Here is a 115,343-nt window from a genome sequence, read left to right on the forward strand (position 1 = left end):
TGTTCCATAAAAAATGCTCCCCATACAGTAACAGGTTTTTGTTATTTCACCTGTCCACTATATGGGGAGCATATCATTTTGGCTTGCAGAGCACCCTTTTTCATCTATTCATGCCGGATATGCTCATGGGTCTGCAGAAAAATCTGCTCCACATGCGCGTCATTCAGCGAATAATATACGGTTTTGCCTTCCTTGCGGCGTTTGACAATCCGCAGATTACGCAGATAGCGCAGCTGGTGGGATACCGCCGACTGCCCCATATCCAGTATGGATGACAAATCATGCACACACAACTCCCTTTGCGACAAGGCATAAATCATCCGTACTCTTGTAGGGTCACCCAGTGCCTTGAACATCTCCGCCATTTTATCCGTTGTCCCGCGGTCAGGCAGGATTAACGCCATAGATTCCGGTTCCAGCTCCGAACCGTTGCATGTATTGTCGCATTCTTCGAGTGCCGCTGGCTCCATGCTCTCGCCCTCCTCCATCTATTTCATCCGGCCATACCGATAGTTAATCGAAGCTTCTACGATTAATTATAGCAAAACTTTACCTGATGTCCATGGAGAAGGCCAGTATGGGAAGACTTGCAAGCAGCAAGAGGCGCCGTGTTTAGACGGCTTTGCGCCAAAAGGAGAATAGACCTGCCGCCATAAAGATAATCAGACTGCCGAATACTACAACCATCAGACTTTCCATAGGCAAATTAAAGGCCCCGAATTTATCCTCTCCAATAGGCGACATCGCCAGCAGCGGCTGAACCCAAGGGTAATACGGCCCGTAAGTGGACGAATTGGCGATCAGCATATTAGGGATGGTTAAGCTCACATTCAACGCCAGAGGTGCGCCAAAGCTGTTCCAGTTCAGGGATACTGCCAGTTGCAGCGCGGCCAGCGGTAAGCAGGCGAACCAGCCGCCGAAAACGCTGGACATAAGAAGCGTCCAAGGTACAGGCCCATCCACCCCGCGCACCACACCCATGCCCATCACTGCTGCAAAAAACAGTAACTGTACAGCAGCCAGCAGGCCCATAACCATAGTATATTTTGCAAAATACACGGAAGTGCGCGTCACGGGCAGCGAGAGCAGCATTTTCCAGCCGCCGTCAACATGCTCGGTTCGGCAGATTAATGCCGCGAAAATACCCGTGAGTATCGGAAGAAATAACATAGCATGAGCCATTGACATGACACCAAGCAGTACCTGCCAGTTGATAGGCCTACCTTCCTCCTCCATATTGGCGAGTGCTCCGATGTGTACGGCGATCACCGGACTGCCTATAACCAGCAGCCAAACGAAGGATTTGGATATCTTCAGTCTTTCTGCGGACAGAACTCTCCAGAAGATTGCCATGATCAATTCACATCCTTTCGCGCGAAATGCAGGGCTCCCGGCAGCAATAGCAGCAGTCCCAGCAGCAGCCCCGCCGCGCTAAACAACCAGGGCCGGGGAGCGCTCCAGGCCAAAGTAGGCCAGGTCAAGGGAAACCATTCGGACAGAAATGACGAGAAAAAACTCCCCAGCGATAAGGTAATGCCACACGAAACGGGCAGGGTCTGGTTGCGGCTGGACAAGGAAAGCCATAGCTGCAAGGATATCACAGGCAGCGCCGCAGCATAGGAAGCGAACCCGATCTGCATCACCTTCGCATAGGGAACCGGCTGATCGCCGAAGCCGAGCAGATATCCTAAACCTACCGTCCCCACGGACAGCAGGAGGCAGGAGACGGCGACAAGCAGCAGACACAGCAGCAGCTTGGACATAAATACGGCAGTCCGGGAGATGGGCAGCGCCAGCAGTTGCTTCCATGAGCTCGTCTGATGCTCCACATTCGCCATCAGCGAGCAGATCAGCGTACCACCCAAATAGAGTGCCACCGGCACGAAACTGGCCACATTATCAAGCAATCCCCCCCATAGATCAGACTGGTACTGCTTCGTCAGATAATCATAACGGATTCCGAAGTTCAACCCCTGCATGGCAAGGAGTCCAATCGGGCCAAGGAAAACCAGGAACCACAAGCCTTTACCGCGGATTTTCAGCCAATCCGCCGAGAACGAACGCCACATCATAAGGACTGGCCTCCTTCGACTACTTGAAGGAAGAATTCCTCCAGAGATTGTCTGTGCTCCTCGATCCGGTAGATCGCATGGCCATTCTCGACCAGTTCCTTGATCAGCAGCGCCACCCGGGCATCGCTCATCCGGGGCAGCGTTATGCGCCCTTCCTGGAGCGTGCCTGAGCAGCCGCGCCGGGTGGCCAGAGCGAGGGCCTCTTCCGGCTCGGACACGGCAAGACGAAGGTCACCTGCCGCTTGCTGCTGCAGGTGGGCAATGGTGTCCTGGTAGACCATCTGTCCGGCACGGATAATGCCGACGGTCCCCGCCATTTGCTCAATTTCACTCAGCAGATGGCTGGATACCAGGACCGTGATCCCCTCTTCTGCGGGCAGGCGCTTGATCAGCGAGCGGATTTCCTGTATACCTGACGGATCGAGACCGTTGGTGGGCTCGTCAAGAATCAGCAGCTCCGGACTGCCCAGCAGCGCGGCAGCAATGCCAAGACGCTGCTTCATGCCGAGCGAGAAGCCCTTCACAGGCCGCTTTTCTTCCCCCGTTAAAGAAACAATGTCCAGCACTTCAGCTATACGTGTCTTGGGAGCATCAATTATTCGACGGATGGCTTCCAGATTGTCCAAGGCGCTCAGATGGCCGTAATAAGACGGAGATTCTACAAGTGATCCCACCTTGCGCAGAATTTGCAGCTTATTCCGGCGAAGCTCCTGCCCGAAAATTTCAATACTTCCCGAAGTCGGCTTAATCAGCCCAAGCAGCATGCGGATGGTCGTTGTTTTACCCGCACCATTGGGTCCCAGGAAGCCGTAGATTTCCCCTTTACCTATATTCAGGTTCAAATGCTCCACCGCAGCCCGGCCGCGGTATTCCTTTACTAAATCTCTAGTTTCGATCACTGTTTCCTTCATTCTCTTCACCTCGGTAATTAGCATAACGTCCCAAGGTTAAAAGCATGGCGGCAGCAAGTTTAAGTTTTGTTTAAAATTCCATCCGAAGGGCTTAGTATTACAATACTGGTGCCTTTCCTTGTGCTGTCCACCTTCCATTCCAGCTCCATCCGTTTTATCAGCAGATCGACGATGGACAAGCCCAGGCCCGCTCCTTTGGACTCGGAGCCACTGCCCAGCCCGCGGCCGCGGTCACTGATCACGATCAGACGCTGGTCGTCAATAACCTCCAGCTTTACGCTTACATAGAGGCCGCTCCGTGCATGGCGTACAATGTTTTGGAACAGATTATCCAGAATGCGGCGGAACCAGCTCTCATCGACAGTCCAATACAACGGCTCAGCTTCCAGGTCAATTTCAATCTGGAATCCTTCCTTCTCCCACAGCGGATACCACGCCGCAGCACTCTCCCTCAGCAGTCTCAGTACATCCTTGCGCTCCAGGTTCAGCGTCATCCGCCCGCTGCTTAGCAGATTATAAGACAGCAGATTGTCGATCAGCCCGCCAAGACTATCGATCCGTTCATCCATCAGCTTCAGCGATTCCTGGCCCCGGGGCGTCAAAGTTTCCTTGCCCAGAATATGAAGATGGCTGCGGATAACGGTAAGGGGAGTGCGCAGATCATGAGACAAATCCGCAACGAGACGCTTGCGCAGGCCTTCCTCTTCCGCCTCTCTCCCCCGGCTGGCGGCAAGCTCGGTTACCATGGTATTAAAGGCTGTCTCCAGACGGCCAATCTCATCAGACTTCCCCGGAACAATCGATCGGGGTAAGCCAGCTTCTCCCGTGAAGACCATGGCCGTCTCGAGACGCACAAGCCTTTTGCGGATTTGGATAAAGAACAGTAGCGATACTATAATGAACACTGTAAAAAGCGCAAGCATGACTACCGTGAACCATACACTGACACCGTCAAAAGAAGTCCGCTCCTTGACGACGCCAGGGATTTGCATCACCATAAAGCCTTCCCCGGCCTCGTCCTGATCCCCCACAAAAGCGACAATGCCGAGCGGGTCCAGGTCCGAGCTCTTTTTCATGAAGGAAATCGCCTCTGAAGCGGTCCATTGTGAGGGGACGGTATATCGTTCATTCTGCTGCCAAAGCTTCGGATCGGCGGACTCCAGCGACAGCCGGGTACGCCCATCTCCGTCAACCCAGAACATCGAAGCCAGGCTGTAGGTGTTGCTTAACGCCCGCAGCCGCTCATTAATCACCTCGGGTGGTTTGCCAAGAAGCGCCTCCGCTTCCTTATGCCAACTCTTCTCCAGTTCGACAATGTTGTCATACGGTGCATATTCCTTAGGCAGCTCTTCCCCAGTCATTCCATTGAAGAGGCCATACAGCGTCATGGTCAACGGAATACTCAGCAGCCCGGCGGGAATAAACAGCAGCGCAGCCATAATGATCAGCAGATAACGTGAGAGAAGCGAGCTGTGCAGCCTACGGAAACGGTCTTTTATCCTCATGCTCTTACCCGGTAGCCGATCCCCCGGACCGTCTCAATAATCTCCGGCGCCGCCGGATCAAGCTCCAGCTTCTCGCGCAGATAACGGATATGCACCATGAGTGTCTTGTCACCTTCTATATAGCTCTCTCCCCAGACCGCCTCATAGATCTGCTCCTTCGTCAAAATCTGGCCCAGATGGCGCAGCAAATAGGAGAAGATTTGAAACTGCTTGCCGGTCAGCAAGATTTCTTTGCCGGTGTCCGCCTCTATAATCCGGTTGTCTCCTTCGTATACCATGAGATGCTTCAGCGTCAGCGGCACAGTCATGGCTGCTCCCGTCCGTCTTAACAGCACCTCAATCCGCGCGGCCAGTTCATCGGGATGAAAAGGCTTGGTTAAATAATCATCGGCGAACTCCAGGCCCTGAAGCTTATCATCAATCGAGGTCCGGGCAGAGAGCATCAGAATGGGCAGATTCGGATAGGTCCGCTTCAGCCGCTGTCCAACGGTGAAACCATCCAGACCCGGCAGCATGACATCGAGAATCGCCAGTTGGCAGCCCGTCGCAGCCTCAACCGCGCCCTCTCCGCTTTCCAGCCAGCGGACGGCATATTCCCGCTCACGCAAATCCGCAGAGACAGCGCTGCCGATCTCCCGGTCATCTTCAATATATAGCAGTGTAACGCTCATCAGCTTCAAATCCTTTCTCCTTCATTCGGCAAAACAAGTAGAAACGGCTTCGCCGTCCTTTTAAGGGACGGTATCCGTTTCAGCGAGAAATAGAAGGATGATTTATAGCGTAAAACATATAAATCCTTATATTCAAGAAATCCCCAGGGCAGCACAGAAAACATCTGCGCATCCTAGGATGAATAAACTACCTATTATGCAATGTGTCCAAAATGGGCCGGCGGCTTGTCTGACGGTTTGCCCAGCAGATATCCTTGTCCAAGGTCCATGCCGATATCCCGGCAGAACAGAAACTCTTCCCGCCGTTCAATGCCTTCAGCCAGCACCTTGGCTCCACAATCCCATGCCCGGTTCATGATATCCCGGATGATCAGCTGTTTCGCGTCATCCTGGTCACAGAAGCTGATTAGCCCGCGGTCAATCTTGACATAATCCGGCCTCAGGCTCGTCATAACCTCTACCGTGGAATATCCGGCACCGACATCGTCCAGTGCGACCAGCAGGCCCTGTTTGCGATATTCGCTAAAAATATCCTGCAGATGGGGGATATGTGCAATCTTTTCCGTCTCCACGACCTCAAACACAAAGTCCCCCGGGATCTGGTCCAGGCGTCTGATGGCTTCAAAGGTGTGGGTAAGACAATACTTAGGATTGTAGATGGAGGAGGGCAAAAAATTAACAAACCGCTTGATCCCCTTTGGCAGCAGCTTTGAGCTGGTCTCAATAGCCGATATGCGCGCAGCCCGGTCAAGAAAAGAATGAAATCCGGTCTGCCGGGCAATCTCAAACAGCTCGTAGGGTTTAAAAGAGGCGCTCCCCGGAAGCGGCCGCAGCAAGAGCTCAAAGCCCACAATGGCCTCATTGAAATCCACAATAGGCTGCATATGGCTGCAGAAATTGTGATTGGCGATGATGGCAATCAGATTCTCACTGGTAAATCTGACTTTCAGCTGCTCCAGCGCAAGCCACCGTTCCACCAAACCCCGGCCTGTCCGGCCCTTAAGGCTTACCGACAATTGTAAACCCAGCTCCTGCTGAAGCCTATCCAGCCGCTCCAGAAGCCGCAAGAGCTCCTCGCGGGATCCGTATGTAATCTTTCCTGCGTCTTGTACTTCTTCAACCGTGTAGCCTTCAGCCCTTAGAGTGGCAACAAGGGGACCCGTGCATGGCCTGAACTTCAAATCCCCTTCGTCTTCCACCGGTTCAATTGGAGAACAGTCGATGCAGCTCATGGAATCCCCTCCGCCCCTCATGATGTCGATACTGCTTATAAGGCAAAGTATAACATGATTTCCCATAGGCCAGCCATGGCTCCTGAGACAAATTATCCCTTTGTTTTTCGAGTAAGATGTACGTGGACGTATACCTTGGAGGCTCCGCGAACGAACCGCAGTTTGTGTCGCTGTTGAACTGGAGGCAGGAGCTTTGAGGCTTGAAGCTTGAGGCTTGAACAATGCCATTAAGTCCCTTAGGAACTGGAGCTAGGTGGAATAAGTAGAACTAAATAGGCTTTAGCCTTGGCTACAAAAGGTTTATGTGGGATTTTGTACACCTAATACATGCATAATCATCCCATACGGCCGTTTTCAGCAGAATTAGTTTTACTTTTTCCCACATAAGGTACTCTATATGCCGAATGTGTTGGATTAGCGAGCTTTTTTCCACTAAGAATGATCCCCCTCATCAGGTATTTCCAACTTCAAACTATATAGTGGAGAGATCCAAAGGTGGCATGCAAATTCTACAAACCTCCTGAGAACGCAAAGCAGCGATTCTCCAATAACGGCAGAATCGCTGCTTTACGTTCTTCTTTTTTAAGTATCAAAAAATAACTCTCCTACTTGCCGGAGACCGCCGTCGAGCCTTCCCAGACACCATGCTGCTGGTCCTTACCCATATACTCAATTCGTGTCGGCTTCAGCTCCAGGATCACATAGTTGGGGTCATCCGGACCCTTGAACCATTTCTCCAGCTCTTTGTTCCATACTTTGGACCGCAGGCCTTCATCCTTGGTGATGGCAACGGTGGCCTCAATTTCAAGCACATCTTTGCCGCCGCCCTGCTCATATCCAAGCAGCAGAAAAGCATTCGGATTATCCTCCAGCTCCTCTACCTTATGTGTTTGGCGGTTGGTAGCCAAATAAATGTGAAGCCCGTCATGAAATACCGCCATATAACGCACCTTAGGTTTGTTGCCGGCTTCTATCGTGCCGAAGGACCCGAACTTGTTGTCATCCAGCACCTTGATGATCGTCTGCTCCAGCTCTCTGTTATCCATTGACGAAACAGCTCCTTTCTATTCATGTGAATATAAGTTTATATATCCACGTCCGCAGTTTGGATTTATGATAAAACCGTTGCTTATGATAGTGTACCCGTTCAGAAGGTATTGAATCCTGCGTCCAGCCATAAACGCATTACAGAAGGAGCTTCCCTACTTGAAAAAATTGATCTGGATCGGCTGCCTCTCCTACTTTGTCATCGGACTAGCCCACGTGGTTCTGGGCTCTATTCTTCCCGTTCTACTACAGCATTATGACCGCAATTACAGCGCCGGCGGCGAGCTGATCTTCAGCCAATTCGCCGGATTCCTGGCTGGTGTGCTAATCTCGCCGTTGCTGAACCGCCGCTTCGGCAAACGGGGCGGTCTGCTGATCGCCACCGGTCTGCTGGTATGTGCGGAAACCGCTTATGCTTTTCTCCCGCCATGGGGCTGGATGTATGTCATCGCCGTGGCCGCAGGCTTTGGCTTCGGCATGATTGAAGCCGTCATCGGCACCATCATTATAGCAGCTGTCACGGAAGGAACCGCTGTGGCCATGAGCCGGCTGGAGGTGCTGTTCGGCGTAGGTGCGCTCGCGATGCCGCTGGTTGCAAGCCCGCTAATTGCAGCCGGCGCCTGGAGACTCGCCTTCCTGATCGTCGCGGCCTTTGCGCTGATCTCTCTGTTGTTCTGGGCCAAAAGCGGGTTCGGCCGCCTGCAGAGTGTACTCGACGAACGCCCCCCGCGCAGGGAACGGGGCGCTGAGCGCCTACGTTCAAGAAAACTTCCCTATAAAGGCAGGCAGTGGATACTGCTCAGCTTATTCATAGCTTTCTTCTTTCTCTACGTCGGTACGGAGATGAGCCTCGTCAACTTCATGCCGGCGATCTTCATAGCCAAACTCGGCATGAGTGACGCTTCGGCGGCCCTAACGGTCACCTTCTTCTGGCTGGCGATGTCTGCGGGACGGCTGTACGCCGGGGTTCTAGCTGAGCGGATCTCCTACCGGAGATATGTGCTGGCCAGTTGCTTCGCTACTGTGCTGCTGCTGGCGATCTTCCCGTTCGCAGCGCAGCGTGTGGCCGCTTTTGCTGTACTGGCGCTGCTCGGTCTATGCATGTCCGGCATCTTCTCCATAGCGCTCGTCTTCTCCAGCAAGCTGCTGCCCGGAGCCGAGGAATCCACTCCCAGCATTATGATCGCTTCCGGCGGGATCGGCGGCGCGGTGCTGCCGCTTGCCACTGGCTGGTCCATGGATCATCTGCAGATCGCCCAGACCTCGGGACTGCTGGCCGCTTTTGCCGCCGTGCTGTTCCTGATTAGCGTGGCAGCCTGGAAATTAGGGTAATATATTTCGTGTAATTATCCTTCATGCAAGGGTGGGACCTATTTATGCCTGAACTTATCCCTGTTGCTTCTGAACCAACCCTTCATACCGCCCTGCTGCAGTTCATCTTCCCCTTCTCCGTCAAGAACGGTGAGGATACCAGGCTGATCGAACATCTGACACAAGAAGGGTTCACCCGGTTTTTTCTTGACAACAAAGAACTGGAGAACGCTTATTACGGCGAGGGCTACTGTGTTTCCCATGAAAAGATGGAGCGGAGCTACCTCCCGTTTGCTGCCCATGTGCTGTTTCCCCGCGAGAAGGACAAGGATTCCTTCCGACGCTTTTCCCGGGCCAACCATTTGCCCTGCAGGATGGATATGCCCGGACAGTCGGTTCATTTTCAAGTGCTCTCCACGGATGTATTCGTCTGCCCTTTCGATCTCGGATTCCTGACGATCAGAATCAGCATCGGGGAGAAGCATCTCCCCTTCAGCACCGTCCTTGAGTTCGCCGACCGTTTCCGGACGCTGGAGGATGTATCTTTTCAGGACAAACAAACCTCTATTCATTGTCATGACCGTTCCTTTGATCAGGTGGAGGATTTTGTGTTCAGGAATTTAGTGGGCGGACTGGAGCCTTTTCTCGACCCTTCGGAAATCAATGGTGCCTATTTTGAAACTTTGCCGTTCTTTGTGGATGAGAGAATGCTGGTTCAGGCTTTTTACGGCTTCGACCGGCAGGAGGACAAGGAAAATGAGATTAGTGTGGAGCTGCTATACCGAGCTTCCCAGCTAGATGGTCTGACCCTGGAAGGCAAACCACACATCAGCGCCAGCGATCCCGGGTATATTCGGGACTACTGCGGGGAGCACTGTTATAACCGCTGGGGGCCGGACACTTATTACATGACGAATGAGCAGACGTTCTGCTGCCTGAGCCGGGCTGAACCCCGGGTGGCCACCCAGCTTATAAATCAGATGTATGGAGAATATTATTACGGGCTGCTGCTAAGCATATTTCATAAAATCGTCCTGCTGAAGCTGGCCAACTTCCACTCCCGGCTGCGTATTAACCACGACGTTGATGAAATCGAGAATCTGATCTTTATGATCAACAAGTTCTCGGCCAAATTTTATTTTCTGGAGCTCATTTCGCAGTCCCAGGGCCGGGAGATTTTTTTCCAGCTGCGCAAGGTCTACGGGAATGACGCCCTGTTCGAAGAGGTCAAAATGACCTTAAATGACCTGTTTCAATACCAGGAGAAATTCCAGGCCAAACGGCGGGACACACTGCTGATGATCCTGACGGTGTTCACGGTGGTGAGCGGTATTTATGGCATGAACCAGGTGATCGAGGACCTTAAAGGCAAGATTGACTGGAGTAAAATGCTGGAATACTCCCCATTTGAATATCTGGCGTTGTTCGTTTCATTTACAGGGATCGTTGTCAGTGTCGGCCTGAGCCTGAAGCAGCTGTGGAACGGGATCCGCAGCCGCCGCAGAAAAAGAAAAAGATATTAGAGGCATGACTCCCCACACCTATACTAAAAGAGAACCCGCTGATCTACAGCAGGTTCTCCAGTTCCCGGCAGGCCTCCGCATACGCAGGTGCAAGCTTTGGCAGCAGCAGTGCCGCCGGTTCATATTCTCCGCTTCTGGCGTGCCGTTCAATGCCCGCGCATACATGGGCGAAGTACTGTGCTCCCAGCCCCAGGCTGCCGGATTTCAGGCTGTGAGCCACCGCAGCAATCTCGGAAAGATCCCTTGCTTCAGCCGCCACCTGCAGGGCAGCCAGACGCAGCGGCGTATCGTTCTTGAACATGTCCACAAGCGCACGAAGCAGCTCCGGCTCTTCCTCCCCGTCCATTTCCCGGATGCCGGATATCGTATCCGCATTCAGCACCGGAATATACGGCTCGGGGCCGAACCACCGGTCCAGAAGCTGCTTCAGCTTATCCAGATTCAGCGGCTTCACCACCCAGTCATCCAACCCCGCATGGAAAAACGCTTCCCGGCTCTCTTCCGATCCATCCCCGGTTACACCAATAATGGGAATTCTCGATCTGGCCCCGGCGGATTCCAGCTGGCGGATGATCCGGACCGCCTCGCCTCCATTCATACCCGGCAGCCGGCTATCCATCAGAATAAGCCCGAACTGTCTCCGCTGCCAGGCTTCTATAGCCTCATTTCCGCTGTCAGCCAGTTCCACATCTGTAATGCCCAATTTCTTCAACTGCAACAGCAAGAGCGTGCTGTTCAGTCCATTATCTTCAGCAACCAGCACCGGCATTGTACTGAAGCGGGTCTCCGGCACAAAAGCCTGAGCCGAATTCAGGGTTTCCTGCGGTTCAGCAGTCTTCTCCATGGCAATCTCAAACCGGAAGGTTGAGCCCTGGCCAGGCGCACTGTCCACTCCGATTGTCCCGCCCATCAGCTCCACCATCGACTTGCAAATGGACAAACCCAGGCCCGTTCCCTCCGTAGCCATCTCCGACTCGCGGCTGACCTGAGAATACGGCCGGAACAGCTTCGCTTGATCCTTCAGCGGGATGCCGATACCCTCGTCCCTGACTTCGAAGGACAGCCGCTGATGCGTGCCATCCTCTCCAGCCAATCCTACGGTCACCTCCACTACCCCGTTCCGTGTGAACTTAATGCCATTACCCAGCAAATTAATGAGTACCTGAAGAATCTTGGACGAATCTCCACTCAGCGTACTCTTCACACGGCTTGCAACCTGCCATTTCAGGATATTCCCGCGCTTCGCGGCGGCCGGAGAGAGCAGACTGGACGCATGTTCAAGCAGATTACGTATACTTAACGGAGCCTTTTGCAGTTCCATGCGGCTGGCTTCAATCTTGGAGATATCCAGCAGATTATTGATCATTTGCAGCAGGTATTGGGCTGATTCCCGGATGACCTCCAGCTGAACCCGCTGCTCATCCGTCGCGCCTTCAGCCTCCAGCAGCTCGGTCATTCCCAAAATGCCGTTCATCGGCGTACGGATTTCATGGCTCACTGTAGCGAGAAACAAGCTTTTCGCCCGGTTGGCCCGTTCCGCCTCTTCCTTCATCGCCTTAAGACCGGCACTGTTCTTGGCGAGCAGCCGGTGCATCGTAATTAATTCATTGTTCATCGCGGAGAATTCTGCCAAGGCCTGTTCTTCTCTTTGCTGTCCCTGAATCACCTGATTAGAGAGCATCTCAATCGTCTCCCTCAGTTTCCGGATCTCTTGCTCATGGTCGGTCATTTCCTTCTCCCGCCTTCTATGTCAATTCTCTCGGAGTAACGCTTCGGGTATAAGACGCCCCGCTATCTCCAGCGCTCCCTTGGCATCGGGGGCATAGCCGTCGGCGCCCACTTTGCGCCATAACTCTCTGTCTATATTAAACGGCATTCCGCCGACCATAATCTTAATGTGGTTCAGTTCGGCATGCGTACGGATGGACGCGATCAGACGCTGAACCTCCGATACGTGAAAAGTCATGGTGATGGAGATGGCCAGCAGGTCAGCAGGCTGTTCCTTCAGATACCGGATCAAACCCTCTGCGGGCATATTGGAGCCCAGATAATAGGTGTTCCAGCCCTCCATTTCGAAGAAATCGGCCAGCATCCGCAGTCCGATCTCATGCAGTTCCTGGCCGACTCCGACCACCACCAGTGTTTTCTTTCCTTCCTGAGCCTGAATCCAACGCGGGTACAGCTGAGAAATAATGCTCTGGGTACAAGCTGTACAGTAATGCTCCTGAGCTACAGTAATGTAACCCAATTGCCATAGACGGCCAATCTCGTACTGACTGTTCTGGAAAATGTGCAGATAAAGATCATGAATGGGCACGCCTTCATCATGCAGCCCCAGTATAAATTCCGAAGCCTTGCGGCGTTCACCGTCCAGAAGCAGCTTCAGGTACTTCTCTGCCTCACGGTAATAGGGTTTGTCCGGTTGAAGAAAGGGCGGCACACTCTGCTCTTCGAGTGCATGGTGAATTCCCATATCCAGATAGCTTAGAATCAGATCTTTCTCCGGTGTCTCAACCCGTAAGCCTATGGCGTCCTTCATCAGTCCCAGATTGATCTGCAGATCCTTACCCGTGATTTTGTACTGTGCCAGCAGCACCTTCAGCCAGACAATATAATTAATAAATAGAAGCGGGCTGTCCAGCGCCACACTTTGCGCCAGATACCGTAAATGATATAGTGAATCCTGCTTGGTTCTTGCCATTCCGGAAGGGCCGAATCTTTGCCGCAACTCGGGCTGGCGTTCATACTGACGCAAAGTGACTTCTTCAGCCAACTGTTCCGCTAGCACCTTCAGCCGTTCTCCGGCATTTTGCTGATCAGTGAGCATAGGGTCACTCCTTTTTAAAACATAATTGTAAAGTATTAATCTTATTATATAACATATGGCAAGTCTACCCGGCGTGCCTGGCACAGCTTGGGCAGATTGCCGGAATCCGGGGCCGCTACTGGACAACCCCGAAGGGGACCGCTATAATACAGCGTAAGAACACAGCAACACCCATAACTTCATAGTACCAGGGGGGCTGGAATTGGCCGGCTGAGAGTGTATCCCACACAGATACTGACCCTTATACCTGATCTGGATAATGCCAGCGTAGGAATCACCATCCGCATTCAGCCGTTTTGGCTAAGCGGTCACCTAACGCAACTGCTGGCGTCCCGATCTTCGGGGCGCTTTTTTTTTGGTATGGACATCATCAGAGTTCGGAAGACTGGGTTAGCTGGAAGGAGAGAAGAATAGAAATGGGAGTCAAAAAAGTACTAATGCTCTGCATCAGCTGCATGCTGGTCATCGTCATGGCCGGGTGCGGCAGTAATACTGCCAATTCCGGCGGGAATAGCGCCGCTCCAGCCGGGGACAGCACCGCCGCGCCGGAAGCAACCGCAGCAGGAACGGACGCGCCTAAGGAACTGACTAAGATCAAGGTCGCGCTGGACTGGACGCCGAATACGAACCATACCGGCCTCTATGCAGCCAAAGAGCTGGGATATTACAAGGAGGAAGGCCTGGATGTAGAAATTGTACAGCCGGGTGCGGCGGGAGCCGACACGATGGTCACCTCAGGCGAAGCCGCTTTTGGCATCAGTGCCCAGGAGGCGCTCACCCTGGCCCGTCTGCAGGATGTGCCGCTCGTCTCGATCGCCGCCATCATCCAGCATAATACCTCAGGGTTTGCCGCCCCGAAGGACCGTAATATCAAGACACCAAAGGATTTCGAAGGCAAAACCTACGGCGGCTGGGGTTCCCCGGCTGAAGAAGCTGCCATGAAGGCGATCATGGACCCTGAAGGCGGCGATGTTAAAAAGGTGAAGCTGGTCAATATCGGCGAAGCCGATTTCTTCACCGCCGTGAAACGCGATATCGATTTTGCCTGGATATTCTACGCCTGGACCGGTATTGAAGCCGAGCTGCGCGGTGAACCGCTGGACATGCTGTATTTGAAGGATTACGCGCCTCAGCTGGATTACTACACCCCGGTCCTGACCACGAGCGAGAAGGAAATCGCTGAGCATCCGGAGCTGGTGAAGGCGTTCCTTGCAGCTACCTCCAAAGGTTATCAATATGCGATCGACAAGCCGGAAGAAGCTGCCGCCATCCTCTCGAAGGCCGTGCCGGATCTGGATCCCAAGCTCGTCCTGGCCAGCCAGAAATGGCTCAGCCCGAAATATACGGACGATGCCTCCAGATGGGGAGAGCAGAAAGCCGAGGTCTGGAAGAATTACGCCGACTGGATGTACGGCCTGAAGCTACTGGACAAACCACTGGATACCGCTTCAGCGTTCACGAATGAATTTCTTCCTGAGAACAAGTAGTCTTACACTGCAAGTTTTACAATACCCAACCTGAAAGGATCTGATTGATATGGCAAACACTCTGCTCAGCATTCAAGTCATTCCTAAAACTCCGAATAACGAGGATTCTATTCCTTATGTGGATAAGGCCATTGAGGTCATTCAGCAATCCGGCGTGAAGCACCAGGTGAATCCGCTCGAAACCACGATGGAGGGCGAACTCAGCGATTTGCTAGAGGTGGTACGCCAAATGCATGAAGCGCTGATCGCATCGGGCAGCCCCAGCGTCATCTCGCAAATCAAGATCGCCCATAACCCCAGCGGAATCAGCATGGATAAGCTGACGGAAAAATACCGGCCGTGAGATCGTACTGGAACCAAATCTGGCCGCCCCTTGTGGCGGTCATCTTTTTTCTGGGCGTATGGCAATTAGCGGTTTCCGTACTTCATGTCCCTTCCTGGATGCTGCCAAGCCCCGGCGACATCGCCCGCGAATCCCGGGGTAACGCTTCCGGTATCTGGGCGCATACGGCCGCTACGCTGCGGCTGACCTTGATCGGCTTCCCGATCGGAACAGGTGTGGGCCTGATTGTAGCTCTATCGCTGCATTTAGTACCCTGGCTGAAAAGAGCGCTGTATCCGCTGCTGATTCTCAGCCAGAATGTACCCTCCATCGCCCTCGGGCCGCTGCTGATTATCTGGTTCGGGTTCGGGCTGCTGCCCAAAATCGTACTCATCACACTCGTCTGCTTCTTCCCGGTTGCCGTTGCCGCCATGGGCGGGCTGGCCCAAAGCGACCGGATCATGATGAACTATATGAAAATGGCCGGGGCCAGCAAGTGGCAAATCTTCTCAAAGCTAGAGCTGCCCGGTTCTCTGCCAGCCCTGTTCTCCGGCCTTAAGATCTCCGCAACCTATGCAGTAATGGGCGCTGTGGTTGCCGAGTGGATCGGCGCAGACAAGGGAATTGGTTATTACATGCTGCTGCAGAAGGCCTCCTACCGCACAGACCGGATGTTCGTTGCCATCGTAATTATTGTTCTTCTTAGTCTGGTGCTGTTTGCCCTGATCGCACTTCTGGAGAAGTGGCTGGTACGCTGGAAGCCGCGCAAGACCTCTTGATACAGGCTATGCACACTTTACAGAATTGTCCCACCTACACTTCCCGGAAAGGGGATGAATGATTTGACAGCAGGCTATCCCAACTCGAACACCAGGGAACAGGTTTCCTTTGGGCACTTGCCCGAAACTCAAGCCTCGCCGCCCGCGCTGAACGTAAACTGCGTATCCAAGGCCTTCTTCCACCGCGGCCGCGAGACCCGTGTGCTCGACAATGTATCTCTAACGGTTGAGCCCCAGGAATTCGTCTCCATTGTCGGCCCTTCCGGCTGCGGCAAAAGCACCCTGTTCCACATCATCGGCGGCCTGGAGCTGCCTGATGCCGGAACGGTAAGCATGGGCGGTAAGATCGTAACCGGGCAGCGCGGAGAGATCAGCTATATGCCTCAGCAGCCTGCACTGTTCCCGTGGCGTACCATCGAAGACAACGTCCTTCTCGCCGGTGAGCTGAAGGGCGAACCAAAGGCCGAAGCACGGGCAGCCGCCCGCCACTGGCTGGACAAGGTCGGTCTGGGCGGGTTCGAACGCGCCTACCCGCATATGCTGTCGGGCGGTATGCAGCAGCGGGCAGCCTTCCTGCGTGCGCTGCTCGCACCGCAGGAGCTGATGCTGCTGGACGAGCCGTTCAGTGCGCTCGATGCGCTGACCCGTGAGCAGATGCAGCGCTGGCTGCTGGAGCTGTGGGAAGAAAACCGCCGTTCGGTATTATTCATTACCCATAATATCGAGGAAGCACTCCTTCTCTCCAGCCGTATTTATGTTTTCTCGGGACGGCCCGGCTCCGTCCTGCATATCGTTGATGTCCCCTTCCCGCGTCCGCGGCACGGGGAAATGACCGATTCTCTGGAATTCCTGCAGCTCAGACGCGAGCTGTCGGAATGGATGCGCGAGGAGCAGGCCAGGACAGTCCGGTAAGCGCAGCGTTACGGGGCGCATCCACGCAGCATACCGGGCCGCGTGCATGTAGCTTGCCGGGCCGCGTCCACGCAGCATGCCCGGTCGCATTTTATTCGCAGCATGCCCGGCCGCATTTTATTCGTAGCGTTACGTGGCGCATCCAGGCAGCATGCCGGACCAACCTGCGTTCCACCCGCTTGAAATGCATTGGCTGTCTTTACTCAACTGCAACAAATAGGCCCGGCCCCCTATGATGAGGGGCCGGGCTTATTTGAATATGTTCCGTTGAAAATTAGTGGGAAATCGTACACTTATTTCTGCGCATAACAAGCATAGAGTGTGCTTAGTTGGAAAAAGTATAACTATTTCAACGTGAGAGCCCAGTCTAGGACCCATTGGCCAGAATTAAGCGTACAAAATCCCACTAAACTCCGAAAACACTCAAATCCCGCCAGATTAAGGGTATAAATTCCACTAACCCTTAATATTCGCCTACTGCCTGCTCCCCGTTGTTCCTTTGGCTGCTCAGCTACTCAGCTACTCGGCTACCCAACCACTCAGCCACTCAGCCACTTAGCCACTTAGCCACTTAGCCACTTAGCCACTTAGCCACTCAGCCACTCAGCCACTTAGCCACTTAGCCACTTAGCCACTCAGTCACTCAGCCACTCAGCCACTCAGCCACTCAGCCACTCAGCCATTTTTAAGAAAGTATGCCTAACAATCACAGCTGAACTTCCATCCATTTCATTCTACTGCAGCACAGCGGAGCTTCCACTTCATTTTACTGCAGCATATCTGGACTTCAATTGAAGCACGCATCCCTTCTACATCCAGCCCTTCTCCTCTGCCAGCCGCACGGCTTCGATCCTGCTCTTCACTTCCAGCTTGTTCAGAATTTCCGATATGTAATTGCGGACGGTGCCGTAGGAAAGATGCAGCGTAGCAGCAATTTCCCCCGCACTCTGGCCGGCACCCGCCAGCTTCAGGATTTCCTGTTCCCGGGAAGACAGCGGATTCTCTTCCCGCAGGCTGCCGAAGACCAGCTCGGGAGACACTTCCCGGTGGCCGGCCATCACCCGGCGGATCGCATCCGCCAGCTTATCCACCGGCTCGTCCTTCAGCAGATAACCTTGAATGCCAGCCTTTACGCCCCGCTCAAAGTAGCCCGGACGGGCAAAGGTGGTCAGGATAATGATTTTGGTGGCGCAGCCCTTAGCTTTCAGCGTTTCCGCGACCTCCAGCCCGCTTTTATAAGGCATCTCTATGTCCATCAGGCATACATCCGGCTGAAGCCGTTCAATCACTGCAAGCGCCTCTGCTCCGTCTCCAGCTTCCCCCGCCACTTCAATATCGTCCTCCAGATCCAGCAGCGAAGCCATGGCCCCGCGCAGCAGGCGCTGATCTTCGGCAATCACGATGCGTATCATGCAGTCACTCCATCCTTTCTTTCCTTGACTACTCTCGGGACAACTGCCGTCAAGACAGCGCCCCGCTCTGCTCCCGAACGCAGCGTAAGCGATCCATCAATCAGCGACAGCCGTTCGGCCATCCCTTTGATCCCGTTGCCTTCGCTCCGCCCCCGGCCTTCCGGATCCCGGTTATGTAGACCAACCCCATTATCTTCAATGGTAATCTGGACGTCCCCCTCTGCCATGGCAATGGCAATCCGGCACCAGTCTGCTTCACTGTGCTTCACAATATTGGTCACCGCTTCCTTGATGCAGAGACTCAGAATATTCTGCGTCAGGTCGGATACACCCTCCAGTTCCGTATCCCCCTCGATCTCCAGGACAATCTCTGCAGTGCGCAGCATCTCCCCTACTTCAGCCAGCTCTTCAGCCACGGATATAGCACGCATCTCCGATACCAGCTCACGAACCTGGCGCAGCGCAGCGCGTGAAATCCGCTGAATCTCCCTCGCTTCGGCCTGTGTACGAACGGTATCCTTGGCCGCAAGCTTTTCCACCAGTTGGCTCTTGAGGGTAATCAGCGACAGCGTATGCCCCAGCGTATCATGCAGATCCCGGGCGATCCGCATCCGTTCCTCACGTTTGACCAGCTCCTTGATGACCTCATTCGCCTGATCCAGCTCCTTTTCGAGCATTCTCTTGCGGTACAGCGAGCGGATGCCGAACGGGGAGACCAGCATAATAATCATGAAAGGGTACAGGAACACCAGATCCCCTATAGCCATCCCCCAGGTAGCCATAATTAACGGAACAAGCACCATAGCTGCAAAAGCAGAATAAGCCATTTTGAAGTGTTTATCCTCCGTGTACCAACCGATAAAATTTGACGTGAAGAAGCCCATAAACAGATCATAAGGCGTATAAGCTACACTCAAAATCACAATAATCAGCACCTGCAGAGCCAGCCACAAGGTAAAGTTTCTGCCCGTGACCCAATAGAGCTGACGGTAGGTCACGACGAACAAGGCCAGCATTACTGCACCCAGCACCAGCTTGATTCCATGCTCCTCCTGCAGATTGATGACCGGAAACAATAAGTACAGGAGCCACATATAAGGGAAAAAGCCGAATCTTTGCGGAAACAACCGAAACTGCCTGCGCGTCATTATGGATTACACCGCTTCCTGTTTTTTTCGGATATAGACCGATAGTATCATAAAGACCGCCAGATATCCGAGCAAAATCAGAATGCTTCCCCACTGCGGATGATTCCCGGCTACGATCCTCCAGGCCCCATCCCCAAAATGATAAGAAGGCAACCAGTGACCAATCCGCTGCATCAGCTTCGGCATAATATCAAGCGGCATCCACATGCCTCCGGCAACCGCCAGCCCCATATAGAGCACATTACTGACACCGCTTGCCGTATCGACACGCTTCATGAAACCTACCAGCGTACCAAGGGCCAGAAAAGGCATGGAGCCCGCCAGAATCCACAGTCCGCTCAGCAGCCATTGTCCAGCCGTCAGCGATACGCCGTTCATCAAATACCCAGCGCCAAAAATGCAAAGTACCGAGAACAGATGCATGAGGGTCTGACCGAACATTTTACCTGTAAAATATACCGAAGAAGGCAGCGGGGTGATACGGATAAATGTGCTCCAGCCCTGGGTCCGCTCCTGGACCAGCCGGATACCCATGGTCATAATGGCAGAGCCCATTACACTGAAAGCGGCCATGGACATCAGGTAGTGTGCCTGCCACTCCGATGCATCGTCCGGCCCCGTGTTCACTACTCTTGTAAAGATGAAGTAAAACATGATCGGCATCAGCAAGGACCAGAATACATAATAGGGATTGCGGAAAATCCGCAGCATCTCCGCTTTGCACTGCCCAGCAACAAGTCTCATCATTTCGTATCTTCCTCCCTGTTCATGGTTAACTGTTCAAATGCTTCGTCCAGGCTTCCCTGGTGAATACGCACATCCCTCACGGCAAGTCCGCCGGTAAAAATCCCCCGGAGTGCCTCGTCAGTATTCTCAGTGGTCACATGGATCCGGCCGTCTTTGTCGTAGCAATCTTCAATAGAGGGCAGTTCCAGCAGTTGTCCGCGCAGGTGTGCGGCATTCCCGGCTGGAAGGAAGGATAGCGACTGCTTAACCATTCTTGCCTTGATCTCTTCCGGACTGCCGTCCGCTACGATAGTCCCTTGACTGAACAACAGAATCCGGTCGGCAATATCCTCAGCTTCCTGCAGATAATGGGTCGTGAACAATATCGTTGTACCCCGGGCGGCCAGCTCCCTCACGGTGTCCCAGAAGTGGCGCCGGGCCGTGGTATCCAGTCCAACCGTCGGTTCGTCCAGGAACAGCAGCTGCGGGTTTCCCGCCAGCGCCAGCGCAAAGGAGAGACTGCGCTTTTGGCCGCCGGAGAGCTTCTCTGCATAGCGGTTCAGATCCGCAGGAGCCAGCCCTGTCGCCCCCAGCAGAAAGTCCATATCCATCGGCTGCGGATAATAGCTGCGGATCAGGGCGATAATCTCACGGACCTTAAGTCGGTCCATTACGCTCACCTCCTGCAGCATAGCCCCGCTGCGCTCCCGCACCCTCACATCCCGGGGAGAGCTTCCAAATACCTTAATCGTTCCTTCTGTGGGTTCCAGCAGCCCCAGCAGCATCGATAGCATTGTTGTTTTTCCTGCTCCGTTTGGTCCAAGGACCGCTGTAATGGACCCCTTGCCGATGGTAAAGCTAATGCCGTCGACCGCTTTTTTATCATTGAAGGCTTTACTGACGCCGTTCATTTCAATCACGTGATTCATGTCTGATTCCTCCATCACCTAATGTCTTTGCCGTACTTCCATAGTAATCAATAACAGAAGGTGACATCAGTATGGACTGTCATTTTTTCCGGGTGACAATTGTCATCCGGCTTAGAGCAAGCACAGCACAATCTGCCTGCTTCGCCTGGCAAGTCAAAGAGCCCCCCGCCAACGTGAAGCGTCGACAGGAGGCTCTTGACTTTGAACCTATGGAATCGGCAGACGTCAGGCCATCCCGGCCTATTTCTGCATGAACCCTTTTTGCAGCAAAAACTCCTTCATCTGCAGCCGGGAGGGCTGGGCGAGACGTCCTGCCATCATCTCGGACCAAGGCGTATCCTTTTGCCCTCCGGTCCGTTCACGCATGTAATCCCGCGTTATTTCATCATACACTTTAACCTGGCCTACCGATGTTTCAGCCTGATAGCCGTTATGATGCAGCACCGCCTGGAGCGGAAGACGCGGACGGATACCGTTCACTCCGGCGGGATACCCCAGGCACATGCCGAAGACCGGATAGACCAGCTCGGGCAGCCCCAGCAGTTCAGACACTTCTGCAATATGATTGCGGATTCCACCGATATAGACAATGCCAAGACCAAGCGACTCGGCGGCAACCGCCGCATTCTGGGCGGCCAGCGCCACGTCGACGGTGGCAACGATCAGATTCTCGGTGGAATCCTCGTAGGATTCGGCCCCCTGCAGATAAGGTCCGCTGATCTCCCGCAGACGGTACAGATCGGCGCACCAGACCAGGAACACCGGGCACTGCTCAATGTAAGCCTGGCCGCCGGACAGCTTGGACAGCTGGGCTTGGAGGGCTGGCTCGGTCACTGCAATGACTGTGTAAGCCTGGACACTGCTGGAGGTTGAAGCCATCTGGGCCGCTCCGATGATGGCCGCCAGCTGCCCGTCACTGACCGGCTTGTCCAAAAACTGGCGGACAGAGGTATGCCGGTTCAATAGCTCCAGCGTTTCGTTATTGGGTTTCATAATCTTAACCTCACTTTTTTCTAGTTATATAGGCATTATGAACACAAATAAAGCCACAAACAACAGGCACAGCTGCGCTCTACCACCCGCTCCCCCGCTTCACCTCCTGGACAATGGCCTTGACCCCCTCATCAATCTGATCCAGCCGGGCGCGTGAGATGCTGATGCGCAGGAACTTTTCCCGGTTCCGGTACCCGGACAGATAGAATCCATTACCTGACACGACCCGGATCTTCCGCTCCCCCAGCCGTTTGACCAGACGCTCCAGATTCACTGTTCCCGGCACCTTGAATTGCATATACATGCCGGAGCTTTCAGCAGACACCTCAATCAAATCTTCCGTATTGTGCTGCCGGAGGGCCTCATACATGGCATGAATCCTTTCGGCATACAGGGCTTTTATTTTGTGTCTGTGATGCTCGTACATGCCATTCTTGATGTATACCTCAAGTGCGGCCTGGGACAATAACGAAGTGTCCGTGTAGCCTTTATATGCGCGGAAGGTATCCAGCAGCGGTTCAGGCACCACAGCCGCACCCAACCGGAGACCCGGAAAAATGATTTTGGAGAAGCTTTTCAAATAAACCACATGAGCCGTCTGGTCATACGCATAAATTGGATCAAAACGCCGCTCCGCCCCGAGGTCCGCCATGTAATCATCTTCGATGATGTATACATCGTATTTGCCCGCTAACCCGGCGATGGCTCTCCGTTCCTCTACGCTGTACGAGGTTCCAAGCGGATTATGATATCTGGGCATGGTATAAAAGAATTTGATTCGCCCGCCTCTGAACCTCTCCTCCAGCTCCTGCAGATCCATCCCTGCCGCTGAACGGGCGATTCCGCTCACCGTCACCCCTTCCGCCTCCAAATAACGCAGGTAAATATCATAGCTCGGCTGTTCAACCAATATTTCCGTCCTGCCGTTCGGGAACGGCATCCTGGCCAGAATCTCCAGTGCCTGCTGGATACCCGAAGTGATCAGAATGCGTTCCATTTTGGCAAAAACCTGATACTCTGCCAGATGAGACACCAGCGTATGGCGCAACGTCTCCAGCCCCAGCGAATCTCCATAGGTGAACAGATGATACTTGTACCGGTCAATCGCCTTGTTGAGGCAGTGCTGGAAATCCAAATACGGAAATACGTTCAGATCGGGCGAGGCCGAGGCATAATCCATCTCCCCACTGCTTCCAGAAGCGGCCGGTTCCTCTGTCCTGTCCACCATGTAATATCCGCTCTGCGGAATGGAATAAATCACGTGTGATCTCTCCAGCTCCCCATATGCCCGAAGAATCGTGCTGACACTGCACCCATAGAACTCTGCGGCAATACGCACAGAAGGCAGCTTTTGCCCGGGACTGAACTGTCCTCCCTTGATCCCCTTCTCCATTTGGGACAAGACCGCATGAAACTTTTTCATGGCACACCTCGCTTCGTCACAGCATTTGTTGGTTCATCTTATCACTGTTCTTCTTCATTTATTATACAGGAATCGGTTCACTGTACCGGTACAGTAGCGAAAAACGGGTATTGTTGACCTGCGGATTTCCCTTTAATTTTAAAGTAACAGATAAGACGTTTCGGCGATCCTGTCCTGTTCACGAAAGGGAGATGCACTCATGCAGCAAAACGGACTCAAGCTGGCTTATACCTTTGCCGTGCTTAACGCAGTCATCATCGGATTCTCATTCTTCTTCACCAAGGTGGCGCTCGGCCATGCCGGACCGCTCGATACGTTAACCTACCGCTTCGCCGCTTCATTTGCAGTGATGTCGATTCCGGTCGCCTTCGGCTGGGTCAAAATATCCTACCGCGGCAAGCCGGTTCTCAAGGCACTGCTGCTGGCAGCCATGTACCCGCTTGGATTTTTTACACTTCAAGTGTTCGGACTCCAGCACGCGACCTCTGCTGAGGGAGGGATTCTCTATTCGTTTACTCCGGTCGTGACAATGATCATCGCCTCGATATTCTTGAAGGAGACCACAACCCTTCTCCAAAAGCTATGTATCTTCCTGTCTGTATTCGGCGTTGTGTTTATCTTTGTCATGAAAGGGGGCAGCCTTCATCTGTCTAACATGACCGGGATCGTGCTGCTGTTCCTGACCTGCCTGGCCTTTGCCGGGTACAGCGTGCTGGCCCGTTCGCTCTCCAGCCACTTCAGCCCCGCTGAACTCAGCTACCTGATGATGGGGATTGGCTTCGCCGTCTTTCTGATCACTTCGCTCACCGGACATGTAGCCAGCGGAACCCTGGGCGACTTCCTTCAGCCGCTCCAGAGCGGCACCTTTATCTTGTCTGCTGTGTACTTAGGCGTCATTGCATCACTCGTCACCACCCTGACATCAACCTATATCTTGTCCAAAATAGAAGCTTCCCTCATGAGCGTGTTCACCAATCTCTCGACCATCGTCTCCATCGGTGCCGGAGCGGTCCTTCTCGGGGAGGACATTACAGTGTATCACTGGATTGGATCGCTGCTGATTATCGCAGGGGTCATTGGTACAAACTGGCTGGGCCGTAAAAAGGCAAAGGTCAGCTCCAAGACGGATCTGCCGTTATCGCCAAGTACACCAAACAGGTAAAGCGTCAGCATCCCGCGGAGGCGTGGCCCCTACAACGGCATTTCTGCCGTTGTTTCCGGGCGGACTGGCCCGCGGCGACCCTACAACATCATCAAAAAGAATCGCCAGCGTTTAACGCTAAGCGATTCTTTTACGTTCAGCCGCAGGTTCCCTCCGCCTGCGGCCGTATCTTTACAGCTTCACCCGCTGCAGCCGCAGCGCGTTCAGGACGACCGAAACCGAGCTGAATGCCATTGCCGCACCGGCCAGCCACGGGGCCAGGAAACCCAGCGCGGCAACCGGGATACCAATCGTATTATAGGCAAGTGCCCAGAACAGATTCTGCTTGATATTCCGCATCGTTCTGCGGCTCATCATGATCGCATCCGGTATGCTCATCAGGTCACCGCGCATCAATGTGATGTCTGCCGCTTCCATCGCCACATCGGTACCGGTGCCGATGGCCATCCCGGTGTCTGCTGTCGCCAGGGCAGGAGCATCGTTGATGCCGTCGCCGACCATGGCTACCTTGACTCCGCCGCTTTGCAGTCTGCGGATCTCGGCGGCCTTGCCTTCCGGAAGCACCTCGGCCAGCACCGTACGGATGCCGGCCTGTTCGGCGATGGCTTGGGCCGTAATCTTGTTGTCCCCGGTAATCATCACCACTTCAATGCTCATTTCATGCAGCTTGGCTACCGCAGCCCGCGAGGTTTCCTTGATGGTATCGGCCACCGATACTACTCCGGCAATCACGCCATCCACGGACACGAGCATCGCGGTCTTGCCTTCCTGCTCCAGCTTAGTCATATGCGGAGCCCATGGGCCAGGGTCCGCGCCGCCTTCCTCCATCATCCTGCGGGTGCCTACACTTATGGTCTGTCCGTCGACCACTGCGGTAATTCCGCGTCCCGGCACAGCCTGGAACTGTCCGGCTTCAGGCAATTCCAGACCTCTGGCAGCAGCACCGGCAACGATGGCATCCGCCAGCGGGTGCTCCGAGAGCTTCTCCGCAGCTGCCGTAAGGGCCAGCAGGCGGTTCTCGGCGTTTTCTCTGCCATGCGCTGCGATGCCTGTAGTTGTAAGGATATCCGTCAATACAGGCTTGCCGCTTGTAACGGTACCTGTCTTATCCAGCACCACAACCTGAATCCCCTGCGCGGCTTCCAGATGCTCGCCGCCCTTGAACAGGATACCGAATTCAGCTGCGCGGCCTGATCCAGCCATAATCGAGGTAGGCGTAGCCAGACCCAGCGCACACGGACAGGCAATAACCAGCACGGCAATAGCCTTCTCGAGCGCCTCAGCGAACTGGCCGGGAGCGCCCCAGACGTACCAGATCACAAAGGTCACCGCCGCAATCGCCACGACAATCGGCACAAAAATGCCGGAAATCACATCTGCGATCCGCTGAATCGGCGCCTTGGAGCCCTGGGCTTCTTCAACCACTTTAATAATTTGCGCCAGCGCGGTATCACGGCCTACCTTACGGGCCTTGATCCGCAGCATGCCGTTTTTGTTCAGTGTAGCTCCGATTACACTGTCTCCCGGCTTCTTCTCCACTGGAATGCTCTCACCGGTCAGCATGGATTCATCCACAGAGGACAGACCTTCAATAACCTCTCCATCCACAGGGACCTTCGTTCCAGGCTTCACGAGAACTAAGTCTCCCGGAATCACTTCTTCTACCGGGATGCTCAGCTCTGCACCGTCACGAACCACCAGTGCGGTCTTGGCCTGCAGGCCCATCAGACTGCGGATCGCATCGGAGGAACGTCCTTTTGCCAGGGCTTCGAACCATTTGCCGACCAGAATCAGTGTAATCAGAATCGCGCTGGTCTCGTAGTACATATCCACGAAATGATTCATTCCGCTCATACTCAAGGAATCGATCGTCAGATACAAACTGTAGAAATAGGCCGCCGAGGTGCCCAGCACTACCAACACATCCATATTGGCGCTGCCGTTCTTCAGCGCCTTATAGGCACTGATATAGAATTGCCATCCAATGATGAACTGAACCGGCGTAGCCAGCACCAGCTGGAACCAGGGATTCATCAGCAGCTCCGGTGTCCAGATCCAATCTGTAAAGGAGAAGTGACCTGCCATCGCCCATAGCAGCGGAAATGAGAGAATTGCAGAAATCAGCCACTTATTCCGTTTGCGCACAATCTCCTGCCCGCGCTGGTCGGCTTGTTCCTTGCGATCCTGCTTCAATGTTGCCTTGTAGCCAATGCTGCTTACCTTCTCCATAATATCGGATACGCCAACGTTCCCCGGCGCATACTCTACATGCGCCGTTTCCAGCGCCAGATTCACATTCACGGCCGCAATACCCGGCATGCGTCCCAGCACTTTCTCAATCCGTGCCGAACAGGCCGCGCAGGTCATGCCTGAGATATCGAAATCTGCAGACTCCTTGCGGGTATCATAGCCAAGCGAGCGGATCTTCTCCTCAATTTGCGGCACTCCCGCAATCGCTGGATCAAATCCCACGGTTGCCTGCTCCAGCGCCAAATTCACATTGGCCTTTGATACCCCCTCCATACGGGAGAGCCCCTTCTCAATCCTTGCCGCGCAAGCAGAACAGGTCATTCCCGTAATCTGCAACGTGGTCTGCTGCAGGGCGGATTCAGCTGTCTTCTCCATTTATTCGCACCCCCATACCCCCAAGGGGTATAATATTTTGTAAAAGAAAAGGCATTGGCGCCTCTGAAATCTCAAGGATTCCCCGCTCCAAGCCTTTATATGCTGCAGCTTCCCATTAGACTACATCGTAGCCCTGATCCTCAATTGCCGCCTTAATGGCGCTAAGGCTCACTTTGTTCTCATCATAATCAACGGCTACCGTCTTAGCTTGCAGATCCACCTTCGCTGCGGCACCCACACCGCTTACCGCCTTCTCTACCGCACTGACACAATGACCGCAAGACATTCCTTCTACATTCAATATTGCGTTAGACATTATAAAAACCCTCCTAAAAGTTTTGTTAGCCTATACTTCCTGAATTCACTTCGTAGAAAAACCGCTTCGGAAGCATACGCTTAGTTTGGTTAGCCTTATTTCATCAGCTTGTTGACCGTGATCAGCAGCTCGTCAATAACCTCATGTTCCCCGGCCTCGATCCGCTCAATAATGCAGCTCTTCATATGCCCTTCAAGCAGCAGCTTGCCGACACTGTTCAGTGCCGCCTGGACCGCCGCCAGCTGGTTGAGCACATCATCGCAGTACGTATCCCGCTCGATCATGCCTTTGACGCCGCGGATTTGACCCTCGATCCGATTGAGCCGGGTGGTAAGCCCGCTCTTGAATTCCGCTGAATGATGACTTTTGCGTACACCGGGAGCAGAAGAATGACAATCATCTCCGCAGGAATGCTCCGCGTGCTCCTTCTCATTAGTAGACACAGGAATCAGCCTCCTCAACTACAATATAATATACCCCCCATGGGTATGTCAATACTTTACCACCGTTTTCCGCACTCTCCCGTACAACCACTACATTTGTCATGATTTAGCAGGAATTCCTTCTCTGAAAGCGAATGTATAACTCAGAGACTCCTTTGAATCCGTCTGGTGAAATTCCTGGAATTTCCCGAAGCAGGCATACTCAATCACGAACGCAGAGGAGGGGCAGCGTTGTTCAAACGCATAACCGGTAGCTTCTTACAGCACAAAGGACACTTGTACTCCTTTATCATATGCTTGATCGGTCTGGGCTTATTTGTTATTTATAGTGAAGGTTCCCTGCAGCATTTTTCGTCCTCCGCATGGGGCTGGGTTACCGCCATGGCGGGAGCGGCAGTGATTTTGACCCTCTTTACCTTTCAGCTCCCTCCACAGGGGAACGGGTTATCGCTCGACTCCTCCGTATACTTGGCCTGCATTTTTGTTTTTGGTCCATCGTTCACCCTTATGGCTCTGCTGCTGAGCTCCCTGGTGCTGATGTTCTTTGAATGGGGTAGCACAGCATGGTGGAAGCATCTCAATAATTTTGCCGTATACTGCATTATGATTACTTCCGCTTCCTATGTTTTTACTGCGCTGGGTGCCGTGCAGGGGGCGCTGCTCAGCAGTCACCTGGAAGCTTATGTAAGCGCTATGGCCGTATATTTTATTCTGAATACGTTGCTGATCGGCTTCTATTACTACGTTGTTTTTCACAAAAATCTGTACGACACGCTCAAAGGAATGCTGACAGACACCATCCTGGCCTATTCCTGTACATTGGTGCTGTCCCTGGTCTTGACTATTCTGCTATATCACAATCAAATAGTCGGACTTGGACTGTTCCTCTGCCTTAGTATTCTCATCTCCTATTCCTTCAAACGGCTGTTCAGCATGTACCGTGATATTGAGGAACGCTCCAACCGCGACCCGAGGACAGGACTGTTCAACCACAGCTATTTCGAACTTGCACTGGAAGAGGAAATGCGCAGTTCGCAGGCCAGCGGCACAGCACTCTCCCTGGCGATGATCGATATCGATGATTTCAAAAAGTACAATGATCATTTCGGCCATCTCAAGGGCGACGGGCTGATCGTTTTTTTGGCAGAGCTGCTGAAGCGTGAGACGCAGGATACGAAGATTATTGTTTCCCGGTATGGCGGGGAGGAATTCACTCTGCTGATGCCGGAATATGATGCCACAGCGGCCAGAAACTTCATGGAATCCCTGCGCAAAACCCTCAATCATTCCCGTTTTGAAGGCAGCGAAATTTTCCCTCAGGGCTGTCTGTCCTTCTCTGCCGGCATCGCCGCGTACCAGCCGGATGTCCATTTCAAGTCAGAGCTTGTGGACCATGCCGACCAGGCGCTATATTATGCCAAAAAACAAGGGAAAAACCTCGTTCATATCTACGGCAGCCAATCACTGCTGGAGCAGGACATCGATTTCAGCCAGGATGTGCGGGATATTGAGCAGCAGCTGAATCTGTTCATGTACAAGGATCTGGAGACCTTCAAGCATTCGAAGCGCGTCTTCCGCTATGCGGTAGACATCAGCGAACTGCTGAATCTCGACCCCCTCACCAAACGGCAGTTTACACTGGGCGCACTGATTCACGACATCGGCAAGCTGGAGATCCCCTGGGGTATCCTGAATAAAAAAGACAAGCTGTCGCCCGAAGAATGGGAAATGGTCAAATGGCATGTCACCTGGGGCCGGGAAATGGCGTTAACGAACGATAAATTCAAGGAGCTCGCCCCCTACATCGAGTTGCATCATGAACGCTACGACGGCAAGGGTTACCCTTACGGCTTCAAATATGAAGAAATCCCCCGGCTGTGCCGGATGCTGACCATCATCGACTCCTTCGACGCCATGACTACCGAACGGCCCTACCAGCCGACAAAGTCGTTCAAAGAAGCCATTGTTGAGCTTCGCGCCTGTGCCGGCAGCCAATTCGACCCCGAGCTGACTGAGCTGTTCATCCAATACATTCAAAAACAGGACCCCTGCGGAAGTGAAGCGGCGATCTATATAAGCTAAAAAAATGTGTGAAATTGTTGTTATGAATCGTCCTCGCTTTTGGAATACTTAGTTCTACTGCCGTTCTTGTACAAGGGCGGCGGTTATTTGTTTTGTCTGATTTTAAGACCTGAGCAAGGGAGTATTCCATTTAAAATTTAGCGAAATAACGCTTGCTACCCTATTCAAATTTGACTATAATAAGGCTCACGAAACTTTTTCAGAAGGAGTCTGCAAATTATGAATAGTAAAGAAAGCAACCTGAAGCTTGTAGTCATCGGCTTGCTGCTGGGTATACTAATGTCCGCAATGGACAATACCATCGTAGCTTCGGCTATGGGCACCATCGTTTCTGACCTTGGCGGGCTCGATAAAATTGTCTGGGTAACCTCGGCTTATATGGTCATGGTTATGGCTGGAACGCCAATCTTCGGCAAGCTGTCCGATATGTATGGCCGGAAACGGTTTTTCATCTTTGGCCTAATCGTATTTCTGGCCGGCTCTGCGCTATGCGGGACGGCAACCAGCATCACCCAGCTCAGTATATACCGGGCGATTCAAGGGATTGGCGGCGGTGCGCTTATGCCGATCGCCTTCACCATTATGTTCGATATCTTTCCCCCGGAGAAAAGAGGCAAGCTCACCGGACTCTTCGGTGCCGTCTTCGGGATTTCTAGCGTGTTAGGGCCTCTCCTAGGCGCTTATATTACCGACTACGTAGGCTGGCAGTGGGTGTTCTATATCAACCTGCCGATTGGGGTTGCCGCTTTTATTCTGATCACCATGTCCTACAAGGAATCCGTTTCCCATTCCAAGCAGCGCATAGACTGGGGCGGAGCCTTTACACTGGTAGGTGCTGTTATCTGCCTGATGTTTGCCCTGGAGCTGGGCGGCAATCAATATGCCTGGGATTCAGCGGAGATTCTCGGCTTGTTCGGCGGCTTCGCCGTACTGCTTATTGCCTTTCTGTTTATTGAACGGCAGGCGCCCGAGGCAGTCATTTCCTTCGCCATGTTCCGCAATCGGCTGTTTGCGACAAGCAGTCTATTGGGATTGTTCTACGGTTCGGCCTTCATCGTCGCCACAGTATATATTCCGATTTATGTACAAGGGGTATACGGAGGCTCGGCTACGAACTCCGGGCTGATCCTCATGCCGATGATGATCGGTACGGTAATCGGCAGCCAGACCGGAGGACTGCTCACTACAAAAACCAGCTTCCGCAACATTATGCTGTTATCTGCGGTGTGCTTCGTGGCCGGAGTGTTCTCCTTAAGCACGCTGACCCCGGATACTTCCAGACTGCTGCTTAATGTGTTTATGGCGTTGACCGGCTTTGGCGTAGGGTTCTCGTTCTCTGTGCTCAGCATGTCCTCGATTCACCATTTCGACATGCGCCAGCGCGGCTCCGCCACTTCGACCAGCACCTTTATGCGTTCGCTGGGTATGACACTCGGCATTACCATCTTCGGAATTATTCAGCGCAACAGCTTCACGAGTGAGCTAAGTAATGCCTTCGGTGGGGGTGCGGACACTTCGTCATTCGGTGATCCCCGCGCGGCCTTGACTCCTGAAGCCAGAGCCCAGATTCCCGCCCCTGTGCTGGAGAAGATCTCGAGTGCACTATCCGGCTCGATTTCCCATACCTTTATGTGGGCGCTGGTACCGGCTGTGCTGGGATTTGTTTTTGTCCTCCTGATGCCGGGTGACCGCCTTAAGGTTCACAGCAAAAAACAGCAGCCGGCCGGTAATCAGGGTTAAGCCGTCATGTCTATGAAGATGGTGATTCTGGGCCTGCTGCTGGAACGGGATATGCACCCCTATGAGATTAAGCTCGTGATGAAAGAACGGACCATGGATCAGATGATGAAACTGCAGATGGGTTCTTTATACTATGCTGTAGACAAAATGGCCCGAGATGGACATATAGAAACCGTTGAGGTCATTCAAAGCAGTGACCGTCCGGACAAGACGATCTACCGCATTACCGACAAAGGCAAAGACCTGTTCGAGCAGTTGATCCTGCAGCAGATCAAAAAAAATGAATTGATCTACAACCCGCTCTATACTGCGCTTGCATTCTCACGCCATATAGATCAGAGTAAGGTCGAGAAGCTGCTGGAAGAGCGGATTCGTGAAACTGAACATCAGGTGAATTTTTCCTATCAGGTGTATGAGGAGCATATTGCCATCGTTCCACGCTCGGCGCTTCATGCGATGTATGGCAAATATGAGCACAGTCTAATCGAACTGAAATGGCTGAAGCGGCTCTACAAGGATGTGTCCGAACGGAAAATGAGTGATATCGGCACACCGCTTGATCTATAAGCAGGCACACAATAACACCGCAACAACTCTCAAGTAAAACGGCAGATTGAAAAGAGGCCCCCGGGCCTCTTTCCTGTTTACAGGGCCTTAAATCCGTTTATTAATGAGCAAACTGCCGGAAAGCGAGGAGATCATACATGGACCGAGATAACAAGCTCCAAGGAGACAACCGCGATCATCCTGAGCAATATCCCACAGAGAAGCCCAGTCTGTTCGATCTGGATGAAAGCGAGCAGAATGTCGATCCGATTCCTATGGAGGATTTGAACCTGGAGAAGCAGGAGGAAAAAGATAAGGAGGGTACCAAACACCGTTCCTCCAGTGACAAAAAGTACCATACCGGATTCTAAAGAGGTACACTATCCTCGGAGCTGCCATTTTATCATTACGGAGGGATCTTCTTGCTGAGAACGCTGCCACTGAACAAACGCGGAATCCCGGCCAGCCGCATTGCCCTGGGGTGCATGGGGCTTGGCGGAGGCTGGGATCACGAACCGATTACAGCAGAACATGTGAAGCAGGGCCACGAAGCGGTAGAAGCCGCGCTGGATATCGGAATCAACTTTTTTGACCATGCGGATATTTACACCCGTGGAAAAGCCGAGAAGGTATTCGGACAGATTTTCAAGGATCGTCCGGGTCTGCGAGAAGAGATCATTCTGCAATCCAAATGCGGAATCAAGCTGATGGAACCGGGAGACCTCTCCAATGTCTTTGACTTTTCCAAAGAGCATATCCTGAGCAGTGTCGATGGAATCCTTAACCGCCTGGGAACAGAGTATATCGATATCCTGCTGCTCCACCGGCCTGATCCGCTGATGGACCCCGAGGAAGTTGCCGAAGCGCTGCACCAGCTCAAAGCAGCCGGGAAGGTACGCCATTTCGGGGTCTCCAATATGAGTGCAGCCCAGATCAAGCTGCTTCAGTCCTATTGCGATGAACCCTTCATTGTCAACCAGCTGCATATGAGCCTGGCCAAAATCAGCTGGGTGGATGCCGTGATCAGCGTCAACCGGGAGCCCTGGAAAGATATCACCTTCCCCGAGGGCACCATCGAGCACTGCCGCGCAGAGAACATCCAGCTTCAGGCCTGGGGGCCTCTGGCCCAGGGAATGTTCAGCGGCCGCCCTCTGGAAGGGCAGCCGGAGAATATCGTGAACACGGCTGCCAGGGTCAAAGCGCTGGCTGAAGAGAAGAATACTACCCCCGAGGCGATCGTGCTCGCGTGGCTGATGAGTCATCCGGCTGCAATCCAGCCGGTCATTGGAACGGTGAATCCGCAGCGGATCGCCGCCTGCAGAGATGCGGACCAACTGGAGCTGTCCCGCAGGGAGTGGTATGACCTGTACATCAGCTCGCGCGGCGAGAAGCTGCCTTAATCAAACAAGTCTGCTGACGATGACCCGGCTCTCCCGATATGAGCTGGGTTAATGATGAAGCAGCAGGTGAGAAGAGCCGTGCAGACGCACGGCTCTTTTTCTAATCTTGGCCTATTGCGCAACTGAGCCGATCAGTAACTTCTTACCCCTGGGCAGTGGGACGGACGATAATCTCGCTCACATCAACACCCTCTGGCTGCTCGATGGCGAACGCCATAGCGCGGGCAATGGCATCCGCCGGCATCGCGATCTCATCCCGGGACTCCTCAAGTTTGGCCTTGATCTCCGGGTTGGTCATGGATTCCGCAAAGTTTGTCCGTGTCATGCCCGGCGAAATAATCGTCACGCGCAGCTTATCCCCAGCCTCTTGGCGCAAGCCCTCGGAGATGGCGCGCACAGCAAATTTCGTGCCGGCGTATACAGCCATGTTCGGGACAATGCGAAATGCTGCGGTAGAAGCGGTATTGACGAAATGCCCGAACCCCTGCTTGCGGAACACCGGCAGCGCAGCCGCAATGCCGAACAGCACTCCTTTAACATTGATATCAATCATATCCTCCCAATCCCCTACGCGCAGTTCATCAAGAGGGGAGATCGGCATCACTCCGGCATTGTTGATTAGAACATCAAGCTTGCCGTACCGCTCACATGCCAGATTGACCAGCCCCAGGACGTCTTCACGGCGTCTTACATCTGTAGCAGCGTAGGCGACCTCACCTCCGGTACTCGCGATGCGGGCCGCAAGTGCCTCCAGCCGTCCCGTTCCACGCGCCCCAAGCACGACCTTCGCTCCACGCTCCGCTAACAGAAGCGCAGCCGCTTCACCAATCCCGCTGCTTGCACCTGTAATTGCTATAACCTTGCCTTCAATTCCTGACATCTAAATCCCCACTTTCCAGCTTATTAGCCACATTCTATTGATGGCTTACCCTGTTCATTATGGGGATTTCCAGTTGGTAAAAGGTAGACTATTCATATTCAATCCTTGCCTAATCCTGCCCATTGTGGCTACACTAGGCTCAGCTGGCTGTACGGGAAAGGAGCACAGATCCATGAGTTTATCTATCATCAACCCTTCAATTTCAGAATATCAGCGTGAACTGGCTTTGCTGATTCAGCATCATACTCCTTCAGATGGCGCACATCCTTCGGCTGTGCCTTCACTTTTTTTCAGACGCTCCTCTCATGTACTGGAGCCGAGACATTCAATCAACGTCCCCTCTCTGTGCATTATCGTGCAAGGCTCCAAGACAGCCACAGTGGGAGGCGACAGCTACACCTATGACCCGGCCAGCTATCTCGTCACTCCTGTTCATCTCCCCATTATCGGTAAAATCACAGAGGCATCCCCGCAAGCCCCCTACCTCAGCCTTCAGTTGAACTTCACTCCAGACATCATTCTGGATATCGTCAAGGGCAACCCGCAACAATGGAAAGGAAAGACCGGCCGGGGGATTATCGTTAGCCAATCCACCCCTTCACTGCTGGATGCCGTCCTCCGGCTGGTCAAACTTGTGGAGACCCCCGAGGATATCCCGGTCCTCGCACCGCTGATCACCCGTGAGGTTCTTTATAGAGTGCTGCAAGGCGAGCAGGGAGCGTCAATCACACAATTTGCCTTTATCGGCAGCCATGCCTACCGCATCTCTGAAGCGATCCAATGGATTAACCGTGACTATGCCAAGCCACTTCTGATTGAAGAATTGGCGAAGGAAGTCAATCTGAGCCCCTCAGCCCTGCACAAGCATTTCAAAAAGGTTACCGCCATGAGCCCGCTCCAGTATCAAAAGGCTATACGGCTGCAAGTCGCACGCCGATTACTGCTTACAGAGTTCCTGGACGCGGCCGATGCAGGCTTTCGAGTCGGTTACGAGAGCCCTTCCCAGTTCAGCCGGGAGTACGCCCGCATGTTCGGACGCCCGCCAATCAGCGACGTCAAACACATGCGCGACTCCATCATCTCCCCGGCTACTTAACGTGGTCCGGGCCATGTTGGCACGAACCGAAGGCATTTCTGCCTTTGGTTTCGCCCTCAGGCCCACTTTGCCCGGATTCAAAGGCATTTCTGCCTTTGTTTTCGCCCTCTGCTCCTCCCCATCAGACAGATCAACCTCCCATCATTCCGTTCTTTATAAAGAACATTTCTTGAAAAACAGCGATTTAGCTAGATATCAGCAGATAAATAATAATTAACGGACTTTATTGCGAACATTTAGACTAAATTAACATTTTTCTTTTGCCCGGCAGTCAGTGTATGATTTCCTTACGAAAACGTTCTTAATTAAGAACGAATATAGCGAATAACATCAATAGGAAGTCATGAGAGGGGGGCCCGCCTCTGTACCCCAGATCCGCCAAACGGCGTAAAAGAAAAAACCAAAAAACCGGTCTTCGCATCCTGCAGTCCGGGATGGCCATATCCGTTCTCCTGCTGTCGGCCTCTGGCCAAATCGGCAGTACTTATGGAGGATTTAACGGTACCGCGGAGACAGTCAGCACCATTGGGTTTTGCAAAGTATTCCCGGATTCCATCAAGCAGCTGCTCAGCGAATTAAAAGAACATCTCAATACAGCCGAGGTTTTAAAAGCAACCTTGAAAGGTTACAGTTCCCAAGCCGGATTAACAGGAATAACTGGAATCGAGTCTATGTCCTTGGATGAACTTGAAATAGCGGAAAAGGAGATTTCAAGGCAGGTTGCAGATCTTCATTCCGATCTGAATGCCATTGAGGGCCAAAGGGCCGCCAACAGCGAGATTTGGAACAAGATTCACGCAGAGATCAGCGCTGCAGCTGCGGTTCTGGCACAGATTGGAGGATATATGATTGATCTCGATCCCAATTGTCTGGAAATTAGAGATAAGGAATTCTTTGACGGGTTACAGAACAGTCTTAGCCAAAACGGTGTGCTCTCCGAATCCTTTACTGCTTCCATAGCCGCAATCGTTCATTACCTGGAGGCCATTCAAAACGGCAATACTCCATTCCCAATAACGGTTAACGAAGCAGTCTACAGCCCACTAAATTCCATCCCGGAAGAACCGTCACAGCTTTTTCCGATCATAGCTGCTTTCGGACAGTCGCCGGGAGAGTTATCCGTAGAACTGGTTTCAATGTATGACAAGTTGGATTCGGATCTGAGCAGCGCCAAGGATAACGCAACCGCCGGTATTTCAGGGCTTGAGCAGCAGCAGCAGCTCGTTAGCCAGACCCGCAGTAAGCGGCTTGAAGAGATCGAGAAGGCCCGGCAAGAGGAACTGGATAAAGCCAAACAGGAAGTAGAAGCCAAGCTGGCCCTTGAGAAACAGAAGAAGGAAGACGAAGAGAAGGCCAAGGCTGAATCAAAAGCCACACCTGAGCCTAAAGCCGTTAGTACGGCAGCTCCAGATGAACCCGAAGCCAGCGCCACTCCAGCACCAACCGGTGACAACCAGATCACGCCTCCGAACGGAGATGTGACAGTGACACCTACCCAAGAACCTCAGGCAACAGAGCCTCCGATACCAGGTCCGGAAATGACCGCATCACCTTCGGAGCCACAACTCATTAAAGGTGGAGACTGACATGCTTATCAAAAAAATAATTAGCCATACTTTATCCGCAGTAATGGTATTTATTTTCGTGGTGCTGGCAGCAGCCGTTGTAGTATCCAGGGCCTCGGGAGGCGAGCCTACTCTTTTTGGATATGAGATCAAGTCGGTGCTTTCCGGTTCAATGGAGCCTGGTATTCAAACCGGATCCATCGTTGCCCTGAAACCCGGAGGAGACATGACCCGGTTCACTAAGGGCGATGTCATCACCTTTATGAGCGAGGATAATGTTCTGATCACTCACCGTATTGTGGATGCTTCAGCAAAAACCGCTGCCGGCGAGGTCATCTATCATACCAAAGGCGATAACAATGACGCCGTGGATATGACCCCCGTAAGTTCAGGGAATATTGTGGCCGAGTACACCGGAGTCACCATTCCTTATGTAGGATATGCCATGAATTTTGCCGCCTCCAAAGCCGGCAGTGTGGTCCTGATGATCGTTCCCGGACTGCTGCTCCTGCTCTATGCGCTCTACAGTTCATGGAAGGCTCTTACGGCGCTTGAGAAAAAAAACACCGTGCTTCCCCAGGCACCTCCGGGAACTGACATACAGCCCTGATCCGATTGTCCGCTTCCGCCTACGAAACGGAAGATACAATATACATTTATCATTCGCTTTACTAATCAGAGGAGGAATTAGAATATGGGTATCAAGAAAACATTGGGTTTTGGCATGGCATCGGCAGCACTCGGTTTGTCTTTGATTGGCGGAGGAACCTTCGCATATTTCAGCGATACTGCGACAAGTACGGCAACCTTCGCAGCAGGCACACTGGATCTGAATTCTGATCCTTCCGTAATCGTGGATATCCCTAACCTGAAACCGGGTGATACCGTAAGCAAAACCTTCAAGCTCAAAAATGACGGAACCCTGGATATCGGCTCAATATTGCTGAAGACCACCACAGAGATTACAGATACGCTTGGCGACAACAACGGTGTCGATCTCAGCAAATTCATCAAGGTTAAATTTCTGAAAAACAATGATAAAGGAACCATTCTCACACCGGAGGTTGTCGTATACGAAACCACACTGGATGCCTTGAAGAGCCAAACCCCCGATCTTGTAAACAATACCGGTCTGGATCAAATCTGGACGGAAGCTGACGGCATCAAAGCTCAGAGCAGCGACAGCTTTACAGTCAAGTTCGAATTCGTTGACAACGGTGAAACGCAGAACTATTTCCAAAAGGATAAGCTGAAGCTGACTTGGAACTTCGAGGCCAAACAAGGCCCTAAAAAAGATTATTAATTCATAACGGACTGCATTCTGAAGCAGCCTACCCTGATTCCGGAGCCGGAGCAGATTAGGCTGTTTTTTCTTTGTAACGATTGATTTTTGTCCGTTTTACGGAAATTTGTTATACTGACAAGTGGAAACGGCTTCGCCGTCATTTAAAGACGGTATCCGCTTCAGCGAGAAATATAAGGATAATTTATAGCGTGAAACATATAAATTCTTATATTTTAACAATAAGTACGGAGGGGCGTTGTAATCGTGCCGGATAATATGGGAAGTCGCATCCACCAACTCCGTCTGGAAAAAGGCTGGTCCTTATCCGAATTAGCGGACAAGGCTGATGTGGCAAAATCATACTTAAGCAATGTAGAAAGAAATATCCAATCCAACCCCTCTATTCAATTCATCGAAAAAATCGCCGATGCGCTCCAGGTGTCTATCCACAGCCTGCTCTATGGCGAGCCCTCAGAGACTGACGAATCCGCACTAGATGGCGAATGGTTCCGGCTCGTTCAGGAAGCCATGGCTTCCGGTATAAGCAAACGGGAATTCAAAGAATTCCTCGATTATCAAAAATGGCGGCTGGAGCAGAAGGATCAATAATGGACGATCGTCCTAGGTTGTCCTAAGGCTCCAGCGATACAGAAAAGGGCACAGCGTATGACCGCTGTGCCCTTTTCTGTATGTATTCCCGCAAAGTAACGCCCCTACATCACCTGCAACGTTGTCTTTTCACTTAAAAACCGGCGGATTTCATCTGCCCCGATGCCTGCTTTCTTCGCCGACATCAGCAAATACACCCATTCTAGATCCAGATCACCCATCAGCAGTTCTCCGTCATTCCCCTGGTTGGACTTATCCAAGATATCTCCTCCTAGAATTTTTGCGTCCCCAGGCAGTCCGGCCGTCGTAGTAGTTGAAGCATTTCTACATTAGACCCGAGACTTTGTGTCCCTGCCTTTCAGCAGGTTTACCCTTTACTGGATCCTTTACATGAAAGGATCTGGTTAGAAAACAATGAAACCGTTATCCGCAATAACATTATATAAGATCTCACAAGAAAAGTGTGTCGATTTATGGAATTTATTTATGACAAGTAGTGCAAAAGAACAGTTTTTTTTGCTGGGATTTGTCCAATAGATATGACCTTAGGAACTGTTCATGAAGCATTTGTGGGCATTCGTAGGTAATTATCACCTTATTATACGGTTCACATCCAGCTTCCGGTAACCGATATCCGTTTTTCATCATTTAAGGACTGAATCATGCCGTTTTGCGAACGGATTCCCCGAAAGTATGAATTGATTACACGCCTTGAAAGTAGCACAATAAGATGAGGAATGAAACCGCAACCATCGCAGCTCCACTGGGCGCCCAAGCCTCATGCGGCACGTGGAGTTCATCCGTTAGGAGGATGTATTCATGGCAGTTAAAGAGCCCTATAACGAATCCATTTGGAGTAAGTATCACGGCCCCAATCTGGGCTACATTCAAGAAAAATATGAGCAATTTGTTCATGATCCTTCATCCGTAGAACATCATTACCGCGATTTGTTTACCGTTTCCGGCCCTCCTCCGCTCGCTCCGGATGCCGTTCAGGCCCCGCAACCGGCCCTTTCGGGAGACACCGCGTGGCTTAGAAAGGCCGTACGAGCTTCCAAGCTAATCGCCAATATTCGTATATATGGCCATATGGCCGCCAATATCGATCCGCTGGAGCAGGGGAACAACCCTATGGCGAAATGGCTGGATTATCAAACCTATGACTTGACCCGCGAGGACCTGATTGCCTTGCCTGCCTCGCTGATCTGGGAGAATGCGCCGCCGGATGTTCATACCGCCTGGGATGCCGTTCACCGGATGCGTCAGGCATATACGCAGACTATCGCCTACGAATTCGGACATGTGCACGACGAACAGGAGCTTCGCTGGCTGAACAGTCAAGCAGAGTCCACAAGCTCCCCCGCGCCGCTGAATAATACTGAGCGCAAAGAGCTGCTGAACCGCCTGATCCAGGTAGAGCAGTTTGAGACCTTCCTGCATAAGACCTTTGTCGGCCAAAAACGCTTCAGCCTGGAAGGCAATGACGCGCTGGTTCCCATGCTGGACGAGATTGTCCGTGCCGCCGCGCATGATGGTGCAGAGCATATCCTGATGGGCATGGCCCACCGCGGACGGCTGAATGTGCTGGCTCATATTCTCGGAAAACCCTATGATATTATTTTCTCGGAATTCCATCATTCTCCGAATAAGGAGCTTTTCCCTTCTGAAGGCTCCATGGGCATTAACTACGGCTGGACCGGCGATGTGAAATACCATCTGGGCGCTGACCGCGCCGTGCGCGAGGGCGAGACCGTCCGGACCCGGATTACACTGGCCAATAACCCAAGCCATCTGGAATTCGTCAACCCTGTCGTTGAAGGCTTTACACGTGCAGCTCAGGAAGACCGGAATTCCCCGGGTTTGCCGCAGCTCGACACGAACAAGGCCATTGCTGTGCTGATGCATGGGGATGCCGCTTTTCCCGGCGAAGGGATTGTTGCGGAAACGCTCAACATCGGCAAGCTCAAAGGGTACTCCAATGGCGGTACGGTGCATATTATCGTCAATAACCGGATCGGTTTCACTACCGAAAGTGAAGATTCCCGTTCTACCCATTATGCCAGCGACCTTGCCAAAGGCTATGAAATCCCCGTGGTTCATGTCAATGCCGATGATCCGGAGGCCTGCATCTCGGCTGTCCGCTTGGCCAGCGCCTACCGCAATCAGTTCAAGAAGGATTTCGTGATTGATCTGATCGGATACCGCCGCCACGGCCATAATGAGATGGATGATCCTGAAACCACACAGCCGATTGTGTACGGCAGAGTGCGGAACCATCCCACGGTCTACCGTATCTATGCGGAACGCCTGCAGCGGGAGAAGATCATCACAGCAGATGATGTGAGCCAGATGAACCTTGATGCCGAAAAAGTGCTGCAGGAAGCCTTCGACCTGATGAAGGATGGCAAGCGTAAGAACGGAGAAGCCAAAACCTCGGTACCACTCGAAACGGAAGCAGCCCAGCCGCAATCCACGGCGGTGCAGCTGGAGCAGCTGCAGCAGATCAACCGGGAGCTGCTTACGGTACCGGAAGGCTTCAAGGTGTATCCGAAGCTGGAGCGGATTCTGCAGCGCCGCAAGGATGCGCTGAATGACGGGGAACGGGTAGACTGGGCACTGGCCGAAACGCTGGCATTCGCCACTATCCTGAAGGACGGTACGCCGATCCGCCTAAGCGGCCAGGATTCCCAGAGAGGGACCTTCGCCCACCGTCATCTGGTGCTGCACGACAGCGAGACAGGTGCGCTGTTCTCTCCGCTGCACCAGCTTAGCAATTCCAAGGCCTCCTTCGGGGTGTACAACAGCCCGCTCTCGGAAGCCTCGGTACTCGGCTACGAATACGGCTACAATGTGTTCGCGCCAGAAACCTTCGTGATCTGGGAAGCACAGTATGGCGACTTTGCCAATGCCGCTCAGGTTATCATCGACCAGTTCATCGCTGCCGGACGCGCGAAATGGACCCAGCGCAGCAATCTGACGATCCTGCTGCCGCATGGGTATGAAGGGCAAGGCCCTGAGCACTCCAGTGCCCGGCTGGAACGGTATCTGCAGCTCTCCGCTGAGGAGAACTGGACCGTAGCCAATCTCAGCTCCGCTGCGCAGTATTTCCATCTTCTGCGCCGTCAGGCAGCCTTGTGCGGCAAGGGGGATGCCCGCCCGCTCGTGATCATGGCTCCGAAGAGCTTGATCCGTAACCCGCGCAGCACCTCCTCCGGAGCCGAGCTGGCTTCCGGCGGATTCCAGCCTGTATTTCCCGAGCCGCTCCTTGGCGGCAGTCCAGGGGAGATCAAACGCCTGGTAGTGTGCAGCGGCAAGGTGACACTCGATCTGCAGACAGAGCTGGAAGCCGCCAAGGATCAGGACTGGTCCTGGCTGCATATCCTCCGTCTGGAGCAGCTCTATCCATTCCCTGAACGGGAACTGGCAGCTCAACTCAGTTCGATGGGTTCCCTTACGGAAATCGTATGGCTGCAGGAAGAGCCGAAGAACATGGGCGGCTGGAGTTATGCCGAGCCCCGGCTGCGGGCCATCGCCCCGCAGAACGTCAAGGTGCAGTATATCGGCCGTCCGGAGCGTTCCAGCCCGGCCAGCGGTTATGCGGACGTGCATGCTTTTGAGCAACGTCGTATAGTAACAGAAGCCCTGAAATTGAACTCGCAAGTACAAGCGGCTGTACCGTCTTCCAGATAGAGGGCGGTGTCACGATAATGTAAACTATTCTATTTGGGGAGGTAAGGGCCTGTGTCCGAAATTAAAGTACCCGATTTGGGCGAATCTATTTCCGAAGGAACGATCTACAAATGGCTGGTAAAAGAAGGGGATACGGTCGGCCAGGGAGATGTGCTGGCTGAACTGGAGACTGACAAGGTCAACCTGGAGATCAGTGCAGAGGAGGATGGCGTCATCTCCTCCATTCTGCGCCAGGCCGGCGAGAATGTAGCCGTCGGCGAAGCGATCGGCATCATCGGCAGCGGCGCCGGTACGGCAGGCGCCGAAGCGCCGCAGAGCGCTGCGGCCGGCAAGCCGGAGGCTCCTGCTGCGAGCAGCGAAGCCCCAGCGGCTGCCGCACCGCAGGCAGCGGCGCCAGCTGCCCCCGCCGCACCCGATGCAGCGGCGGCGGGCACTGCGGCCCTGGCTTCGCCGGGGGCGCGCAAGCTCGCGCGGGAGCGGGGCATCGACCTCGGCGAGGTCAGTGCCCGCGACCCCATCGGCCGGATTGCTACGGCCGATGTGAAGGGCCATGGCGCAGCCGGGCCGGAGGCCGCTGCGCCAAGCGCTCCGGCGGCAGCGGCCGCGCCTGCGCCGGTGAAGCCTGCGGCGGCAAGCTCCGCGCCGCAGGAGGAAGGCAAAGCCGTCGAGCGCAAGCGCATGTCGCGCAGACGGCTGACCATCGCGAGCCGCCTCGTCGAGGCGCAGCACACCGCGGCCATGCTGACCACCTTCAACGAGGTGGACATGACCGCGATTCTCGACATCCGCAAGCGCCGCAAGGATGCCTTCAAAGAGAAGCATGATGTCGGACTCGGCTTCATGTCCTTCTTCACCAAAGCGGTGATCGGCGCACTCAAGGCCTACCCGCTGCTGAACGCCGAGATCGACGGCGAGGATCTTCTGATCAAGAAATACTATGACATCGGCATTGCAGTATCTGCCAAGGAAGGCCTCGTAGTACCGGTCGTCCGCGATGCAGACCGGCTGAGCTTCCCGGAAATTGAACGGAAGATCGGTGAGCTGGCCTCCAAGGCACGCACAAATACGCTAAGCCTGCCAGAGCTGCAGGGCGGTACCTTCACTATCACCAATGGCGGGGTTTTCGGCTCGCTCATGTCGACACCAATCCTCAATACACCGCAGGTCGGTATTCTCGGTATGCACAAGATCCAGCTCCGTCCGATCGCCCTGGACGAAGAAAGAAGTGCCAACCGCCCGATGATGTACATCGCACTGTCCTACGATCACCGCATCGTAGACGGCTCCGAAGCGGTTAGCTTCCTCGTCAAGGTCAAGGAATTGCTGGAAGATCCCGAGGCGCTGCTGCTGGAAGGCTGATCCCTTACATCTTCGGACAAGAAATCACCACAAATCTAGAAATAATCTTCTTCAAGAGGGCTACACAGACAGTTTGAACTCGTCTGCGTAGCCCTCTTTCTCTATAACAATTCTATTCCTGCCTACACGGAAACCCCTTACAATTAATTCCCCTTCACAACTATGCCCAGCAGAAAGGTAAGTGGATTATCTCCACCTATTTTTGTCAAAATCATCATTATATAAGTAATTATATGGATTTCATCCACCTAATCCAGGCAATTTTACTTGCATTTCCACTCTAGGGCATAGATTAGTTCTACTTTTTTCCACTATAACAGAGTGAGCTAAGCATCCAACCGATAAGAGACCTCTTGGTTAGGCAAGACGCTTCCTCACCTCAGCAACTCCCATAACCCATCTCCACTCCCCTTATCTGCCCTTCTCTTATCCGCCCTCCTCTCCTCCTTTTCTCATCCTGCAACGCCCTCCTTAAAATTGTTCCTTGACTTTGAGCATACTCCAAGTAGTACATTCATGGCAGGTGGCCACCGTATCTTGGAAGATGAAAAGGGGAACTAAGGAATGACACAACCTACAACCGTTCTGATCACAGGCGCAAATAAAGGGATTGGCTTCGAAACAGCCAGACAACTCGGAGCCCTCGGTCATAGAATCCTGATCGGCTCACGTGATGAGCAGCGTGGCAGCGAAGCGGCAGCCGCTTTGACACAGGAAGGCATCCATGCACACTTTATCCAGCTTGATCTGCAGGACCAGGATAGCATTGCAGCTGCGGCGCAAACGATTGCTAAGGAATATAGTGGTCTTGATGTGCTTATCAACAATGCGGGCATTTCCCTTGGGGGCGGTGCTGCTCCAAGCCAATTGCCGATGGATGACCTCAGAGCAACGTTCGAAACTAACTTTTTCGGTACGATTGCTGTAACCAGAGCTATGCTCCCACTGCTCCTGCAATCTCCGGCTGGACGGATCGTCAACATGTCGAGCGGCCTTGGTTCCTTGACCTTCAACAGCGATCCCCATCACGAGCATGCCGCATTTAATCTGCTTGCGTACAATAGCTCCAAAGCGGCGGTTAACATGGCTACGATTACTTTTGCCAAGGAATTCAAGGATACTCCGCTCAAGATTAATTCAGGAGATCCCGGCTTCACCGCCACCGATCTCAATGGCTTCACCGGTCAACGTACCGTAGAGCAAGGGGCTAAGATTGCTGTACGTCTGGCTACACTGGATGCAGATGGCCCGACAGGAGGATTTTTCGATGAGAATGGAGAAGTTCCTTGGTAATGTTACTCAAGGAGGTTCCAATGGACATTACTGCGCAAGAAATTCCGGAGACCGTCACTTCCATCAGCCAGGCTGCAGAACTGACCGGCTTAACTGAGGATACGATACGCTATTATGAGCGGATTGGTCTGCTGCCGTATGCCGACCGCAAACCCAACGGCCATAGACACTACAGCAAGGACCAGATTCTTGGCATCCGTTTCCTGATGCGCCTCAAGGCTACCGGAATGACACTGGAAGAAATGCGGCATTATCTGGAGCTGACCCATCAGGGCGATGGCACGCTATCCGAACGGTACACCCTGCTGGAAGCGCACAATGACAAAATCGCCCGTGAGATTGCAAAACTCCAAGAGACGCAAGAGGTTATCCGTTATAAGCTCCGCCACTTCCGCGAGCTGGCAGAGAATCCGAATACTGATTCTTACGACTGCGAGACTCCGGATAGCAGCGGTCAATAAGTCCATTCATTCTGAGCTGAATATCAGCCCCCAAATAAACTGTTTCTCCACCTAAGCGTGGACAACGGCTTCATTTGGGGGTCTTTTCAAATTATTCTTTAGATTCTTTTTTTAGTTCACTGAAACTTTTCAAGTGGTGTTGCGTCTGTTTAAATGCATAGTAAATTTCCAAAAAATAGTAAGGGAGGATATTTAGAATGACGAAGTTTTTAAGAACGGGTGTTTTATTGCTATCTATATTTTTCTTAGCATCAGGAGCAGCAATGGCAGCTCCCACGAAAATTGCAGTCATTGTGAACGATGCAACCGTAAATACCGACGTAGCCCCTTATATTAAAGGCGGAACCACGATTGTTCCGTTAAATGTGGTACAACAAATACCGGGTATATCGGTGAAATGGGATAATGCATCCAAAACCATTACCATTACCCGAAAAGGTGAAACTGTAACATTAGTTGCCGGTCAAAAGTTTGCCACCATTGGCTCGAAGAAAGTTGCTTTATCCGTTTCCTCATCTTTGGAAAATGGACGCGTCATGGTACCTTTGCGGTTTATTGCGGAATCGGCCAATGCTCATATCATTTGGAATGCTAATACACGCACCATTTATGTTGCCAAGGCTAGTGATGCTTTAACAACCCAACTGACATCAAAAAACCTGGCTGAAGCACGTTCAGCAGCCGTCCAATACCCTAAAGTAAGTCTGCTAAAAAATTTTAGTGTAACTAACGATAGCCAGAACCAGGACTACTACTTTCCGCAGGGAAAGTCTAATCAGTTCTTCATTTTGGGGGGAAATGGGATCTCCTATTATGAAATAGTCGGCAATCACAGCGAACAACTATGGACTGCACAATTTGATCCGTCCGCCAAATCTTCTAACGAACTGTTCTTCTTACCGTATAAAATAACGAATCAGGACGGCAGCGTGCCTACCCTTAACAGCCGGGTAGCCTTTTATCATCTCATGCTTCCCATCATGGAAGCTACGTATGGCTTTATTGAAACGAATGGCCAAACTACTTCCTTAGGACAAAAAGAAATCAAGCTGAATCGATTTTTTGAAATCCCAGAAGAACAATAAATGCAACTAAAAAAGAGATATCCACCTGCCGTCTGCGCGGAGGGCCTGGATATCTCTTTTTCAGGTAGATTCTCTTTGTCTCTAATTTTCTTAAGCCGACATGTATCTATATATGGCTCAAGCCGTATGCCGTGAAGGCTTCAGGCTCATTCCCTTTTCTCTTGCCTGCTTCTGCACCGGAGGCTTCAGGGAAACCGCAAGGATGCAGGACAGGATACACAGAATTCCGATCACAATGAAGGTAGGCTTGAATCCGCCGAGGAACGCGGCGATGAACGAACCGGATAATGCGCCGAGCCCGAAGCCCTGGTAGACGATTCCATAGTTCTTGCTGTGGTTCTTAAGGCCGAAGAAGTCGCTGACAATGGCCGGGAACACTGTAATATTACCTCCGAAGCAGAAAGCGATTGCTGCCACACAAGCGAAGAACAATCCGTAGCTCAAGGTCGCGTAGCTTAAGATCAGCATCGCTGCGGCGGTGACCAGAAGGGTCGCACTGACCAGCTTCAAGCGGCTCATACGGTCAGACAAGGCTCCCAGAATCAGCCGGCCGGCCGTATTGAAGATGGCGATCATCGCCACGGCATTCGCCGCTGCTGCAATATCCAGACCAGCCAGTTGCACCCCGATATCCTTAACGATACCAATCAGATAGAGACCGCTCATGCAGGCAGTGAAGAAAATGACGAACAGCAGGTATGCTTCCTTCGTACGGAGCATTTCTTTGACGGTATAGTCTTTCACCGGAACCGGAACAGCAGGGCCAGCAGCTGAAAGAGCTGCTTTGCCCCTTGTAGCTTGTGCCGGGGCGGCAACAGGTGCTTCCCGAACCAGCAGTGAACCCACAACGATCATAACCATAACCATAAGGCCCCAATACAAGAAAGCATTAGACACCCCTGCCGACTCAATCAGACTACCGTTGATATATTTGAACACCAGGCTTCCTGTTCCATAGGCACCTACCGATACACCTGAGATTAAGCCTTTATTCTTCGGAAACCATTTTATCAGATTGGACAGCGACGTAATGTACGCCGTTCCATCTGCAAACCCGACAACTACACCGGCCAGCAGGTAAAACATCGGAAGGGAGCTGGCCTGTGAACTTAGGATCAGACCCAGACCCAGCATAATCCCTGCGGCAGCGGTCAGTCTGCGGAGGCCGAACCGGTCCTGCAGTTTCCCCGCGAACAGCGTCGCGAAGGCCAGGGCAAAGCTGGTAATGGAAAAGGTTATCGAAACAGAGCTGAGCTCCCAGCCGAATTTACTGACGAGCTGTGCATTGAACAGGCTCCAGGTATAGATCGTGCCCAGTCCCATCTGCATAATCACTGTACCTAACACGATGAGCCACCGCTTGCTGCCCGCTGTAGTCGTTGTCATGGGGTATTCCTTCTTTCTCTCTATTGATCGCTTCGAGGCCTTCTTTGCCTCTTCATTGTAGCGATAATGCACTTTCTTGAGAGAAATCCGGAATGAGATGACTGGATCAGGGAATGAACTGCCGCTAGATGCGCATGATCTGCCTGAATTCCTTCACCTTGCTGCGGCTGACCGGCACTTCATAGTCCAGATCGCGAAGCCGGAGCAGGTAGGTATTATTGAACCAGGGGATGATTTCCTTGATTTTGGACAGATTCACGACATATGAGCGGTGACAGCGGAAGAAGCGGTCCTGCGGCAATCGGCTGTGAAACTCACTGATGCTTAAGGCCATACTGTACTCCTCCCCTTTGGTGATGACACTTGTCGTCTTCTCCTGGGCGGAAGCATAATAGATGTCATCGGCATCGACGACGATGATCTTCTCATTTTTCCACAGATTGACCTTATCGCTGACCTTCACATGTTCTTCCCCCGCCTGATGTCCGCGTGCAGCAAATGCCCCCTCCAGCTTACTCAGCATCGCCTTGATTCTCATTTCACTGTAGGGCTTCAGAATATAGTCAAAAGCTTCAATCTCAAACGCCTCGGCAGCATGCTCCTTATACGCAGTAATGAACACGATATAGGGCTTGACCGAGAACCGGCTGATATTCTGGGCCAGCAGTACACCGTCAATGGAAGGAATATTGATATCCAGAAAAAGCACATCCACTTCCTCCGTCTGCAGATACTTCAGCGCGTCCAGCCCGTCCTCAAACTCGGCGGCAATTCTTATGTTGCTGTGTGCCCCGATCAGAAAAGCAAGCTCCTGCCTTGCCAGTACTTCATCCTCTACAATTATCGCTCTCATCGCTGCTCCTTTGTGACGTCGAAATAGATCTCCGTCCCTTTATCCAGCCTGTGGATCGTCAAGCCATTGCCGTATATCAGCTTTACCCGCTGATGCACATTGTACAGCCCGATTTTGTTATCCGGCATATCTCCGCTGTAGACCTTCTCAATCGTTTCCTCATTGATCCCTATACCCGTATCGGTAATACCGATCCGCACCATGCCACCCAGATCCTTCACGGAAATCGTCACCGTCCCTTGGCCCTTCGCCTTCAGGATGCCATGGACAATCGCATTCTCCACCAGCGGCTGAATGATCAGACTGGGAATCCGCACCTCTACCTCGTCAATGTCATAGTCCACGGCTAGACGGCTGCCGAAGCGCGCTTTTTCGATCTCTACATATTGCTGGACCTGCTGCAGCTCGCGCCGGATATCAATGAACTCATCGGTCAGCTCCAGATTGTAGCGCATATAGCCTGACAGATTGACGATCAGCTCCCGCGCCTTATCCGGGTCGATGCGGATGGAAGAAATGATCGCGTTCAGCGCATTGAACAGAAAATGGGGATTAATGCTTGTCTGCAGCGCCTTTAGCTCCGCCTTGTTGGCCATCTCCTTGATGCCCTCCACCCGGGACACCTCCATCAGCGTAGAGATAATCTGCGACAGCCCCACCGCCATCGCCTGCAGCGAATAGGTGATTTTATGGGCTTTGGTGTAATAAATCTTGAGCGCGCCCGTGACCTCGCCCTTCTCTTTGAGCGGGATAATGATTAGTGAGCGGATCGCCCGGTTCATATATTCCGTATCATCGTCGCGGATGGTAATCTCGCCGCTTCGGAGGGTCATTTTCGTTTCTTCGCTGATAATCTCGTTTGCTTCCGCGTAATATTCCTCTCCAACGCCAACATAGGCGCGGATGTAACGGGTATCGGTAATGGCGACTGCATCGGCTCCAATATCCTCCTTGATGATCCCGCATATGGTCCGCAGCGACTGGGGGTTGATGTTCCGGAAATACGGCAGCGTCTTATTGGCAATGTCGAGGGCCAGCTTGGACTGCTTCGCCGCAATCCGCTCCTTCTCGCCTTCCACGCTCTGCACGAGCATGACGATAAGACCCACACTGATCTGGCCGACAATCATCGGAAAAGCAATCTTGGATACGATGTCCGCACCCAGGGACGCCGGATTCGCCATAACCAGAATCAGCACCATCGTCAGCGCTTCACAGGCCATTCCGGCCAGAATTCCCGCAATCCAGCGGCGCTCTGCGGAGGTCCGGCGATAAATGACACCCGAGACAATCCCCGCCGTAATGCTCGTAATCAGGCAGGGCACTGAAGTGATTCCTCCGATATCAATGAGAAAACGATGAACCCCGGAGATCATCCCGGTAATCAGGCCTACCCATGGGCCAAACAGAATCCCTCCGGCTACGATGGCGATGATCCGCACATTCACCAGGGAGCCTTCTACATTTATACCTGTATAGGTTCCTAGGATTGCAAACAGACTGAAGACCACCGTCACCATCGCGAGTTCCTGGGGAGCATACGCCCCTTTAACGAAGATCTCCTTAAACCGCGGCACCCGTGTCAGCACGAACAGACACATCAGCAGCAGCGCCGCCCTCTCAAACAATTGCAGCAGTATCGTCAGATTATGTCCCACAGCCACGCCTCCAAAGGTCAATCTATCGGTCCATTATAGAATGCACCTTGCTGCATAAGCAATCCAATATATAAACTGAACTTAAGATAAGGTTTATAATGAGAATAATGCGTGTAATTCATGGAGGTGCTGATGCTGCGGATACAGAATGAAGAGGATTTGCTGCAGGCGGTGAAAGAAGATCGCTGGATGATGGATATTTTGGCGGCTGCAAGGGGGCTGCAATTAACAGACTCCTGGGTATGCGCCGGATTTGTGCGCTCCAAAGTGTGGGATGTACAGCATGGCTTTACTGAAAGAACACCCTTGGCGGATGTTGATGTGATCTATTACGACCCGGAAGACCTCCGGGAGGAGATCGAGAAGGTCTGGGAGGAGAAGCTGCGGAGTGTATACCCTTCTATCCCCTGGTCAGTCAAAAACCAGGCGAGAATGCATGCGGTTAACGGCATCGCCCCGTACTCCTCGTCCACAGACGGCATGTCCAAATTCCCCGAGACAGCGACTGCGTTAGGTCTTGCGATGGACGAACACGGGGAGCTTAGGTTGGCCGCTCCGCACGGGGTCTCGGATGTGATCCATATGATCGTCCGCCCCTCCCCGCATTTTAGCGCCAACCCCAAGCTGCATCCGATCTATGAATCCCGGATAGCGAAGAAGAACTGGCAGCGGATCTGGAATCAGCTTCAAGTCCTTTCCATACAGGATTAATCGGTCTGAGCCTACACTGCCAGGTCGATGCCCACCACACCAACAATCTCTCCCCGCCGGTCCTTGATCGCTCTGGAGAGAGTAATGCACGATTGCTTCGTGATGGCTACACTGTCCTTTATTGAACAATGTAGCCGTTATAGTTTTCCTGATTAGAGCTGGCTGGATGGCCTCATTAGATTCGACGGCAGGCTAATTGGAAAAAGTGAACTTAAATCGGTCTCATCCCGGTTCTCCGCAAGCGCTAGTTGGAAAAAGTAGATCTAATCCGCCCCATTTCCATCCTTTCGGGTGAGTTTGCTTAAATCAAGTCTACTTTTTCCCACTATTCCCTCAACAGAAAGCCGTTTCGTCTATTGAAGTGGACTTGTTTCACTTCACTTCCTGCAGTTCCCCACACGATACCCTTGTGTCTTTTGATTCTACAGTACCTCTTGCATAGCAGAACCCGCAGGTCTCTTATTCCAGCATCCCCCGTGCAATCCAGACCCCGGCAGCACCGGCCTGAGCCAGCCCGCGGGTGATGCCCGCTCCGTCACCGCCGCAGTAGAGACCGGAAATTTCCGTTTCCAGCTTCTCTGTCAGCTTCGGCCGGGCGGAATAGAATTTCGCTTCCACGCCATAGAACAGCGTATGCTCGGAGGCAATGCCTGGGGTGACTTTTTCCAGTGCCTCTACCATTTCAATCAGACTCTTCATCGTTGTATACGGCAGCACCAGTCCGAGATCACCAGGCACCGCTTCCTTCAGCGTAGGCTCCAGAAACCCTTCCTTAATCCGTGTTTCAGTGGAGCGCCGTCCGCGCAGAATATCCCCATATTTCTGGACAATGACACCTCCGCTGGACAGATCATTAGCCCGCTTGCAGATTTCCCGCGCGTATTCATTCGGCTTGTCAAAAGGCTCCGTAAAGGTATGCGAAACCAGCAGCGCAAAGTTGGTATTCATGGATCCCAGCGCAGGGTCTTTGTAGGAATGCCCATTGGCCGCCATCACTCCGCTGTGATTCTCCACGACAACATGTCCGGAAGGATTGCTGCAGAACGTACGGACACGTGTGCCTACGGAGGTATTGAAGATGAACTTTCCTTCATAGAGATGCTCATTAATCTCCCGCATTACGACGTCCGACGTTTCCACTCTTACGCCAACATCCACCTGATTGTTGTACATCTTGAGCCGGCGTTTCTTCAGCACATCCGTCAGCCATGCCGAGCCGTCACGCCCCGGAGCGATCATAACCTTGCCTGCCTCATAGCTCTCACCATTCTTTAGCACAATCCCTGTAATCCGGTGTTTGCCCTCTTCTTTAGCTGTAACGATATCTTGAACCTCAGTTTTGAACAGCATATCTATGCGTGTCCGCAAATATTCATATATGGATTTCAGGATTTCCAAGTTCTGCTCTGTTCCGAGATGACGCACCTGCGCCCGTAGCAGCTTAAGCCCGGCGGCGTATCCCCGCTGCTCAATGCCTCGGATGCTTTCGGTTGTCGGATCCGTAATGACCGGTGTAGCTCCATGCTCCAGATTGATGTCATCTACATACTGGATTAGCTCCAGCACTTTGGACGGTGCAAGATAATCGGTCATCCAGCCGCCAAATTCCGTGGTGATATTGAACTTGCCATCGCTGTAGGCACCCGCTCCCCCAAATCCGGCGGTAATGGAGCAGGCAGGCAGACAGCCGGCGAATTCCTTGCGTCCCGAGGCTGGAGGGCAGAGTTTGATTTTCTCCTCCAGAATCGGGCAATTGCGCCGGTAGATGTCGTGACCCTTGTCCACCAGCAGCACTTTCAACTCAGGGGCTTTGCGCGTCAATTCATAGCAGGCGAAGATTCCGGCCGGTCCGGCACCTACGACAATCACATCATATTTACTCATCGGTTTCTCTGTTCCTCCCAGGATGAAACGGGCCTCACATGTCCAGCAAGGGCGGTATCCGTTTCTGCGGTAATCATAGTTCTTCTATAACGCAGCACAAAAAATCCTGACCACTTCATAGGTATGCTAAAAGCATCCTATTCGTAGCCAGGAATTTACGGTTCCCTGTAGAAACCCCCAAACCTTATCTTTGAGGATATACGAACAGCTAATCATTGTTTTATCAGCCAATAGGAATATTACAGAACATATGCGAATGTGTCAAGGAAGTTTAATGTCAATAATTCGTGTTCCATGCACATCCGGCATATAAACTCTAAAGAATGCACAAAATAAATACCTAAACACGAACATTCAAAATCCTAACTTATTTGTATTGATGAATAAATCCCAAGATAGGAAACTGCAGATTCCAATATATAGTACGAATGTCTCATTCATTTTTTGGAGGAAAAGCGTGAGTTTTGTCGAATGTATAGATACATTGCCACTGGAAAAGAGGAACATCCTATGCATATTCCACCGCCAACTCCTCGCCAAACGTACTGGAACCGTCTGATCCTGAATGCATTCTGGGTAGTACTACTTGTCTATCTGGCCACTGAGATCGTTGTCTCTTTATCCATAAGCGGGGAACGCCCCGACTTTTCAGGTAAAAGCTTCTTCATCAATAATATACTGATTCCTGACCTTATCATTCTGGGTTGCTTGCTTATACTGGAAGCCATACATAAATGGCGTCCTTTGTTGTCAGAACTCTCCATCATTATTGCCAGCCATTTGATCGCAATATTGATGATTACGAATATTAGTAACGAATTCCATGTGAAGCCGCTGATTATGCTCATCCCTTTGCTAGTCTCCATGCTCTATTTGAGAAATATCTATTTGAAAGCCAGTTCCATTCTTTGTCTGATGTATATGATCCTGCTATTCCTGAGTACACATGCTTCTGACTATATGGTGCGCGTCCAAAATATTATGATTGCCCTAATCTTAACAGGGGCTGCTCTTGCGGGTTTCGGCATCATTGCCCGGGGACGTGAACTGATGAATTCTCTGGAAAACTCGCTGAAATCGGAGCAGGATCTGCGCATTCAAAATATCATTATGGACCGGCTGTCCAAGATTGACCCTTTGACCGATCTGTATAACCACAAAACCTTTCACGAATATCTTGGCTGGCTGATTGACCACCAGCAGAGTAATCCGTTTCCAATGCAGCTGGCTATTCTGGATATCGATAATTTCAAAAAAGTTAATGATCAGTACGGACACTGGGTCGGTGATATTGTACTGAGACAGGTTGCCGCGATGGTGCTGAAGCATATTGGTGCGGATGATTTCGCCGCCCGGTATGGGGGAGAAGAGTTTGTAGTGATTTTGACGGCCAAGAAGCTGGAGGATTCACGCAGGATCATGACGCGTATTCTAACTGCCATTGCCGAGATGCCTATTACCGAAATGGATGGAGCTTCAATAACCGTCAGCATAGGCATGCATGACTACACCGGTACGGACTCCAAAAGCTCCACCTTTCAGCAGGCAGATGATGCACTGTACGAGGCCAAAAAATCCGGCAAGAACAAAATCGTTATTGCCTGATTAAACGGTCATACATTCAAAAAAGGCCTCAGAGCAAGAAGCTCTGAAGCCTTTTTCATGCCATGCTGAAACGGAATTTATTCATTGCAGATATTCGGGTCCATGACGTCTATGAGGCTCCAGCAGCTCAATCACTCCGCGCTCCGGCACCGGACGGCTAATGAGATATCCCTGTACCTTGTCACAATCCGATTCCTTGAGGAACGCCAGTTGGTCAGCATCCTCTACACCTTCTGCCACAACCTCCAGCCCCATCTTATGTCCCAGAATGATGATGGTTTGGACGAAGGATTGGCTGTAGGCCTTTTCCACCAGCGAGTCGATGAAGATTTTGTCCATTTTGAGTGTGGAGATCGGTAACTGCTGCAAATAGCTCAGGGATGAATAACCGGTTCCAAAATCATCCAGAGCGATGCGAATCCCGCGGGATTTCAGGAATTCCAGCTTACTTACTGTGTTCTCAAAGGATTCCATGAAAATGGATTCCGTAATTTCAAGCTCCAGACAATTAGGCGCAAGGCCGCTTTCCCTCAGACTATCGAGCACAATCTCTACGAAATCATCCTGCAGCAACTGAATAATGGATATGTTTACTGAAATTTTGTAGGGTAGGCCCGTTCGGTCATTGATGCTTTTCATGAAATTGCAGGCCTCTCTAAGCACCCACTCCCCGATATAGATGATCAGTCTGGAATCTTCGGCAATTTTGATAAAGGATAGCGGAGATACAAAGCCCAGGATTGGACTGTTCCAGCGAATCAGCGCTTCAAAGCCCGAGATAAGTCCTGTCCGGATATCCACCTGCGGCTGGTAATGCAGCTGAAATTCATTGTTATTCATCGCACTGCGCAGATGTTTCTCAATGTTCATCCGTTCATTGAATGGCATATGCATGGACTTGTCGTAGACCACAAAGGTGTTTTTCCCTTCCTCTTTGGCTCTGTACATGGCAACATCGGCATTCATCAGAATCTCTTCCGTAGTTTCACCGTCTTCCGGGTAGAAGGAAATCCCAATACTCACGGAAACATACAAATTGCTCTCTCCGATCAAAAATGACCTGCGGAAGGAACGCAGAATACTCTCTGCCAGTTCCAGGACCTCTATACGGTCCTCTGTATCTTTGACAAACACCACAAACTCATCACCGCCTAGCCGGGACAGCATGTCCCCTTCGCGCACAACGGACTGCAGCCGTTCACTGGCCTGACGGATCAGGATATCACCGGATTTATGGCCCAGCGTATCATTAATATATTTGAAATTATCCGTATCTACGAACAGAAGTGCCGCCTTGCCTCCGGGACGGTGGAAATAACTCTCCATGGTCTCCAGCAAAAGAATACGGTTGGGCAGATTACTGAGTGAATCCATATACGCCAAACGGTGCATATTCTTTTGATTCTCCAGCAGCATATCATACTGGCCTACAAGCTCATCCTGCGTGGCTGTCAGCTGCTCATAGGTGGCTTCAAGCTCCTGGTAGCTGTTGCTTAGCTGGAACTCAGCCTGCTTGCGCTTGCTGATATCAATCAAGGAGCCCAGGAACAACATCATTTGGTCTTTGTGGTCTACAATAGCCTTGCCGCGTACTTCAAACCAGACGTAGCTGTTGTCCTTAGTGCGCATCCGGTACTCCAGTTCATAGATTGGGGTCAGTCCGGCCAAGTGATCCTGCCGGGCTTTACGCGCGGGCTCCTGGTCGTCGGGATGGATGATGCTGAGAACACCGCCCTCGAACCTGTTGATCTCTTCTTCCGTGTAGCCCATGACCTCATACCAGCGTTCCGACAGTTTATAAACACCGCTCTCGTAATCTAGTTCCCACATATAGGCACCGGAGCCCTCGGAAGCGAGCCGGAACCGGCGTTCACTTACGCTAAGTTTGTTCAACTGATCTTTCAGTTCCTCTTCGGTCGCCGACAGCTCTTCGTATGTGGCCTCCAGCTCCTCATAGCTGAGCTGCAGCTTGAGCTCGTTCTGCTTGCATTCATCAATATCCATCCCGACGAGCACGAATATATCCTCTGCCTGCGGGTCCATTCCACGGATCAGCGTTGTCCGGAACGAGAAGTAGCGTGCTTCGTGTGAATGTGCCGGAAGCTTCATCTCCACATTACTTACGTAATCTTGATGCACCGCCCGGATGAGAAGCTCTCTTAGCATTTCCGTCCCGCCATCGAGCCCCGAAATCTTCTCGAGGCTCGTATCCAGCACATCTTTCTCGCTAAGTCCGGTCATTGCTGCCGCATACTGGTTGAACTTTACAACCCGCTTATCCCCGTGTACCGCCCATACAATCATGCCGCTGTGCTCAATGACATCCCCGAAAAACTCCTGCTCCGAATGAATGGTCCGCCGGAGATGCCTGATATATACTCTGAGCGCAGCAATCACGGTGGCCAAGAGTAATATACCAATGACAATTCCGGATATCATCCGGCCACGCATCATCGCTCTGAAGTTATCGGAATGGGTATAAAAGTATTGCTGGTACAGTTCATCAAAAGCTCCCGATCGCTCTAGTCGGTCCAGCCGCCCGTTAATATAAGAAACAAGCTGAGGCTCAGACTTGCTGACGCCAAAAGCGACATCTAAGGGGTATAAATTACTCATTTTCCGGATAATATTGCCGGTCAAGCCCTGCTCAACGATTAAATAGTCTACCACTCCCTGATTCTCAAAGAGCAGGTCAATCTCGCCTTTCCGCAGGGCTTCCAGCGCTTCCGGTATTGTTGCATATTCTATGTATTGTGAGGCATCTGTTTCATTGCGCAGAACGGTCTCGGAATATTGGTCCTTGCCGACGCCGACTATGTAATTCTTCAGATTGCTTAGCTTGATTTCTTCTTGGAGCGCCTGACGGGAATAGACCGATATATAGCTTTTGAGTACAGGCTGTGAGAACAGGATCTCCTTCTTCCGTTCCTTAGTTATGGCCGTAAGACCTGTTGTATCAATTTCTCCCCGCATCAGCCTTTTGTATGTATCTTCCCATTCGCCGGTACTGTAGTGAATCAGATACTCCCTCTTCTCAAAAATCATACTCGTCAGGTTAATATCGAAGCCGGTCAGGTATCCGTTCTGTATATACTTGTATGGCGGATAATCGAGTTCTGCCTGGTATCGGATTTCCTGTCTTTCGGCGTGAGCGAATGCAGGGGGCGCAAGCATGAGCACAATGCTAATTAGAAGCAAGAGTTTACACCGCTTCATCGCAATTCTCCTTTTTCCAAAATATAAGAATTTTCATGCTTCACGCTATCACTTATATCAAGCTCTATTCGACAAAAAACGGTATGTTTCCTGCAAGCGGCCCCTGTAACTGCGATAAATTATGCAGATCCTCCTAAGTACACCTATAGCAAAAAAATTGAAGTCCTTTATTTTTTTTATATTGCTTTTTAGGTAAAAAGTGTGGATAATAGCATTAGTAGTTGATAATGATTATCATTATTGAAATAAAGGAGACTGAACACCCATGAACGCAGCCACTACCCGGACGGCACTGAAGGTTGACGATTATCTGGATCTGCTCAATCTTGCTGTAAAAGTTGGAGATTTGAAATGGCAAAAAGAAATTAAATCCAGATTGCAATATATACTCTGCCTGCAAACCAGATAGCAGTTCTGCAGCTACGCCGCATCTCCTTGAGGGGATGCGGCTTTTTTGGTTCTTCGGGTGCGTATCCCAAGCAAACAGCCGTGGGATGTATAATGATATAGTATAATTATCAGCATAATATACAGTACACTAGACCACCTTCAGATCGGAGCGTGCCCCCTATGAAAAAATATGTTGTCTTGTTCCTGATGTTCAGCCTCCTATGGATGCCTAATGTGTATGCGGCGGGAATTCCTGCACAGGAGGGAATGGTTACCGATAAGGCCGGTCTGCTCACCAATCAGGAAGCGGCCGATATTGCAGCCATCGCTGCTGGTGACGACTATACCATTCGGGTGTTGACCGTGGATTCCTTGGACGGGGCCGAGGCTTCCGCCTATGCCACAGACGTATATGACTCTTGGGCTTTAAAGCCGAGAGATGTTCTCCTCCTTTTATCTGCCGCAGATACGCAGGTTGAACTAAATTTCCTGAACCCGGGTCTCCAGAGGGAGATTAACACCTGGTCCCAGGCCCATGGCGGGTCGGCAGGGACTGCGGCCATCCAGGGAATGCTGGATACGTACTTCATTCCTTTTGCGAGGGAAGGCGATTTTGCCGGGGGCATCCGCTCCATGATTATGGAGCTTCATTCCTTTGCTGGCACAGGTGGCGGTGCAGTTGCAGGCGGTGGCGGTTCCGGGTCCCCGGACAGCAGCGCGGCGGCGGGCGGTACCACGGACAGCGGGAACAGTGGCGGTTCCGGACGTGCGGAGAACGGCAGTTCCGGCCTTGGGCTACTCACACTAGCAGCGCTCGTCATTGGGATTGCACTGCTGGCAATAGTGCTGTATGTGCTGTTCACCGGTCTGCGCAGACGGGGACAGCTTGGCAGCCAGCAGGAGCAGTTGGCAGACCTGCTGGTACAGGCCAATCATGCCCTGGAATCCCTTCAGCCGTTCCAGGGCATTGTTCAGGGGAAGACCGGGGAAATGGTCGAGGGAATTTCCAAGAGGCTGTCTGCCAAGCTGGTTGAAATTTCGGCATTGCAAAGCTCTGGCCAAGGCCCTCTGCCCCCGTTCTACCGTTTGAAGGCGCTCAAAGAAGCCAGTACAGAGCTGCAGCAGGCCGAGGCGGCTTTCCGCTCGGCGCTGGAGGAAGAAGAGCAGCTTATAGCTGTAATCAGTGATGCCGACCGCAATGTCAAACAGCAGATTACAGAGCTGAAAAAGGATGCGCCTGAATTGAATGACCATCTACAGAGTGCAGTGAAGGAGACCGGCTATGGGCTGGAGGAAATCGCGGAGGATCTGAAGGAACTGGCCGAAGAAACTGCCAAAGCAGATGAGCTGGAGCTCTTCGACCCGATTGCAGCACAGGATATGACCGGGGAAGCCCAAGAACGGCAGGAACAAATCGAACAGGATCTGCAGGATGTGGATACTTATGACGATAAACTTAATGAATTCCCAGGGGTTGTGGCAGCTGCGCGCAGCAAAATCGCTGCACTGATCGAACAGAACTCCCTCCACAATATGAAGGTTAAGCCTTATGAAAGTCTTGACCAGGCCTCTGCAGCCGCAGCAACGCTTGAAGCGCCTCTGCGTATCGGAGACATGGATGAAGTACGCAGAATCGCTGCCCAAATGGACACCTTGCTTGGCGAAGCTGTTGCGATGACAGAACGCCAGGCACTGATCCGCCAGAATAACCTGAGGGATCTGGCTACGATTCGCGGCCGCTGGAGTGAGCTGACTCAGCGGCGCAATGAGCTGCAAGGCCAAATTGCTGAAGCCCGCAGCCGGTTTGCAGAGCGCCATCTAAGCCCACTTGCAGAAGTGCTTGAGACATCGGAAACACAGCTTCGCCAAGGTGCTGGCGAAGTGCCGCAGATTGAAACCTGGACCAGCGACCAGCGTGGGGAATACGAGAACGCCCGCAGCGGCCTGGACCGGCTGCTTCAGCTGCAAGAAGAAACCGTACAGAAGTTCGATCATATCAGCGAAAGTCTGGGCACATTGAATCAACGCTTGTCTGACATTACCCGGCTCTTCTCTGAGGGACAAGCCCAAGTGGACACGGCCCAGAACCGGCTGCAAAGCAAGGGGATCACTTCCAGAAGCCCTTTCCAGCTCTCCCTGCTGCCGGAGTATGCTGAACTGGAGCAGCGGCTGGCTGCCCGTCCTTACAACCTTGATGAGCTGGAAACCGCGGGACGCTCCTATGCGTCCCGGATTTCTGCCTTCGTAGAGGAAGCGAACCGGCTGGTACGCCAGAAAGAAGAAGAGGAGCGCCTGGCACAGCTGGCGATCCTGCGGGAACAGCAGCGCCGGGAGCAGGCGCGCAAGCGTGCCTCCTCATCCGGCGGCGGATTCGGTGGAGGACGCTCCTCCGGCGGCTCCTCCTGGGGAGGCGGCGGCCGTTCCTCCGGCGGCTCTTCCTGGGGCGGCGGGGGAGGCAAGTCCGGCAGAAACTCCTCCGGCGGCTCCAAATGGTAGACACATAGCTGACCTATTCAAAACGCCTCCGGCCCAATTTCTGGCCGGAGGCGTTTTTTTGCCGGAATGCAGTTGTTACCTTGGGATCTGTGCAAATAAGTGAAGGATCATTTAATGCGTGACATATAGATTCTTATATTTGGACTTGAACGGCAACTCATTGCTGCCGCATCTCTGCAATAAAGTGTTCAAAAGCCGGGGATAACTTGCGCTCCTTGCGGTATATGAGCTGAATGTAAAACTTCTCTTGCTTCCCGGTCAAGGGAATTCCGGTTAAAACGCCAGTGCTCAGTTCCTCCTCAATGGCATAGCGCGGCAAAAAGGCTATCCCCCACTGATGCCGCACCGCCTGCTTGATTCCCTCAAGGTTTCCGAATTCCATGTCTATACGCGGAGCAATGCCCGCTGCCTTGAGCTCCTGCAGCAACTGCTTGCGGTAAGTACATGTATCCTCCGTCAGCACTAACGGCTCGCCAGCCAGCTGATTGGAAGCAACCTCCATTTCTTTGGCAAGCCTATGCTCCGGATGGGTGACTACATACAATGGCTCTTGGCGCAGCGGCAGCGCGATAATCTCATCGGACACATACGTCACATCAAAGATCAGTCCGAAATCTGCTGATTTACCTTTGACCGCCGCAATAATCCCTTCCTCCGAGCCGGGCTGAACACGAAGCTGCACCTCGGGATACTGCAATCTATAGCGGTGCAACCGGTGTGGCAGGTAATAGGCCGCAAGGGTCTCTATGGCCCCGATATTCAGTACACCCCGGTCCCCGCCCGCAATCATTCCCTTGGCCTCTTCGCTGAGCGCCAGCATTTGCCGGGCATACGGCAGGAGATTATTCCCCGCAAAGGTCGGAATCATCCCCCGCCCCGAACGCTCGAGCAGGACCGCCCCGTACATCTCCTCAAGCTTGGCCACTTGCGCAGTTACGCTCGATTGGGCGTAGCCTAACTTCTCTGCTGCCCGCGTGTAACTTCCACTGGATACTACTTCACAAAAGGTCCGCAAATAGGTGAGTTCCATCGTAATTTCTCCCGAACTATCGAAAATTTCGATATTTATTATTAAGTACTATAGATAACTACAATTATAGATTCATTATACAATAAAGCCAGCACGATATCCCAGAGGAGGAATCTTAATGAACATTTCACCCAAATCACAGGTACTGGCTGTGCCCGCAGCCGACCCTACAGCAGCCCTGACTTATTTTACAGCTAAGGGCTCCTTTGAAACCGATGTGGCTGATGTGGCGTTTGATCTGCGTGAGGGCATCACCGGGTTTACGCTGGTGGATGTCCGCGACACCCGTTCCTATGAGGAAGCCCACCTGCCGGGAGCCGTTTCCTTACCTTCGGGCCGTCTTGCTAGCGGCTCCCCGGAGTTCTCCTCTGGAGAGGTCCTGGTGCTCTACTGCTGGGGCCCTGCCTGCAATGGAGCAAGCAAAGCCGCTGCCAGACTGGCTGCCCAGGGCTATCCGGTGAAAGAAATGCTCGGAGGTATCGAGTACTGGCGCAAAGAAGGCGGGGCACTGGAAGGCACGCTTAGGGAGAAAGCGCCGTTATACTATACGCCACAGGTATAAGTGCTCTATCCGTCCTATTTGGATGACAGCCTATTTATTGGCGGAAATGATTTAACAACAAACAAGCCCCTCCTCCACGGTTAGGCGGGAGCGGGCTTGCTTGGGGCTTAGGATGATGCTGATTCGTTGCAGCCGGTTTCGGCACACTACAGAGCCGTTGATACTGTGGCTGAATCTCTTTTATTAGTGCGTATCCTTAGACTCGTCATGCTGCTCATCCAGAAACGGCTTGTTCACATAATAATACATTACGCCCATCAGCACGCCACCTCCGATTAGATTCCCCAAAGTGACCGGCACCAGATTGTGGAGAACACCGCCCCAGGAGATCGTACCGGGATGATCCAGCACGAGTGCAATCGCAAACGTACACATATTGGCAATACTGTGCTCATAGCCGGAAATGAAGAAGCAGAAGACGAATAGAACCATGGCGAACATTTTGGCTCCATCGCTTTTCATAGACATGGGAACAAAAAAGGCCAGACATACCAGCCAGTTACAAAGAATTGCCCGGAAGAACAACTGCATCGTTGGGGCTTCCATCTTGTGGGCCACCACATTCAGCAGAAATCCATTCACACTGGAGTCATAGAACAACCCCGTCAAAAAAATCAGCAGCGCAAATGCTGTGGCCCCAAGAATATTGCCGATGTAGCTCATGACCCACATCCGCACAACCTCGGTCCACTGCATTTTGCGTCTTAAGGCGGCATACGTGTAATAAAAAGTGTCTCCGGTGAACAAATCGCCTCCGCCATACGAGATCAGAATGATGGCTGCGCCAAACGTAATCGCCGCCATCGGATACGTCATCGGCGAATGCTCCATATAGAAAAAGTTACCGGTCTTGAACGCTACGATGACACCGAATCCAATGAACATACTAGCCAGCATTGCCCTGGCGATATAACGGAAAATACTCTGCTTGTAAATCTTCTGTTTCTTCAGAGCCAACTTCTCTACCTGCAGCAGTGCCTCGTTCTCCATGTGACCTCCGCATTAGCTTCGTATTTTCAGCGATATGAGGTATAAGACAGCCTCTGGGTTATTATACCCAATAAACCGCTGGAAATCGCTTGAACCACGGAATATCTTAAATTTTTTGGATTCTAATCGGAGAACCCTAACACTGCTGCCTTAACTGTCATCGCCCGGATCATTCAACCTGACAATAGCCTCTGCTTTCTCACTGCTGGCTACGACGATAAGCACAAGTATCAAACACCCCAGAACCATCCGCTTATCCCCACTTCCTCCATATGCCGCCTCAGTGACAACTTATGTGGGGGAGTGAGAGATTATGATCGGGTTTCACTTCTAGATTAATCGGCCAAGCTTCCCATGTAATAGCTGATGGCTTTAAAATTCTTATCATAGAAAACGATAATGTAATCCTCAGACTTTCCATTCAAAGCTTGATTGTCTTCAAATAGCATCGGGTAGTAAGTATCGCTGAAATCGGTCGGATGATATGGATTCATCTGTTGTACCGCTTGCTCCGCAGTGAAGCTTTTTCCGGCGGCATTTAGAGCAGATCCAGTCGTGAATGAAAAATAGGCCGCTTCTGGGTGTGCCTTCAGATAATCCTTAAACGTAACATAATCCATTCGCAGGCTGTTGCCATATTCCCGCAGCAAGGATACGCCTTCCTTGACCTGAACGGCTGTGCCATCCCATACAGGCGTATTGGGAGACATGGTGATCCGCTGAGTAGCATAACGTGCGGGCTGAAGACTTTTATCGTAGAACACTACGGTTACGTAGTAATCGCCTTTTTTGTCCAGCTTCCGAAGGTAGGCCAAGTCCGCAAAGGGCTGGGTGCCGATTCCTTTTGAGCCTTTGATATCTGCCAAGGTAATTGGATTCTCCGTGAGATAGAAAGACATAAATGAAGTTTCACTTCTCAAGGTATAAGGATAATACTCGTTATATGCGAATATAGTTGTTCCGTTGAATTCCGGATTGTTTATCCGAATGTCGGAGTATATCAGCGAAAGACTGCTGCCCAGCGGACCCGCATGCCGCATCGTCTCCAGATCGCCTAGCGCCTTTTCCAGCTTATCTTTGTCAGTCTGGCTAATCTGCGCCTTCTGTGCATCACTCAGTGCGGAATACGCGTTCGAAGCCTTCAGGATGGAGTTCTCTGCTTGCAGCGCTATCGTCGAGTAGCCCTGAATTTCACTAATTCTTTCCTTGGCGGCTTCGACGGCCAGTTGGTCACTGAGATGAACCTTTCCTTCATAATAGCTGATAGCCTGCAAGGTCTTGTCGTAAAAGATAATAGTGTACTCCTGGTCAATGTTAGTTTTCAGATCCTTCAGCATCTCAACAGCCAACGGGATATCATCTACAGGCTGGGTATAATTATAAGCCTCTGTTACCCGGATGCGCTTTTGGTTATACAGTCTGAGCGAAAAAGAGAGCAGATCGCTCAATTCATGATTGGCGGCAACAGTGTCCACGTACTTTGGAGTAATAGTGTAATAAGCCGCCTCTTCATTCTGAGATAAAACATTCGAAACATCTACAATGTCGGAATATTTTGCGCTTCCGTCAATCATTTGCTTATCCCGCTCAATTGTTACGCCACTTGCAAGCTTTGTAATATTGGCCGCCGCGCTGGTAAGTGACGGGTGCAAATTCACCTTTTGGGTGCTGTAGCCGACTGCCCCATCCTTGCCCCTGAACACAACCGTCACATATTTGTCTCCGCCTGTTCCGACATAATCGCTGGGCACTGTCATTTTATAGATCGGATTGTATTGGTACGGACGTGTGGTCATAGTTAAGATAGCTCTTTTATTGTATAACTCCCAACGCAGATCCCTGTCATCAATGGGTGTGGAGGTAATATAGTAGGAGGCGTTGCCTGCGCTTTTGAGGATTGACTCAGGAATCGAACTAAAATCAAACTGCAAGTACACAGCATTCGTTACCGTAGCATCTGGAGAAGCAATAATATAGGTTTGAAGTATCGGGATCTCTTTAACCGGCGTTGTTGGCACTGGTGTGGCCGTTGATGCCGGAGTCGCGGTCGGAACTGGTGTCGCCGTTGGAGCTGGAGTTGGCGCTATAGTTACGATTGGTGCAGCCGTAGCTATTCCTCCTCCTCCACCGCCACCTCCGCCAATGATCACTGCCGGTGTTGGCGTTACAGAAGCCGTCGTAATAACTAAAGAATCCTTTTGCGGACCCTCTATGGTGAGCGGCTTAGTATTAAACGAAGAGCCTTTAGCCCCGTCATTAAGGATCGCTGTCTCCACTTGGCCGGTTCCGGTCACCTTGGTGAACGCATCAAGCACCGCTTTGGTTACCTTAGTACCACTCGCAATATCTACTGAGGCATTCCCCGCCGCAGCACCTATGCTGAGTGCTGCCACTGAACCTTTAGTCAGCTGCATGACGGCTTTGGCGTTAATATTTACAGTATCAAATGCTCCAGACAGAACAAAGGGACCGCTGGAAGTGAGGTCCTGATCAACCGTAACATTGGTGAACCCAGCACCTGTAACCCCGCTTTCCTCAAGCTTGGCGGAGGTCTGCACTGTTACCTGCTTCACACTGGTGGTGCCTTCGGATACTAACCGGACCGCTCCGCCCGCTTTGTTCACAACCACATCCCCCAGTTGGGAGTTAATGAAGTGAACAGAATCACCTCCCCCTCCCTTGACAGTAGTAGTGCCACGAACGGTTACATTCTTCAAGGTCACGTCTCCATTACCAATTCCGGCATCCAGCAGAAGATTACCCACAATTGTCACGTTCTGGAGTGTAACTCCGTCGGCGGAGATAACTACAGTCTCGGAAGTCCACCGGTTCTGTTCATCCTCTCCTCCATAAACACCCGCATGATCAAAAATTTCTGCGCCGCCGCTCACTTGAAGCATCGGCTCAATTAGAGTTACCGCTTCCGCCCGGGTCAACGGCTTCTTAGGTTTAAATGTCCCATCCGGGTACCCTTTCATTAGATCAGCGTTAATAAGCGCAGTGACACTGCCTGCGCTCCATGCCGCAACCTCTCCACGGTCACTGAAGCCCGCCAGAGCCTCTGCTTTATTTTGCGTTAATTCAAACTTCAACAACCTGCTTATAATAACCGCTGCCTCTTGGCGGGTAATCTGTGCATTCGGACGCGCCTTGTTGTTATAGCCCTGAACATAACCTGCCCCAACGGCCATAGCCACCTCTTTGTAGGCCCAACTGGTGGCACTAACATCAGAGAACGTTATTTTCGGAACTTCTTTCTTGTCGAATAAACTAGCAATCTCAAAAGAGCGGTTTACAATCGCCATAAACTCGGCTCTGGTTATGGATTGATCGGGTTTTACCGATCCATCTTCAAACCCATTCAGTAGGCCTTTGTCCAGCCATTTTTCAATCGTATTCTGCGCCCAGTGGCCTTCATAGTCCTTCACCGTTTCAGCCGCAGCAGCACCCATCGAGCTAAACAGCACGCCTATTCCTAGCGCACCCGTCAACAATCCGCGAAATATCCTGCCCATTTTCTGTCCCTCCCTGTTTTGTGTGTCCGTTATGTAGCCCTCAGCAAGCACAACTGGAAACATTACCATTTTATTCTATGCAAATATATCAGCCCATTGCAAATTACACAATTAATAGAAATAGAAGTATGCAATCAAGCACCAAAAAAGCCTGCCAAAAGCTGAGCAGGCTTGTCCAATTTATTTAAGTTTGATCCGCTGATAAAATCCTTAGTTCAAAAAGTTACTAAGCCCGCTGTCGGTATCCGCCTGCTTCAAGGCCTGCGGCTGTGAGCCTTCATTCAATCCGAGGCGGTTGTTCAGCTGCGTGTTGATGGTTGTCATTTTGGACGTATAATCCTGGCAGCTCTCAATGATCCGGCGGTTAGACTGTTCAGAGGTATCCAAAGCGCTCAACAGATCGCCAATAGCCTGATTAACGGCTTCGAGCGACATAGAGGGCTTGGAGAGCAGCTCTGTCGTTTTCTCCGTAGTGGTACGCAGCAGACGCGCGTTCTCCTTGAATTGATCTTCAATGGTCTTATTCGTCGCTTCCACCGCAGAGATGACATTCTCCTGATCGGCCAGGGACATGGCAATCATCGCCGAGACTGTGATCAGATTCGATGTCTTATCAATCGCGTTATTTACGGAATCGATCAGCTTATCATTGTTGTCGTTGATGATATCCGTAGCGGCAATCGCTTGGTTGTAAAGGAGAATCATTTCAGTCATGGACTGGATTCGGACCATAACCTTACGCAGCCCGCGTTCCAGATACGCCTTGCGGAACTCATTTTCGGGTTTGGCGATTTCAGCCTCGAACAGCTCCTTCAGCTTGTTGCCGAAGGCGATTTTGGTCTGCAGGTTGTAAATCTCCTCCATAGAGGTGCGTTTGAGCTGTCGCATATTGACGATGCTCTCTTCGAGCGTATCGCGTCCGTCACGCAAGCCGGTTATAATCGCGTCAATATTCGTGCGGACAGACTGATACTTGTATACATAATTCTTGAGCGGACTCTTACGGAGCATTTTGCCAAAAAAGCTGACGTTCTTGCTCTGCTGAAGCGTCTCGCACTCATTGCGCAGCTTCATAATCATATTCGGCACTTCTACCCGTTTGCCGGACATCAGATCATTCACCGGGCGGTCCAGCAGCTTCAGGGTCTGCCCCGCCTTCTCCTGCGTCTTCACTCCCAGCTTGCCGATATCATCCATTAAGGAATCCAGGGCAACGGTGTCTGTCTTGGCGACCTTCTCAATCAGTTGAGAGGCCTCTAGGGCAACCTTCTGCTCATCTTCTTTTTTGAGCTCAATTAACTGCGTGGACATGGGTTTCCCTCCTCCTATAATTCGGAACTGCTGTACCGCTGATGAATCAGTTCCGCCTTGGTCTGAAGTTCCATCAGGTCTTTATGCTCGATCGTCGAGGCGATATCCGAAATCTTGGTATCGACATCACGCAGACCGTTCAGCAGCATTCTCCGGTTTCTTGTTTTGGCTTCACCGCCCAAACGCAGAAACGGATTGATTACACCATTGAGGTCCTTCAGCACCAGCCTGCGGACGGTATGATTAATCTCCCCGTTGCCCAGTTCCTGCAGCAAAGGAATCACACGCTGCAGCCTGGCAAAGAGCGCCAGCGACTTCTCGACAATCTCATTGTCGAGCGTATCCTTCTGCCCTTCAGAAATAATCATATCCTCCAAAATGCTGAGATACTCCACCACCGGAGCGAATTCCGCTCCGATCTGAATCCCGGCTCTCTCCCGTCCGGCAAAGGCTTGTCCATCTGCAGCGGCAGAACCGCTTGAAGTACTGCCCGTCTCCAGGTTGCGAGCAGCGGGTGAAGGGGCTATCGCTTCTTCCCCTTCACGCTGTCCAGCGGGAAGAACCTCTGCCGGCAGATTGATCCGCTGTTTGCCGCCCATAATCGCGACGCCTGCACCGGCCACCGGCAGCAGCAGAGAGATCATCTCAGGTATAAAAGCACTCGTCAGCAAGGCAACAATATAGCCGGCACCGCCGTACAATAATACTTTCCCTTTTAATTGCATTGTTCTCACCTCTTGTGAGCAGCTTATGAACTGCCGCTCAGGTTCACGGCATCCGTAACTACGGACTCGCCGTTTATTCTCATGATCAGCGGCTGTTCCACATGGCTGGCCAGCACATTGCCGGCGAATTCCGCTGGTTGAACCTCGCCGCCCAGTGCGCTTTTGACCGCCAGGTAAGGGAAGTTAATTCCCGACAGGCAGGAGATATGCAGCCCTCCGGACATCCGGGGATTAATCTCAAGCAGCTTGGGAATCGTGCCGCTATATTTCATCTGGATATTGAAATTGAATGGAATCCGGTAAGACTCGGCCACCCTTGAAGCAATTTGCTCCAGCTCCGGAATATGCTCCATCAGCCGCAAGCGCCCGCCCGCCTTGCGGCGCGGCACCGCCGCAAGCAGTCTTCCATTCTCGTCGGCCAGACAATCTATGCTGTACTCCAAGCCTTCAAGAAGCTCCATCACCATCAGATTCGGAAAAGAATCCACACTGGAGAGTATCCGGTGTGCATCTTCAAAAGATATGTAAGGCGTGACATGGCCAAAAAGTTCCTGCAAAGGATTGCGGGTATTATTAATGATGCGGAAGCCAAGCCCGCCTTCGGTTTCAGTCGGCTTGAAGCAAACCTGATGCCCTTTGGCTGCAAGATCCTCGTAGGCGGCCTGGAATTGCTCCGCTGTGCTAACCACATGGTAATCCGGAATCGTCATGATTCCGGTCTCTTTGACACTCTCATAAAACTTGCCCTTGTCCATAATCTTCTCCAGCAGGTCCAGATCACGGCAGACAAGCACTTTGGTGCCTATGGCATCGAACATAGATGCGTGTAAGGCAATGTCCAGCATATGCAGCCGCGGAATAAAAATATCGATCTCATTACTGCGGCAGAAATCCACACAGAACTGCACATATTCGATCCCTTCCAGTTCGGGCTCCGGTCCGGCAACATCAGCGCCTTGCAGTGACATATGCCGGATATCGGGATGAGTGGCGAAGATTTGAACAGGGATGCCATCCTCATTGTTGCGGATGAGGTTCATATAATGAAAAGCCACGGAAAACCACCGGTTAAAATAAATGTTTACCTTTTTCATTATGGCCCAACTCCTAGTGCTGTCAAATTGTTGTACAGCCTCTGTACGTACTCCATAATCTCATCCCCGGCAAATACACCGGCCTTCTTCGTAAAGGGATATTCTAATTTTACTAGACCTGCCTGCTGCTCGGCAAATATTTCTCCATGGCAAGGGGCTATCGCGTAATCAGCGATCGCAAGCAGGCTTTTGTCCAGCAGGGAATCGCCTGAAGCAACCATGGGCTCAGAATGAACGGTACGCCGCACATGGATGATTGCATCGCTTTTGTTGACTGCCCCAGGGACTACGTACAGCTTACGGCCCTGCAGCGAAACCTTCCAGCCCATGCCATCCAAATGCTCCGCGAGCCTTGTGATTTCATCCAAGGGCAGCAAATCACGATGAACCACAAAGGTGTAAAACAGCTCGTCACAATACCGCTCACTGATAATCCATTCTGCCCGGACCACAGACCGTACAAGCCTTCTGGCTTCCTCAGCCGCTGCTGACTCCTGTTCCACCAGCTTGCCTATCGTTGCCCGCCACTCTTGATCCAGAACCCCGTTCACCAGAATGTTTCCGCCATTACTGGTTATCGCGTAATCGGGAATGACCGTGTCCTGGAACAGGTTAATCCGTCTGTACTGTGCCACCGTCCGTGTAGTTACAGGCATAAAAGTTATTTTGGCTGAAAGCTCCTTAAGCAGCTCCAGGGCATGCTGCGAAATATAGGATGCCGTCCTCCCGTCGATCACCTCAGCCGGAACAAGGCCTGGAGAATCCTCGGGAATGCCAATCGCACTGGAGGAGTAGATCAGGGTGCGGTCCAGATCGCTGGCATAGATCATTCGCTCTCCCCTTTCAGCGGCTTGATAATCCCGCAACAGGAATAAGTAAGGCCGGGGAAAACCTCGACCGGAACGCCGCGATCCTCCGCCAGCAGCAGAATATGACGCAGATTCGGGTTGTCCATAGTATCGACAAGAATTTTCCACGGTACTCTGCGCAGCAGCACGCGGGTAGTCTCGCCAACCCCTGGCTTCACCAGATTAATATCCGCTATGCCGAAGGTTTCCTGAATACTCTGGATATCCCTCAGCCCCTGCCAGGAAATCTCAGGAGGAGAAGCCAGCATGCCTGCTGCAATGGCCCGGGCTTCCCCTATCACAGAAGGATAATAGGGTGTAATCGCCTCAATGAACACATTCGAGAGGTCAGTCTCCAGCCACTCCTTATAAAACTTGGCACCATGGAATTCCTCTGGTCCAATGAGGTCGTCACGCAGAACCGTACGGCTCATCAGCCCTGACACCGTAGAGTTCAGACACGCACTCGGAACCAGATAGTCCTCACGGGTCCCAAAAGTTCCCGAACAATGCCCCGGATCGGCAAGCACTGCCAGATCATCGCTAAGAATAATTCCATATTTCTTATACATGCTGCTGCAAGCCTCTATTAATACCCGGTGGATGGCACCTTTGCCGGTCCAGCCGTCAATAAACTGCAGCTTCGCATCCGTTCCGTGCTGTTGCAGTATATAGAGAATGGCATTCTCATCAATGCCTTTGCCCCGTATAATCGAAATGCTGTAATGAGGCAGCTCCACCCCGTAACACTCAGCGATATAGCGTTTAATCAACACTCCAATGGGTGTGCCCGCTCTCGCCAGGGACACCAGCACGGTACCCTCAGTCCCCCGCTGAGCCACAATCATTTCGGAGACAATAGCGACTTCCAGCGCTACCTTCTCCGCCGATTGCTGAAGCGTCTCATGGAACAGTTCAATATACTGGGCTGTCGGCTGATATTCAACCGGGAGCATTTCAGAATAATGTACACCGGACTGGATCGCCTTTTCCCGTTCAGCGGTCGGGCGCTCCAATGACACATTGCTGAGATCCTTAAGCAGGAATGTAACATCGGACGGGGGATAACTGCCCAACGGTACGGGCGGTGCGATTCTTCTATTCATGAGCTCATCAAGTTCTGTTCCCTTCATCCAACCAAACCTCCCTCTTCCGTATCTGGGGCAAGTATGATCAGATGCACCTTGTTCCCTGCCAGCCGCTTCAGAATATCCGTCATCGGTTCAATCCTCCGGCGGGGCACATCACGCTCAAGAAGCACAAAAATATCATCATACCGGCCCGGATCCACATTATAAATATAATTCGAAATTCCGGGATCGCCAGCCGAAGGATACGCCGCTGCACTGTGTACACCATAATCCGGACGCCGGTCGGGATGAATCGGGCTGCGGGTGGAGGATTGATACTTGACCCCTTCACCCATCTCCGCTGCAATCCTCATAGGCAGATACATGAACTCACCAACGCCAAGTACAAGCGCAGTTGCCCCTTCACGCAGGGCGCGAAGCTGTGACGCTACCCGTGCTGCCCCTTGATCCAGCTGCCTGTTATCCTGCGATTCCACTCCAAAACGGCCACTCTGACTCAGATAGGGTGAAGCGTTGATTTCTCCTAAAGAATCCGTTGAGGTCACATTCAGCCGTTCCAGACCATCCTGTACATACGTGATAATCACAGGGGCTTCAGTGGCAGCGGAAGTGTGGGAACCCGATTCCACCAAGTTCAGCTGAGGTGTGCCTGTGACTTCAATCGTTCCCTGCAGCAAACTTAACGCCCGAATGCGGATGCCTAGCTCCTGCTCCAGATTACGGTAAGCCTGAATATTGGAGTCGCTGCGCCAATCGAGCAGTGAAGCAACCACATATTCCTTGCGCGGAAACTTGGACTGGATATCACGGATGGTATTGATCGCTGTATTGCCGGTAGTAATTTCATCGTCCACCAGCACAATCGGTTCTTCCCCGGACAGCAGCTCAGCATTCAGGGCATAGCATAAATGATCAACCGCATGAGAATGTTCTTCCTCAAAGCTGACCACCGATGCAAGCTGCGGAATGTCTTCTCGGGTAGTATGAATATATGATGCACCCGCAGCAAACATGTTGTACATACTATGACCCAGGGCCGTTGCCGTTTCAGCAAAGCCGATGAATAAAACACGCTCAGGAAGAACCAGCCGTGCTTCGAGCAGATCATGATAAGCCGCCTCCGCATGCTCGGGATGAATCAGTCCTTGAACCGCTTGATCCAGAAGTTTGTCCATCATCAAGCCATCCGCAGCTTCTCCGCTCATCTCCCGATAGAGCAGCAATGCCAACGCAGCTCCGCTGAGCAGCGGGGTATATGGATTGACTGGGATGTGCTTGCCGAGCACCTTGCTGACAAAGAGGAACGATCGTTTTTTATTGATGCGGGCTGCCATGGAGAACAAAGTTTCAACGGGCATATGAAAAGGATTGGAGGTTTCAGTGACCTTAACCTGCAGGTTTTCGACGATATTAAACGTGTGTGTATTCGTTCTCGGGCAATAATCCGACAAAATGCTGTTGTTCATGTAACACCCCGTATATTTGAGATCGTAGTAAGATACGTTTTGCCCAGTTCAAATGCGGCTTAATTTCATTCATCTTGTTGTAGTATTCGCTTTTGAACACACCACGGCTGCCATCATTGCTCTCCACAATACTCAGGGCATCCACATACTCCTCATGCATGACGGTATACATAGCCTGTACAGGTCTAAGGTGGGAGGGGTGAATGATCGTTTTGCCGACGATTCCGTTTTCCTTATCCAAAAGCACTTCACGGAAAAGCCCATCCACCGACCTGGTAATATAGGATTCACGGATTTCGCGGCCCTGTTTGCCATAGGTATCTTCAAAAGGAGTCTGCCTAAGCTGAGGACGTAATACCCGGTGTTCCTTATTCCCGAAGTATTCCCACACAGGTCCGGAGATCACGTAACCTTCCTCCACCCGGCCGAACACATTGATAATATCCGAGATGCAGTCGCGGATTGGTGTCAAATCATAAATGCTGATATCCGGACTGCGCCGCAGCCCGAACAGGCTGGAGAAATCCGTCGCCCCAATGCGGACATTCAGCACATAGTCACGGTATTCTCCCAATAAAGCGCGGATTCCAAGCAGGGTATCCAGCCGGCTTTCCCGGTAAATAACCGGTGCACTCTCCAGGATCGGCATTCCGTACAGTACAGGCGCCGAATAGCTGCGGGAGCTGTTATAATCGGCGATCGCTTCGAAATATTCCACACCGTTCTCTAAAGTGAATTTCGGGAAAACAAAGCCGGTCACCATGGTAATCAATGTGCCCAGCCGGAAAATCAGCTGCTGCAGCTGCTCCGGATTGCGTACACGGATGAACAGCAGTGGAAGACTGTTCCGTAAATCAGGCTCATTGTCGGCGTACGCGGACAAGAAGGCAAGATGTCTTACGACAGACTCCTCGGCAAAATCAACCTCACCGTCGCCAATCGCATCCTCCAGATCCATAATCACCGTTACCAAACCTGAAGCCTTGAGCTTCAAAATATCTTCAGCGACACTGGAACGGGTAGCGGGCATATACAGGGCAGCTCCAACGGCGTAAGCCAGGAGCTCCTTGGGGGTAGATGAGTCAAACTTAACAGGCGGAGAATAGAATAAGGACATTTCTTGCTCTTTGGTCAGGTAATCGAAGTATCTCAAGGCCTTTCCCCCTTATTGGTTCACGAAGAAGCGCTCAAACAACAAATAACCTCTCCTTATAAAGAGCAGTAGAACCGGCTGTGCCGTCCTCTCGGGGACGGCATCCGGCTTTCTCAAATACAAGCAAAGGGCCATGCTATAACCTATACGATTACCCGGCAGATGAGGGAGGTGCACCTTCCCTGCGCACTCCCATCTCCTATAGAACACTGACAAACTTCTTTTACTTCCACATGATTAGGCCTTGCGGTTGGCTTCTCTTTTCTTCTTGCCGGAGCTGTACAAGATCGTTCCCACGAACACTGCGATCAGGATGGTGAAGAACACCACATGTGGCATTTCATAGCCAATAGCTCCCGCCAGCATCTTGCCGGCAATAATAGCAATGAGCAGAAACGCCGTTTGCTCCAGTTCAGGGAATCTGGCAATCAGCTTCAGGAACAGCTGCGCCACTCCGCGCATCATCAACACGCCGAGGATACCACCCAGGAAGAGCACCCAGACTTTATTGCTAAGACCAAATGCAGCAATGACACTATCGATGCTGAACGCAATATCCATTAATTCAACCAGGAGTACAGTCTTCCAGAAAGAGGTGCCTCTGTTCTTCGTCTCACCCTCCTCGCCACCGCCTTTAAATAATCCTTTGTAGGCAATATAGAAGAGGTACAGCGCGCCTGCAACCTTAACCTCCCAGAATCCAATTAGATAGGTTCCGAGGCCAATGGCCAGGAATCTGAATAGATAAGCTCCCAGAATCCCGTAGAACAACGCCTTCTTCTGCTGCTCTTTCGGTAAATGCTTGACCATAACTGCAAGCACGAGCGCATTATCAGCGGAGAGCAGGCCTTCCAGCAGCACCAAACTCCCGATGATCCCCCAGCTTACAGGGTCAGAGAGCGTGCCTACAATATCGCTCCACGAGAAGAAATGCCCATAGTTATCACTAATACTCCTAAAAAAATCACTGAACCAGTCCATTCCCTTATGCCTCCGGTAAAATAGTTTATTTGCTGCCCGCTACCCATTGCAGCCCCCATCCATATGCCTGGTCCATCTCACGGTGCCCGCTGAAATATTGTACGAGCCTTTCAATACTGAATGTTTCATTCCCCACATTCCGAATCATGGCTATGGCACACATTCCCTTACGGTTGTTATGCTCGTCCAAGTTAACGATAATATCCGGCCCTTCACCCTGTTTGATGGTAACTACACCATCTGCTTCAGACCAATGGGTAACTCCCTTGTAGATAAAAGCAAAAATCAAGATCCGTTCGATCTCTGCAACCTTACTTCCGTTTATACGCAAGTTTTCTCCTGAGGTTACGGAGCCTGTCCGGTCATCCCCATCCAGCATGACAAAGGGAGGCTGCTGAAGATGTCCAAAAGCATTGCCAAGCGCCTGAACAACGCCCTTGCGGCCATTCTTCAGTTCATAGAGACAGGCAAGATCCAGATCTACGCCGCCCTTGCGGCTGAACAGCCCGCCGCCCTGCTTCTGATTCCAGTTAAGGTTAACCAGAACCTCTCCCAGACCGGAGGCCGATTTCTTCAAGTTGATGGAATCTCCCTTTTTCTTCAGCTCAATCTTCTTCAGATTAAGATTCAGCGGCGGAGAAGGAGGTGCTTCCCGCCGCTGTGAAGGCGGTTGAGATACAGCCGGCGGCCGGACAACCGGAATCTCCGGCGCTGGCGGCACGGGTATCCCTTGCGTGTCCGGTTTTGGAGGGGCCGGCGGCGGTTCTTCAGATACTTCAATACCATAGTTGCTGCAAAGCGCCTGCAGCCCCCCGTCAAAACCCGCCACAATGGCGCTGAATTTCCATTCATCGCTGTATCTATATAATTCTCCTACCACAACAGCCGTTTCTACGGAGAAATGATTTCCAAGATTACATCGCAGGATCTCCGAGCCCGTCGTCCGGTCCAGAATCCGGCAATGCGCTTCACTCATTTGCCCGAACATCTGCTTGCGGTTTTCGCCGTCATAGAGTGTAAGCGTAAATGCGATTTTCATGATGCCTGGCGGAATCTTGCCGAGTTCCACCTCGAAATGCTTGCAGCCTCCTGAGGCCTGGCCCGGCACGTCCTTATAGCGGATATACGATGTAGCCGGATTATTATAAAAGATAAGGTCGTCGTCCCCGCGCACCTTGCCTTGAGAGTCCAGGAGGAATGCTGAGGCGTCAATTTCCATTGAAGAAGGGGCTTGCCAGGTGATCTCTACTACCATTTGATCGAGCCCCGGGTTGCCTTTGGTCAGATCTGCTTTCTGCCCTTTCACCACTTGAATGCTCATTCTTACGCCACCTTTATGAATGGAGAAGAGTATAAAAAGGGCAGGATCGCTAATGATCCCGCCTTTGAAGCTTCTATTGCGCGTCCAGTCCGTAGTTCCTGCACAAGGCACTAAGGCCGCCGGCAAAACCGCTTCCCACCGCCTGGAACTTCCAATCCGCCCCGTGGCGGTAGAATTCACAGAACACAACGGCGGTTTCTGTTGAGAAATCCTCGCCCAGATCGAAACGCAGAATCTCACGGTCACTGGAGGCATCCACGACGCGCACAAATGCGTTGGAGACTTGTCCAAAGTTCTGGACCCTTGCTTCATAATCATAAATAGTTACCGTAATCCCGATACGCTCAATATTGGCGGGAACTTTGCTGAAATCAACCAGGATCTGTTCGTCATCCCCGTCGCCCTCCCCTGTACGGTTATCTCCCGTATGGGTTACAGAGCCGGTACCGCCGGAAGGATTGTTGTAGAAAACAAAATCATCCTCGCCTTTGGCTTTACCGTCCTCATGGAGGAGAAAGGCTGAGGCATCAAGGTCAAAATCCTTACCGCCGCTATATTTGTTCGTATCCCAGCCGAGTCCCACAACTACCTTCGTCAGACCCGGATTGGTCTTGGTAAGATCAATCCGCTGTCCTTTGGAAAGACTGATCGTCACTGGCAATAACCTTCTTTCGTGAATAATTTCATTTACGGAAGCAGTAATTTATTGCAGACCGTAATCGCGGGTCAAACCAGCAAGACCGTCCTTATAACCGCTTCCGATAGCATTAAATTTCCATTCAGCACCGTTGCGGTACAATTCGCCTACAACTACGCCTGTTTCAACTGAGAAATCTTCTCCCAGGTCAAAACGGATCAATTCTTCGCTGTTGGCATCATTTACGATACGCACGTACGAGCGGGAAACCTGACCAAAATTCTGACTTCTGCTCTCAGCTTCGTAGATAGTAATGGTAAATGCCACTTTATCTACGTCTGCCGGAATATTCAGCAGGTCCACCTGAATCTGCTCATCGTCTCCGTCGCCTTCACCTGTACGGTTGTCACCAGTGTGTACAACGGAAGCATTCTCGTTCTGTCTGTTATTGAAGAAGATGAAATTGGTCTCTTTATCCACTTTGCCGCTGGCATTCGTCAAAAAGACGGAAACGTCCAAGTCGAAATCTTTACCGCCGTCGTATTTATTGGTGTCCCAGCCGAGACCGACTGTGATTTTGGACAAACCCGGGTTCGTTTTGGTCAAATCAATCTTTTGACCCTTGGATAAATTAATCGCCATGAATAGAAACCTCTTTTCTTAGATTGGAATTAGATGTAACGCTCAGCCAATTGGTTGATATGTGCTGCGTGTGCTCCCTCACCGATAGCTGCGAATTTCCATTCCTCGCCATGCCGGTAGAGCTCTCCGCAGATCAGTGCAGTAAAACCTGTGTAATTGTCCGTCAAGTTGAACTTAATCAGTTCGGCATTACCTGTGGCATTAATAACCCGGATATATGCCGATTTAATCATCCCGAAATCCTGCTTGCGGTTCACCGCATCATAGATGTTGACTACGACCAGAACCTTGTGCACATCGGCAGGAATTGCCTTCAGGTTCACCTTGATCTGCTCGTCGTCTCCGTCACCCTCACCTGTCAGGTTATCCCCGGAGTGAACAACGGAGCTGTTCGGATTCTGCTTGTTGTGAAAGCAGACCAGATTCAGCTTGTTGGTCAGCTTGCCATTCTCGTTCAGGAGCAGCGCCGAGGCATCGCAGTCCACGTTCGCCTGCTTCTTGACGCCGAAGAATCCGCGTGCCGGCTCAGCCGGGTCCCAACCAAGTCCTACGATAACACCGGAGAGTCCGGCATTCCCTTTTGTTAAATCAATCTTTTGACCTTTTACCAGATTAATACCAGCCAAATTTACGTACCTCCGTTTCAGAAAGAATCACAGCTGCAAGTCTCACTTGTGGGTGTTATACCAGTGATACGACGCAAAAACAAATACGTTTCATCCGTTTATAGTGAATTTCGGTAATGTGCTTACAGGCTGAATTCGCTTGGACTCAGTCCCAGTACGCTGCAAATGTTCCGCACAACCGCTTTTTCCTGCTCGTCGAAATCACCATCAGCCGCCCCAATTGCAGAGCATACGCCTACAATTACGCGTCCAATTTCCGGTTTGTTGCTGAATTTGGCGATGGACTTCAGCGCTTCCTGCTTGCCAATCTCCGGAGAAAACTCGAAATTGCTGACATAGAAGTTGAACTGGTTAATGACATCTCTCATGTCAAATACCTTCAGTTCGTTGCTGAGATTCATATATCCGGCCATTTTGTTCTTTTCGGCTTCCTCAATCTTGCCGTCAGCAGCAGCTACCAGGGCACAGCCCGCAACAACCGCGTTCATGAAATCCTTATTTTTAAACTTTTTCACCTGTTCGGTCAATCCGCTTTTTGTGGTGTTCAACCAGTTTTTAAATGTGCTCATCGTATTCTCCTTCTATCATTAAGTGATGATAAACAAAAGATATCCCAGAGCCTCCTCTCCGCCGTTTCGACAGACATTTACTTAATGTTCCATATCCAGTGCTTACACTTCTAATATAACCGATTCATCGAGAAGATTCTACTTTGCCAGAATTTCACAGCACCTTGGACAGGAAGGCTTGTGTACGCTCATGCGTTGGATGACCGAACAATTGCTCCGGGTCCCCCTCCTCAACCACCACACCCTGCTCCATAAACAGCACACGGTCTCCCACCTCACGGGCAAAGCCCATCTCATGGGTAACCACCACCATTGTCATCCCTTCACGCGCCAAATCCTTCATGACCGCCAGCACCTCACCAACCATTTCCGGGTCAAGTGCAGAGGTGGGCTCATCAAACAGCATGATCTTGGGCTCCATGGCCAGCGCCCGGGCAATCGCTACCCGCTGGGCTTGACCGCCGGAGAGCGAGGCCGGATAGACCTCTGCTTTTTCCCTTAAACCGACCTTTTCCAGCAGCTCCAGTGCCTTCTGACGGGCTTGCCCGACAGGCCATTTGCGGACCTGAACCGGGGCGAGCATAATATTTTCGATTACTTTTTTGTGAGGGAACAGATTGAACTGCTGAAAAACCATGCCAAGCTCTGTGCGGATATCATTAATCCTAGTGGTTTTGGCCATCAAGGAAGTGCCTTCAATAATAATGTCGCCCTCTTGCGGCTGCTCCAGCAGGTTCAGGCAGCGCAGAAAGGTCGATTTGCCCGAGCCTGAAGGCCCGATCACCACCACTACCTCCCGGATATGAATATCGACGTTGATATCCGTGAGCACCTTGTGCGCCCCGAATGATTTGTGCAGATGTCTAACTGAGATCATAGGCTCCATATGCGGTTACACCTTCCGTTCGATATAATTGAGCAGCTTGCTGAGAGAATAGGTAAGAATGAAATAGATCAATGCGGCGGTCAAATACGGCTCCCATATCCGCAAATACTGGCCTTTCATCGTGTTGCTCCAATACATAATCTCCGGTGCGGCAATCAGCGCGAGCAGGGAAGAGTCTTTCACCAGCACAATAAATTCATTCCCGAATGCAGGAACCATCCGTTTGATAGCCTGCGGCAGAATGATAAAGCGCATGGCCTGAAATTTGGTCATTCCGAGCGAAACCGCCGCCTCCCGCTGCCCCGGATCAATAGACTGGATACCGGCGCGGAATATCTCGGCGGAATAGGCCGCTGAGTTCAGGGAGAGCGCTACAAAAGAGGTCATTAAAACATTGGTGCTGCCGTAAAACGCAGGGATCACCCCAAAGTGGACAATCAAAATCTGCACATACAACGGGGTCCCGCGGAAAAAGTTGATGTAACAATGAAATGGCCAGCGGAAATACGCCTTCGGTGCCATTTTCCCAAAACCAATGCCCAGCCCCAGAATAGAACCAAATATAATCGAGACAATAGATACACCAATCGTAAATGCCGTGCCCCTCAGCAATACCGGTATATAGTGAGCGATAATGTCAAATCTGAAATCCATAGGACTCTTCCCTTCTCTTCTACTTAGATCTTTCTCTTCGGTTCAAAAAAAGAAGCATACGCAATAGCAATCATTACGCATGCTTGGTTGTTCGTCCGCTTACTCTGCGTTCAGGAGGGTCTGGGTATCCGGCTCTTCACCGAACCAGGTTTTGTAGATTTCGGCATATTTGCCGTTCTCAATAATTTTCTTGATCGCCGGATCAAGCTTGGCTTTCCATTTACTTCCTTCAGGATATAAGATGCCATAATATTCAGAGCCGAAGTTTTCCTTATCGATGATCCCTGTCAATTTCTCTTTTGGGTTGTTCTTGATATATTCATTGACGATGGCGATATCGGCCACCACCGCATCGGCTCCACCTTTATTCAGCTCCATCAGGGCTACCGCATTGCTGTCAAAACGCTTCAGCTTGGCGTTGTCGACACCCATAATTCCGCTCATCAGCTCATCCGCCGTAGTCGCCGCCTGCACAGCAACCTTTTTATCCTTCAGGTCAAGCGCACTCTTGATGTCACTGCCTTCCTTAACCATAATCATGTTGGTGGATTCAAAATAAGGAATGGAATAATCATAGGTTTCTTTCCGCTCGTCTGTAATAGAAACCGAAGACAACCCGGCTTGGTATTCCGTGCCTTGCTTCACACTGGTCAGCATAGTGTCCCACCCCGTGTTCGTAACGGTATAGCCGATGCCGGCTTCTTCCATTACCGCCTTGATGAAATCGATGTCAAATCCTTTGATCTTATCTGTATCCATATACTCCATCGGTGCATAGCTCGCGTCACTAGCGAACTTAATCGTCTCCCCGCCGACGCTGCCACTTTCCGCCTTATTGTTGGAACCGCAGCCCACCATTGCGAGCATTATGAATGACATTAAAGCTGACACAATAAGCTTCTTTTTGATCCCCATTCTTCAATCCCCCTACTTATTCGTGTAATAACTTAAGGAGATTTTATCAGATTAAAGTAGTGATGACAATTAACTTTTCTTTTTAATGTAATGTTTTATAACGTGTTATCGTTATATTGTAACATTACCTCCCTTTGCCATCTTCTGCTACTTCACCTGCCCGCTGGAGGATCAATCCAGACTGCTGTCACAATTATCAAAAAAAAGGCACCGCCATGAGATGTGAATATCCCCGGCGGTGCCTTTGCTATGCTGTAATTCACTCGTTGTTATCTTTCATTAGAGTTGTACAGTTTAAAACGTCAAATCCCCGTCATATGATGCGATCAACCGGTACAGCTCCGGACGCCGGTCGCGGAAGATCCCCCACTCGATCCGGCCAACCTCCAAGGCATCCAGATCAAACTCACTGACCAATACGGTCTGTTCATCCCGTCCGGCTTCAACAATCTTGTTGCCCTGAGGGCCGGCGATAAATGAGGAGCCATAGAAGTTAATGCTGGACTCCTCATCCGTTTCCTCTCCGATCCGGTTGGAGGCCACGACAGGAATCAGATTCGCTGCCGCATGGCCCAGCATGCAGGTCTGCCAGTGGTCTTTGGAGTCAATCGACCCGTCCTGCGGCTCCGAACCAATGGCTGTAGGGTAGAACAAAATCTCCGCTCCCATCAGACTCATCACCCGTGCGGCTTCGGGGTACCATTGATCCCAGCAGACGCCGACACCAATTTTGGCGTAACGGGTATTCCACACTTTAAAGCCGGTATCTCCGGGATTGAAGTAGAACTTCTCTTCATAGCCGGGGCCATCCGGGATGTGGCTTTTGCGGTATTTGCCCAGCACCGTGCCATCGGCATCAATCACAGCCAGGGAGTTGTAACGGGCATAGTTTTTCTTTTCATAAAAGCTGATCGGCAGCACCACTTGCAGTTCTTTTGCCACAGCTTTGAAATGGTTCACTGCTTTGTTGTGCTCAAGCTCAGTCGCATAGGCATAATAATCCGATTTCTCCTTCTGGCAGAAATACGGAGTTTCAAATAGCTCCTGGAGCAGAATAATCTGCGCGCCTTGGGCTGCAGCTTCCCTAACCAGGGTTTCCGCCTTGCGGATATTCTCATCAATGTCACCGGAACAGCTCATTTGTGTCGCGGCTACTTTTACTTTTCTCACCATTCTGTCCTCCTTGCAAAAAATTATGATCTCCCGGCAGGCATCTGCTGGGTGGTGCAGTGTACATTGCCGCCTTCGCCAATAACGGCCATTCCATTCACTGTGCGGATTCTGCGGTCCGGGAACTGTGCGGCAAGCTTCTGTTCAGCAAGCTTATCCGTCTCTGCAGCAGTTCCTCCGAACACTGGCAGGATAATTCCGCCGTTCACAAAATAAAAATTCAAATAGCTGAGCGTCAGACGGCTGTCCTCATAATCCGTACGAGGCGGCTGCTGAATCGTGATGATCTCCAGTTTCCGTCCTTTGGCGTCCACAGCATTTTCCAGAATCCTCAAGTTCTCCTGGGTAATCGCGTAATTCTCGTCCAGCGGATCATCGCAGACCTGGATGATTACCTTGCCAGGTGCGGCGAAGCAGGCAATATTATCGACATGCCCATCGGTTTCATCACCGCTCAGGCCGCGTTTCAGCCAGATGATGGCTTCTGTACCTGTATATTTACGCACGTATTCTGCAATCTCTTCCCGGTCCAGCTCCGGATTGCGGTTCTTGTTCAGCAGACATTCCTCTGTGGTAAGAAGTGTTCCTTCACCATCGCTATGGATAGATCCGCCCTCCATGACCAGCGGAGCATCGTAACGGGTAACCTGCACCTGCTTCAGAATCTGTGGAGCCACCTCATCATCCAGGTCCCAAGGTGAATACTTACCGCCCCAGGCATTGAATTTCCAGTTCACACCTGCAAGTGTTCCATCCTCACCCTTAACAAAGGTTGGCCCATTGTCACGCAGCCAGGCATCATTATGCCGGATCGGCAGTAGCGTAACATTGTCTCCCAGAGCCAGCTTGTCCACCTGCTCCAACTCTTCCGGGTTCACTACTACGGTTACCGGCTCGAACTCGGCAATAGCCCGGATAATCTCGGCATAGCCGCCGCTCACGGCTTCATAATTGTCTGGAAACACCATGGAAGCCTGGACCGGCCAAGAAATAAAGGTACGTTCATGCTCTTCCCATTCGGGTGGCATTGTATAGTGTAACTCTTTGGGATACATTCTTATAATTACCTCTGCTATTCATATTTGGAGCGCGCGGCTGTCCCGGAAAAGCTCCTTACCCATCATACAATAATATGAGGATGCGCTCAATTGCCGGACAAGCAAATCCCCCTGGGAAAATCCAGGGGGATCAAGGCTTGGCTGTATTTTAGAGCTTGATCTGTTTCACTACATTTCCCGCAAAGTCCTTGATAATGAAATCCCCATTCTCCAGAATTGCGTAAGAATTGGGATGGTTCTCTTTTGGCAGCGAGATGGAGCCGGGATTCAGCACCGTGATGCCCTCCTTGACATCCGCAACCGGCAGATGGGTGTGGCCCTGAATAAACACATCGCCCGGTGTCAGCTGTGGCAGATTGTCGATGCTGAAGCCATGTCCGTGGGTGGCATAGATCTTCCGGCCTTCATGAAGGATCAGCACATAGTCACCCATCATCGGGAACTGCAGCAGCATCTGATCGACCTCGGCGTCACAGTTGCCGCGTACGGCCACCAGTGATTTGCCGTAGGCATTCAGCCTGGCAGCGACTCCTTGGGGATCATAGCCATCCGGCAGCGGATTTCGTGGCCCGTGGTACAGGAAATCCCCCAGTACAACAAGCGTATGCGGCTGCTCCTCTTCCGCCTTCAACAGTGCCTGCTCCAGCCAATGCAGTGATCCGTGAATATCTGAGATGAACATCAGTTTCATGACACATTCTCCTTTTCCTTGATGGTCTATAAGTTGAACTTTGGATTACCCAATCGGCCTTGGTCGTGGCTGCGGTGAATGTTTGGACTTCCGGCCGCTGTTATGTTTGGATTTCCTGATTTAAACCGTTGTTCACGGGTGAAATCCAAACATAGCCCACGCTTACGATGCCAGCTTTCCTGCAGAAAGCTCTTAGGCGGTCGCTACCACTCCTCCAGTTCCAAACTTCACCTCCACCACTTCTGACCCTTTGGTAGATCTTTCGTTCATCTTATATAGATTGTCCTATGTATCTAATTATTTTAACTCTCCTTGGGTCTCTAACGCAAAGCGGACGCCCCGCGGGGCGCCCTGCACTTTACATTCTAATATTATGAATTATGGCAGATTTGAAGAACCCATCAAGAACCGGTCCACCTCGCGCGCTGCCTGCCGTCCTTCATTAATGGCCCATACCACAAGGCTCTGGCCGCGCCGTATATCTCCAGCAGCAAATACGCCTTCCACATTGGTAGCCTGCGTTCCGAACTCGGCTTTGGCGTTGGTGCGCTCATCACGCTCAATGCCAAGCTGGCCCAGTACCGTTTCTTCCGGTCCGGTGAATCCCAGGGCAAGCAGCACAAGCTGTGCCTGGATGACTTCTTCACTGCCTGGAACCTCTACCGGCACCATCCGGCCCTGTTCATTCCGGGTCCATTCGATGCGCACGGTATGCAGTTCCTGCACATGTCCGCCGTCGTCACCGACAAAACGCTTCGTATTCACAAGATAACGGCGCGGATCATCCTTATACAAGGCAGCTGCTTCCTGCTGGCCGTAATCCACCTTCATCACCTTCGGCCATTCCGGCCAAGGGTTGCCCGCCTGGCGGGTAAGCGGCGCCTGCGGCATAATCTCCAGTTGGACTACACTGCGGCAGCCGTGACGGATGGAGGTAGCGACACAGTCCGTACCTGTATCCCCGCCGCCAATAACGACCACATCTTTGCCGGCTGCAGAGATGTATTCCCCGTCTGCGAGGCCGGAGTCGAGCAGACTCTTCGTGTTCAGTGTCAGGAATTCCATCGCCTGATGGATGCCCCGCAGCTCGCGCCCTTCCAGCGCCAGATCACGCGCCTGCGTAGAGCCGCCACACAGCACCATTGCATCATGCTCTTCTTTCAGCTGAGAGGCTTCAATATCCCTGCCAATCTCGGTCCGGGTAACGAAGGTAACGCCTTCTGCCGCCAGCAGGTCCACGCGGCGCTGGACAGTTTGTTTGTCCAGCTTCATATTCGGAATTCCGTAGGTCAACAGGCCGCCGATACGGTCCGCACGTTCATACACGGTTACACTATGTCCGGCTTTGTTAAGCTGTGCAGCACAAGCAAGACCTGCAGGACCGGAGCCGACTACGGCGACTTTTTTGCCGGTACGGCTGAGCGGCGGCTGGGGAACGATCCATCCCTCAGCAAAACCTCTGTCCACGATGGCCTTCTCAATCGATTTAATCGTGACCGGATTGCCATTCATTCCCACAGTACAAGCGCCTTCACAAGGTGCTGGACAGACACGTCCGGTAAACTCCGGAAAGTTGTTGGTCTTGTGAAGCCGTTTTAGCGCAACCTCCCAGTTGCCGCGGTAAACCATATCATTCCATTCCGGAATAAGATTATGCAGCGGACAGCCGGAGGCCATCCCGGAGAGCAGCCGTCCAACATGGCAGAACGGTGTACCGCAATCCATGCAGCGCGCGCCCTGCTCCTTCAGCTTCTCCTCGTCCATCTTCTGCGAAAATTCATTCCAGTTCTTAATCCGTTCCAAAGGCTCGCACTCCGCAGGAGTCTGCCGCTGATATTCAAGAAATCCTGTTGCTTTACCCATACCTGTCATCCTCCGAGTCTCTCTGATTGGCCGCCGAATCACCCAAAGGCGGCATTGTTGCCCCATTCGGCTCCAAAAAGACAGTTACCCTCTGTCACCGACTGATTATTTGTCACTGTAAAGCAGCAAAGCAAGAAGCTGTGTCAATGCGGTCTCCCGCCTGAAATGACTCTATAATATCATTTATTCTACATGGCTTAAATGAATAATGTCACATTTTTTAAATAAAATTCCGGGGATAAACAAAAGCACTGCAACCAATTGCAAAAAAAAGGCTCCTCCCTAAGCAATGAAGCCATGGAAAAGCCCTTATTTCTTTAGCCTTTATTTCTATGAGGTCACGATCAAACCAGGTTCCAGAACATCGCAGTATTAGCCACAGCAATAATGGTAAACAAAATGGTGTTCAGGAAAGAGGCGAGCCATACATTGTTGGTTTTTTCAAAGATTTTACGGGCATATAGAGCTGCTACTAAGAGAATTGGCACCATAGCGAACAATAGAATGCCGTTCAAGGATTGCCCTGGGTATAACGCTACTCCAGTGATGAAATCTTTGCCATAGTGAGCTGCCATCCAAAGAATAAGTCCACCTACATTCAAAATAACGGACAGTACATATCCTCCTTTTTGGCTTCGAGTATTCGCATTCAGGGCTACAACACTGACAAAGTAGTAGATCAGGAAAAATGGCATATAGCGCAGTGCAGTAATTAAATGCTCGATCTCAAAGGTACGCACTGCGAAGGTCCAAATCCGGAAGTCTGTACCCGCTGCCGCCTGTACTGCGAATAAAAGCAGATATCCTACAAAGACCGCTATAATTGCGGTACAAAGGCTGGCGACAATTGTGATGATATTCAGATGAATGCCATAGCCGCTGAATTTCGTACCGGCCTGCTTCTTGGAGAAGAAGTAGAAAGCAAAGGTTACGAAAGCAATAATAAGGCCAGAAACAACCGCCCAATAAGCAATCTGATTCGTTGTAGGCTCATTAAAATATGAACCAGTTGCAAGTATATGGTTCGCATTTTTAAAGATTAGCCACATAACCAATGATACTACCGCCAGCACAGCACCACCCATACCTATATTCTTCATTTTTGCAGAGGTGTTGGGGTTGGCCTTTTGGTTGTTTGCCAGAATGAAGCCTACGCCGGTTGCCACCAAACTGATGACCAGCAGAACCATGGAAATCACACGCAAAGTACTCATTCCGTTTGCTTCTTTATCCATTAGTGTTGAAAACAAAATAGCTGGGATCAATGTGCTGAACACGATAGCAGCCCAATATACGGTTTTCTGAATGCCAGTTGAAGGTGCACTAACGGTTGTTATGGAGGTTGTGACCGAACGCTTCAAGAACGGAGCCTTGAGCAGCAGGCTTGTTAGTGGAATCATTAATAGGAAGAAGCCGATTAAGGCAATGAAGTTGCCCGCTTCTTTCATCCACCAAATCTGATGTCCAGAACCAAGGTCGGCATTCGTTTGGTTGGGTGAGGTCACACCTTTAAAAGCATGGGCATAAAAATCAATTAAATTCGCGGTTGCTGCTGTAGAAAAGTGGTTCCATGGATGAATCTCATTTGGCGTAAATAGTACATGCTCACCCGTCTGCGAAGGACGTACCACCTTATCCTCGAGCTTCAAATCGCCGGATTCTACCTTATAAAACTTTCCGGCCTCGCCAGCCTGAATATCCGCCGAAAGACCAAGGAAAGCTTTACCGGAGAGGGTAGTTGCGAAATCCTTTTCTGTTACGGTACCCTTCACTTTCAGCTCAGCTGCACTTTTTTCCCCGTCAGACTTATTGAAGAAGAATTCATCGTACTTTCCTGCAATCATCCCTACAGTACGGCTTCCAAATGCCGCTTGAATCTGGTCTTGGGGAGCAACCGCCGAAGCGTAGGAGAAATCCGCTCCAGCAGAAATCCCTGCATAAATCATACGCTGACCGGTCTGCAGAGCGTTTACCTCATCCATGTACATAGCCAATAAGGAGGAGAATCCACCCATAGAGTGGCCGCTGACAGCGACATAAGCGTTGCCTTTATCGTCCTTTTTGGTGTAATCCTGCGTGAATATATACTTTGATGCATCAAATTGTGAATAAATCCAAAAAGTACTAAACAGATCCTTCACAGGTATGTCACTCTCCCACCGGGAGTCACCGTGATCATACATGTCCAAGGCTAAGACGATATATCCTCTTCTGGACATTTCAATTGCAGGTGCATCTTGCATTTCTTTGGTGTTCAGATAACCATGTGTCGTAATAATAACGGGTCTGGGATCATCAGCTCCTGCTCCTTTAGGCATGTAGAGCAACCCTGAGAGCGTTCCGTGGTCCGCTTTGAATTTAATTTCTTTGACCTTCACCGAGTAAAACGAGGTATTGAATAGGCTGGCAAGAAGGCTGCCAAGGAGGATCAATACTAAAGATAAGGCTAGCAACCCATTCGGTTTTTTGAAGATTGAAACCATTTTTCTCATCATTGTAGCTCCTTTGTATTCAAGCATGAATAAACATATGATCAGCAGCACTGAAATGTAAACGCTATCAATTCAACTCAAATCCCGCTACCTCCTGCCGTGGGCACCCCCTCATAAAACCGCTTTCAAAAAGCTCATAATCTAATCTCCTCCTGTAATATGAAAAATTTAATCAATCAATTAATTAGAGTATATAGCAGGTTTTTACTCTTGATAGTGGAATATCATAACTAATAATTATAATTCTCAATCGTAATTCTTTGTACTGGTTGCAAAGAATGGTATCCTATTGTTATAGGCTTGGTCATCATTTCACTACTCCCTACACAACGTTGCTCCGGAGGTGCAAATCTTTTGATACATGAGTCTTTACGAATTAACAAAATTTTAGACCTCAAGAAATGGAAGCGCCTTCAAGATTCTCTGGCTACAGTGACCAAATTGGCCATTCTGACGGTTGACTATAAAGGCATCCCTGTCACCACTCATAGCAGCTGCCAGTCGTTCTGTCAGAATGTGCGAAAGGACCCGGAGTTGCTGCCTTATTGCCAAAAATGCGATTCACGCGGCGGTCTTGAAGCGGTTCGCTTAAATGCCCCTTACGTTTATCTGTGCCATTTTAATATCGTGGATATTGCTATTCCAATCACTGTTGATGATAAATACCTCGGTGCTGTAATGGCAGGACAAGTTAAGCTCTCAGATCCTGAGAACGGTATGGAGCTGGAGCAAATTGTAACTTCCAAGAACAAATCTTTACCTCTAGTCAAAGGGGAGCGTTTGAAGGAACACTATGATAATATTCCCACCATGACCTATGAAGAAGTCGTTAAAATATCCAATATGTTATTTCTGCTGTGCAATTATATTATCGAAGAGGCACTCAATAAAAATCTGCTTGTTGAAATGTTTGAGAAAGCTTCCGGAAATGATGAGGCTTTAAATATCTCCACCATACTGCCTGGCTACACCATTAAAAATATTGAATCCATTAAAAAAGAAATGACTAACGCTATCGCTGATGCCTATCTAAAAAACACTTCAAATGATACAACGATTTGTACCAACTCAGTTCTCAAACCCGCTTGTGACTATATTTACAGTAATAAAAGTGAAAATATAACATTAACGCATATGGCTGAGCTTTGTCATATCAGTCCCAGCTATTTCAGCAGGCTTTTTGCTAAGGAAACGGGAGAGAACTTTACGACTTATTTGGCACGACTCAAGATCAAATGGGCTAAACAGCTGTTGGAAGTAACCGATATGCCTGTTTCTCAAATCAGCGATGAGCTTGGCTTCAATGAACCGGGTTATTTTATTAAAACCTTTAAGAAATTCGAAGAAATCACGCCTGCCATCTATCGTAAATATTATAGAGAGGAGAAGGCTCCATAAGAAAAAAGACAAAGCTCTTTCCATATGAAGCGCTCACCTTTATCCTGCTCAAAAAAATGAAGGGGAGTGCTAACCCCGAACGGCCAGAACGACCATTCCGAGACCTTTAACGGTCAGTTGCCCCTCTGTCCCCAGTACTGTCAGTTCTTCCCCAAGCAGCGGCTCCCATACCCCCAGCGGCGGCAGCGAAAGCGTTGATCCGTCCGGATTGGTATTGTAGACCACGTACAGGTGCTTCGCTGCATCACCTCCGGCATGCTCCCGCAGCGTATATGCCACTGTACCCGCAGGCGCCTTCTCGAAGATTAGCTTCGCACGAATTTCCTCTGCACTGTGCAAGCGGAAGGCGGGATGTGCCCGGCGCAGCGATATGAGCTTTTTCATGTAAGCAACCTCGTCTGCATAAGCGGCGCAGCGCTCCCAGTCCAGCCAATTGATCTCTACCGGTGATTTAAAGCTGTTCTCCACACCTTCTTTGGTACGCATAAATTCCTGCCCGGCATGAAGGAACGGAATCCCCTGGCTCGTCAGTACCATGGCTGAAGCCAGCCGGTGCATCGCCCTGCGCTGCTTGTCGGATACTCCGGCAGAGGACAGGACAATTTTATCCCATAAGGTATGATTGTCGTGACATTCCATATAGTTCACGCACTGCCGGGGCTCGTCGGCAAACTGGCCGATAGTCTGTCCGTACACCACTCCCCCTGTAATGCCTGTCTTCACCGCCTGTTCCAGTCCCGACCTGCCGCCGATAAACCCTGGTTCCTCATACCTGAAAATGTTGCCTTTCACCGCGTCCCGAAAACCGTCGTTAAAGTGTCCGATTCCCGGCAGTGCGTCTGCGTTGCTCTGATTGGCCAGCCGGTCCGCGGAAAGCTCGGTCTCCATGATCCAACCCTCGCCGATGGTCATGATCGAAGGGTCGACTTCATCCAGACGGCGGCGGATTTCCGCCATCGTGTCAATATCAATCAGGCCCATCAGGTCAAACCGGAAGCCGTCCATATGATATTCTTTGGCCCAGTAGAGGACCGAATCCACAATAAACCGGGACATCATGGTACGCTCGGAAGCGACATCGTTGCCGCAGCCCGAACCGTTCGACAGACTGCCGTCCCGCTTGTAACGCAGATAATAGCCGGGAACGAGCTTGGTGAAATTCACACGGTACCCGTCATACACATGGTTATAGACCACATCCATGATTACGCGCAAACCACGGTCATGCAGCGCCTGGATCATGGTTTTGAGCTCGGTAATGCGCACACCCGGCAGATACGGGTCTGACGCGTAAGAGCCCTCGGGCGCGTTATAATTCTTCGGATCATACCCCCAGTTATAGTGCGGCTGATCCAGCTTGGTTTCATCCACGCTCTCTGTAGCGAAGTCATAGACTGGCAGCAGCTGAACATGGGTCACCCCAAGATCGGCAATATGATCAAGCCCGGTCAGAATCCCCCCGGGACCCCGTGTTCCGCCTTCGGCGAGACCCAGAAATTGCCCCTTGTAGGCAGTCCCGCTGTCCGGATGAATGGACAAATCCCGCAGATGAAGCTCATAAATGACTGCATCCACAGGACTCGCCAAAAGCGGCTTATCCTCAGTCCAACGCTCTGGATCCGTCTTACGCAGGTCAAGAATTGCCGCTCTGTCCCCATTTACGCCGACTGCACGTGCGTACGGGTCCGCTGCCTCATTCCACTGGTCCCCGATACGTACACGATAGGTATACAGCTTGCCCTCCAGATCACCGGAAACCGTCAGCCTCCAGGTCCCTCTCACCTCACGTATCATGGGCAGGCGGTCCCCGGCGGTCTGCTGCCAGGAGTCATATAGCACCACTTCCGCCTCCTGCGCCGTGGGAGCCCATAGACAAAAGGCGGAGTAAGCAGAAGTATAGATGAGGCCAAGATCTTCTCCGTTATAGCTGAACAGTTCGTCAAAATCCTGGTCGAATACGGAAATGCCTCCGGTAGCTGCAGGATCCCCATAAAAGATGGTTTCTTCCATTTCCCTTTGTACTGACAAAGCAATCTGTCCCCTTTACCCTTTATTAACTGGATATTATAACCTGATTATCCGCTTTGCGCAAACGTTTGTACAGAGAAGATTTATTAGATCGGACGAGCGGGGGGCTGAATTCTATCCGGCTGTATATCCGGTTCTGTCATTCTATGTTCAGCGCTACCATGGTAAGAATATCCCGATTCGGCAAATAAGGAATACGGCGCTCCCGGCCAGGGGTAAAGCCTCCATTCTTATGGCGTATACCGTTGTCTTGGACAATCAGCGCGGGTCCCGCTCCCGCATCGGTCAGATCGTATCCGGTTCCCAGCACCCAATGATAATCATAGGCATACCTCCCCCTCCAGCGGAGGCTGAACCACTTGTCAAACTTCACGGCCACCGGCCGCCCGGCGTCAATCTCAGCCCTATACCTCCGCATGTCATTAAAAACAGATACTGAAACCGGCCGGTGCCTGCGTTCTGCACGCGGGAGAGCAGCACCAATATAAGCCTGAAGGCCTTTGGCCAAACTGCGCGCACTCATCCCCAACGGAGTTCCCCCGTGATGGCTGTATATATAATTGATATGCGCCGCTTTGGAATCAAAATGACCCGAACCCGGAATACACCCATAACCTCTCCTTGTATGCCAATATTCGATTAAAGCGGCCATGGTCGCCGGCCCGCAGGCAGAGCCTGGAGATGCTACGCCCGGCTCCCATTGTGTATAAGGTTCCACTTCCAGCCGATATTCAGACCTTTCCTCGATCATAGAGATATCTTTTCCTTCCGTTCCCTGAGTATCCGTTCAATATCTGAGGCGAGCCGCCTTATTCTCTTCCCACTCCTCATCGGTAATGATGGGAAGGGTGAAGTAGAAAGTCGAACCTTCACCCTCTGCGCTCTCCACTCCAATCGCTCCGCCCATAAGCTCGACAAGCCGTTTGCAGATCGCAAGTCCCAGGCCTGTACCCCCATATTTGCGGTTAATCGACGGATGCAATTGGGAGAACGATTGAAACAGCAGCGGCTGCTTCGCGGTTGGAATGCCGATTCCCGTATCCCGTACACTGAACTTCAGGTTCAGCTTCTTGGCGTTCGGGCAATATTCCGTTTCGACAGCAATAGAGACCTGCCCTTCTTCGGTAAACTTGACCGCATTGCTCACCAAATTCACGAGCACCTGGCGCAGACGGTCCGCGTCGCCCATGATCAGCTCTGGAACATCTTCCGCGATCCGGCTGGATAGCCGGACATTCTTTTCTCTGGCTTTAGGTGAAAACAGCTCGGTAACCATCTCCATGACAGACTCCACACTGACCGGTTCATGAACAAGTGTCATTTTCCCGGCCTCGATTTTACTGAAATCAAGAATTTCATTGAGAATATACAGCAGGGAAGCGCTGCTCTGGCTGATGATCTCCGCATAACCGCGTTGTTCCTCATTAAGCTCCGTCTCCGCCAGAAGATCTGTCATCCCCATAATTCCATTCATTGGGGTCCGCAGCTCGTGGCTCATCACCGCAAGAAACTCGGATTTGGCCTGATCCGCCTTCTCGGCCGACTCCTTGGCACGGATAATTTCCTGCTCATCGGTAATGTCCCGGAATACGACAACCGCCCCTTTGCGTTCTCCCTTATCGAACAGCGGTGTTGCCTGATACTCCGCAAGAAAGCTGGAGCCGTCCTTGCGCCACAGTACCGCGTCCATACTCCGCTGGGACTCTCCTGTCCGGATGACCCGCATCAGGGGAGAATCCTCAGACCGGTAATGAACCCCATCCGGCGCCGTTTGCCGGATATAACCCAGATAAGAACGACCCATAATTTCGTTATGCTCAAACCCCAGCATCCGCTCTCCCGCCGGATTGATGAAGGTGACTCTCCCCTCGGTATCCAGACCGAATATACCTTCAGACACCGCATTCAGAATCAGCGTGTATTCATTACTGAGCTTCTCAATCTGCTCGGTATACCGTATACGCTCGGTGATATCACGGGAAATCCCAAATACACCTACTACCTGTCTGTCGACAATAATCGGGATGTTAATGGTATTGATTTCGATAAGATGCCCATCTTTATGGATCAGTGTCAGATCATAGCTCTGGGGCTCTCCCTGGCTGGCCAGTGTGAAATGATGCAAGGTCTTCGCGATATCCTTCTCATGCACAATAGGTCCAAAATACATTCCAATCAATTCATCCAGACTATAACCTGTCAGTACCTCCAGATTGGCATTCGCCGTCAGATAATCCCCGTGCAGATTCATGGAATAGACCGCGGATGGATTATACTCAAAGAGAGACTTGTAGCGTTGCTCACTCTCCTGAAGCATGGATTCAAAACGCTTGCGCTCGGTGATATCACGGCTGACTGATATAATCTCCAGGATCTGGCCGTGGTCATCATAAATATACCGGCTGTTCGTCTCAAACCAGGCGTAGCTTCCATCCTTGCGGCGGTACCGGAAGGTTACTACAGGAATGGACCCGGAGTGCTCGCTTTCGGCCAGCATCTTCTTCAACCGCAGCAGGTCATCGGGATGAAGGTAATCCAAGGCACTTGTCCCTACCATCTCCTCGGGCTCGTAGCCCAGCAGGGACCGGCTGGCAGAAGAGCAATAGAGAAAGACGGTACCTGCTACCGATTGACGCGAAATCATATCGATGGAGTTCTCTGACATCAGCCGGTAATTCCGTTCGCTCTCTCTAAGCTGCTGTTCCATCTGCCGCCGCTCGGTAATATCCTGCATCATGCCGATCAGCTGCACAGGCCTGCCGTCGGGACCGCGCATAACATCCCACTGAATGTGTACTGCAAGCACTGTGGCATCGGATAGAACCAGACGGAAGGAGGTTTCGCCGGATTCCCCTTTTTCCACAGCCTGTTCGACTCCCTTAGTCAGAATTACCATGTCCTCAGGATACACCAGAGACAAGAAGGTCTTATAATTCACGTTCTTCCCCGTACTAAAGTGGAGCATCCGCTGCAGCTCTTCTGAGAACGTCAGTCTTTCTTTGGACAAATCCCAAACCCAGGAGCCTATTTTGGCAACCCGCTGGGCAGTGGCCAAGGCTTCTTCGTTCAGCTTGCGGCTGTTCACATTACGGCCAACGCCCATGATCCGTACCACTTCACCGTTTTCATCACGGATGATATGAAAAGAAGATTCGAACCACAGATAATGCCCCTCTTTATGGCGCAGCCGGCGGGCATTGATTTTATTCTCCATGAGTCCCTCGGACTGGTTATTCATTCCTTCAGTATCATCAGGATGGTAGAACTCCAGCCGGTTCTTACCAATTAATTCCTCTGGGGCAAAACCGATTTGCAGCAGCGAGGAAGGAGAAATGAAACTCAGCGTTCCATCAGGCAGGGTGAAGGAAATCATCGTTTGCTCATCTTTTATAAATAAATCATACAAATCACGGCTGTCCACGGTCAGCTGATCGGCAATTTTGCGGTCGGTAATATCCTGGGCGTACACGATAACATGCCGGTAAGCCAGTCCCTCCACAGCCTTGACGAATGTAAGCAGAAGCCATACTGTACGTCCCGAACGGGCTTGGAATCTCTTCTCCTTGACCAGAGAGCCCGCCGCAGAAGAGTCCAGTTCATTTATAAGATGGTTGTGCAATTGCCGGGCTTCCTCCCGCGAAGCAGAAGTATTGTACAGCAAACCTTCAGCCAGGAACTCCTGTTCACTGCAGCCAAGAAGTTGACAGAAAGCAGGATTAACTTTTATCCACTTGGCCTCTTCTGAAGACAGTACCCCCATCCCCATCGGAGACATCAGGAATGCTTGATCCAGAAGTCCCCTGTTATCGTCGTTATCCAAATCAATCAGGCCTCCCTCATCACGAGCCACTGCTTGTGCAGACTCACTGTTGTCTATTACCCAAGTATACGATAAGAGAATTAAGGAAAGAAATGAGCCGCCCCTTTTTTCAAACGAGAACAAAATAAATTGTAAATATTGACGGATATAGGAGGTTCATCTATAGTTGAAGTTAATAATTTATTCGTGACCTGTTACCGGAAGCACCCGTAATGAAGGCTTATTAGCCTTTGCTGCGGGTGCTTTTTTTTGTTGGGTACAGGCTGACGAATGACCACATAGGAGGAGAAAAAATGACTACTCTTAAACATGCTGTCCTGGCCCTTCTGTCGCTGCTGCTTCTATCACTGCCCCTTGCAGGTCTGGCGGCAGCTTCCGGAACGGAGCTAACCCCTTCGATTCAGGCCGCCTTCGATTTAACTGCCGCGGTTGCCGATTCTTCATCAAGAAGCAAGCTGAAGAGCCAGTACAGCGAATTGTCTGCATTGTCGGCGCAATATGACAGCAGAGAGGAACAAATCCGCAAGCTTCATGAAGACAACACACAGTCACTCATAGTCGTGAAGGAGCAAATCAAGAATATCGACCAGGCTACTGTAACCCGGCTTACTGCTATGGTTGTCAGCACCAAGAGCCGCTACCAGCCGCTTTTTGACCAGTACAGTGCGCTGAACACCCGCATCTCCCTGCTCAGGGGTCTCAAGGACAAGTCCTTAAATTCTATACTGCGTGCCCAGTCCGATGCTATGAAAATCCTTGTCCAGATGGCACGCCAGGACATCCGCGACCAAGAGGCACAGCTCAAAGCCGCCAAGGATATCCGGACTAAGAAAATAGCTGCGGTACGCAAGACCCTGGCCGGGATTGAAAGTCCGCAGACGTCCATCAAGACCCAGAAAAGTGTTGCCGCTTCACTGAACAAACGCCTGACTGCAGATTGGAGCGACTTCAAATCTGCCATCCGCAAGAAGAACCCGGCCCTGACTTGCGACTCCTTGACGTCTTTACTCTCCGGTCACCGGCAGATCGCAGCCAGCAAGCAAAAGATTATCGAGCTGGAACAAAGGGTTGCCGCTGTAATTACAGCCGCCTCCAAGCAGATTACATCCTGAGCCCCACAAATGTGTCTTCCGCCTGCTTATCGGCATATGTTAGGTAAGAGGCACAGCTATGGGGTGAAGGAGGCTTACATCTATGCATATCTGTATGATCGCGCCGGAACAGTTTCCGGTGCCGGGAGATGGCTCTGTGGAAATCTGTATCTGGGCAATTGCCAGAGAACTGGCCCGGCGGCATACAGTGACAATCGTGAGCCGGAAGACTCCGGGACTTCCCGAAGCCGATGAACTGGAGCAGGTACGCATGATCCGTCTGGTTTCAGGTACACCTGCACGTTATCTTGCTTCGGTACTGGACTACCTTGAAGGAGAGCATTTCGATGTGATACAGGTCGACAACCGACCCCGGCTGATGGCCGCGGTTAAGCGCCGGCATCCCCGCACACCGGTACTCCTGTTCCTCCACTCCTTGACCTTTGTTCCGGCGGAAACCCGGATTGCCCGCAGCCTGGCCAGGGCTGATCTTATCGCGGTCAACAGCCGTTCGCTGCAGCAGAGACTGTCCCGGCGGTTTCACAGTCTGGGCGGAAACATCCGGGTGGTACCACTAGGTGCTGACTTGACCCGGTTCTTCCCCGCAGAGCAAACGGAAAAGCAGCAGGTGCGCAGGATCTTTCGCCTGGGTCCTATGTTCACCGTACTATTCGTCGGACGGATTATCCCCCGTAAAGGAGTGCCCATATTAATTAGAGCCATGCGACTGCTCAATAGACGTCTGCCGGCACAGTTAATTATCGCCGGCCAAGGCAAGCCGCGATATATCCGGCAGCTTAAGGCCATGTCCCGGCGCCTGGGAGTTCGGGTCACCTTTATCGGCAAGATCGCCCATGAAGATATTCATGGTCTGTATCAGGCCGCCGATGTCTTCGTCTGCCCGTCCCAGCAGCATGAATCCTTCGGGCTGGTCAACGTGGAGGCAATGGCCTCAGCACTGCCGGTCATCGCCTCGAACAACGGCGGTATCCGGGAGATCATCGTATCCGGTCATAACGGATATTTAGTGGACCGTTACCGTGAAGCAGCTCCATTCGCCAAATACCTGCTGCAGATAGGCAGCCAGCCGCAGTTGGCAACCAGAATCGGACTCCAGGGGCGGAGTGACGCGCTGCGGCATTTCGGATGGCAGCATACGGCGGCAGCAATGGAGGATCTGTACCGTGTTGTTTTGCCATATTAGGAGAATTCATGGAAGCCGCCAGTCCCCTGGCTATGCGACAATGTGTAACACAGAATTTGTGATCATATTCGCAGGATACAGCTGCAGTTAATATTATACTCAGATTGTAAGCGTTGCCATTATACGAATGTATCACTTATAAGGCTACCTAGACATTGGCAACCCCCTACAACACACTATTCGCTGTAGAAAGGGTGCATCGTTATGTTAATGATCAAGGCTATAGTACGACCCGAGAAGGCGGATGCAGTTATGGCTGAACTGCTGCTTGCCGGTTTCCCCTCCATCAGCAAGATGGATCTGCTCGGCCGCGGCAAACAAAAAGGAATTCAGGTCGGCACCAATCATTATAATCAAATCTCCAAGAAGCTGCTGATGATCGTCATCCAGGATGATGAGAAGGAAGATGTTATCAGCATTATTATGAGAACGGCAAGAACCGGTGAACACGGCTCCTTCGGTGACGGTAAAATATTCGTGTTGCCTGTGCAGGAAGCCTACACGATCAGCAACGGTAAGAACCAGTTATAGGCTACTTGTCCAAATATGCTAAGCACCTGCGAAAAAGGCAGCAACGCGCATCCCGGTTCAGAATCTGATTCAGGGGATACCGCTTGCTGCCTTTTTGTATACGAATGCTCTCCGGTTCAAAACATCTGGATAACGGTCAGGACCAGCCCCACTACAAAGCCGCACACCGCGCCATTGACCCGAATCCATTGCAGATCCTTACCAACCTTATCCTCCAGCATATCTACCAGACTGGCGTCATCCATCTGATCCAGGTTCTCTTTGACCAGAAGCCCCAGCCGGTAGTGATTGGCTTCTACGAAGTTGATTAGCGAAGCACGAATTCGCTCCTCCCAGCCCTGAATCCATTCCTGCTCCTTACTGACACGGCGGGCCAGCATGGCATACAGTCCAAACAGCTTGCGCCCTCCCGCAGATTTTTCTTCTTCCAGCAGTGCAACCGCCTTGCTGCGGAATCCTTCAAGCTGCTCCTGCAGGAACGCCGCAGTGGCTTCACTCTGCAGTTCATTCAGGCCCCAATCCTTAATCGCAGCGATCCGCGCCTCGTCATTCACCAGTTGAAAAATAGCAACACGGATTTCCTGGATGATCTGGTCCCGGTAGGGACTGTCCTCATCACGGAAATCACGGATACCGGATTGCACCATACCCTGCAGCATTTCTCCCAGCATCTCGGCATCCACAAATCCGACGAAAGCCTGAAAAGCCATTCCCTTGAGTCCGCCCAGCTTCACTTCAGCCAATTTCTCGCTGGCGATCTTGCCCAGCATCGCCCGTGTCTCAGGACGGGCCGTCCAGCCGGAGATTCCATCGAGTGCATAATCCAGTGCTGCGACGTCCTTACCGTCATTCATGAGCTTGGTGATAATGGTATCCGCTGCCGTTCCAAGCTTGGCTTCACGGATATAGCTGGCGGCAGCTGACTGAATATAAGGCACAGCCTGAATGACCGGAAGCTTCTGTACGAAGCTGCTGATCTGCTCCAGCATTTCAATTCTCGCTTTTTTCCGGGCGAACAGCCGGGTTAGAAGAGTGCTGCCAAGCGACACTATACGGATCTTGCGAAGTTTGTTCTCGATACTTGCCTTGTTCAGCAGCTCATTCTCCATCGCAGAGATCAACGATTGAATAATTTTGTCCCGATTCTTCAGCAGAAGTGAAGTATGAGGAATCGGCAGTCCAAGCGGATGGCGGAACAGCGCAGTGACGGCGAACCAGTCAGCAATCCCCCCAACCAGTCCGGCCTCAAAGCCGCCCCTCAGCAGGATAACGGCCAAATTTTCCGGCAAAAAGAGTGTAATCAAAAAACCGCAGGCCATAACAGCCAGCGAAATAGTAGCTAAATTTCTGGATTTCATTCGCAGTTCCCCCTTGCTTAATGAATAGATGCTATCTGTAGGTCCGCCTTATATTGTACCACGGCAGAACTCTTTTCGAAAAATCCTCCATTACTCTGCAAGTGAAATACTGGGCTTGGGACAGCAATTGCGGCCGACCGATCTGTAATGCGCTGGATGAACGGGATTCCTAAAAGGATGATGAGGGATATGCGCGGGTAATTCCAGGGGAAATGGACTGGCTGCTGAAGACGATGAGCCCTAAGCCATTTCAAAAGCTTCTGTGACCTATGTATAGAGCATTATTACTGCAGGATGTAAACTTCTATTGATATTCGGGATGGCCGGCTACCCAATTGCCATGGAGAACGCCGCACCGATTCTAAAAGAAACGGACGACTTTGTGCCGGGGAATCATACGGAGAATGGTGTAGCTGAGGGTCTGTGGCATCTTTTATAGAAAAGTGAAGGGCAGTAAATGCCTAGCGTTTGCCTGCTCCAAATCTAGCCAAGCAGTATATTGCGCCTATGTTCAACGCGAGCAAGATTAAAAGGATCAGGTGCTGCGACGTAGTCATTGCCGTAAGCATTGGAATAAACACATTTTCCCTCCTCGTTCAAAAGATTAATAAACAGATCAACAAACTGTTTTTTGGGAGCTGTATTGATTAAGCAAACGGTCCAAAGCAACAGATTGTTCGATAACTTTGGGATGTGTCAAGAAACCATACTTTTTCAGCGCCTGATACAGCTGCTCCCTGGCGCTTTCTACATGAAGCAACACCAAATTCTCATTGTTCTGCATAGTTCCACCTCCTTCATGTAATATTTTAGTACAAGCTGTCAAAAAGCGGAATATCAGCCGAGTGAAAATGTTGGATCGCGGCAAAAGAAAAGAACCGGGGATATCCGGTTCTTTTACAGTATATTCCCTCTTATAAACCCGTTCCAAAAAAGGGGGGATCAGCCCCCCAGACCATGGGTCATCGTCTGAATCATTGTCTGTGTCTGAGCCGAGGAATCACTCAATGCTGTCAGTGGTGTAGAGATGATGAATAAGATACTAGCCAATACTAAACCTATAGCCATCTTTTTCTTCATTGATCCGTTGCACCTCACCTATTAAATTTACATACTCATTCTTTTGTTGCTGTACTGCTACGGAGCGGTATTTTTCGAATAATCCCACACACTTTACTATATATGAATCACTTCTAATTTTAATAGATGATTCCAAACTTCCTAATAGGAAATAAAAGCCATTTCCCCATTTTTCCTTCCCTAAATTATACACTGCTAGTTCTATGAGAAATTGGATATATCTATCGCCGTTCAACTGTTGATTAAACTTACCTAAACGGCTACTCTGTTCCCTAAATGATAAATGACTATCAAACCTTAGGAGAATATCATCAACATTTATGTTATAGCGGTTAGCGGCCTGCATGATCTTAAAAAGCGCTGGAAAGATTTCATTTTCCCGTTTTTCTACATAATTGATGTATTCTGGAATAATTTCTATATTACCGGCCATTATGTGATAAAGATATGAATTAGCAGTTGCCCATTCTTTAAATTGTTCTATAACCTTTTCTTCATCCTTACTTACCGGAAGCTCCACCCAACACATATCTGAATATAAGGAAACAAAATGTAAAGCCCTGATAGGATCTCCGGTTTCATCACAAGCCGCTGCCCTTAACAAATAAGCGTATAACTTATAGTATATAAGTGGTCGATCCGGCTGCTTTTGTATTTTATTCTTCTTCCTATATTTATACTGAGCATCCGACTTCAGCCCCAATCGCTCACCCAGCTCATCCACCTTGTCCCAACGATGCAGTGAGGCAAATACATCCGCCAAATGCTTAAGGGCATCAAGTTGATCCGCTTCATCCAACCGCTCCACATAAGAATCGAACTGATTAGCAATCCGTAAATTCGTATCCTGATTATCACAGAGACCTATTCTAAACAGCCGGTACTGGCACAGCGCCAACCGCTCGGAATGCTGGTACTTCTCACTTTCCGCCACACATTCATACAGCAGCGCCGCAGCTTCAGATCGCCCCTCGGCATTAAGCTCCTCCGCTGCATCAAACAGCACCGGCAGGTATGACAGGTTATCCGAAACAATCCGAATCACACGCTGAATTGAATCCAGCTTGCCGAGTTCCGCACAGCGCTGCAGCAATGGCCCCACACGCCTCCAGTTGAAAGAACCGTCAACGATGTAATTATCTATGTATAAATCATAATAAAATCCTTCGGCATGCCCCATGGCTCTGGTAATCCGGTCAAGCTGCTGCATGGCAATGGGACGGCGTCCGTGGAGCATATTGCTGAGTGTTCCGGAATGAATGCCTGAATGTTCGGCAAATTGTGATATAGACAAGCCCTCTTTCCCCATATAATCTTCCATCTCCGCTAATATCGTGGGTGCAGGCTCCATCTTACGACCACCTTTCACACTAAAACCCATTAAATAGAATAATATTCCTTTTATTATTATACAAAATATAACAGCGGTCAATATTATATACGAAGGTTAATATGTTAATATGTACGGTAGATTACCGGAAAGTGAAAATAACATAAACATAAGGGGGAATCACAAGTTGAATATGTATCCTGGGATTGCCCAGTTATATCATAACCGCCTGCTGCAGACGGAGCTGGAATGCGAGGCATTTGATCTGGCGCTGGAAGGCCTGGCTGGAGATACAGAGGATGCAGTGATTCAGCAAATCTTCCGTGTCTTCGATGATGATACCGAGCAGGAGGAGATTATGTTCGGACTTGTCCATTTCGTGGAGAGCTACCAGATGGAGATGTACCTCACGCAGTTGCTGGAGTCCCTGCCGGACATGCTGGAGAATGCGCGCAACTGGGCCATTGTGCTGAACCAAAGAATTCTGGACGACGACATCAGCCGCAGGGAATACGCCGATATCGCCGCCGGAATGAGCCCAAGAATCAAGAAATCGCTGGCGTTCCTGCTGGAGGAAATCAAAGAGGACAACCCGCGGCCATATGAGCGCAAGGTGAATGCCGTTCTTGGACAATTGCAATGAAACACCACGGACTGGCAGACAAGATCAGCGGAGCTTGAACGTTCGGACGATTCCGGGGATATCGTCATTTACCATCCGGGACAGGATACGGATCGGTCTGCCGAATCTTGCGTAATCATAGTCATCGCCTTTGGCATTCAGAAACTCGTTGGGAAGCTCTTCGGGAACTGTGTAGGCGTAGATTAGTCCTTTGCGCACAGCCAATCTGACTATCGGGGATTCATCGTAGCCCTTGGCCCGCCACTGCTTCAGAGTCATCCGGAACACCAGCAATGTGAGCGCCGATTCGTAGACTTTCCCTTTATATTTAAAAAGGAAATCCAGTGCGTATTCTGCATCATCCAGCCGCCGGGTTCTGCTTCTGACCACTGTGTAGCATTTCCAGCTGCGGGGGAGCCTGATGCTGAAGCCATACTTCGGGCTCTGGTAGAGCAATGTTTTTGGAGGGCCTACCAGAAGGCCCGGGTGTTTCCTTTTCACTGCCGGCTTTCTTATCCGGGAGACAGGCTTCATCACAATCACACCTTTGAAGTAATGGATTTCGTAGCACAGCATACGTATACTAGTCAGAATATTCACAGCACCCAAGGAGTGACACCTGTAACAGATTTATTTACCTCAGAACCGTTCTAATTCGTCGATTGCAGGGACAACATTGCAGATCTGATGGTATAGTATAGATCGGCTAAAATTTAATTTATCCCGCAATGATATAAACGAAGGTGAATCCAATGAACAAGCTTTTATTTCACAATATACCGCTGGGAGCTACCGGTGAACGCATTCCGCAGGCGAACATCGCCTCTGCCCGGACAAGCCGCGAAATCGTGAAGCCCGGAGACCCCGATGGTGCTTACTTCCGCAGGCTGGAGGAGGGCGGAATTCTGCTCAACTCTCCGCAGATCGCTGCGGTGCGGCATCACCAGGGCCCGCTGCTGACCCTGGCCGGTGCAGGCTCCGGCAAAACCTCGGTGCTGATCTGCAGAACCGGGTATTTGCTGTCCGTCCGGGGAATCTCCCCGAGTCAACTCCTGCTGCTGACCTTCTCCAATAAGGCGGCGGCGGAAATGCGCGACCGGATCGCCTTGCTGCCCGGCGTCAGCGAGAGCGACGCCGCCCGCCTTCAGGCCCGCACGTTTCATTCTTTTTTCCTTTATTTCCTGCGCCGTCAGGGCCTTCAGCAGGAAATTTTCAATGAGACGCGCCGCCAGCATATTCTGCTGAAGCAGATCATGCGCGAGCTGGGGCTGCCGAAGGATGCCTATCCCCCGGAAACCCTGCTCGCTCTGCTCTCCACCTGCAAGATGAACCTGGGCGAGCCTGGCGATCTTCCGGAAACGTCAACTGCCGAGCAGGAAATGAAGGCGGTTCTGATGCTCTATGAGCAGTGGAAGACCGATAATTCAAAAATCGACTTTGATGATGTGCTGCTGATCGCCTACCGGATGCTAAGGGAGAAGCCGGCGCTTTTGCTGGAGCTGCAGATGAGGTTTCTGTATGTAATGGTTGATGAGTTCCAGGATACGAATGCGCTGCAATATGAGCTTGTCAAAATGATCGCCCACCCGCAGCATAATCTGATGGTGGTCGGTGACGATGACCAGACGATCTATTCCTTCAACGGAGCGCGCAGCGAGTTCATTCTTGAATTCGAGAAGCTATATCCGGGTGCCAGGGTCATCACACTCGATATTAATTACCGCTCCGGCCCCGCGATTGTCGGCCTTGGCAACGGAATTATCCGCCACAATAGACGGCGGAGATCCAAAACGCTGCAAGCGGCTAAGGGCAGCGGACGCCAGCCCCGGTACCTGCGCCCACAGACAGCGGACGAGGAAGCCGAGCAAATCGTGGATCACATCCTGAGTGAGGTGGCTGGCGGGACTAGAGCATACAGCGATTTCGCCCTGCTCTACCGTGCTTCCAGCAGCAACCGGGCTTTGCTGGAGCTGTTGCTGCTGCGTGATGTTCCCTATATTGACTACGGTGAAGGCCAGCTGCTCTACGAGCATTGGCTGATCTCTCCGGTACTCGATCATCTGCGGTTGTCGCTGAACCGGCGAAACTTCGCTGCGATGGAGAATATCCTGCCGACTCTGTACATGAACCGGGAAAAAGGCATGAACCATATCCGCCGGATGGAAGCGGCTCAGCCCAAGCAGGGGCCGCTGATTCACCTGATGTCCCTGCCGGGGATGGAGGATTTCAAGGGCGCAAAGCTGAAGGAACGGCTGGAGCTGATCCGCGGCCTGGTTCAGTTGACTCCCGTCCAGGCAATCCGCCAGATCCGCACTACCTTCTATGACTACTTCATCGAAGCCAATGAGCGGCATCAAGCCACTCTCCACCGGGAGATGCTAAAAGAAATGCTCGATGAGCTGGAAGCCTCAGCGGAACGGTTCGACAGCCTCCCGGTATTCCTGGAGTTCATCGATCATGTGACTGAACGCAATGAGCAGAGCCGCTTACCCGGCCTCAAAGAGCAGGGGAACCGGGTTGCGCTGATGACGATTCATAAGTCGAAAGGGCTGGAGTTCCCGGTAGTCTTCCTGATCGGGGCATCCGAAGGCATTCTCCCTCATAGCTCCGCGCTGGAGGGCGAGCGGCTGAAGGACCGGAAAACTGCAAAAACAGCACCGGGCAGCAAAAGCAGCACGGTTGTTGTTGGCAATGCAGCAGGCCTCGACGCACTTGAAGAGGAACGGAGACTGGCTTATGTGGCCGTGACCCGGGCCCGCGAGGAGCTGTTCATCAGTTCGCCGGCGCGGCACCGGGGCAAGAAGGCGGAGGTCTCCAGATTTATGCTGTCCGCCTTCCGCTCTGCCATATCTGCTGCCCCGGCCACTCCAGCCACCGCAGCTTCCGTAAGCAGAACCCCGGCAGCAGTAAGGCCTTCCTCCGGCCGCTCTCACGGAGGAAGAACACATATGGTTCCCGTCTGGAATTGCACCGGCAGCAGCTGTCCGGGCTGGACACGGATGAAGGCAAGCGGCGCCGAGGATCACCTGTCCTCCAAGCCCTGCCCGCTCTGCAGCTCCCCGATGGAGAAGAGCAGCCGGGAAGTCCCTGTGTAACGGGGATGTGCTCTAAGAACGTCCCGGACCCAAAACGCCAGCAGTGCCTATATCAGGCGCTGCTGGCGTTTTTGTACACCGCAAACCACAAAAACCCCTTCTAACAGACGTAGCCGGATTCATGAAATCATGAGTTCCCTGCACGTTCTGCCCGAAGGGGCTGTTTGGTTCATCTTGTATTTAAGCCGGAGTTGCCGCCGGTTCTTCCGCTTCTTCTTCATGTACGGTTTTGATCTGGATCATCACTGTACTTGGATCCGTCAGCACTTCAACGCCATCCTGGAAGATCAGATCGGACACAAGCAGCTGGTCGCCGATGGCAAGACCGCTGATATCCACTTCCATCGAGGTTGGCAAATCGCCTGGCATGCAGCGGACTTCAACTTCATATATTTCGACCTGCAGTGAACCGCCTGCCTTGATGCCGGCTGCTTCTCCCGCAAAATGAATGGTAACTTTGCTGTCCATGCTGATATTCATATTAACATGCTGAAAATCAATATGCAGGACCTTGCCTGACATGGAATCCTTTTGGATATCCTGTACAACTACAGGAACAGATGTATTGTCAGACAGCTTACCCTGTAGAATAGCGCGAGGATTCGTTCTCAGCACATCCATCAGCTCTTTTTCATTGACTTCGAGGCTTAGAGTATCTTTATTAATTCCGTACAGTACAGCCGGGATACGCCCCTGTTTTCTGGCGATATTCAGGTTGGACTTAGTTTCAGCCGTACGATTGCTCAGTAGAATAAATTTACTCATTTCTTATTTCCCGCTCTCTTCGACCATAAATTCTTGTCATTACAAGTATATCATGACCATAGAATCTAGTCAAACCAACCTCTTTTCTACTGCTCATACTCCAAAAAGGGGTCCGGGATCTCAATCTGATAGGCTTCAGCATCGCTAACCCCCACGGACAGCACCGCCCGCCCATTCTCTCCACGCACCAGCCCGCCGCTGAAAATGACATCCTGCAGATCCGGACGTTTGCCTGGACCAATGGGAAAATCGCTTCTGGTAGCAATGATTTTGACGGGTGTCGTTTCAAACGTTTCGGGATTGAGGGAGAAGACCATGGAATAATAATGTTTTTGTCCCAGGCGGTCGAAGCAGGCAATATGCCCAAGCACGCCCACATGGCCGTTTTTCAATAATTGCGCTTCGTTCGCTCCGCCCCATTCCTCCGGCACAAACTGATCCTGAAACACCTCTGCTTCTACGAAGGTCTGCTCATTCAGATCCTCCAGTGAATCGATGATGGTGAACCCGATCTGTCCTCTTCCGCCTTTGGCTCCTTGCGGCCGTGTGAATACGCCTATTCTGCCATCCTGAAGCTCGATCAGCCGGATATCCTTCATCGTTCCCGGACCCGAGGAGAAGTGGCGCATGGAGTCAATGCGATAACCCCGGTAGAACTGGGTCACCCACGAGACGATCCGGTCCGGATCTTCCGCTGCGGTAATGACCTCCACCCCTCCGACAATGAGCTCCCCTTTTATTAACGTTACACACGGGTCCTGCAGGTTGTAGGTATGCGTATGTGCCCGGGGAATCCAGACCCCCTGCCGGAGTGTAAAAAAGAAGACTTGAGAGAACTCGCTGTCCCGTTCCTCAACTCTTCCCAAGATTACTGCTTCCCCATCGTGCTCGAAAGGGGCGGTTATGTTGTATACATCACGTTTGCCTACACCGGAGAAGACCAGCTTCTCCACGTGCACTGTTCGAAGATTGGCAAAGAAGGTATCCAGCAGTTCGTTACAGGTTGCCGTCTTAACCGGGCTCCTTGTCATTGCCTTCCTCCTTATAATCGTTAGCTCTATCTATTGCCCAATCGTTCTCATCCGATTCCATACGGATCAGCTCACCCGGCTGAATATTAAAGTAGGTGCACAGCTTGAGCAGCAGATCACGGGGATACTGCACCATCTCGTCTTTGTACATCCGCCGGACGGAATCGAAATGGTAGTTGATATCCTTGGCAAGCTTACGGATGGATAATTTGGGGTCATGGCGTTCCATAACCTCGCTTAACTTACTGCGTATGACTGGCATTCATACACCTCCAACAACACTATATCTGGAGTTCAGAAGGTAGTCAATAAATTGACAAGAAAAAATGGTCATGTTATAGTATGGGAAGGAAATAAATTGCAAATCCAAAATTTTATACCACTTTTCCGTCCAGAAAATAAAGTCCACTTTATTTTCTTTTTTTATACCTTTTTTATACCAAATTACAGATTAATAGGGAGGCTCCTCATTATGAAACACACCAGCAGCAGCCGTAACATCGTCTTTTTGTCCACCAGCCTGCCTAGAGAATGCGGAATTGCTACATTCACTCAAGATCTATTGGATCAGTTCTCGAAGCTCCAGGGCTGGAACAAACCGAAGATTATCGCAATGAACAACAACGAAACCTACCGTTACAATGACCAGGTGATGAGGGAAATCAACCAAAACACACTGTCCGATTATATAGATGCCGCCGAAGCTATCAATCAGTCCAACACCGATCTGCTGGTCATTCAGCATGAATTCGGGATCTATGGCGGAGAGAGCGGCGAATACCTGCTCAAATTTATCGAGAAGCTTCATGTGCCCTACGTGGCCATTTTCCATACTGTATTAACGAATCCAACCCCCAAGCAGCACGAGATTATTACCCGGATTGCCGAGCTGAGCGTCAAGGTAGTCACGATGGCCCAGTCTACGGTACAGGACTTAATCTCCGTCTATCATATCGACGCGGCCAAAATAGCCTTTATCCATCACGGAGTGCCTTTTGTAGAAACAGCCTCCAGAGCCGACCTTAAAGTGCAGTACAATTTCGGTGACCGTAAGATTCTCTCTACCTTTGGCTTTCTGAGTCCCGGCAAGGGCATTGAATATGCCATCGAGGCCATGAGCGGTGTGGTCAAGCAGCATCCGGATGCACTCTATATCATCTGGGGCAAAACCCATCCGGTAGTCAAGCTTGAAATCGGCGAGGTATACCGGGAAAAACTGACAAACCTCGTGCATGAACTGGGCCTGACCAATAATGTGCTATTCGTCGACAAGCTGCTGACACAGGAGGAAGTGATCCAGTCGCTGGTGATGTCGGATATCTATATGACCCCTTATCTCGGCAAGGAGCAGGCAGTCAGCGGAACACTCGCTTATGGTATCGGCTATGGCCGGGTGATTGTCTCTACTCCTTACCGGTATGCAAAGGAGATGCTTGCCGGAGGACGCGGCCTGCTGGCTGATTTCCGGGATTCCGCTTCCTTGGAAACCTGCATTCTGGAGCTGCTGGATGATCCGGCCAAGGTAAAAGAGATGGAGAGCCGCACCCTTGAGCTTGGAAGAACCATGATGTGGAGTGAGGTTGCGAAGACGTATGCTGCCATCTTTCAGGACATCATTGCCCACTCCAAGCAGGCAGACCGGAGTGTGATTTGATGCAGACATCTGCGGCTGTAAAGTTCAAAACTGACTATCTGCGCAGAATAACCGATGATACGGGTATTTTCCAGCACACTAAATTCGGCGTTCCTGACCGCTCCAAGGGCTACACCACCGATGACAACGCCCGGGCCTTGATTGCAGCCGTACTCATGTACGAGCAAAGCCCGGATTCCGCAACATTGGACCTGATTCACACGTACCTGTCTTTTGTCCATCACGCGCAAAATGAGCAGGGCAACTTCCGCAATTTCATGGATTACAACCGTTCCTTTATGGAAGATAGCGGCTCGGAGGATTGCCAGGGACGCACCCTGTGGGCACTGGGCTTCATGCTCTCCTATTCCTCCATTCTGCCGGATAATCTGCTGAATACCTGCCGGTATCTCATTAATCAATCCCTGCCGCATATTGAGAAACTGGGTTCTCCCCGGGCTGTAGCCTACGCCGTCATTGGTCTCAGCGATCTTATTCATACACCCGGTGCATTAACCTATTCCTTCCCTTATCCGCGCACCTCTGAGAATACAGCGGAAGAAGCAGCCTTTCTGCCTAAGAATGTTATTACTGAACTTATCGAAAATATTGCCGTCCGGCTGCATAATCAATACATCCTCACTAAGGGTGAGGGCTGGAACTGGTTCGAGGACAGCCTCACCTACGGCAATTCCATGCTGCCCTGGGCGCTGCTGAGAGCCTTCCGCATTTCCGGTAATCCCGACCTTAAAGCGACAGCCAAAGAAAGCCTGGATTTCCTGGCTTCACGCACCTTCGCACCGGAAGGTTATTACAAGCCCATTGGCAGCCATGGCTGGCTGCTGCGCGGCGGCAATCCTGCGGAGTATGACGAGCAGCCGATTGAGGCCTGCGAAATGCTGATGGCCTGCCGCGAAGCCGCAGCAGTGCTCAAGGACCCGGCCTATACGAAGCAGGCGGACCTTTGTTACGCCTGGTACACGGGGCATAATTCCCTGAAGCTCCCTCTCGTGGATTCCCAGACAGGGGCCTGCTACGACGGCATCCACAGCACGGGACTAAATCTGAATCAGGGCTCGGAGAGCATTATTTCCTTCTCCATTGCCCATCTGGTGACCCATCATGGATAAATTCGCCACGATTCTTGCCGGCGGCGGCGGTACCCGCTTCTGGCCGTTGTCCAGACAAGAGATCCCTAAGCAGCTGCTCAATATAAGCGGAAACGATATCATGCTGAACGATACGATAGAACGGTTCAAGGGCATTATCCCCCAGGAAAACACCGTCATCGTAACGAACCGCACACAGGCAGTGCTGCTGGAGAGCATTATGCACAGCAGCGTACTGAAGAGCAATATTCTGATAGAGCCTGTGGCGCGCAACACTTCAGCCAGTATTCTATTCGCTGCCTTCTCCATTATGCATATGAACCAGGAAGACTCGCTGATGGTTGTCCTGCCTTCAGATCATTATATAACCGATGAACCGCAGTTCCGGCTGACGCTGGATGAAGCCTGCACCGTCGCCATGGAGAGCGATCGAATCGTCACTATCGGCATCAAGCCCACCTTCCCCTCCACCGGCTACGGCTATATTGCGTATGATAAAGAACCTATCGCCGTAAATCCGGTAGCGGTGTATGATGTGGCGGAATTCGTAGAGAAACCGAACTTCCAGAAAGCTCAGGGCTATCTGGCCTCCGGCAATTATCTGTGGAACAGCGGGATTTTTATCTGGAAGACTTCAGTGATTATTGATAACTTCAAACGTTATCTGCCGCGGCTCTACAACACGATGCTGCCCATCAGCGAAGCGCTCGGTACGGAGCAGGAGGCGGAGACGATCAGCCGGATCTATCCGCTGCTGCAGAATATCTCGATTGATTACGGCATTCTGGAGCGTTCCGACGAGGTGGTTGTTCTCTCCGGCCAATTCGGCTGGAATGACATCGGCAGCTGGGATGCGCTAGGCGCCATCTTTCCTCCCGATGATGCCGGTAATATCATCAAAGCTAATCATATCGGTATCGACACCCACAACTCGATCATCTATGGCAACGGACGGCTGATTACCACCATCGGTGTGGACGGGTTCATCATTGCCGACACCGGCGATGCGGTCCTGATCTGCCCCAAGGACAAGGCCCAATCCGTCAAGGATATCGTGGATCTGCTCAAAGAGAAGGGCATGCTCGAATATATCTAAGCAGGTTTGGTAAAAGAAAAAGGGACTGTAGCTATTTCAGCTACGGTCTCTTTTTGGATTGCAGAAAAGCCCTTTTTCCTAGCTATCCAGCTCTGCTGAAAGGGGATTTACGGATTTTTACAATAAAATCTGCTACGGCTAATATGTTTCTCGGGAATGTTATTCTATCTATTCTGTCAAAACCTTCACGCCTTGCTCCAGAAAGGGTTTTAAACTAGTCTTAAGCAGAGCAAGAACTTTCCCCTGTCCAGCTTACTTCAAGGCAAATGTTTTTGTGAATAATTTTTTAGGCATTGCAACATATTCGCTTCCTCAAATGTATATAGGGCAGAACCACGGAAACGGTGGTAAATTTTGAGCCAAATAAGAGAGGGAGTTATAACAATGAAAAAAATGATAGCTGTTGTACTTAGCGGTATGATGTTGATGTCCTTTACGGCGTGTTCCACTAATGGGTCTGCAAAAAACAATTCTCAAGCGCCGAAAAGTACGCAAGTCATCGGGGCAAAGAATGTCCAGATTCCTAATCCTTTTCAAAAATTTGATAGCATTGCAGAAGCAGAGGCGTTTGCCGGGGTTACTATGACACTGCCCTCCCAAGTGCCCGCAGGCTACACCCAGAAGCTGATCGAGGCGATTAAAAATGACATGATCCAGATTACTTATCAATCTGGCGATGAGCAGTTAGTGATCCGTAAAGCAAAGGGCAGTAAGGATATTAGCGGAGATCATAACAAATATAGCGAAAATCTTTCGTTAACGGTTGGCGACAAGAAAGTCGTAACCAAAGGGGATGACGGTAAAATCCGCGTTGCTACATGGATTGACGGGGGATATACCTATTCGATCTCATCTACAAGTGACGAGGCTGTCCTCGATGCTGCTGCCGTAAGCGCAATGGTTGATACGATTCGTTAATTAAACCAGAGGATGTAAGGGGATGGCGGGACTGTAGCCGCAGGACCGCCATAGCCTAATTCAGGAAGGTGATCGGATGATTAGTATATGCAGGAAGCGGAATCTGATTTGGGAATGGTTCCTTCTCTTAAGGATGGAGCTTTGTTCCCCGTTGTACTCCTTGTTTTCTGCGGCAGCCGGGGACAGCCGTAACAAGGTAATTCCCATGCAGGAGCATTTACGGTCAGCACAGATAAATGACCAAGCCCAGAAATTAATGTCTCTCTATGGGAAAAGTGTCTTGCGTCTTGCCTATTCTTATCTGCACAACATGAGTGATGCAGAGGATGTCTTGCAGGATGCATTGATACAATATATAAAAGCTCAACCTCATTTTGAATCCCCCGAGCATGAAAAGGCATGGTTTCTAAGGGTTGCCATGAATATTAGTAAAAACAAGATCAATTATAATAAGGTCCGTAAAACCGATGATCTCAATGAAGACCTGGTAGCAAGCGCCGCAGAGGATCTGGCTTTTTTGTGGGAGGCTGTCAAGCAGCTTCCCATGAAATATCGTGAGGTCGTACACCTTTATTATCATGAGGGCTATTCTACGGCTCAAATCGCATCTTTATTAACAGCCAGAGAGTCAACGGTACGTTCATGTCTGCTGCGGGCAAGAGCCAAGCTTAAGGTTGTACTGAAGGAGGGGTACGATTTTGAAGAATAAGTATAATGAAGTGATGGAGAGGATAGAAGTTACCCCAGAGATACAAGAGCGCATTCTAGACCGTCTTCAAAAGCTGGATTGGGAACAGGAACCAAACAAAACAAGATTCTCTTTTTCAACTTACAGAAGGTACATCGCCATAGCAGCATGTTTCATGTTTTTGTTGGCGGGTTCATTAATAATCCACCACGCTACCCAAACACCAAGCGACCCTCCGGTTATGGTGAAACCCAACATCGTTGAATTCAATTCAGTTCAAAACTTGTCCAAGGCTGTAGGATTCACCATGCGGAAACCCGAACATTTACCATTTATCGTTGATAGCGTACAGTATACGGCTTACTGGAATGAGCTTGGGCAAGTCACCTACACGGGAGAAGCCAATAGCGTTGTGTTCAGAATGTCATCCGGCAACGAGGAAGTAAGTGGAGATTACGCAGAATACACCAGTATTAAGGACTTAACCATTAATGGAAATGTCGTGACTATGAAAGGAACCGATCATCAATACGTACTTGCGCTTTGGCAGAGCGACGGCTTCTCCTATTCCGTGCAATTTACTAAGCCTGTATCCGAACAGGAATTGAAAAATACTGTTGAGAGCGTGCGGTGATTGCATAAAGCACAAATGATAACATGTGAATAGAAATATGCAGAAGGGTTTGAAATTCGGCATATAACCAAGCCCTTCCTCCGCTATTCCGGGTGGTGGGCTTTTATCCATACTGAAGCTTCGACAAACACATGGCATACCCGTTATAGAATGTTCATCCTTTTATACGGGCATTACATGGGTTAGATGTGTTATTGGTTGAATGATGGGTTCATTCGGCACTGGGTAGCCAGCCCCCACAAAAAAACCTTGACTAGTGATAAACTAATCAAGGTAAGAAAAGTGATACACAATACTATCTGTTATCGGGATTGTAACCACCCTTACGGGGTAACAATTCTTCAAAATCACACGACGCGACCGCACTATAACCTATTCTCCATAATCCTTCGAGCAAGCGTGACAGTGTAGCGATGTATGTTTCTGTACCAACATCCTCATTAGGTTCAATCTCAAGTAAATATCTTGAAAACAAAAACCCGTCAGGTGATTCGTTTCGTTTGTGTTCGTGAAAATCATCATTTCTTAATAAATCAAGATTACAGATATCATTTGT

General features: G+C 51.2%; 101 protein-coding genes and 3 riboswitches (1 of these 104 running past the window's edge). Of the genes, 40 read left to right on the plus strand and 61 right to left on the minus strand.

The genetic code is table 11. The features are described from left to right. Nucleotides 1-104 precede the first annotated feature (104 nt). The 8 genes from ACTJKB_RS21175 to ACTJKB_RS21210 form a co-directional block, all read right to left on the minus strand. Complete coding sequence (locus tag ACTJKB_RS21175; protein WP_025705626.1) at nucleotides 105-470, minus strand: ArsR/SmtB family transcription factor; 366 nt, start codon at nucleotides 468-470, stop codon at nucleotides 105-107. Nucleotides 471-612: 142 nt separating this feature from the next. Then, entirely contained in the window at nucleotides 613-1,353 is a 741-nt protein-coding gene (locus ACTJKB_RS21180) for an ABC transporter permease (RefSeq protein ID WP_440836362.1), read from the minus strand. A 2-nt stretch (nucleotides 1,354-1,355) separates the two neighbouring features. Then, nucleotides 1,356-2,072, minus strand: coding sequence for an ABC transporter permease (locus tag ACTJKB_RS21185; protein WP_440836363.1), 717 nt, complete (start codon nucleotides 2,070-2,072; stop codon nucleotides 1,356-1,358). Then, nucleotides 2,069-2,983 carry an ABC transporter ATP-binding protein gene (locus ACTJKB_RS21190; protein WP_440836364.1) on the minus strand — a complete coding sequence of 305 codons (915 nt, stop codon included), beginning with the start codon at nucleotides 2,981-2,983 and terminating at the stop codon, nucleotides 2,069-2,071. The genes ACTJKB_RS21185 and ACTJKB_RS21190 overlap by 4 nt, the downstream gene beginning before the upstream one ends. 59 nt (nucleotides 2,984-3,042) lie before the next feature. After that, nucleotides 3,043-4,488 (minus strand): histidine kinase dimerization/phospho-acceptor domain-containing protein, encoded by a 1,446-nt coding sequence (locus tag ACTJKB_RS21195; protein ID WP_440836365.1) that lies wholly within the window; start codon nucleotides 4,486-4,488, stop codon nucleotides 3,043-3,045. Continuing rightward, nucleotides 4,485-5,159 (minus strand): response regulator transcription factor, encoded by a 675-nt coding sequence (locus ACTJKB_RS21200; protein WP_440836658.1) that lies wholly within the window; start codon nucleotides 5,157-5,159, stop codon nucleotides 4,485-4,487. Before ACTJKB_RS21200 ends, ACTJKB_RS21195 begins: the two co-directional genes overlap by 4 nt. A gap of 194 nt (nucleotides 5,160-5,353) precedes the next feature. Continuing rightward, on the minus strand, nucleotides 5,354-6,391 hold the full coding sequence (locus tag ACTJKB_RS21205) for an EAL domain-containing protein (protein ID WP_440836366.1): 1,038 nt from the start codon (nucleotides 6,389-6,391) through the stop codon (nucleotides 5,354-5,356). Between the two features lie 605 nt (nucleotides 6,392-6,996). After that, complete coding sequence (locus ACTJKB_RS21210) at nucleotides 6,997-7,437, minus strand: pyridoxamine 5'-phosphate oxidase family protein (protein ID WP_440836367.1); 441 nt, start codon at nucleotides 7,435-7,437, stop codon at nucleotides 6,997-6,999. Between the two features lie 160 nt (nucleotides 7,438-7,597). On the opposite strand from ACTJKB_RS21210, the gene ACTJKB_RS21215 reads away from it, so the two are divergent. Together ACTJKB_RS21215 and ACTJKB_RS21220 are read left to right on the plus strand one after the other, a co-directional pair. Next, the gene (locus tag ACTJKB_RS21215) at nucleotides 7,598-8,770 is read left to right on the plus strand and encodes an MFS transporter (RefSeq protein WP_440836368.1); all 1,173 of its coding nucleotides are present in this window, start codon (nucleotides 7,598-7,600) and stop codon (nucleotides 8,768-8,770) included. Between the two features lie 44 nt (nucleotides 8,771-8,814). Continuing rightward, nucleotides 8,815-10,272, plus strand: a complete 1,458-nt coding sequence (locus ACTJKB_RS21220; protein WP_440836369.1) for a hypothetical protein — start codon at nucleotides 8,815-8,817, stop codon at nucleotides 10,270-10,272. Between the two features lie 43 nt (nucleotides 10,273-10,315). Here ACTJKB_RS21220 and ACTJKB_RS21225 read toward each other — a convergent pair whose 3' ends face one another. Both ACTJKB_RS21225 and ACTJKB_RS21230 read right to left on the minus strand, forming a co-directional pair. Next, nucleotides 10,316-12,001 carry an ATP-binding protein gene (locus tag ACTJKB_RS21225; protein ID WP_440836370.1) on the minus strand — a complete coding sequence of 562 codons (1,686 nt, stop codon included), beginning with the start codon at nucleotides 11,999-12,001 and terminating at the stop codon, nucleotides 10,316-10,318. Between the two features lie 21 nt (nucleotides 12,002-12,022). After that, complete coding sequence (locus ACTJKB_RS21230) at nucleotides 12,023-13,099, minus strand: cobalamin-dependent protein (protein ID WP_440836371.1); 1,077 nt, start codon at nucleotides 13,097-13,099, stop codon at nucleotides 12,023-12,025. A 179-nt stretch (nucleotides 13,100-13,278) separates the two neighbouring features. Continuing rightward, nucleotides 13,279-13,390: riboswitch (TPP riboswitch) on the plus strand. A 125-nt stretch (nucleotides 13,391-13,515) separates the two neighbouring features. On the opposite strand from ACTJKB_RS21230, the gene ACTJKB_RS21235 reads away from it, so the two are divergent. Genes ACTJKB_RS21235 through ACTJKB_RS21250 form a run of 4 tightly spaced genes read left to right on the plus strand, consistent with a single transcriptional unit; the run spans nucleotide 13,516 to nucleotide 16,599 of the window. Further along, entirely contained in the window at nucleotides 13,516-14,586 is a 1,071-nt protein-coding gene (locus ACTJKB_RS21235) for an ABC transporter substrate-binding protein (protein ID WP_440836372.1), read from the plus strand. A gap of 49 nt (nucleotides 14,587-14,635) precedes the next feature. Continuing rightward, nucleotides 14,636-14,929: a thiamine-binding protein gene (locus tag ACTJKB_RS21240; protein ID WP_440836373.1), complete on the plus strand. Its 294-nt coding sequence runs from the start codon at nucleotides 14,636-14,638 to the stop codon at nucleotides 14,927-14,929. After that, the gene (locus ACTJKB_RS21245; RefSeq protein WP_440836374.1) at nucleotides 14,926-15,687 is read left to right on the plus strand and encodes an ABC transporter permease; all 762 of its coding nucleotides are present in this window, start codon (nucleotides 14,926-14,928) and stop codon (nucleotides 15,685-15,687) included. Before ACTJKB_RS21240 ends, ACTJKB_RS21245 begins: the two co-directional genes overlap by 4 nt. 54 nt (nucleotides 15,688-15,741) lie before the next feature. Then, a complete protein-coding gene (locus ACTJKB_RS21250; protein ID WP_440836375.1) occupies nucleotides 15,742-16,599 on the plus strand; it encodes an ABC transporter ATP-binding protein in 858 nt (285 codons plus the stop codon). Nucleotides 16,600-17,408: 809 nt separating this feature from the next. Here the strand turns inward: ACTJKB_RS21250 and ACTJKB_RS21255 are convergent. The 6 genes from ACTJKB_RS21255 to ACTJKB_RS21280 all read right to left on the minus strand — a co-directional run bounded on the left by ACTJKB_RS21255 (nucleotide 17,409) and on the right by ACTJKB_RS21280 (nucleotide 23,230). After that, a complete protein-coding gene (locus ACTJKB_RS21255) occupies nucleotides 17,409-18,011 on the minus strand; it encodes a response regulator transcription factor (protein ID WP_074086670.1) in 603 nt (200 codons plus the stop codon). Continuing rightward, nucleotides 18,008-19,159, minus strand: a complete 1,152-nt coding sequence (locus ACTJKB_RS21260) for a sensor histidine kinase (RefSeq protein WP_440836376.1) — start codon at nucleotides 19,157-19,159, stop codon at nucleotides 18,008-18,010. The genes ACTJKB_RS21255 and ACTJKB_RS21260 overlap by 4 nt, the downstream gene beginning before the upstream one ends. Nucleotides 19,160-19,165: 6 nt before the next feature. Then, on the minus strand, nucleotides 19,166-19,903 hold the full coding sequence (locus ACTJKB_RS21265) for an ABC transporter permease (protein ID WP_440836659.1): 738 nt from the start codon (nucleotides 19,901-19,903) through the stop codon (nucleotides 19,166-19,168). Continuing rightward, nucleotides 19,903-20,814 carry an ABC transporter ATP-binding protein gene (locus tag ACTJKB_RS21270; RefSeq protein WP_440836377.1) on the minus strand — a complete coding sequence of 304 codons (912 nt, stop codon included), beginning with the start codon at nucleotides 20,812-20,814 and terminating at the stop codon, nucleotides 19,903-19,905. Before ACTJKB_RS21270 ends, ACTJKB_RS21265 begins: the two co-directional genes overlap by 1 nt. Before the next feature lie 240 nt (nucleotides 20,815-21,054). After that, nucleotides 21,055-21,807: an oxygen-insensitive NADPH nitroreductase gene (gene nfsA, locus ACTJKB_RS21275; protein WP_440836378.1), complete on the minus strand. Its 753-nt coding sequence runs from the start codon at nucleotides 21,805-21,807 to the stop codon at nucleotides 21,055-21,057. A gap of 79 nt (nucleotides 21,808-21,886) precedes the next feature. Beyond that, a complete protein-coding gene (locus tag ACTJKB_RS21280; RefSeq protein ID WP_440836379.1) occupies nucleotides 21,887-23,230 on the minus strand; it encodes a PLP-dependent aminotransferase family protein in 1,344 nt (447 codons plus the stop codon). Nucleotides 23,231-23,429: 199 nt separating this feature from the next. Between ACTJKB_RS21280 and ACTJKB_RS21285 the strand changes: the two genes are divergently transcribed. After that, nucleotides 23,430-24,392 (plus strand): DMT family transporter, encoded by a 963-nt coding sequence (locus ACTJKB_RS21285; RefSeq protein WP_440836380.1) that lies wholly within the window; start codon nucleotides 23,430-23,432, stop codon nucleotides 24,390-24,392. Between the two features lie 171 nt (nucleotides 24,393-24,563). On the opposite strand, the gene ACTJKB_RS21290 is transcribed toward ACTJKB_RS21285, so the two are convergent. The 3 genes from ACTJKB_RS21290 to ACTJKB_RS21300 all read right to left on the minus strand — a co-directional run bounded on the left by ACTJKB_RS21290 (nucleotide 24,564) and on the right by ACTJKB_RS21300 (nucleotide 27,782). Further along, nucleotides 24,564-27,017, minus strand: a complete 2,454-nt coding sequence (locus tag ACTJKB_RS21290) for a heavy metal translocating P-type ATPase (protein ID WP_440836381.1) — start codon at nucleotides 27,015-27,017, stop codon at nucleotides 24,564-24,566. Nucleotides 27,018-27,132: 115 nt separating this feature from the next. After that, nucleotides 27,133-27,333: a copper ion binding protein gene (locus tag ACTJKB_RS21295; protein WP_440836382.1), complete on the minus strand. Its 201-nt coding sequence runs from the start codon at nucleotides 27,331-27,333 to the stop codon at nucleotides 27,133-27,135. 95 nt (nucleotides 27,334-27,428) lie between these two features. After that, nucleotides 27,429-27,782, minus strand: coding sequence for a metal-sensitive transcriptional regulator (locus ACTJKB_RS21300; protein WP_440836660.1), 354 nt, complete (start codon nucleotides 27,780-27,782; stop codon nucleotides 27,429-27,431). A gap of 225 nt (nucleotides 27,783-28,007) precedes the next feature. Here ACTJKB_RS21300 and ACTJKB_RS21305 point away from each other — a divergent pair, with 225 nt between their 5' ends. The 5 genes from ACTJKB_RS21305 (at nucleotide 28,008) to ACTJKB_RS21325 (ending at nucleotide 33,544) form a co-directional block, all read left to right on the plus strand. Beyond that, complete coding sequence (locus ACTJKB_RS21305; RefSeq protein WP_440836383.1) at nucleotides 28,008-29,858, plus strand: diguanylate cyclase; 1,851 nt, start codon at nucleotides 28,008-28,010, stop codon at nucleotides 29,856-29,858. Between the two features lie 219 nt (nucleotides 29,859-30,077). After that, complete coding sequence (locus ACTJKB_RS21310) at nucleotides 30,078-31,598, plus strand: MDR family MFS transporter (RefSeq protein WP_440836384.1); 1,521 nt, start codon at nucleotides 30,078-30,080, stop codon at nucleotides 31,596-31,598. A gap of 12 nt (nucleotides 31,599-31,610) precedes the next feature. Continuing rightward, a complete protein-coding gene (locus ACTJKB_RS21315; protein WP_440836385.1) occupies nucleotides 31,611-32,165 on the plus strand; it encodes a PadR family transcriptional regulator in 555 nt (184 codons plus the stop codon). Between the two features lie 137 nt (nucleotides 32,166-32,302). After that, nucleotides 32,303-32,515, plus strand: coding sequence for a hypothetical protein (locus ACTJKB_RS21320; protein ID WP_440836386.1), 213 nt, complete (start codon nucleotides 32,303-32,305; stop codon nucleotides 32,513-32,515). 51 nt (nucleotides 32,516-32,566) lie between these two features. After that, nucleotides 32,567-33,544, plus strand: a complete 978-nt coding sequence (locus ACTJKB_RS21325) for an aldo/keto reductase (protein ID WP_440836387.1) — start codon at nucleotides 32,567-32,569, stop codon at nucleotides 33,542-33,544. A gap of 142 nt (nucleotides 33,545-33,686) precedes the next feature. On the opposite strand, the gene ACTJKB_RS21330 is transcribed toward ACTJKB_RS21325, so the two are convergent. Next, on the minus strand, nucleotides 33,687-34,424 hold the full coding sequence (locus ACTJKB_RS21330) for an SDR family oxidoreductase (protein WP_440836388.1): 738 nt from the start codon (nucleotides 34,422-34,424) through the stop codon (nucleotides 33,687-33,689). Nucleotides 34,425-34,596: 172 nt separating this feature from the next. Here ACTJKB_RS21330 and ACTJKB_RS21335 point away from each other — a divergent pair, with 172 nt between their 5' ends. The 5 genes from ACTJKB_RS21335 to ACTJKB_RS21355 all read left to right on the plus strand — a co-directional run bounded on the left by ACTJKB_RS21335 (nucleotide 34,597) and on the right by ACTJKB_RS21355 (nucleotide 38,979). After that, nucleotides 34,597-35,520, plus strand: coding sequence for an AraC family transcriptional regulator N-terminal domain-containing protein (locus ACTJKB_RS21335; protein WP_440836389.1), 924 nt, complete (start codon nucleotides 34,597-34,599; stop codon nucleotides 35,518-35,520). 434 nt (nucleotides 35,521-35,954) lie between these two features. Next, the gene (locus tag ACTJKB_RS21340) at nucleotides 35,955-37,106 is read left to right on the plus strand and encodes a hypothetical protein (protein ID WP_440836390.1); all 1,152 of its coding nucleotides are present in this window, start codon (nucleotides 35,955-35,957) and stop codon (nucleotides 37,104-37,106) included. 1 nt (nucleotide 37,107) lies between these two features. Continuing rightward, nucleotides 37,108-37,695, plus strand: a complete 588-nt coding sequence (gene sipW / locus ACTJKB_RS21345; RefSeq protein WP_440836391.1) for a signal peptidase I SipW — start codon at nucleotides 37,108-37,110, stop codon at nucleotides 37,693-37,695. A gap of 84 nt (nucleotides 37,696-37,779) precedes the next feature. Beyond that, nucleotides 37,780-38,388, plus strand: a complete 609-nt coding sequence (locus ACTJKB_RS21350; RefSeq protein ID WP_440836392.1) for a TasA family protein — start codon at nucleotides 37,780-37,782, stop codon at nucleotides 38,386-38,388. A gap of 258 nt (nucleotides 38,389-38,646) precedes the next feature. Continuing rightward, a complete protein-coding gene (locus tag ACTJKB_RS21355; protein WP_074110069.1) occupies nucleotides 38,647-38,979 on the plus strand; it encodes a helix-turn-helix domain-containing protein in 333 nt (110 codons plus the stop codon). 104 nt (nucleotides 38,980-39,083) lie between these two features. Here the strand turns inward: ACTJKB_RS21355 and ACTJKB_RS21360 are convergent, their stop codons facing one another. Beyond that, on the minus strand, nucleotides 39,084-39,239 hold the full coding sequence (locus tag ACTJKB_RS21360) for an anti-repressor SinI family protein (RefSeq protein WP_440836393.1): 156 nt from the start codon (nucleotides 39,237-39,239) through the stop codon (nucleotides 39,084-39,086). A 28-nt stretch (nucleotides 39,240-39,267) separates the two neighbouring features. After that, a riboswitch (cyclic di-GMP riboswitch) is annotated at nucleotides 39,268-39,361 on the minus strand. A 437-nt stretch (nucleotides 39,362-39,798) separates the two neighbouring features. Between ACTJKB_RS21360 and ACTJKB_RS21365 the strand changes: the two genes are divergently transcribed. The 5 genes from ACTJKB_RS21365 to ACTJKB_RS21385 all read left to right on the plus strand — a co-directional run bounded on the left by ACTJKB_RS21365 (nucleotide 39,799) and on the right by ACTJKB_RS21385 (nucleotide 46,867). Next, on the plus strand, nucleotides 39,799-42,669 hold the full coding sequence (locus ACTJKB_RS21365) for a 2-oxoglutarate dehydrogenase E1 component (protein ID WP_440836394.1): 2,871 nt from the start codon (nucleotides 39,799-39,801) through the stop codon (nucleotides 42,667-42,669). A 51-nt stretch (nucleotides 42,670-42,720) separates the two neighbouring features. Next, the gene (gene odhB, locus ACTJKB_RS21370) at nucleotides 42,721-44,028 is read left to right on the plus strand and encodes a 2-oxoglutarate dehydrogenase complex dihydrolipoyllysine-residue succinyltransferase (RefSeq protein ID WP_440836395.1); all 1,308 of its coding nucleotides are present in this window, start codon (nucleotides 42,721-42,723) and stop codon (nucleotides 44,026-44,028) included. A gap of 564 nt (nucleotides 44,029-44,592) precedes the next feature. Next, nucleotides 44,593-45,321, plus strand: a complete 729-nt coding sequence (locus tag ACTJKB_RS21375) for an SDR family oxidoreductase (protein ID WP_440836396.1) — start codon at nucleotides 44,593-44,595, stop codon at nucleotides 45,319-45,321. Between the two features lie 20 nt (nucleotides 45,322-45,341). Continuing rightward, the gene (locus ACTJKB_RS21380) at nucleotides 45,342-45,782 is read left to right on the plus strand and encodes a MerR family transcriptional regulator (protein ID WP_440836397.1); all 441 of its coding nucleotides are present in this window, start codon (nucleotides 45,342-45,344) and stop codon (nucleotides 45,780-45,782) included. A 197-nt stretch (nucleotides 45,783-45,979) separates the two neighbouring features. Further along, nucleotides 45,980-46,867 (plus strand): copper amine oxidase N-terminal domain-containing protein, encoded by an 888-nt coding sequence (locus ACTJKB_RS21385; RefSeq protein ID WP_440836398.1) that lies wholly within the window; start codon nucleotides 45,980-45,982, stop codon nucleotides 46,865-46,867. A gap of 117 nt (nucleotides 46,868-46,984) precedes the next feature. Here ACTJKB_RS21385 and ACTJKB_RS21390 read toward each other — a convergent pair whose 3' ends face one another. From ACTJKB_RS21390 to ACTJKB_RS21400, 3 genes are all read right to left on the minus strand, one after another. Then, the gene (locus ACTJKB_RS21390; RefSeq protein ID WP_440836399.1) at nucleotides 46,985-48,253 is read right to left on the minus strand and encodes an L-lactate MFS transporter; all 1,269 of its coding nucleotides are present in this window, start codon (nucleotides 48,251-48,253) and stop codon (nucleotides 46,985-46,987) included. Between the two features lie 124 nt (nucleotides 48,254-48,377). Further along, nucleotides 48,378-49,106 (minus strand): LytR/AlgR family response regulator transcription factor, encoded by a 729-nt coding sequence (locus ACTJKB_RS21395; RefSeq protein WP_440836400.1) that lies wholly within the window; start codon nucleotides 49,104-49,106, stop codon nucleotides 48,378-48,380. After that, nucleotides 49,103-50,707 carry a LytS/YhcK type 5TM receptor domain-containing protein gene (locus ACTJKB_RS21400; RefSeq protein WP_440836661.1) on the minus strand — a complete coding sequence of 535 codons (1,605 nt, stop codon included), beginning with the start codon at nucleotides 50,705-50,707 and terminating at the stop codon, nucleotides 49,103-49,105. The genes ACTJKB_RS21395 and ACTJKB_RS21400 overlap by 4 nt, the downstream gene beginning before the upstream one ends. 177 nt (nucleotides 50,708-50,884) lie before the next feature. On the opposite strand from ACTJKB_RS21400, the gene ACTJKB_RS21405 reads away from it, so the two are divergent. Next, the gene (locus ACTJKB_RS21405) at nucleotides 50,885-51,475 is read left to right on the plus strand and encodes a nucleotidyltransferase family protein (protein ID WP_440836401.1); all 591 of its coding nucleotides are present in this window, start codon (nucleotides 50,885-50,887) and stop codon (nucleotides 51,473-51,475) included. Nucleotides 51,476-51,934: 459 nt separating this feature from the next. On the opposite strand, the gene ACTJKB_RS21410 is transcribed toward ACTJKB_RS21405, so the two are convergent. Further along, on the minus strand, nucleotides 51,935-53,359 hold the full coding sequence (locus ACTJKB_RS21410) for an NAD(P)/FAD-dependent oxidoreductase (RefSeq protein ID WP_440836402.1): 1,425 nt from the start codon (nucleotides 53,357-53,359) through the stop codon (nucleotides 51,935-51,937). A gap of 124 nt (nucleotides 53,360-53,483) precedes the next feature. After that, a riboswitch (purine riboswitch) is annotated at nucleotides 53,484-53,583 on the minus strand. Nucleotides 53,584-53,869: 286 nt separating this feature from the next. Between ACTJKB_RS21410 and ACTJKB_RS21415 the strand changes: the two genes are divergently transcribed. Beyond that, complete coding sequence (locus tag ACTJKB_RS21415) at nucleotides 53,870-54,964, plus strand: GGDEF domain-containing protein (protein WP_440836403.1); 1,095 nt, start codon at nucleotides 53,870-53,872, stop codon at nucleotides 54,962-54,964. Between the two features lie 81 nt (nucleotides 54,965-55,045). Here the strand turns inward: ACTJKB_RS21415 and ACTJKB_RS21420 are convergent, their stop codons facing one another. Then, a complete protein-coding gene (locus tag ACTJKB_RS21420; protein ID WP_440836404.1) occupies nucleotides 55,046-58,180 on the minus strand; it encodes an EAL domain-containing protein in 3,135 nt (1,044 codons plus the stop codon). A 265-nt stretch (nucleotides 58,181-58,445) separates the two neighbouring features. On the opposite strand from ACTJKB_RS21420, the gene ACTJKB_RS21425 reads away from it, so the two are divergent. After that, nucleotides 58,446-58,589, plus strand: coding sequence for a hypothetical protein (locus tag ACTJKB_RS21425; RefSeq protein ID WP_167330798.1), 144 nt, complete (start codon nucleotides 58,446-58,448; stop codon nucleotides 58,587-58,589). 161 nt (nucleotides 58,590-58,750) lie between these two features. Beyond that, on the plus strand, nucleotides 58,751-61,066 hold the full coding sequence (locus ACTJKB_RS21430) for a TPM domain-containing protein (protein ID WP_440836405.1): 2,316 nt from the start codon (nucleotides 58,751-58,753) through the stop codon (nucleotides 61,064-61,066). Nucleotides 61,067-61,223: 157 nt separating this feature from the next. On the opposite strand, the gene ACTJKB_RS21435 is transcribed toward ACTJKB_RS21430, so the two are convergent. Then, nucleotides 61,224-62,096, minus strand: coding sequence for a LysR family transcriptional regulator (locus ACTJKB_RS21435; RefSeq protein WP_440836406.1), 873 nt, complete (start codon nucleotides 62,094-62,096; stop codon nucleotides 61,224-61,226). 118 nt (nucleotides 62,097-62,214) lie between these two features. On the opposite strand from ACTJKB_RS21435, the gene ACTJKB_RS21440 reads away from it, so the two are divergent. Next, nucleotides 62,215-62,658 carry a rhodanese-like domain-containing protein gene (locus tag ACTJKB_RS21440; protein WP_440836407.1) on the plus strand — a complete coding sequence of 148 codons (444 nt, stop codon included), beginning with the start codon at nucleotides 62,215-62,217 and terminating at the stop codon, nucleotides 62,656-62,658. A gap of 183 nt (nucleotides 62,659-62,841) precedes the next feature. Here ACTJKB_RS21440 and ACTJKB_RS21445 read toward each other — a convergent pair whose 3' ends face one another. The 23 genes from ACTJKB_RS21445 to ACTJKB_RS21555 form a co-directional block, all read right to left on the minus strand. Beyond that, nucleotides 62,842-63,648: a formate/nitrite transporter family protein gene (locus ACTJKB_RS21445; protein WP_440836408.1), complete on the minus strand. Its 807-nt coding sequence runs from the start codon at nucleotides 63,646-63,648 to the stop codon at nucleotides 62,842-62,844. 335 nt (nucleotides 63,649-63,983) lie between these two features. After that, nucleotides 63,984-67,163, minus strand: a complete 3,180-nt coding sequence (locus tag ACTJKB_RS21450) for an S-layer homology domain-containing protein (protein ID WP_440836409.1) — start codon at nucleotides 67,161-67,163, stop codon at nucleotides 63,984-63,986. A gap of 210 nt (nucleotides 67,164-67,373) precedes the next feature. After that, nucleotides 67,374-68,474 carry a toxic anion resistance protein gene (locus tag ACTJKB_RS21455; protein ID WP_074113937.1) on the minus strand — a complete coding sequence of 367 codons (1,101 nt, stop codon included), beginning with the start codon at nucleotides 68,472-68,474 and terminating at the stop codon, nucleotides 67,374-67,376. 14 nt (nucleotides 68,475-68,488) lie between these two features. After that, complete coding sequence (locus ACTJKB_RS21460) at nucleotides 68,489-69,199, minus strand: hypothetical protein (protein ID WP_440836410.1); 711 nt, start codon at nucleotides 69,197-69,199, stop codon at nucleotides 68,489-68,491. A 23-nt stretch (nucleotides 69,200-69,222) separates the two neighbouring features. Then, a complete protein-coding gene (locus tag ACTJKB_RS21465) occupies nucleotides 69,223-70,293 on the minus strand; it encodes an ATP-grasp domain-containing protein (RefSeq protein ID WP_440836411.1) in 1,071 nt (356 codons plus the stop codon). Then, the gene (locus ACTJKB_RS21470; protein ID WP_440836412.1) at nucleotides 70,293-71,123 is read right to left on the minus strand and encodes an HAD family hydrolase; all 831 of its coding nucleotides are present in this window, start codon (nucleotides 71,121-71,123) and stop codon (nucleotides 70,293-70,295) included. The genes ACTJKB_RS21465 and ACTJKB_RS21470 overlap by 1 nt, the downstream gene beginning before the upstream one ends. Beyond that, entirely contained in the window at nucleotides 71,120-72,274 is a 1,155-nt protein-coding gene (locus ACTJKB_RS21475) for a cysteine protease StiP family protein (protein ID WP_440836413.1), read from the minus strand. The genes ACTJKB_RS21470 and ACTJKB_RS21475 overlap by 4 nt, the downstream gene beginning before the upstream one ends. Next, nucleotides 72,271-73,566 (minus strand): phosphoribosyltransferase family protein, encoded by a 1,296-nt coding sequence (locus tag ACTJKB_RS21480; RefSeq protein ID WP_440836662.1) that lies wholly within the window; start codon nucleotides 73,564-73,566, stop codon nucleotides 72,271-72,273. Before ACTJKB_RS21480 ends, ACTJKB_RS21475 begins: the two co-directional genes overlap by 4 nt. A gap of 76 nt (nucleotides 73,567-73,642) precedes the next feature. Then, nucleotides 73,643-74,851: an HpcH/HpaI aldolase/citrate lyase family protein gene (locus ACTJKB_RS21485; RefSeq protein WP_440836414.1), complete on the minus strand. Its 1,209-nt coding sequence runs from the start codon at nucleotides 74,849-74,851 to the stop codon at nucleotides 73,643-73,645. A gap of 237 nt (nucleotides 74,852-75,088) precedes the next feature. Next, nucleotides 75,089-75,832, minus strand: a complete 744-nt coding sequence (locus tag ACTJKB_RS21490; RefSeq protein ID WP_440836415.1) for a TerC family protein — start codon at nucleotides 75,830-75,832, stop codon at nucleotides 75,089-75,091. Between the two features lie 25 nt (nucleotides 75,833-75,857). Next, nucleotides 75,858-77,153 carry a TerD family protein gene (locus ACTJKB_RS21495; protein WP_440836416.1) on the minus strand — a complete coding sequence of 432 codons (1,296 nt, stop codon included), beginning with the start codon at nucleotides 77,151-77,153 and terminating at the stop codon, nucleotides 75,858-75,860. A gap of 73 nt (nucleotides 77,154-77,226) precedes the next feature. Continuing rightward, complete coding sequence (locus ACTJKB_RS21500) at nucleotides 77,227-77,808, minus strand: TerD family protein (protein WP_074086630.1); 582 nt, start codon at nucleotides 77,806-77,808, stop codon at nucleotides 77,227-77,229. A 48-nt stretch (nucleotides 77,809-77,856) separates the two neighbouring features. Continuing rightward, on the minus strand, nucleotides 77,857-78,432 hold the full coding sequence (locus tag ACTJKB_RS21505) for a TerD family protein (RefSeq protein ID WP_440836417.1): 576 nt from the start codon (nucleotides 78,430-78,432) through the stop codon (nucleotides 77,857-77,859). 29 nt (nucleotides 78,433-78,461) lie between these two features. Then, entirely contained in the window at nucleotides 78,462-79,058 is a 597-nt protein-coding gene (locus tag ACTJKB_RS21510) for a TerD family protein (RefSeq protein ID WP_440836418.1), read from the minus strand. 122 nt (nucleotides 79,059-79,180) lie between these two features. Then, the gene (locus ACTJKB_RS21515; protein ID WP_440836419.1) at nucleotides 79,181-79,627 is read right to left on the minus strand and encodes a tellurite resistance TerB family protein; all 447 of its coding nucleotides are present in this window, start codon (nucleotides 79,625-79,627) and stop codon (nucleotides 79,181-79,183) included. 154 nt (nucleotides 79,628-79,781) lie between these two features. Further along, on the minus strand, nucleotides 79,782-80,504 hold the full coding sequence (locus tag ACTJKB_RS21520) for an amino acid ABC transporter ATP-binding protein (protein WP_440836420.1): 723 nt from the start codon (nucleotides 80,502-80,504) through the stop codon (nucleotides 79,782-79,784). Nucleotides 80,505-80,519: 15 nt separating this feature from the next. Then, nucleotides 80,520-81,167, minus strand: coding sequence for an amino acid ABC transporter permease (locus ACTJKB_RS21525; RefSeq protein ID WP_074113945.1), 648 nt, complete (start codon nucleotides 81,165-81,167; stop codon nucleotides 80,520-80,522). 99 nt (nucleotides 81,168-81,266) lie between these two features. After that, nucleotides 81,267-82,082 carry a transporter substrate-binding domain-containing protein gene (locus ACTJKB_RS21530; RefSeq protein WP_440836421.1) on the minus strand — a complete coding sequence of 272 codons (816 nt, stop codon included), beginning with the start codon at nucleotides 82,080-82,082 and terminating at the stop codon, nucleotides 81,267-81,269. Nucleotides 82,083-82,376: 294 nt separating this feature from the next. Continuing rightward, entirely contained in the window at nucleotides 82,377-83,252 is an 876-nt protein-coding gene (aguB, locus tag ACTJKB_RS21535; RefSeq protein WP_074086870.1) for an N-carbamoylputrescine amidase, read from the minus strand. Between the two features lie 23 nt (nucleotides 83,253-83,275). Next, nucleotides 83,276-84,307: an agmatine deiminase family protein gene (locus tag ACTJKB_RS21540; RefSeq protein ID WP_440836422.1), complete on the minus strand. Its 1,032-nt coding sequence runs from the start codon at nucleotides 84,305-84,307 to the stop codon at nucleotides 83,276-83,278. Between the two features lie 151 nt (nucleotides 84,308-84,458). After that, entirely contained in the window at nucleotides 84,459-85,001 is a 543-nt protein-coding gene (gene yfcE, locus ACTJKB_RS21545; protein ID WP_440836423.1) for a phosphodiesterase, read from the minus strand. A gap of 378 nt (nucleotides 85,002-85,379) precedes the next feature. Continuing rightward, entirely contained in the window at nucleotides 85,380-86,864 is a 1,485-nt protein-coding gene (locus tag ACTJKB_RS21550) for a glutamate synthase subunit beta (protein WP_440836424.1), read from the minus strand. 344 nt (nucleotides 86,865-87,208) lie between these two features. Further along, entirely contained in the window at nucleotides 87,209-89,356 is a 2,148-nt protein-coding gene (locus ACTJKB_RS21555; protein WP_440836425.1) for an alpha/beta hydrolase family protein, read from the minus strand. Between the two features lie 354 nt (nucleotides 89,357-89,710). On the opposite strand from ACTJKB_RS21555, the gene ACTJKB_RS21560 reads away from it, so the two are divergent. Further along, the gene (locus ACTJKB_RS21560; protein WP_440836426.1) at nucleotides 89,711-90,754 is read left to right on the plus strand and encodes a PocR ligand-binding domain-containing protein; all 1,044 of its coding nucleotides are present in this window, start codon (nucleotides 89,711-89,713) and stop codon (nucleotides 90,752-90,754) included. A 69-nt stretch (nucleotides 90,755-90,823) separates the two neighbouring features. Here the strand turns inward: ACTJKB_RS21560 and pulA are convergent, their stop codons facing one another. From pulA to ACTJKB_RS21575, 3 genes are all read right to left on the minus strand, one after another. Then, nucleotides 90,824-92,782 (minus strand): type I pullulanase, encoded by a 1,959-nt coding sequence (pulA, locus tag ACTJKB_RS21565; protein WP_440836427.1) that lies wholly within the window; start codon nucleotides 92,780-92,782, stop codon nucleotides 90,824-90,826. Between the two features lie 139 nt (nucleotides 92,783-92,921). Further along, nucleotides 92,922-93,533 carry a C39 family peptidase gene (locus ACTJKB_RS21570; protein ID WP_440836428.1) on the minus strand — a complete coding sequence of 204 codons (612 nt, stop codon included), beginning with the start codon at nucleotides 93,531-93,533 and terminating at the stop codon, nucleotides 92,922-92,924. A 36-nt stretch (nucleotides 93,534-93,569) separates the two neighbouring features. Continuing rightward, the gene (locus ACTJKB_RS21575) at nucleotides 93,570-96,602 is read right to left on the minus strand and encodes a PAS domain S-box protein (RefSeq protein ID WP_440836429.1); all 3,033 of its coding nucleotides are present in this window, start codon (nucleotides 96,600-96,602) and stop codon (nucleotides 93,570-93,572) included. Nucleotides 96,603-96,895: 293 nt separating this feature from the next. Here ACTJKB_RS21575 and ACTJKB_RS21580 point away from each other — a divergent pair, with 293 nt between their 5' ends. The 3 genes from ACTJKB_RS21580 to ACTJKB_RS21590 all read left to right on the plus strand — a co-directional run bounded on the left by ACTJKB_RS21580 (nucleotide 96,896) and on the right by ACTJKB_RS21590 (nucleotide 99,428). Next, nucleotides 96,896-97,714, plus strand: coding sequence for a hypothetical protein (locus tag ACTJKB_RS21580; protein WP_440836430.1), 819 nt, complete (start codon nucleotides 96,896-96,898; stop codon nucleotides 97,712-97,714). A gap of 82 nt (nucleotides 97,715-97,796) precedes the next feature. Next, nucleotides 97,797-98,897, plus strand: coding sequence for a glycosyltransferase family 4 protein (locus tag ACTJKB_RS21585; RefSeq protein WP_440836431.1), 1,101 nt, complete (start codon nucleotides 97,797-97,799; stop codon nucleotides 98,895-98,897). Nucleotides 98,898-99,101: 204 nt separating this feature from the next. Next, on the plus strand, nucleotides 99,102-99,428 hold the full coding sequence (locus ACTJKB_RS21590; protein WP_440836432.1) for a P-II family nitrogen regulator: 327 nt from the start codon (nucleotides 99,102-99,104) through the stop codon (nucleotides 99,426-99,428). Nucleotides 99,429-99,544: 116 nt separating this feature from the next. Here ACTJKB_RS21590 and ACTJKB_RS21595 read toward each other — a convergent pair whose 3' ends face one another. Further along, a complete protein-coding gene (locus tag ACTJKB_RS21595) occupies nucleotides 99,545-100,786 on the minus strand; it encodes a DUF445 domain-containing protein (RefSeq protein WP_440836433.1) in 1,242 nt (413 codons plus the stop codon). Nucleotides 100,787-101,093: 307 nt separating this feature from the next. On the opposite strand from ACTJKB_RS21595, the gene ACTJKB_RS21600 reads away from it, so the two are divergent. Next, nucleotides 101,094-101,225 (plus strand): HAD hydrolase family protein, encoded by a 132-nt coding sequence (locus tag ACTJKB_RS21600; protein ID WP_440836434.1) that lies wholly within the window; start codon nucleotides 101,094-101,096, stop codon nucleotides 101,223-101,225. Between the two features lie 177 nt (nucleotides 101,226-101,402). On the opposite strand, the gene ACTJKB_RS21605 is transcribed toward ACTJKB_RS21600, so the two are convergent. Then, nucleotides 101,403-101,570 (minus strand): Spo0E family sporulation regulatory protein-aspartic acid phosphatase, encoded by a 168-nt coding sequence (locus ACTJKB_RS21605; RefSeq protein WP_440836435.1) that lies wholly within the window; start codon nucleotides 101,568-101,570, stop codon nucleotides 101,403-101,405. A 258-nt stretch (nucleotides 101,571-101,828) separates the two neighbouring features. Next, a complete protein-coding gene (locus ACTJKB_RS21610; protein ID WP_440836436.1) occupies nucleotides 101,829-103,217 on the minus strand; it encodes a transcriptional regulator in 1,389 nt (462 codons plus the stop codon). Nucleotides 103,218-103,389: 172 nt separating this feature from the next. Between ACTJKB_RS21610 and ACTJKB_RS21615 the strand changes: the two genes are divergently transcribed. Continuing rightward, nucleotides 103,390-103,839 (plus strand): Imm30 family immunity protein, encoded by a 450-nt coding sequence (locus tag ACTJKB_RS21615; protein WP_440836663.1) that lies wholly within the window; start codon nucleotides 103,390-103,392, stop codon nucleotides 103,837-103,839. Nucleotides 103,840-103,863: 24 nt separating this feature from the next. Here ACTJKB_RS21615 and ACTJKB_RS21620 read toward each other — a convergent pair whose 3' ends face one another. Beyond that, a complete protein-coding gene (locus tag ACTJKB_RS21620; RefSeq protein WP_440836664.1) occupies nucleotides 103,864-104,418 on the minus strand; it encodes a hypothetical protein in 555 nt (184 codons plus the stop codon). A gap of 152 nt (nucleotides 104,419-104,570) precedes the next feature. On the opposite strand from ACTJKB_RS21620, the gene ACTJKB_RS21625 reads away from it, so the two are divergent. Further along, the gene (locus ACTJKB_RS21625; RefSeq protein ID WP_440836437.1) at nucleotides 104,571-106,913 is read left to right on the plus strand and encodes a UvrD-helicase domain-containing protein; all 2,343 of its coding nucleotides are present in this window, start codon (nucleotides 104,571-104,573) and stop codon (nucleotides 106,911-106,913) included. A gap of 180 nt (nucleotides 106,914-107,093) precedes the next feature. Here ACTJKB_RS21625 and ACTJKB_RS21630 read toward each other — a convergent pair whose 3' ends face one another. The 3 genes from ACTJKB_RS21630 to ACTJKB_RS21640 all read right to left on the minus strand — a co-directional run bounded on the left by ACTJKB_RS21630 (nucleotide 107,094) and on the right by ACTJKB_RS21640 (nucleotide 108,971). Then, a complete protein-coding gene (locus ACTJKB_RS21630; RefSeq protein WP_440836438.1) occupies nucleotides 107,094-107,678 on the minus strand; it encodes a 50S ribosomal protein L25 in 585 nt (194 codons plus the stop codon). 86 nt (nucleotides 107,679-107,764) lie between these two features. Next, nucleotides 107,765-108,709 carry a DUF1861 family protein gene (locus tag ACTJKB_RS21635; RefSeq protein ID WP_440836439.1) on the minus strand — a complete coding sequence of 315 codons (945 nt, stop codon included), beginning with the start codon at nucleotides 108,707-108,709 and terminating at the stop codon, nucleotides 107,765-107,767. After that, nucleotides 108,690-108,971, minus strand: coding sequence for a helix-turn-helix domain-containing protein (locus ACTJKB_RS21640; protein ID WP_440836440.1), 282 nt, complete (start codon nucleotides 108,969-108,971; stop codon nucleotides 108,690-108,692). The genes ACTJKB_RS21635 and ACTJKB_RS21640 overlap by 20 nt, the downstream gene beginning before the upstream one ends. 210 nt (nucleotides 108,972-109,181) lie before the next feature. Between ACTJKB_RS21640 and ACTJKB_RS21645 the strand changes: the two genes are divergently transcribed. From ACTJKB_RS21645 to ACTJKB_RS21670, 6 genes are all read left to right on the plus strand, one after another. Continuing rightward, a complete protein-coding gene (locus ACTJKB_RS21645; RefSeq protein WP_440836441.1) occupies nucleotides 109,182-110,363 on the plus strand; it encodes a glycosyltransferase family 4 protein in 1,182 nt (393 codons plus the stop codon). Next, nucleotides 110,363-111,472, plus strand: coding sequence for a glycosyltransferase (locus ACTJKB_RS21650; protein WP_440836442.1), 1,110 nt, complete (start codon nucleotides 110,363-110,365; stop codon nucleotides 111,470-111,472). Before ACTJKB_RS21645 ends, ACTJKB_RS21650 begins: the two co-directional genes overlap by 1 nt. Beyond that, nucleotides 111,465-112,547: a mannose-1-phosphate guanylyltransferase gene (locus ACTJKB_RS21655; protein ID WP_440836443.1), complete on the plus strand. Its 1,083-nt coding sequence runs from the start codon at nucleotides 111,465-111,467 to the stop codon at nucleotides 112,545-112,547. Before ACTJKB_RS21650 ends, ACTJKB_RS21655 begins: the two co-directional genes overlap by 8 nt. Nucleotides 112,548-112,931: 384 nt before the next feature. Then, nucleotides 112,932-113,465 carry a hypothetical protein gene (locus ACTJKB_RS21660; protein ID WP_440836444.1) on the plus strand — a complete coding sequence of 178 codons (534 nt, stop codon included), beginning with the start codon at nucleotides 112,932-112,934 and terminating at the stop codon, nucleotides 113,463-113,465. A gap of 256 nt (nucleotides 113,466-113,721) precedes the next feature. Further along, a complete protein-coding gene (locus tag ACTJKB_RS21665; protein ID WP_143191740.1) occupies nucleotides 113,722-114,174 on the plus strand; it encodes an RNA polymerase sigma factor in 453 nt (150 codons plus the stop codon). Then, the gene (locus tag ACTJKB_RS21670; protein WP_440836445.1) at nucleotides 114,164-114,787 is read left to right on the plus strand and encodes a hypothetical protein; all 624 of its coding nucleotides are present in this window, start codon (nucleotides 114,164-114,166) and stop codon (nucleotides 114,785-114,787) included. Before ACTJKB_RS21665 ends, ACTJKB_RS21670 begins: the two co-directional genes overlap by 11 nt. A 295-nt stretch (nucleotides 114,788-115,082) precedes the next feature. Here the strand turns inward: ACTJKB_RS21670 and ACTJKB_RS21675 are convergent, their stop codons facing one another. Next, nucleotides 115,083-115,343: the 3' portion of a 1,4-dihydroxy-6-naphthoate synthase gene (locus tag ACTJKB_RS21675; RefSeq protein WP_074110342.1), read on the minus strand. Its footprint extends 120 nt past the window's final position; 261 of the gene's 381 nt are visible here — the last part of the coding sequence; its start codon lies off the right edge, out of view; the stop codon is at nucleotides 115,083-115,085.

The organism is Paenibacillus sp. 22594 (assembly GCF_052044425.1).
Lineage (GTDB): Bacteria > Bacillota > Bacilli > Paenibacillales > Paenibacillaceae > Paenibacillus_AQ.

Bases quoted from the DNA above. Each gene is read 5' to 3' on its own strand.
- ACTJKB_RS21550 (WP_440836424.1), bottom strand. From the start codon at position 86,864: ATGGGTAAAGCAACAGGATTTCTTGAATATCAGCGGCAGACTCCTGCG.
- ACTJKB_RS21435 (WP_440836406.1), bottom strand. From the start codon at position 62,096: ATGGAACTCACCTATTTGCGGACCTTTTGTGAAGTAGTATCCAGTGGA.
- ACTJKB_RS21470 (WP_440836412.1), bottom strand. From the start codon at position 71,123: ATGATCTATGCCAGCGATCTGGACCGCACCCTGATCTACTCCTCCAGT.
- ACTJKB_RS21645 (WP_440836441.1), top strand. From the start codon at position 109,182: ATGAAACACACCAGCAGCAGCCGTAACATCGTCTTTTTGTCCACCAGC.
- ACTJKB_RS21585 (WP_440836431.1), top strand. From the start codon at position 97,797: ATGCATATCTGTATGATCGCGCCGGAACAGTTTCCGGTGCCGGGAGAT.
- ACTJKB_RS21650 (WP_440836442.1), top strand. From the start codon at position 110,363: ATGCAGACATCTGCGGCTGTAAAGTTCAAAACTGACTATCTGCGCAGA.
- nfsA (WP_440836378.1), bottom strand. From the start codon at position 21,807: ATGAAACCCAATAACGAAACGCTGGAGCTATTGAACCGGCATACCTCT.
- ACTJKB_RS21425 (WP_167330798.1), top strand. From the start codon at position 58,446: ATGAACGCAGCCACTACCCGGACGGCACTGAAGGTTGACGATTATCTG.
- ACTJKB_RS21175 (WP_025705626.1), bottom strand. From the start codon at position 470: ATGGAGCCAGCGGCACTCGAAGAATGCGACAATACATGCAACGGTTCG.
- ACTJKB_RS21635 (WP_440836439.1), bottom strand. From the start codon at position 108,709: ATGACAAGGAGCCCGGTTAAGACGGCAACCTGTAACGAACTGCTGGAT.
- ACTJKB_RS21225 (WP_440836370.1), bottom strand. From the start codon at position 12,001: ATGACCGACCATGAGCAAGAGATCCGGAAACTGAGGGAGACGATTGAG.
- ACTJKB_RS21285 (WP_440836380.1), top strand. From the start codon at position 23,430: ATGCAGCAAAACGGACTCAAGCTGGCTTATACCTTTGCCGTGCTTAAC.
- ACTJKB_RS21480 (WP_440836662.1), bottom strand. From the start codon at position 73,566: ATGGCAGCCCGCATCAATAAAAAACGATCGTTCCTCTTTGTCAGCAAG.
- ACTJKB_RS21605 (WP_440836435.1), bottom strand. From the start codon at position 101,570: ATGCAGAACAATGAGAATTTGGTGTTGCTTCATGTAGAAAGCGCCAGG.
- ACTJKB_RS21580 (WP_440836430.1), top strand. From the start codon at position 96,896: ATGACTACTCTTAAACATGCTGTCCTGGCCCTTCTGTCGCTGCTGCTT.
- ACTJKB_RS21340 (WP_440836390.1), top strand. From the start codon at position 35,955: ATGGCCATATCCGTTCTCCTGCTGTCGGCCTCTGGCCAAATCGGCAGT.
- ACTJKB_RS21555 (WP_440836425.1), bottom strand. From the start codon at position 89,356: ATGAGAAAAATGGTTTCAATCTTCAAAAAACCGAATGGGTTGCTAGCC.
- ACTJKB_RS21460 (WP_440836410.1), bottom strand. From the start codon at position 69,199: ATGCAATTAAAAGGGAAAGTATTATTGTACGGCGGTGCCGGCTATATT.
- ACTJKB_RS21395 (WP_440836400.1), bottom strand. From the start codon at position 49,106: ATGAGAGCGATAATTGTAGAGGATGAAGTACTGGCAAGGCAGGAGCTT.
- ACTJKB_RS21455 (WP_074113937.1), bottom strand. From the start codon at position 68,474: ATGTCCACGCAGTTAATTGAGCTCAAAAAAGAAGATGAGCAGAAGGTT.
- ACTJKB_RS21640 (WP_440836440.1), bottom strand. From the start codon at position 108,971: ATGCCAGTCATACGCAGTAAGTTAAGCGAGGTTATGGAACGCCATGAC.
- ACTJKB_RS21410 (WP_440836402.1), bottom strand. From the start codon at position 53,359: ATGAGTAAATATGATGTGATTGTCGTAGGTGCCGGACCGGCCGGAATC.
- ACTJKB_RS21660 (WP_440836444.1), top strand. From the start codon at position 112,932: ATGAAAAAAATGATAGCTGTTGTACTTAGCGGTATGATGTTGATGTCC.
- ACTJKB_RS21330 (WP_440836388.1), bottom strand. From the start codon at position 34,424: ATGTCAGGAATTGAAGGCAAGGTTATAGCAATTACAGGTGCAAGCAGC.
- ACTJKB_RS21310 (WP_440836384.1), top strand. From the start codon at position 30,078: ATGAATAGTAAAGAAAGCAACCTGAAGCTTGTAGTCATCGGCTTGCTG.
- ACTJKB_RS21465 (WP_440836411.1), bottom strand. From the start codon at position 70,293: ATGAAAAAGGTAAACATTTATTTTAACCGGTGGTTTTCCGTGGCTTTT.
- ACTJKB_RS21190 (WP_440836364.1), bottom strand. From the start codon at position 2,983: ATGAAGGAAACAGTGATCGAAACTAGAGATTTAGTAAAGGAATACCGC.
- ACTJKB_RS21390 (WP_440836399.1), bottom strand. From the start codon at position 48,253: ATGACAACGACTACAGCGGGCAGCAAGCGGTGGCTCATCGTGTTAGGT.
- ACTJKB_RS21405 (WP_440836401.1), top strand. From the start codon at position 50,885: ATGGAGGTGCTGATGCTGCGGATACAGAATGAAGAGGATTTGCTGCAG.
- ACTJKB_RS21420 (WP_440836404.1), bottom strand. From the start codon at position 58,180: ATGAAGCGGTGTAAACTCTTGCTTCTAATTAGCATTGTGCTCATGCTT.
- ACTJKB_RS21505 (WP_440836417.1), bottom strand. From the start codon at position 78,432: ATGGCGATTAATTTATCCAAGGGTCAAAAGATTGATTTGACCAAAACG.
- ACTJKB_RS21440 (WP_440836407.1), top strand. From the start codon at position 62,215: ATGAACATTTCACCCAAATCACAGGTACTGGCTGTGCCCGCAGCCGAC.
- ACTJKB_RS21195 (WP_440836365.1), bottom strand. From the start codon at position 4,488: ATGAGGATAAAAGACCGTTTCCGTAGGCTGCACAGCTCGCTTCTCTCA.
- ACTJKB_RS21255 (WP_074086670.1), bottom strand. From the start codon at position 18,011: ATGATACGCATCGTGATTGCCGAAGATCAGCGCCTGCTGCGCGGGGCC.
- ACTJKB_RS21525 (WP_074113945.1), bottom strand. From the start codon at position 81,167: ATGGATTTCAGATTTGACATTATCGCTCACTATATACCGGTATTGCTG.
- ACTJKB_RS21355 (WP_074110069.1), top strand. From the start codon at position 38,647: ATGGGAAGTCGCATCCACCAACTCCGTCTGGAAAAAGGCTGGTCCTTA.
- ACTJKB_RS21220 (WP_440836369.1), top strand. From the start codon at position 8,815: ATGCCTGAACTTATCCCTGTTGCTTCTGAACCAACCCTTCATACCGCC.
- ACTJKB_RS21185 (WP_440836363.1), bottom strand. From the start codon at position 2,072: ATGATGTGGCGTTCGTTCTCGGCGGATTGGCTGAAAATCCGCGGTAAA.
- ACTJKB_RS21515 (WP_440836419.1), bottom strand. From the start codon at position 79,627: ATGAGCACATTTAAAAACTGGTTGAACACCACAAAAAGCGGATTGACC.
- sipW (WP_440836391.1), top strand. From the start codon at position 37,108: ATGCTTATCAAAAAAATAATTAGCCATACTTTATCCGCAGTAATGGTA.
- ACTJKB_RS21490 (WP_440836415.1), bottom strand. From the start codon at position 75,832: ATGGACTGGTTCAGTGATTTTTTTAGGAGTATTAGTGATAACTATGGG.
- ACTJKB_RS21235 (WP_440836372.1), top strand. From the start codon at position 13,516: ATGGGAGTCAAAAAAGTACTAATGCTCTGCATCAGCTGCATGCTGGTC.
- ACTJKB_RS21180 (WP_440836362.1), bottom strand. From the start codon at position 1,353: ATGGCAATCTTCTGGAGAGTTCTGTCCGCAGAAAGACTGAAGATATCC.
- ACTJKB_RS21430 (WP_440836405.1), top strand. From the start codon at position 58,751: ATGAAAAAATATGTTGTCTTGTTCCTGATGTTCAGCCTCCTATGGATG.
- ACTJKB_RS21665 (WP_143191740.1), top strand. From the start codon at position 113,722: ATGTCTCTCTATGGGAAAAGTGTCTTGCGTCTTGCCTATTCTTATCTG.
- ACTJKB_RS21385 (WP_440836398.1), top strand. From the start codon at position 45,980: ATGACGAAGTTTTTAAGAACGGGTGTTTTATTGCTATCTATATTTTTC.
- ACTJKB_RS21335 (WP_440836389.1), top strand. From the start codon at position 34,597: ATGAGTTTATCTATCATCAACCCTTCAATTTCAGAATATCAGCGTGAA.
- ACTJKB_RS21200 (WP_440836658.1), bottom strand. From the start codon at position 5,159: ATGAGCGTTACACTGCTATATATTGAAGATGACCGGGAGATCGGCAGC.
- ACTJKB_RS21265 (WP_440836659.1), bottom strand. From the start codon at position 19,903: ATGAGACTTGTTGCTGGGCAGTGCAAAGCGGAGATGCTGCGGATTTTC.
- ACTJKB_RS21320 (WP_440836386.1), top strand. From the start codon at position 32,303: ATGGACCGAGATAACAAGCTCCAAGGAGACAACCGCGATCATCCTGAG.
- ACTJKB_RS21210 (WP_440836367.1), bottom strand. From the start codon at position 7,437: ATGGATAACAGAGAGCTGGAGCAGACGATCATCAAGGTGCTGGATGAC.
- ACTJKB_RS21570 (WP_440836428.1), bottom strand. From the start codon at position 93,533: ATGATCGAGGAAAGGTCTGAATATCGGCTGGAAGTGGAACCTTATACA.
- ACTJKB_RS21350 (WP_440836392.1), top strand. From the start codon at position 37,780: ATGGGTATCAAGAAAACATTGGGTTTTGGCATGGCATCGGCAGCACTC.
- ACTJKB_RS21295 (WP_440836382.1), bottom strand. From the start codon at position 27,333: ATGTCTAACGCAATATTGAATGTAGAAGGAATGTCTTGCGGTCATTGT.
- ACTJKB_RS21625 (WP_440836437.1), top strand. From the start codon at position 104,571: ATGAACAAGCTTTTATTTCACAATATACCGCTGGGAGCTACCGGTGAA.
- ACTJKB_RS21240 (WP_440836373.1), top strand. From the start codon at position 14,636: ATGGCAAACACTCTGCTCAGCATTCAAGTCATTCCTAAAACTCCGAAT.
- ACTJKB_RS21615 (WP_440836663.1), top strand. From the start codon at position 103,390: ATGTATCCTGGGATTGCCCAGTTATATCATAACCGCCTGCTGCAGACG.
- ACTJKB_RS21375 (WP_440836396.1), top strand. From the start codon at position 44,593: ATGACACAACCTACAACCGTTCTGATCACAGGCGCAAATAAAGGGATT.
- ACTJKB_RS21280 (WP_440836379.1), bottom strand. From the start codon at position 23,230: ATGAAAAAGTTTCATGCGGTCTTGTCCCAAATGGAGAAGGGGATCAAG.
- ACTJKB_RS21270 (WP_440836377.1), bottom strand. From the start codon at position 20,814: ATGAATCACGTGATTGAAATGAACGGCGTCAGTAAAGCCTTCAATGAT.
- ACTJKB_RS21290 (WP_440836381.1), bottom strand. From the start codon at position 27,017: ATGGAGAAGACAGCTGAATCCGCCCTGCAGCAGACCACGTTGCAGATT.
- ACTJKB_RS21205 (WP_440836366.1), bottom strand. From the start codon at position 6,391: ATGAGCTGCATCGACTGTTCTCCAATTGAACCGGTGGAAGACGAAGGG.
- ACTJKB_RS21610 (WP_440836436.1), bottom strand. From the start codon at position 103,217: ATGGAGCCTGCACCCACGATATTAGCGGAGATGGAAGATTATATGGGG.
- ACTJKB_RS21230 (WP_440836371.1), bottom strand. From the start codon at position 13,099: ATGCTCACTGATCAGCAAAATGCCGGAGAACGGCTGAAGGTGCTAGCG.
- yfcE (WP_440836423.1), bottom strand. From the start codon at position 85,001: ATGAAACTGATGTTCATCTCAGATATTCACGGATCACTGCATTGGCTG.
- ACTJKB_RS21595 (WP_440836433.1), bottom strand. From the start codon at position 100,786: ATGAAATCCAGAAATTTAGCTACTATTTCGCTGGCTGTTATGGCCTGC.
- ACTJKB_RS21540 (WP_440836422.1), bottom strand. From the start codon at position 84,307: ATGTATCCCAAAGAGTTACACTATACAATGCCACCCGAATGGGAAGAG.
- ACTJKB_RS21250 (WP_440836375.1), top strand. From the start codon at position 15,742: ATGAATGATTTGACAGCAGGCTATCCCAACTCGAACACCAGGGAACAG.
- ACTJKB_RS21365 (WP_440836394.1), top strand. From the start codon at position 39,799: ATGGCAGTTAAAGAGCCCTATAACGAATCCATTTGGAGTAAGTATCAC.
- ACTJKB_RS21315 (WP_440836385.1), top strand. From the start codon at position 31,611: ATGAAGATGGTGATTCTGGGCCTGCTGCTGGAACGGGATATGCACCCC.
- ACTJKB_RS21590 (WP_440836432.1), top strand. From the start codon at position 99,102: ATGTTAATGATCAAGGCTATAGTACGACCCGAGAAGGCGGATGCAGTT.
- ACTJKB_RS21495 (WP_440836416.1), bottom strand. From the start codon at position 77,153: ATGAGCATTCAAGTGGTGAAAGGGCAGAAAGCAGATCTGACCAAAGGC.
- ACTJKB_RS21380 (WP_440836397.1), top strand. From the start codon at position 45,342: ATGGACATTACTGCGCAAGAAATTCCGGAGACCGTCACTTCCATCAGC.
- ACTJKB_RS21655 (WP_440836443.1), top strand. From the start codon at position 111,465: ATGGATAAATTCGCCACGATTCTTGCCGGCGGCGGCGGTACCCGCTTC.
- ACTJKB_RS21630 (WP_440836438.1), bottom strand. From the start codon at position 107,678: ATGAGTAAATTTATTCTACTGAGCAATCGTACGGCTGAAACTAAGTCC.
- ACTJKB_RS21520 (WP_440836420.1), bottom strand. From the start codon at position 80,504: ATGATCTCAGTTAGACATCTGCACAAATCATTCGGGGCGCACAAGGTG.
- ACTJKB_RS21530 (WP_440836421.1), bottom strand. From the start codon at position 82,082: ATGGGGATCAAAAAGAAGCTTATTGTGTCAGCTTTAATGTCATTCATA.
- ACTJKB_RS21260 (WP_440836376.1), bottom strand. From the start codon at position 19,159: ATGACGCGCAGGCAGTTTCGGTTGTTTCCGCAAAGATTCGGCTTTTTC.
- ACTJKB_RS21445 (WP_440836408.1), bottom strand. From the start codon at position 63,648: ATGGAGAACGAGGCACTGCTGCAGGTAGAGAAGTTGGCTCTGAAGAAA.
- ACTJKB_RS21415 (WP_440836403.1), top strand. From the start codon at position 53,870: ATGCATATTCCACCGCCAACTCCTCGCCAAACGTACTGGAACCGTCTG.
- ACTJKB_RS21450 (WP_440836409.1), bottom strand. From the start codon at position 67,163: ATGGGCAGGATATTTCGCGGATTGTTGACGGGTGCGCTAGGAATAGGC.
- ACTJKB_RS21400 (WP_440836661.1), bottom strand. From the start codon at position 50,707: ATGTGTCTGTTCGTGCTGACACGGGTGCCGCGGTTTAAGGAGATCTTC.
- ACTJKB_RS21475 (WP_440836413.1), bottom strand. From the start codon at position 72,274: ATGAAGGGAACAGAACTTGATGAGCTCATGAATAGAAGAATCGCACCG.